The sequence below is a fragment of the Bacillus sp. RC242 genome (assembly GCF_044908245.1).
Taxonomy (GTDB): domain Bacteria; phylum Bacillota; class Bacilli; order Bacillales; family Bacillaceae_G; genus Bacillus_A; species Bacillus_A mycoides.
In genome coordinates this window covers 1-115343 of record NZ_JBIYCZ010000014.1, presented here as the reverse complement: position 1 = coordinate 115343, position 115343 = coordinate 1, and the positions used below count along the sequence as shown (strand labels likewise).

General features: G+C 35.0%; 92 protein-coding genes, 11 tRNA genes and 4 pseudogenes (1 of these 107 running past the window's edge). 27 read left to right on the top strand and 80 right to left on the bottom strand.

Annotated elements, in window-relative coordinates; genetic code table 11:
* The 3 genes in view from gerKA to gerKC are tightly spaced (each overlapping or abutting the next) and all read left to right on the top strand, a layout consistent with a single transcriptional unit that may run on beyond the window.
* Nucleotides 1–1414, top strand: partial view of a spore germination protein GerKA gene (gene gerKA / locus ABH957_RS22865; RefSeq protein WP_113937900.1) — the 3' portion only. 89 nt of this gene lie to the left of the window's left edge; the window shows 1414 of its 1503 coding nt (coding positions 90–1503); its start codon lies off the left edge, out of view; its stop codon occupies nt 1412–1414.
* On the top strand, nt 1395–2501 hold the full coding sequence (locus ABH957_RS22860; protein ID WP_000185782.1) for a GerAB/ArcD/ProY family transporter: 1107 nt from the start codon (nt 1395–1397) through the stop codon (nt 2499–2501). The genes gerKA and ABH957_RS22860 overlap by 20 nt, the downstream gene beginning before the upstream one ends.
* Entirely contained in the window at nt 2482–3606 is a 1125-nt protein-coding gene (gerKC, locus tag ABH957_RS22855) for a spore germination protein GerKC (RefSeq protein WP_088038493.1), read from the top strand. Before ABH957_RS22860 ends, gerKC begins: the two co-directional genes overlap by 20 nt.
* 31 nt (nt 3607–3637) lie before the next feature.
* On the opposite strand, the gene treC is transcribed toward gerKC, so the two are convergent.
* The 3 genes from treC to treR all read right to left on the bottom strand — a co-directional run bounded on the left by treC (nt 3638) and on the right by treR (nt 7592).
* Nucleotides 3638–5299, bottom strand: coding sequence for an alpha,alpha-phosphotrehalase (gene treC / locus ABH957_RS22850; protein ID WP_002188285.1), 1662 nt, complete (start codon nt 5297–5299; stop codon nt 3638–3640).
* A gap of 13 nt (nt 5300–5312) precedes the next feature.
* Nucleotides 5313–6740: a PTS system trehalose-specific EIIBC component gene (gene treP / locus ABH957_RS22845; protein WP_002063769.1), complete on the bottom strand. Its 1428-nt coding sequence runs from the start codon at nt 6738–6740 to the stop codon at nt 5313–5315.
* A gap of 141 nt (nt 6741–6881) precedes the next feature.
* A complete protein-coding gene (treR, locus tag ABH957_RS22840; protein WP_002063767.1) occupies nt 6882–7592 on the bottom strand; it encodes a trehalose operon repressor in 711 nt (236 codons plus the stop codon).
* Between the two features lie 448 nt (nt 7593–8040).
* Between treR and ABH957_RS22835 the strand changes: the two genes are divergently transcribed.
* Entirely contained in the window at nt 8041–9438 is a 1398-nt protein-coding gene (locus ABH957_RS22835) for an amino acid permease (RefSeq protein ID WP_404449034.1), read from the top strand.
* Between the two features lie 31 nt (nt 9439–9469).
* On the opposite strand, the pseudogene ABH957_RS22830 reads toward ABH957_RS22835, so the two are convergent.
* Together ABH957_RS22830 and ABH957_RS22825 are read right to left on the bottom strand one after the other, a co-directional pair.
* Nucleotides 9470–11172 (bottom strand): annotated as a pseudogene (locus ABH957_RS22830) (putative bifunctional diguanylate cyclase/phosphodiesterase).
* Between the two features lie 729 nt (nt 11173–11901).
* Nucleotides 11902–12225 (bottom strand): hypothetical protein, encoded by a 324-nt coding sequence (locus ABH957_RS22825; RefSeq protein ID WP_016097214.1) that lies wholly within the window; start codon nt 12223–12225, stop codon nt 11902–11904.
* Nucleotides 12226–12569: 344 nt separating this feature from the next.
* Here ABH957_RS22825 and ABH957_RS22820 point away from each other — a divergent pair, with 344 nt between their 5' ends.
* The 3 genes from ABH957_RS22820 to ABH957_RS22810 all read left to right on the top strand — a co-directional run bounded on the left by ABH957_RS22820 (nt 12570) and on the right by ABH957_RS22810 (nt 17007).
* Nucleotides 12570–14099, top strand: coding sequence for a cardiolipin synthase (locus tag ABH957_RS22820; protein ID WP_404512264.1), 1530 nt, complete (start codon nt 12570–12572; stop codon nt 14097–14099).
* A 127-nt stretch (nt 14100–14226) separates the two neighbouring features.
* The gene (locus ABH957_RS22815; RefSeq protein WP_000892986.1) at nt 14227–15120 is read left to right on the top strand and encodes an ATP-binding protein; all 894 of its coding nucleotides are present in this window, start codon (nt 14227–14229) and stop codon (nt 15118–15120) included.
* A gap of 3 nt (nt 15121–15123) precedes the next feature.
* A complete protein-coding gene (locus tag ABH957_RS22810) occupies nt 15124–17007 on the top strand; it encodes a vWA domain-containing protein (RefSeq protein WP_404512263.1) in 1884 nt (627 codons plus the stop codon).
* Nucleotides 17008–17044: 37 nt separating this feature from the next.
* Here the strand turns inward: ABH957_RS22810 and ABH957_RS22805 are convergent, their stop codons facing one another.
* Genes ABH957_RS22805 through ABH957_RS22795 form a run of 3 tightly spaced genes read right to left on the bottom strand, consistent with a single transcriptional unit; the run spans nt 17045 to nt 19728 of the window.
* Nucleotides 17045–17467 (bottom strand): NUDIX hydrolase, encoded by a 423-nt coding sequence (locus ABH957_RS22805; RefSeq protein WP_113937893.1) that lies wholly within the window; start codon nt 17465–17467, stop codon nt 17045–17047.
* A 60-nt stretch (nt 17468–17527) separates the two neighbouring features.
* Nucleotides 17528–18493, bottom strand: a complete 966-nt coding sequence (locus ABH957_RS22800; RefSeq protein WP_113937892.1) for an L-threonine 3-dehydrogenase — start codon at nt 18491–18493, stop codon at nt 17528–17530.
* Between the two features lie 44 nt (nt 18494–18537).
* Nucleotides 18538–19728, bottom strand: coding sequence for a glycine C-acetyltransferase (locus ABH957_RS22795; protein ID WP_404512261.1), 1191 nt, complete (start codon nt 19726–19728; stop codon nt 18538–18540).
* Between the two features lie 212 nt (nt 19729–19940).
* Between ABH957_RS22795 and ABH957_RS22790 the strand changes: the two genes are divergently transcribed.
* Nucleotides 19941–20672 carry a class I SAM-dependent methyltransferase gene (locus ABH957_RS22790; RefSeq protein WP_113937890.1) on the top strand — a complete coding sequence of 244 codons (732 nt, stop codon included), beginning with the start codon at nt 19941–19943 and terminating at the stop codon, nt 20670–20672.
* A gap of 184 nt (nt 20673–20856) precedes the next feature.
* Here ABH957_RS22790 and ABH957_RS22785 read toward each other — a convergent pair whose 3' ends face one another.
* From ABH957_RS22785 to ABH957_RS22775, 3 genes are read right to left on the bottom strand one after another with little or no spacing between them, the layout of a single operon-like run.
* Complete coding sequence (locus ABH957_RS22785) at nt 20857–21678, bottom strand: ABC transporter ATP-binding protein (protein WP_002134356.1); 822 nt, start codon at nt 21676–21678, stop codon at nt 20857–20859.
* A gap of 12 nt (nt 21679–21690) precedes the next feature.
* Entirely contained in the window at nt 21691–22749 is a 1059-nt protein-coding gene (locus ABH957_RS22780; protein ID WP_113937889.1) for a FecCD family ABC transporter permease, read from the bottom strand.
* Entirely contained in the window at nt 22746–23750 is a 1005-nt protein-coding gene (locus tag ABH957_RS22775) for a FecCD family ABC transporter permease (protein ID WP_404448603.1), read from the bottom strand. Before ABH957_RS22775 ends, ABH957_RS22780 begins: the two co-directional genes overlap by 4 nt.
* A gap of 162 nt (nt 23751–23912) precedes the next feature.
* On the opposite strand from ABH957_RS22775, the gene ABH957_RS22770 reads away from it, so the two are divergent.
* Both ABH957_RS22770 and ABH957_RS22765 read left to right on the top strand, forming a co-directional pair.
* The gene (locus ABH957_RS22770; RefSeq protein ID WP_404457165.1) at nt 23913–24878 is read left to right on the top strand and encodes an ABC transporter substrate-binding protein; all 966 of its coding nucleotides are present in this window, start codon (nt 23913–23915) and stop codon (nt 24876–24878) included.
* A gap of 379 nt (nt 24879–25257) precedes the next feature.
* Entirely contained in the window at nt 25258–26607 is a 1350-nt protein-coding gene (locus ABH957_RS22765) for a peptide MFS transporter (RefSeq protein WP_061674012.1), read from the top strand.
* Between the two features lie 42 nt (nt 26608–26649).
* Here the strand turns inward: ABH957_RS22765 and ABH957_RS22760 are convergent, their stop codons facing one another.
* Together ABH957_RS22760 and ABH957_RS22755 are read right to left on the bottom strand one after the other, a co-directional pair.
* Entirely contained in the window at nt 26650–26829 is a 180-nt protein-coding gene (locus ABH957_RS22760; protein ID WP_002010492.1) for an acid-soluble spore protein H, read from the bottom strand.
* Nucleotides 26830–27036: 207 nt separating this feature from the next.
* Complete coding sequence (locus tag ABH957_RS22755; RefSeq protein ID WP_001075217.1) at nt 27037–27324, bottom strand: ArsR/SmtB family transcription factor; 288 nt, start codon at nt 27322–27324, stop codon at nt 27037–27039.
* A 387-nt stretch (nt 27325–27711) separates the two neighbouring features.
* Here ABH957_RS22755 and ABH957_RS22750 point away from each other — a divergent pair, with 387 nt between their 5' ends.
* A complete protein-coding gene (locus ABH957_RS22750) occupies nt 27712–28251 on the top strand; it encodes a redoxin domain-containing protein (RefSeq protein ID WP_321146562.1) in 540 nt (179 codons plus the stop codon).
* Nucleotides 28252–28454: 203 nt separating this feature from the next.
* Nucleotides 28455–30074 carry a lactate permease LctP family transporter gene (locus tag ABH957_RS22745; RefSeq protein ID WP_113937886.1) on the top strand — a complete coding sequence of 540 codons (1620 nt, stop codon included), beginning with the start codon at nt 28455–28457 and terminating at the stop codon, nt 30072–30074.
* Between the two features lie 38 nt (nt 30075–30112).
* On the opposite strand, the gene aspA is transcribed toward ABH957_RS22745, so the two are convergent.
* The 3 genes from aspA to gloA2 all read right to left on the bottom strand — a co-directional run bounded on the left by aspA (nt 30113) and on the right by gloA2 (nt 33523).
* On the bottom strand, nt 30113–31546 hold the full coding sequence (aspA, locus tag ABH957_RS22740) for an aspartate ammonia-lyase (RefSeq protein WP_002029742.1): 1434 nt from the start codon (nt 31544–31546) through the stop codon (nt 30113–30115).
* Nucleotides 31547–31727: 181 nt separating this feature from the next.
* Nucleotides 31728–33026 carry a hemolysin family protein gene (locus tag ABH957_RS22735; protein ID WP_404448609.1) on the bottom strand — a complete coding sequence of 433 codons (1299 nt, stop codon included), beginning with the start codon at nt 33024–33026 and terminating at the stop codon, nt 31728–31730.
* Nucleotides 33027–33136: 110 nt separating this feature from the next.
* On the bottom strand, nt 33137–33523 hold the full coding sequence (gloA2, locus tag ABH957_RS22730; protein ID WP_404448611.1) for an SMU1112c/YaeR family gloxylase I-like metalloprotein: 387 nt from the start codon (nt 33521–33523) through the stop codon (nt 33137–33139).
* Nucleotides 33524–33614: 91 nt separating this feature from the next.
* Here gloA2 and ABH957_RS22725 point away from each other — a divergent pair, with 91 nt between their 5' ends.
* The 3 genes from ABH957_RS22725 (at nt 33615) to ABH957_RS22715 (ending at nt 37493) form a co-directional block, all read left to right on the top strand.
* A complete protein-coding gene (locus ABH957_RS22725) occupies nt 33615–34793 on the top strand; it encodes a NupC/NupG family nucleoside CNT transporter (RefSeq protein ID WP_404512259.1) in 1179 nt (392 codons plus the stop codon).
* Between the two features lie 186 nt (nt 34794–34979).
* A complete protein-coding gene (locus tag ABH957_RS22720; protein WP_242310844.1) occupies nt 34980–35996 on the top strand; it encodes an LCP family protein in 1017 nt (338 codons plus the stop codon).
* A gap of 234 nt (nt 35997–36230) precedes the next feature.
* Nucleotides 36231–37493: a VanW family protein gene (locus ABH957_RS22715; RefSeq protein ID WP_404512257.1), complete on the top strand. Its 1263-nt coding sequence runs from the start codon at nt 36231–36233 to the stop codon at nt 37491–37493.
* 112 nt (nt 37494–37605) lie between these two features.
* Here ABH957_RS22715 and ABH957_RS22710 read toward each other — a convergent pair whose 3' ends face one another.
* Together ABH957_RS22710 and ABH957_RS22705 are read right to left on the bottom strand one after the other, a co-directional pair.
* The gene (locus ABH957_RS22710; protein ID WP_404448615.1) at nt 37606–37878 is read right to left on the bottom strand and encodes a hypothetical protein; all 273 of its coding nucleotides are present in this window, start codon (nt 37876–37878) and stop codon (nt 37606–37608) included.
* Between the two features lie 15 nt (nt 37879–37893).
* Nucleotides 37894–38412 carry an RNase A-like domain-containing lipoprotein gene (locus ABH957_RS22705; RefSeq protein ID WP_002125157.1) on the bottom strand — a complete coding sequence of 173 codons (519 nt, stop codon included), beginning with the start codon at nt 38410–38412 and terminating at the stop codon, nt 37894–37896.
* 400 nt (nt 38413–38812) lie between these two features.
* Here ABH957_RS22705 and ABH957_RS22700 point away from each other — a divergent pair, with 400 nt between their 5' ends.
* On the top strand, nt 38813–39361 hold the full coding sequence (locus ABH957_RS22700) for a TVP38/TMEM64 family protein (protein ID WP_113937881.1): 549 nt from the start codon (nt 38813–38815) through the stop codon (nt 39359–39361).
* 63 nt (nt 39362–39424) lie between these two features.
* Here the strand turns inward: ABH957_RS22700 and ABH957_RS22695 are convergent, their stop codons facing one another.
* The 3 genes from ABH957_RS22695 to ABH957_RS22685 all read right to left on the bottom strand — a co-directional run bounded on the left by ABH957_RS22695 (nt 39425) and on the right by ABH957_RS22685 (nt 42699).
* Complete coding sequence (locus tag ABH957_RS22695) at nt 39425–41125, bottom strand: M4 family metallopeptidase (RefSeq protein ID WP_113937880.1); 1701 nt, start codon at nt 41123–41125, stop codon at nt 39425–39427.
* Nucleotides 41126–41293: 168 nt separating this feature from the next.
* Complete coding sequence (gene nprX / locus ABH957_RS22690; protein WP_002174820.1) at nt 41294–41425, bottom strand: quorum-signaling peptide NprX; 132 nt, start codon at nt 41423–41425, stop codon at nt 41294–41296.
* Between the two features lie 2 nt (nt 41426–41427).
* The gene (locus ABH957_RS22685; protein WP_016101848.1) at nt 41428–42699 is read right to left on the bottom strand and encodes a tetratricopeptide repeat protein; all 1272 of its coding nucleotides are present in this window, start codon (nt 42697–42699) and stop codon (nt 41428–41430) included.
* A gap of 199 nt (nt 42700–42898) precedes the next feature.
* Here ABH957_RS22685 and ABH957_RS22680 point away from each other — a divergent pair, with 199 nt between their 5' ends.
* Nucleotides 42899–44362 carry a nicotinate phosphoribosyltransferase gene (locus tag ABH957_RS22680; RefSeq protein WP_078178067.1) on the top strand — a complete coding sequence of 488 codons (1464 nt, stop codon included), beginning with the start codon at nt 42899–42901 and terminating at the stop codon, nt 44360–44362.
* 223 nt (nt 44363–44585) lie between these two features.
* Here the strand turns inward: ABH957_RS22680 and ABH957_RS22675 are convergent, their stop codons facing one another.
* From ABH957_RS22675 to fdhF, 9 genes are all read right to left on the bottom strand, one after another.
* Nucleotides 44586–46946, bottom strand: coding sequence for a heavy metal translocating P-type ATPase (locus ABH957_RS22675; RefSeq protein WP_404512255.1), 2361 nt, complete (start codon nt 46944–46946; stop codon nt 44586–44588).
* 20 nt (nt 46947–46966) lie between these two features.
* Nucleotides 46967–47344 carry an ArsR/SmtB family transcription factor gene (locus tag ABH957_RS22670; protein ID WP_002010461.1) on the bottom strand — a complete coding sequence of 126 codons (378 nt, stop codon included), beginning with the start codon at nt 47342–47344 and terminating at the stop codon, nt 46967–46969.
* A gap of 209 nt (nt 47345–47553) precedes the next feature.
* A complete protein-coding gene (locus ABH957_RS22665; protein ID WP_404512253.1) occupies nt 47554–48105 on the bottom strand; it encodes a class I SAM-dependent methyltransferase in 552 nt (183 codons plus the stop codon).
* A 126-nt stretch (nt 48106–48231) separates the two neighbouring features.
* Entirely contained in the window at nt 48232–49647 is a 1416-nt protein-coding gene (locus tag ABH957_RS22660; protein WP_002063741.1) for an amino acid permease, read from the bottom strand.
* A gap of 103 nt (nt 49648–49750) precedes the next feature.
* A complete protein-coding gene (gene ald, locus ABH957_RS22655; protein ID WP_113937877.1) occupies nt 49751–50884 on the bottom strand; it encodes an alanine dehydrogenase in 1134 nt (377 codons plus the stop codon).
* A gap of 368 nt (nt 50885–51252) precedes the next feature.
* Nucleotides 51253–53124: a glycerophosphoryl diester phosphodiesterase membrane domain-containing protein gene (locus ABH957_RS22650; protein WP_404448623.1), complete on the bottom strand. Its 1872-nt coding sequence runs from the start codon at nt 53122–53124 to the stop codon at nt 51253–51255.
* Nucleotides 53111–53278, bottom strand: a complete 168-nt coding sequence (locus tag ABH957_RS22645; RefSeq protein ID WP_157264618.1) for a hypothetical protein — start codon at nt 53276–53278, stop codon at nt 53111–53113. The genes ABH957_RS22650 and ABH957_RS22645 overlap by 14 nt, the downstream gene beginning before the upstream one ends.
* A 1-nt stretch (nt 53279) precedes the next feature.
* The gene (locus tag ABH957_RS22640) at nt 53280–53762 is read right to left on the bottom strand and encodes a helical membrane plugin domain-containing protein (protein WP_002010449.1); all 483 of its coding nucleotides are present in this window, start codon (nt 53760–53762) and stop codon (nt 53280–53282) included.
* Nucleotides 53763–53774: 12 nt separating this feature from the next.
* Nucleotides 53775–56717 carry a formate dehydrogenase subunit alpha gene (gene fdhF, locus ABH957_RS22635; RefSeq protein ID WP_242310850.1) on the bottom strand — a complete coding sequence of 981 codons (2943 nt, stop codon included), beginning with the start codon at nt 56715–56717 and terminating at the stop codon, nt 53775–53777.
* Between the two features lie 295 nt (nt 56718–57012).
* On the opposite strand from fdhF, the gene fdhD reads away from it, so the two are divergent.
* Nucleotides 57013–57819, top strand: coding sequence for a formate dehydrogenase accessory sulfurtransferase FdhD (gene fdhD, locus ABH957_RS22630; protein ID WP_404448627.1), 807 nt, complete (start codon nt 57013–57015; stop codon nt 57817–57819).
* Nucleotides 57820–58320: 501 nt separating this feature from the next.
* Nucleotides 58321–58827, top strand: coding sequence for a GNAT family N-acetyltransferase (locus tag ABH957_RS22625; RefSeq protein WP_002010444.1), 507 nt, complete (start codon nt 58321–58323; stop codon nt 58825–58827).
* A gap of 512 nt (nt 58828–59339) precedes the next feature.
* On the opposite strand, the gene ABH957_RS22620 is transcribed toward ABH957_RS22625, so the two are convergent.
* Nucleotides 59340–59462, bottom strand: coding sequence for a hypothetical protein (locus ABH957_RS22620; RefSeq protein ID WP_002029704.1), 123 nt, complete (start codon nt 59460–59462; stop codon nt 59340–59342).
* Nucleotides 59463–59793: 331 nt separating this feature from the next.
* Between ABH957_RS22620 and ABH957_RS22615 the strand changes: the two genes are divergently transcribed.
* The 3 genes from ABH957_RS22615 to ABH957_RS22605 all read left to right on the top strand — a co-directional run bounded on the left by ABH957_RS22615 (nt 59794) and on the right by ABH957_RS22605 (nt 62647).
* The gene (locus ABH957_RS22615; protein ID WP_404457158.1) at nt 59794–60465 is read left to right on the top strand and encodes a response regulator transcription factor; all 672 of its coding nucleotides are present in this window, start codon (nt 59794–59796) and stop codon (nt 60463–60465) included.
* Between the two features lie 77 nt (nt 60466–60542).
* On the top strand, nt 60543–61988 hold the full coding sequence (locus tag ABH957_RS22610; RefSeq protein WP_404448632.1) for a sensor histidine kinase: 1446 nt from the start codon (nt 60543–60545) through the stop codon (nt 61986–61988).
* Nucleotides 61989–62134: 146 nt separating this feature from the next.
* Nucleotides 62135–62647, top strand: coding sequence for a GNAT family N-acetyltransferase (locus ABH957_RS22605; RefSeq protein ID WP_002029700.1), 513 nt, complete (start codon nt 62135–62137; stop codon nt 62645–62647).
* 34 nt (nt 62648–62681) lie between these two features.
* Here ABH957_RS22605 and pdxR read toward each other — a convergent pair whose 3' ends face one another.
* Nucleotides 62682–64082: a MocR-like pyridoxine biosynthesis transcription factor PdxR gene (gene pdxR / locus ABH957_RS22600; protein ID WP_404448634.1), complete on the bottom strand. Its 1401-nt coding sequence runs from the start codon at nt 64080–64082 to the stop codon at nt 62682–62684.
* A gap of 120 nt (nt 64083–64202) precedes the next feature.
* On the opposite strand from pdxR, the gene ABH957_RS22595 reads away from it, so the two are divergent.
* From ABH957_RS22595 to ABH957_RS22585, 3 genes are all read left to right on the top strand, one after another.
* Entirely contained in the window at nt 64203–65129 is a 927-nt protein-coding gene (locus ABH957_RS22595; RefSeq protein WP_404448636.1) for a DMT family transporter, read from the top strand.
* Nucleotides 65130–65310: 181 nt separating this feature from the next.
* Nucleotides 65311–65835, top strand: coding sequence for a DUF4871 domain-containing protein (locus ABH957_RS22590; protein ID WP_002029695.1), 525 nt, complete (start codon nt 65311–65313; stop codon nt 65833–65835).
* A gap of 120 nt (nt 65836–65955) precedes the next feature.
* Nucleotides 65956–66078 (top strand): hypothetical protein, encoded by a 123-nt coding sequence (locus ABH957_RS22585; protein ID WP_016093371.1) that lies wholly within the window; start codon nt 65956–65958, stop codon nt 66076–66078.
* Nucleotides 66079–66280: 202 nt separating this feature from the next.
* Here the strand turns inward: ABH957_RS22585 and ABH957_RS22580 are convergent, their stop codons facing one another.
* From ABH957_RS22580 to ABH957_RS22490, 19 genes and pseudogenes are all read right to left on the bottom strand, one after another.
* Nucleotides 66281–67483 (bottom strand): NAD(P)-dependent malic enzyme, encoded by a 1203-nt coding sequence (locus ABH957_RS22580; RefSeq protein ID WP_404448639.1) that lies wholly within the window; start codon nt 67481–67483, stop codon nt 66281–66283.
* Between the two features lie 59 nt (nt 67484–67542).
* Nucleotides 67543–68889, bottom strand: coding sequence for a 2-hydroxycarboxylate transporter family protein (locus tag ABH957_RS22575; protein WP_404448641.1), 1347 nt, complete (start codon nt 68887–68889; stop codon nt 67543–67545).
* 122 nt (nt 68890–69011) lie between these two features.
* Entirely contained in the window at nt 69012–69719 is a 708-nt protein-coding gene (locus tag ABH957_RS22570) for a response regulator (protein ID WP_404448643.1), read from the bottom strand.
* Entirely contained in the window at nt 69716–71320 is a 1605-nt protein-coding gene (locus tag ABH957_RS22565) for a sensor histidine kinase (protein ID WP_404448645.1), read from the bottom strand. The genes ABH957_RS22570 and ABH957_RS22565 overlap by 4 nt, the downstream gene beginning before the upstream one ends.
* A 78-nt stretch (nt 71321–71398) precedes the next feature.
* Nucleotides 71399–72031, bottom strand: a pseudogene (locus tag ABH957_RS22560) (methyl-accepting chemotaxis protein); the annotation flags it as partial.
* A gap of 421 nt (nt 72032–72452) precedes the next feature.
* The gene (locus ABH957_RS22555) at nt 72453–73181 is read right to left on the bottom strand and encodes a C39 family peptidase (protein WP_404448647.1); all 729 of its coding nucleotides are present in this window, start codon (nt 73179–73181) and stop codon (nt 72453–72455) included.
* A gap of 42 nt (nt 73182–73223) precedes the next feature.
* Nucleotides 73224–74045, bottom strand: coding sequence for a transporter (locus tag ABH957_RS22550; RefSeq protein ID WP_404448649.1), 822 nt, complete (start codon nt 74043–74045; stop codon nt 73224–73226).
* A 234-nt stretch (nt 74046–74279) separates the two neighbouring features.
* Nucleotides 74280–75515 (bottom strand): sensor histidine kinase, encoded by a 1236-nt coding sequence (locus tag ABH957_RS22545; protein ID WP_404448651.1) that lies wholly within the window; start codon nt 75513–75515, stop codon nt 74280–74282.
* A gap of 11 nt (nt 75516–75526) precedes the next feature.
* Nucleotides 75527–76198, bottom strand: coding sequence for a response regulator transcription factor (locus ABH957_RS22540; protein WP_113937945.1), 672 nt, complete (start codon nt 76196–76198; stop codon nt 75527–75529).
* A gap of 212 nt (nt 76199–76410) precedes the next feature.
* Nucleotides 76411–77115 carry a metallophosphoesterase family protein gene (locus tag ABH957_RS22535; protein ID WP_404457144.1) on the bottom strand — a complete coding sequence of 235 codons (705 nt, stop codon included), beginning with the start codon at nt 77113–77115 and terminating at the stop codon, nt 76411–76413.
* A gap of 419 nt (nt 77116–77534) precedes the next feature.
* Complete coding sequence (locus ABH957_RS22530; RefSeq protein WP_404448655.1) at nt 77535–78911, bottom strand: ABC transporter substrate-binding protein; 1377 nt, start codon at nt 78909–78911, stop codon at nt 77535–77537.
* 27 nt (nt 78912–78938) lie between these two features.
* A complete protein-coding gene (locus ABH957_RS22525) occupies nt 78939–79760 on the bottom strand; it encodes a carbohydrate ABC transporter permease (protein WP_113937864.1) in 822 nt (273 codons plus the stop codon).
* Complete coding sequence (locus tag ABH957_RS22520; RefSeq protein WP_404512251.1) at nt 79757–80689, bottom strand: carbohydrate ABC transporter permease; 933 nt, start codon at nt 80687–80689, stop codon at nt 79757–79759. The genes ABH957_RS22525 and ABH957_RS22520 overlap by 4 nt, the downstream gene beginning before the upstream one ends.
* Entirely contained in the window at nt 80689–81786 is a 1098-nt protein-coding gene (locus tag ABH957_RS22515; RefSeq protein ID WP_404457140.1) for an ABC transporter ATP-binding protein, read from the bottom strand. The genes ABH957_RS22520 and ABH957_RS22515 overlap by 1 nt, the downstream gene beginning before the upstream one ends.
* Entirely contained in the window at nt 81783–82349 is a 567-nt protein-coding gene (locus ABH957_RS22510) for a glycerol-3-phosphate responsive antiterminator (protein WP_404512249.1), read from the bottom strand. Before ABH957_RS22510 ends, ABH957_RS22515 begins: the two co-directional genes overlap by 4 nt.
* Before the next feature lie 307 nt (nt 82350–82656).
* Entirely contained in the window at nt 82657–83337 is a 681-nt protein-coding gene (locus ABH957_RS22505; RefSeq protein WP_404448661.1) for a GNAT family N-acetyltransferase, read from the bottom strand.
* 170 nt (nt 83338–83507) lie between these two features.
* Nucleotides 83508–84380: an ankyrin repeat domain-containing protein gene (locus ABH957_RS22500; RefSeq protein ID WP_404512247.1), complete on the bottom strand. Its 873-nt coding sequence runs from the start codon at nt 84378–84380 to the stop codon at nt 83508–83510.
* A 289-nt stretch (nt 84381–84669) separates the two neighbouring features.
* Nucleotides 84670–85173: a nitrous oxide reductase accessory protein NosL gene (locus tag ABH957_RS22495; RefSeq protein ID WP_404512245.1), complete on the bottom strand. Its 504-nt coding sequence runs from the start codon at nt 85171–85173 to the stop codon at nt 84670–84672.
* A 136-nt stretch (nt 85174–85309) separates the two neighbouring features.
* Nucleotides 85310–85564, bottom strand: coding sequence for a hypothetical protein (locus ABH957_RS22490; protein ID WP_060750498.1), 255 nt, complete (start codon nt 85562–85564; stop codon nt 85310–85312).
* 254 nt (nt 85565–85818) lie between these two features.
* On the opposite strand from ABH957_RS22490, the gene ABH957_RS22485 reads away from it, so the two are divergent.
* Nucleotides 85819–87123, top strand: a complete 1305-nt coding sequence (locus ABH957_RS22485; protein ID WP_044444440.1) for a CitMHS family transporter — start codon at nt 85819–85821, stop codon at nt 87121–87123.
* 69 nt (nt 87124–87192) lie between these two features.
* Here the strand turns inward: ABH957_RS22485 and ABH957_RS22480 are convergent, their stop codons facing one another.
* The 19 genes and pseudogenes from ABH957_RS22480 to ABH957_RS22390 all read right to left on the bottom strand — a co-directional run bounded on the left by ABH957_RS22480 (nt 87193) and on the right by ABH957_RS22390 (nt 113224).
* On the bottom strand, nt 87193–87885 hold the full coding sequence (locus tag ABH957_RS22480; RefSeq protein WP_404512243.1) for a response regulator: 693 nt from the start codon (nt 87883–87885) through the stop codon (nt 87193–87195).
* Nucleotides 87885–89495 carry an ATP-binding protein gene (locus ABH957_RS22475; protein WP_404512276.1) on the bottom strand — a complete coding sequence of 537 codons (1611 nt, stop codon included), beginning with the start codon at nt 89493–89495 and terminating at the stop codon, nt 87885–87887. Before ABH957_RS22475 ends, ABH957_RS22480 begins: the two co-directional genes overlap by 1 nt.
* Before the next feature lie 308 nt (nt 89496–89803).
* The gene (locus tag ABH957_RS22470; protein WP_370671442.1) at nt 89804–90622 is read right to left on the bottom strand and encodes a methyl-accepting chemotaxis protein; all 819 of its coding nucleotides are present in this window, start codon (nt 90620–90622) and stop codon (nt 89804–89806) included.
* Nucleotides 90623–90742: 120 nt separating this feature from the next.
* Nucleotides 90743–91780, bottom strand: a pseudogene (locus ABH957_RS22465) (HAMP domain-containing protein); the annotation flags it as partial.
* 262 nt (nt 91781–92042) lie between these two features.
* The gene (locus ABH957_RS22460; RefSeq protein WP_088038384.1) at nt 92043–93617 is read right to left on the bottom strand and encodes a flotillin lipid rafts scaffold protein FloT; all 1575 of its coding nucleotides are present in this window, start codon (nt 93615–93617) and stop codon (nt 92043–92045) included.
* Between the two features lie 12 nt (nt 93618–93629).
* Complete coding sequence (locus ABH957_RS22455) at nt 93630–94178, bottom strand: NfeD family protein (RefSeq protein WP_016121430.1); 549 nt, start codon at nt 94176–94178, stop codon at nt 93630–93632.
* 246 nt (nt 94179–94424) lie between these two features.
* Entirely contained in the window at nt 94425–97322 is a 2898-nt protein-coding gene (colA, locus tag ABH957_RS22450) for a collagenase ColA (protein ID WP_404512241.1), read from the bottom strand.
* 302 nt (nt 97323–97624) lie between these two features.
* Nucleotides 97625–100348 (bottom strand): leucine-rich repeat domain-containing protein, encoded by a 2724-nt coding sequence (locus tag ABH957_RS22445; RefSeq protein ID WP_404512239.1) that lies wholly within the window; start codon nt 100346–100348, stop codon nt 97625–97627.
* Nucleotides 100349–100476: 128 nt separating this feature from the next.
* Nucleotides 100477–101652, bottom strand: coding sequence for a sporulation protein YhbH (gene yhbH / locus ABH957_RS22440; protein WP_002010376.1), 1176 nt, complete (start codon nt 101650–101652; stop codon nt 100477–100479).
* Nucleotides 101653–102100: 448 nt separating this feature from the next.
* Nucleotides 102101–103996, bottom strand: a complete 1896-nt coding sequence (locus ABH957_RS22435; RefSeq protein ID WP_002029658.1) for a PrkA family serine protein kinase — start codon at nt 103994–103996, stop codon at nt 102101–102103.
* Between the two features lie 403 nt (nt 103997–104399).
* On the bottom strand, nt 104400–106469 hold the full coding sequence (locus ABH957_RS22430) for a sensor domain-containing protein (protein ID WP_404512237.1): 2070 nt from the start codon (nt 106467–106469) through the stop codon (nt 104400–104402).
* A gap of 124 nt (nt 106470–106593) precedes the next feature.
* Nucleotides 106594–107082 (bottom strand): tRNA (uridine(34)/cytosine(34)/5-carboxymethylaminomethyluridine(34)-2'-O)-methyltransferase TrmL, encoded by a 489-nt coding sequence (gene trmL / locus ABH957_RS22425; protein ID WP_000538149.1) that lies wholly within the window; start codon nt 107080–107082, stop codon nt 106594–106596.
* 58 nt (nt 107083–107140) lie between these two features.
* Nucleotides 107141–108028, bottom strand: coding sequence for an amidase domain-containing protein (locus ABH957_RS22420; RefSeq protein WP_404512235.1), 888 nt, complete (start codon nt 108026–108028; stop codon nt 107141–107143).
* 44 nt (nt 108029–108072) lie between these two features.
* Entirely contained in the window at nt 108073–109215 is a 1143-nt protein-coding gene (queG, locus tag ABH957_RS22415) for a tRNA epoxyqueuosine(34) reductase QueG (protein WP_002115986.1), read from the bottom strand.
* A gap of 200 nt (nt 109216–109415) precedes the next feature.
* Nucleotides 109416–109489, bottom strand: a tRNA-Gly gene (locus tag ABH957_RS22410).
* A 115-nt stretch (nt 109490–109604) separates the two neighbouring features.
* Nucleotides 109605–110258: a DsbA family protein gene (locus tag ABH957_RS22405; RefSeq protein ID WP_002091101.1), complete on the bottom strand. Its 654-nt coding sequence runs from the start codon at nt 110256–110258 to the stop codon at nt 109605–109607.
* Between the two features lie 186 nt (nt 110259–110444).
* Nucleotides 110445–111221 (bottom strand): transglycosylase domain-containing protein, encoded by a 777-nt coding sequence (locus ABH957_RS22400; protein ID WP_113937850.1) that lies wholly within the window; start codon nt 111219–111221, stop codon nt 110445–110447.
* A 518-nt stretch (nt 111222–111739) separates the two neighbouring features.
* Nucleotides 111740–112201 (bottom strand): annotated as a pseudogene (locus ABH957_RS22395) (NUDIX hydrolase).
* Between the two features lie 303 nt (nt 112202–112504).
* The gene (locus tag ABH957_RS22390) at nt 112505–113224 is read right to left on the bottom strand and encodes a YebC/PmpR family DNA-binding transcriptional regulator (protein WP_002091105.1); all 720 of its coding nucleotides are present in this window, start codon (nt 113222–113224) and stop codon (nt 112505–112507) included.
* Nucleotides 113225–113884: 660 nt separating this feature from the next.
* On the opposite strand from ABH957_RS22390, the gene ABH957_RS22385 reads away from it, so the two are divergent.
* On the top strand, nt 113885–114205 hold the full coding sequence (locus tag ABH957_RS22385; protein WP_404512233.1) for a DUF3884 family protein: 321 nt from the start codon (nt 113885–113887) through the stop codon (nt 114203–114205).
* A 208-nt stretch (nt 114206–114413) separates the two neighbouring features.
* On the opposite strand, the gene ABH957_RS22380 is transcribed toward ABH957_RS22385, so the two are convergent.
* The 10 genes from ABH957_RS22380 to ABH957_RS22335 form a co-directional block, all read right to left on the bottom strand.
* A tRNA-Leu gene (locus ABH957_RS22380) sits at nt 114414–114495 on the bottom strand.
* Between the two features lie 9 nt (nt 114496–114504).
* Nucleotides 114505–114575 (bottom strand) — tRNA-Cys (locus tag ABH957_RS22375).
* Between the two features lie 14 nt (nt 114576–114589).
* Nucleotides 114590–114664 (bottom strand) — tRNA-Gly (locus tag ABH957_RS22370).
* Between the two features lie 5 nt (nt 114665–114669).
* Nucleotides 114670–114744 (bottom strand) — tRNA-Gln (locus tag ABH957_RS22365).
* A 64-nt stretch (nt 114745–114808) separates the two neighbouring features.
* Nucleotides 114809–114884: transfer RNA gene (locus ABH957_RS22360), tRNA-His, on the bottom strand.
* A gap of 19 nt (nt 114885–114903) precedes the next feature.
* A tRNA-Trp gene (locus tag ABH957_RS22355) sits at nt 114904–114977 on the bottom strand.
* Nucleotides 114978–114985: 8 nt separating this feature from the next.
* Nucleotides 114986–115069, bottom strand: a tRNA-Tyr gene (locus ABH957_RS22350).
* Between the two features lie 10 nt (nt 115070–115079).
* Nucleotides 115080–115155 (bottom strand) — tRNA-Thr (locus ABH957_RS22345).
* Between the two features lie 14 nt (nt 115156–115169).
* A tRNA-Phe gene (locus ABH957_RS22340) sits at nt 115170–115245 on the bottom strand.
* Nucleotides 115246–115254: 9 nt separating this feature from the next.
* Nucleotides 115255–115330: transfer RNA gene (locus tag ABH957_RS22335), tRNA-Asp, on the bottom strand.
* Nucleotides 115331–115343 lie beyond the last annotated feature (13 nt).

Genomic DNA, 115343 nt, shown 5'->3' with positions numbered 1-115343 from the left:
GCTCTGTCATTCAGATGATATAAAAAAATTAGATGTCCCTTTCCAAAATGGAAAAGGAACAATTATATATATCGAATCTTTAGCAGACCCAAATTTAATTCATCAATTAGCTCTTGAACCATTATTAACTCGATCGGATCTGTCTTTAGATAAAGCTTTTGCCACATTAAATATGAAAAAAGAAACAAATTTAAATTATGGTGTGCAGCTTTTATTACAAGGTAAATCTTTATATTTTCATGAACACGTCGACAGTTTTTGTATTTTCGAAACAGCTCTATCTTTAAAGAGAGATATAACAGAACCTGATAATGAAGGGATTGTCCGTGGACCGCATACTGGTTTAGTAGAAGATTTAGCAACCAATTTAGCTTCTATTCGTAAACTCATAAAAAGTCCACATGTCGTCGTTAAATATTTCACACTCGGTGAAGAAATGCATACGAAAGTGGCAATTGCTTATATGCAAAACATAGCTAATGACGATCTAGTTACAGAAGTAAAAAGAAGGTTAGAAACGATTAAGACAGATGCACTTATGCCTCCAGGATATATACAAGAATTTATAGAGGATACGTCTTTCTCACCCTTTCCGCAACAATTAAATACAGAGCGCCCAGATAGAGTCGCAGCAAATTTAATGGAAGGACGAGTTGCTATTTTATCTGATGGAGATCCAACTGCACTTATCGTTCCTGTTACGTTATTTGCTTTCTATCAATCACCAGATGATTATAATAACCGCTGGATTGTCGGTTCTTTCATCCGAATGATTCGCTTAGTCAGTTTCTTGATTGCCTTTCTCTTGCCCGCTATATATATCGCAACAGTTGCTTTTCATCCTGATGTGTTGCCGCTCGAACTTGTTTATACGATTAAAGCTTCATTAGAAAAAGTGCCACTTCCTCCTATTTTTGAAGCTCTCTTAATGGAATTAATCTTTGAATTATTACGGGAAGCTGGTATTCGCTTGCCAAGCCGAGTTGGACAAACAATCGGTATTGTAGGTGGTTTAGTAATTGGTGATGCAATTGTAAAAGCCGGTCTCGTTTCTTATACAATGATTATCGTTGTAGCTTTAACTGCAATCTCATCTTTTCTTGTTCCATCAAATGATATGAGTTCCGCAGTTCGGATTCTTCGTTTTCCGTTAATGCTCCTTGCTGCCATATTCGGCTATGTAGGAATATCATTCGGTCTCATTATAACTTTCGTTCATTTATGCCAGTTACATTCATTTCATACCCCCTATCTTTCTCCTGTTGCTCCGATGCGGATAAAAGATATGAAAGACTCTTTTGTACGACTACCAATTTGGTCATTTTGGGAACGACCACATGATTCAAAACCGAAAAAAATGCAACGACAACATGTAACGAGAGAGGATGAGAACGGTGACAAACACGCAAAGTAAAATTTCACTTGTTCAATTTACCTTTTTCGTTATTCAATGCCAAATCGGAGTTGGTATACTTTCTCTACCAAACCGTCTTCACCCAATAGCGAAAGGTGGCGGATGGATTTCTGCTCTCATCGCTGGTCTTGCAATTCAACTTATTATTTTACTTATGTGGCTTTTCTTAAAACGATTTCCTGATGCAGATATGTATGAAAGTGTTTGTATGCTATTTGGGAATAAGTTTGGAAAACTATTAGGTTTTGCTTATGTTTTTTATTTTACCCTTATCGGTATGACGGTTATGTTAAATGCTTGTAATGTCATTAAAGTTTGGATATTACAAGCAACTCCTTGGTATGCCACCCTCATGCTATTTACAATAGCTTGTTGTTACATAGCTTATAATACGTTCAAAGTCATCGTACGGTTTTACGTCATGGCTTCTATTCTCATTTTACCAATGGCTCTTTTAATTGCCCTAGGGCTTACACGAGCTGATTTTTCTTACATTTTTCCAATTACAGAAGCCGGATGGTGGAATATTATTCAAGCATCAAAAGAAACCATTACAGCTATGTATGGTTTTGAGATTATTCTTATCGCTTTCCCAAAAGTAAACGGGAGTTCTGTGGCAAAACTGAAAGCAATTTCTATCGCTAATGGATTTGTAACTCTTTTTTATACTTTTACTGTTTGGATTTGCTTTATCGTATTTAGTCCAAAACAAGTTGAACTTATTCCAGAGCCAGTTGCTTACTTATTGCGTTCTCTGCATATTGGGATTATAGACCGAACCGATTTACTATTCATCCCAATATGGATGATAACTGTTGTAGCTTCTATTGCTAGTTATTACTGTGCCGCTTCTATAGGAATTGGACATATCTTCAATCTGGCTAATCATAAAAAGGCTGTTCCAATCGTTGGTATTATTGCTTTTAGTGTAGCCCTATTTATAGATACACCTGAAGAATTAAAAGTAATTGCAACTTTTACTGATAAGTTCACGTATATTTTCATAGTTGTCCTCCCTCTTTTATTTCTACTTTATTCAGTAATAAGGAATAAGAAAGGAGAACAGTATGTTCCAAAAAAGAGTTAAATTACTTTTTATATTATGTACTAGTGCATTCCTTTCTGGCTGTTGGGATCAAGAACCATTAAGAGAAGCGAGATTAGCTTATAGCATTGGATATGATATTACGGAAGAAAATAAACTTCAGCAAACGCTTGAACTCGTAAAAAGTTCAAGCGGAGAGCAATCTTCATTCGAGAATGAAATACATTCAGCAAACGGGCATAACATAAGGGATACAAGCGATGCCCTAAAAAAAAATGTGACTGGGAATATTCGCTATTTTAAATATGGTGTTCAATTACTAGGAACCAAAATTCTAAAAAAAGGTATACTCCCCTATTTAGATGTCAGCTTTCGGGACCCAACAAACCCAACTGCTTTAGTAAAACTTATTGCAGTAGATGGTGAAACATCCGAGATACTAGAAAAAAAGAAGGTAGGAAATTTACTAATTGGAGATTTTCTAAAGAAAAAAGTGAAAAGCTTAGAAGATATGAGTGTATTTCCAAAAGAAACTTTAGAAACAGCTGCTACAAAAATGTTAGATCCCGGTAAAGACTTTACCCTCCCTTCTATAAAAATAAAAGGAAAAGAAGTAATTACAAACGGGTTAGCTTTATTTAACAACGATAAATTAACTGGGCATTTACCTTTGAAACAATCTGTTCTATTCGTGTTATTAACCGGAAAAATGGGAACAAGTGCCCGTATAACCCAAAAACTTACTAGCGATGAATCAGAGAAGACATCTGATTATTTAACAATGGAAGTGAGCAATCGGAAACTAAAAAGAGACTTGAATATAACGACTGACAAAAAAGGAAATGTTTACGCTCATCTAAAACTAAAGCTACAAGTAATCGCTCTTGAAGCACCGAGAGATAATCTTTATAAAATGGGAGAAAGAAAAAAACTAAACAAAGAATTATCTAAGCAGCTCACAAAAGAAGCAAAACAAATAACGAAAAAGCTACAAAAAGCAAATTGTGACGCTTTCGGTATAGGTAGAAATCTTATCGCTTATCATCCAGAGTTATGGAAGAAAAAGAATTGGAATAAAGATTATGCAAAGGTAAAATTTAAACCGGAAGTAGAAGTAAAGATTTTATATAGTGGCGTCTTAAAATAAAAAGGTTGGACGCCCGCCGGCATCCAACCTTTTATTTCATATAACGATATACAATTGACTCATACGGTCTTAAGTTAAGATTGGTAATATCTTTACTTGAATCTTTGTAATTTGATAATAATACTTCTTGTTTCATACCATCTAATTGAACATGAACTGGTACAGAATACGTTATTTCTTCTCCATAGAAGTTATTTATAACAAGTAATACTTCATTATTTACAGTACGTGTATACGCCCAAATGCTAGGATGATTTCCATCTAAAATAGCATATTTCCCTTCTGTAAGGACATCGTATTTTTTTCTAAGTTCAATTAGCTTTTTATAATGATAAAATACAGATTCTCTATCTTCTAATGCCTTCTCTACGTTTATTTCTTTAAAATTTTCAGCCACAGAAATCCAAGGTGTACTTGTTGTAAAACCACTGTTCACCTCTTCATTCCACTGCATCGGAGTACGGGAATTGTCACGAGATTTTTGTTTTAAAATCCCGATAATCTCTTTTTTTGATAATCCTTCTTCTAGCTTTATATCATATATATTTAACGACTCTACATCACGATATTGCTCGATGGACTCGAATTTAGGATTCGTCATACCGATTTCTTCACCTTGGTAAATGTAAGGCGTTCCTTGCAACATATGCATAGCTGTCGCTAACATTTTCGCAGATTCATTTCGGTACTTCTCATCATCACCAAACCGTGAAACGATACGAGGCTGGTCATGATTACACCAGAATAACGCATTCCATCCTCCGCCCTTTTGCATTTCAATTTGCCAATTAGACATAATTTCTTTTAATTTAATGAAATCAAAATCAGCTTTCGTCCACTTATCACCATTCGGATAATCTACTTTTAAATGATGGAAACTAAACGTCATGCTTAGTTCATTGCGCTCAGGATTCGAATATTTAATACAATTATCAATTGTCGTAGATGACATTTCTCCAACTGTAATTACATCTTTCCCTTCAAAAACATTTTGGCTCATCTCTTGTAAATATTCATGGACGCGTGGACCATCTGTGTAATATTTACGCCCATCACTTGTAGCAGTGGTGCCTTCATCACTTAAAAATCTTTGATCTTTTGAAATTAAGTTAATAACATCAAGGCGGAATCCTTTTACACCTTTCTCCAACCAAAAGCGCATCATATCGTACACTTCTTCACGAAGCTTTTCATTTTCCCAGTTTAAATCAGCTTGCGTCTCATCAAATAGATGTAAAAAATATTGCCCTGTTTTCTCATCATATTTCCAAGCAGATCCTCCAAATTTAGACTGCCAATTATTCTTTTCATCACGCCAAATATAATAATTTCGATACGGACTATTCTTATCTTCTTTTGCTTCTTTAAACCACTTATGCTCCGTTGAACTATGATTTACAACGATATCAAGCATGATTTCAATGTCACGTACTTTCGCTTCTTTTAAAAGCTCTTCAAACTCTTCCATCGTCCCGTAAGATGGATCAATGCTGTAATAATCACTTACATCGTATCCATTGTCATTTTGTGGTGATCGGTATATCGGTGTTAACCAAATATAATCCACTCCAAGTTCCTTTAAATAATCTAATTTCTCTGTAACTCCCTTTATATCACCGGTTTCTTTATTATAGTAACTATTAAAGCTCTTCGGATAAATTTGATAGACTACACTTTTATGCCAATCTTTCATGCTTAATTTCCTCCTACTTCTGTTTTACTCGTTTCGCAAATAACCATGTTAATGTAAATGGAATTACTACTGCGATTATCATCCCTACAATAAACATTGGAATCGATTTCGGAATGATAGAAATAAATGCTGGCAATCCGCCAATTCCGATTGCTGGTGCTAATACACCATTTAATGTAATAAATATCGCTGCTATAGCAGACCCAATAATCGCTGCATAGAACGGGAATTTATTTCTTAAATTCACACCGAACATCGCTGGCTCTGTAATACCGAAGTACGCTGAGATTGCTGATGTTGATGCCATACTTTTATCATTTTGATTTTTAGAAATCCAGAACATCGCTAGTGCCGCACTACCTTGTGCAATGTTAGAAAGAGCAATCATCGGCCAAATAAATGTACCGCCGTGCTGTGCAATTAGCTGCAAATCAATTGCAATAAACATATGATGCATTCCTGTAATTACGAGCGGTGCATATAATGCTCCAAATAATACTGCTCCAAGTACTGGTACCGTTTCATATACGCCAACTAATCCAGCCGTTAATAAATCACCAATATGACGTGTAACTGGACCGATAATTCCTAACGCTAATACACCTGTTACAACGATTGTTGTAATTGGTACAACTAATAATTGAATTGCGTTTGGCACATGTTTCTTTAAGAAGATTTCAACTTTACTTAATACGAATGCTGCTACTAAAATGGGTAAAATTTGACCTTGATACCCTACCTTTTCAATTTGGAATAGCCCTAAAATATCGAAGTACTCAATCTTTTGTCCCTCTAAACCAGTCGCTGCTTTTCCATAATCCCACGCGTTTAATAAGGCCGGATGCACAAGCATTAATCCCATAACAATCCCTAGTATTGGACTACCACCAAAGCGCTTCGTTGCTGACCAACCAACAAGTGCCGGTAAGAATACGAATGCTGTATTGGCCATCATATTAATTAAATCCCAAAGCCCACCTAAGTTCGGATATACTTCTAATAAATTTTTCCCATCAAAAAATAAGTCCTTTGCCCCTAACAGATTATTAATCCCCATTAGTAAACCTGCCGTAATAATTGCTGGCAAAATCGGCATAAATACATCTGAAAATACTTTTACAAACTTTTGAACTGGATTTAATTTTTTATCCCCTGAACCTTTTACGTCAGCTACTGTCGATTCTTCCATACCTGCAAGCGTTATCAATTCAGCGTATACTCGATCGACATCACCTGGACCAATTACAATTTGAAATACCCCAGCGTTATGAAACGCTCCCTTTACTAATGAAACAGACTGTAATTTATCATTATCTATTTTATTTTCATCTTTTAAAGCGATACGTAGCCTCGTTACACAGTGCGCAGCTTGTTCAATATTGTCTTTCCCACCAATATACTGCAACACTTCTTCTGCTGTTTTACGATAGTCTTTCCCCATATTCCCGTCCCTCTTTTCTTTTTTTGATACCGTTTACACTTACATATTAACTCGTATATATAAGTTAGTCAACACTCGTATATATAAGTTGATGATTTTTTTATAAATAAAGAGATGGAACGATTATTTCGCTCCATCTCTTTATTTTCTTCGCGCCACATCCGAAAAGTGAAAAATATCTAAGCGGTGACGTGATTCCGTATATTCGAACTGACTCCCATCGTATAAATGAGTAAAGTTTTTTACAACGACAACATAGTCTGTTCCATTTAAATCTAAATACTTTCGGTCATCATCTGTACATGGCTGTACTTCAATTACCCTCTGTGAATAGCTAATATGTAGTCCTAATTCTTTTTCGATGTATTTATAAATCGATGCAGTTGCAATTTCTCTCGTTAATCCTGGAATATATTCCGATACAAAATGGTTTATATCTAAAATTACTTTTTCTCCATCAATATTTCGTACGCGTTTAATATGATCTATTTCCGTTTTTTCTTTCACATTTAATAACTTTGCTACATCTTTCGTCGCTTTCATTTTCTCTATTTCCACGACTTCTGTAATACAGTAACGTCCTAAACGTTCATTTTCTTCTTGAAAACTTACAATACCACCAAAGTTAAATTCAATGTTTTTGCGCTTTAATACAAAAACACCTTTTCCGTGTATTTTTTGAACATATCCACGCTCTTGCAATAAATCTACAGCTTTTCTTACAGTACCCCGGCTTGCCTCGTACTGCTTCATTAATTCCGTTTCTGATGGAATTTTGCATCCTTCTTTTAATTGTTTATTATCAATAGACTTGCTGATTTCTGTATAAATTTGTTCATACTTACTCATCATCTACAATAGCCCCTTGTCACCTTCTAATTCTATATGTATTATACCACGCTATACTCTTCTGCCAATCTCTCACTTATTTTCCAGTACAAGAAAACTATAGGTAAATATTTAGTCCCTAAAACGTATTTTTATAAATTTTTTAATATTTTTCTTTTCATTCAAAAAAACATATAGTATACTAACTTCAAAATCAGAGGAGAAAGGGAGCAAAGAACTATGCTTACTTATACAACTGTAGTTACATTTGCACAAAAACATCATCATCATACTTAACCCTTGAAACCTAGCGGAAAAATTACGCGTAGGTACAAGGGTTATTCCCGTTGTACCTACGCTTTGGCAAAGAGCCATGTAGGTATTTTTTATCTACATGGCTCTTTTTTTATTGCCAAAAATGCTAGTAAAAAATGATGTTTAAGCAAAACTTACTACAAAGGAGTTAACAAAAATGGAAACGAAAAAATGGGGATTATGGATTTTAATAGCTTTTGTTATCGGGAATATGGTTGGTGGCGGTGTATTTATGCTTCCAGCAAACTTAGCGCAAGTATCAGGTCCAATGGGATCTACACTTGCATGGAGCATTACAGGACTGGGTGTATTTATGATCGCTCTCGTATTTGGTAATTTAGCAATTCGTAAACCAGAATTAACAGCAGGACCACAAAGTTACGCCCAAGCAATGTTTACTTCCCAAAAAGCAGGTAAAGTTGCAGGATATAGTATGGCTTGGGGGTACTGGGCTGCTAATTGGGCTGCTACAGCATCTGTAATTATTTCCTTTGCAGGATATTTATCAACCTTCTTTCCTGTTTTACAAAGTAAGCAAATTCTCTTTTCAATAAATGGATTTTCACTAGAGCTCGGAAAAGGATTAACTTTCATGGTATGTAGCCTTATGTTATGGGGGATTCAATATATTCTGTCTCAAAATATTGATAGAGCCGGAAATATGAACCTTCTTGCTACCATTGCAAAGATTATCGGATTTACAATGTTTATTGTTATTACATTATTTATTTTTAATGCCTCTAATTTCGGGGACGGTCAAACATTTATGAATGAAGCTGGACAACCTATTTCGTTGGGGGGACAAATAAATTCAGCAGCTATCGCAACACTTTGGGCATTTATCGGTATTGAGTCAGCAGTTATGCTCTCTAACCGCGCAAAATCTCAGCGCGATGTTAAGAAAGCTACGATTTTCGGATTAATTATCGCTCTTCTTATTTACATGGCAATTACTCTACTCACAATGGGCGCTCTCTCGCAAGATGCTTTAAAAGAGTCTCAAAAGCCATTAGTAGATGCTTTAAATTTAGCAATTGGTACTAAAGGTGCTTATATAATGGCACTACTTGCGCTCGTATCTTTATTTGGATCTACTGTAGGCTGGATCGTTGTTAGCTCAGAAGTACCTTACCAAGCAGCAAAAAAAGGACTTTTCCCTAAGGTTTTCGGAAAAACGAATAAAAAAGGAAGTCCTTCAAAATCATTATTTATTACAAATGTGATGACACAAATTTTCTTATTTTCGACGATTTCTGGTACTGTTTCAGAAGCATATAATTTCGCTATTGTTGTAGCGACATTAGCATTTTTAATCCCGTACCTTGTTTCTACCTTGTACCAGTTAAAATTAGTTATTACGGGGGAAACGTATGATATAATGCCTGGATCTCGAGTAAAAGATGGGATCATTACTGCATTAGCATTTTTATATTCCTTATGGGTTATTAAAACGGGAACTGCTGATTTAAAAACATTCTTCTTAGGCATTGGTTTGTTTGTATTAGGTCTTCTTCTTTATCCAGTTTTAATGAAAGATTCACAAAAAAAACAATAAAAAAGAGAAGCTTTTCGCTTCTCTTTTTTTATTAAAAATCAGTTAATAATTTTTCTTTTAGTTCCCCTATATCTAACGGTTTCGCATAATAAAAACCTTGTACAAAGTCGCAACTCATTGATTTTAATAAACTTTCTTGTTCTACCGTTTCTACCCCTTCAGCAACCACGAATAAATTTAAACTATGGGCGATTTCAATAACCGATTTTACAATCGTTCGCTCTGGTTGTGCATGATCATAATGAAACTCACGAATAAAATTACGATCAATTTTCACAATATCAAGTGGTAGTTGTTTTAAATAATATAATGAGGAATACCCTGTTCCGAAATCGTCTAAAGCGATTAAAATTCCCATACTTCTTAATTCTTGTAATGTAGCAATAATATAATCAAAATGACGTACAGCTATACTTTCTGTTATTTCTAATATTAAACGATTTGGCGGAAACCCTGTTCGCTTCAATATACTACGAACAGATAAAATAAATCGCTTTTGCATCAATTGTTGTATTGATAAATTAACAGATAACTTCAGTCCCTCTTGATAATCTGGTAAAGTTTTAAACAGTCGACATGACTTTTCTAGTACCCAGTCTCCTAGTTTTATAATAAGTCCACACTCTTCAGCTACAGGGATAAATTCACTTGGCGAAATAGGACCTTCTTCTGTCTTACAGCGTACTAAAGCCTCATTACCAGTACATTTCTTTGTTTTCAAATCAATAATGGGTTGTAATGCCACTTTTAATTCTTCGTCACGAATCGCTTTTTGCAAAGCAAATTCTATTTTCATTCTACGGTTTATTTTCGCACGTAATTCATCTGTAAAGAAGCACGCCACATTTCTTCCTTGCTCTTTCGCACTATACATGGCTAAATCCGAATTTTTTAATAACGTTTCAACGTCTTTTCCATCTTGCGGATAGGAACAAAGTCCTAGACTAGCTGAAATATATACTTCATGACCTTCAAGCATAAATGGCCTTGAAAGCATGACAACACGGATGTCGCTAACTGCCTCATCTCATCATGTGTATGAGTTTTTGTTAACAGTACAAATTCGTCGCCACCAAGCCTAGCTAGAACATCTTTCTCTCCTAGCACATAATGCAACCGTGAAGCAACTTCGCTTAAAAGTAAATCTCCTATCATATGACCTAACGTATCATTCACTAATTTAAAACGATCTAAATCAAAGTAAATCATGCCAAACTCTATTTTCTCTGCAATCATCTTATTTACAGTCGTAATTAACTGTAAACGGTTCGGTAAACTTGTTAACGCATCATGATAAGCAAGTTCCCTATAACGACTTTCGCTTAATCGTAATCTTTGTTCTGCTTCTTTCCTACTACTTATATCATTTCGAATTGCAATAAATTGATAAGGTTCTCCCTTTTCATTTAAAAATGGAACAATTGTTGTTTTAACCCAATAATACGAACCATCTTTTGCTTGATTTCGAATTTCCCCCGTCCAAACTTTTCCACTCAAAATACGCTTCCATAGGATTTGAAAAAATGCTTTCGGATGATATCCGGAATTTAAAATACGGTGATCTTTTCCTATTAACTCTTCTCTTTTATATTTTGAGATTTTACAAAATTTATCATTCACATATGTAATAAGACCATTTCGGTCTGTAATAGCAACAATTGAAGACTCATCTAATGCTAATTTTAAATCTTGCAATGAAGAGTCATATAATGCATGACCTCTTTGTTCTAGCATGCGCACCTCTCCTTGCTTCCTATCTGACTAAAACACAACTCGTTTCTCTTCATAGAAATAGAGATATTTCATTTTCTAACAATACGCCTTTACATAAAATGAAACTTTAATCAGTGGGGGGGTGTCCATCCCCCACTGATTATTAGCCTTCACCAATCGGGCTTTTATCTCCCACCTAACTTCCTCACATTCACCGAATTTTGAGGTGGGAGTCTTACTGCCCGTTAATGCGGGATAAATCACAATTTTTTTCTAAATAGGCCGATTAAAATAACATAATATTATTTATAAAAAAAAGCAATATGGTGCTGTTTTAATTATAGTAGAAGCTTCTCATCTCTCTACTTATCTAAGCTTATTATACAGTATTCTCTTACATTCTTTGAATTTGTAAAGTGACAATTTCATCACTATTAGCCTCTGCTCCCTACTAATACGACCTCACACCTAACCTCTTTTATTTCATTAAATGTTAAGATGTAAATCTAACTGCCGATACATAATGAAATAGAGATTAATATACAAAATGCAACGATTCACGAATACTAATATAAAGTGAAACTTTAATCAGTGGGGGTTTTACTACCCACAAATAGCGGGATAAAGCCAAAATTTGCATTTAACATATTGAATTATAATAACAAAATATTAACATATTTTCACCTTGTTTTTGGAAATATTTTATAAATAAAATATTAAACTAAAAAAGAGGATATCCTCTTTTTTAGTTTAATACTGATATGGTATTTGCTGATAACCCGGGTATGGCATTGGATATGGTGCTGGATATGTTACTGGGTACGGTGCTGGATAGTAGCCTCCACCTGCTGCACCCGTTAATGCGCCAGCTGTAAGCCCACCTAACATGCCTCCAGCAAAACTTCCTGGGAAAAATCCTCCGCCCCACGAGCCGCCACCCCAGCCCCATCCACCACCGTGATGATGATGATGATCATAATGATTGTGCCCACCATGGTGATTATGTCCGCCATTATGATGGTGCCCTCCATGATTATGACGATAATACAATCCGTTATTTTCTATATAATTCATTATTTCCCTCTCCTTTCCATTTCCTCACCTTAATAAGAAGAATTCGCGTAATATGGATAACCATATCCTGGGCTTCATAATGCACCTGCTACAAATCCAGGAAAGAAACCTCATTCCCTTTCCTATATAAGAGGCAAGGGTTTTGTCCCTCCTACACTGATCATTAACCAGCAAATAGCGGGATAACAACGTAACAATATACTGTATGTAGGACAAATGCGGAAAGTATAGGACAAATGTCTATATTTTGTAAAAAAAACAAAACACTTTATAATAAGGATGTCAGATTATATCTTCTATTTAAGAAGTCTATATTTAAGAAAGATTAGAGGAATTATATAGAAATGAAGAAACCTATCGTTCAATTATTATTAATATTTACAATCGTATCTATCGTTCTTTTCCTATTAAATACATCGGTTATTTCGTTATATACGTTTGTTGGTGCTCTATGGTCCATCACAATCGTAGGAATTTCATTCGTTATTTTTATCGAAAATAGATCACCCCAAAGCACCTTAGCGTGGTTTTTAGTATTAGCACTTCTTCCTGTTGTAGGTGTACTTTTATACTCTATTTTCGGGCGTAGCCGTTGGAGAAGAAAAAAACATCTTCATCGTTCAGAAGAACAAAGAAAATTATTCCGCGAAATATTAGAAGGAAGACGACTAGAATTATCACTCACAGTCCCATTACATGAACGTTCTATACATTTAACAGAAGTCGTACAAAAATTCGGAGGCGGGCCTGCCGCGGATAGAACGACAACAAAACTTTTAACAAACGGTGATCAAACCTTTTCAGAAATTTTGACCGCAATCGAGAATGCAAAACATCACATACATATTCAATACTATATTTATAAATCTGATGAGATTGGTAAAAAAGTACGCGATGCTTTAATACAAAAAGCAAAAGATGGTGTTATTGTACGCTTCCTTTATGATGGACTCGGAAGTAATACGTTAAGACGACGATTTTTACAACCTATGAAAAAAGTTGGAATTGAAATTGTCGAATTTGACCCTATTTTTTCAGCTTGGTTACTCGAGACAGTTAATTATCGTAATCACCGTAAAATCGTCATTGTAGATGGAGAAATTGGTTTTACCGGAGGGCTCAACGTCGGTGATGAATATCTTGGTCGCTCAAAAAAATTCCCTGTTTGGCGTGATAGTCATTTAAAAATAGAAGGAAAAGCATTGTATAAATTACAAGCCATCTTTCTAGAAGATTGGCTTTATGCGTCTAGTGGATTGAATACTTATTCTTGGGATCAATTTATGAATAGACAATACTTCCCAGGAAAAGAAATTCCGGATGCAGAAGGTGCGGTGCAAATTGTAGCAAGTGGACCAAGCTCAGATGATAAAAGTATTCGTAATACATTACTAGCTATTATGGGCTCAGCCAAAAAATCTATTTGGATCGCTACACCATACTTTATTCCGGATCAAGAAACTTTAACATTATTACGCCTAAGTGCAATATCTGGCATAGATGTACGTATTTTATATCCTGGTAAGAGTGATAGTATTATTAGCGATCAAGCATCTCAATCCTATTTCACTCCACTTTTAAAAGCTGGTGCTTCTATTTACAGTTATAAAGATGGATTTATGCATGCAAAAATTGTACTCGTTGATGATACAATTGCAACAATTGGAACAGCAAATATGGATGTACGTAGCTTTGAATTGAATTATGAAATTATTAGCGTACTATATGAATCAGAAACCGTTCATGATATTAAACATGATTTTGAAGAAGACTTTAAACACTCCAATGAAATTAAATGGAACTCGTTCCAAAAAAGAAGTATCAAAAAAAGAATATTAGAGTCCTTTATGCGACTCATTTCTCCTTTACTATAAGCAATCAATGTGATATTGATTGCTTTTTCTTTTATATTTCCCCCTTCTCCTTTTCTTTGCATACCATATTAAAACAAGTTATCATAAGATGTATTACTTTATGAAAATAATGTTAGGTGGGAAATACATGTTAGAACAATTTCATATACATTCTGATTTAAAACAGCAGCTTTCTACAATTCATGAAAAGAATAAACAAGAAGCTGGTGAAAATGCACATTTAATTGGCAAGAAAATATATAAAGCATCTGATAACAGCATTATTGAAGATGCCATTACAGCACTTTTACTTGGTAAAAACATTCTATTAAAAGGGCCAACTGGTAGTGGTAAAACCGTACTAGCAGAAACTCTTTCTTCTTTATTCCAAAAACCAATGCATAGCATTAACTGTTCTGTCGATTTAGATGTGGAAGGTATTTTAGGATACAACACATTACAAACGAAAGACGGAGCATCTGAAGTTACGTTCGTTAACGGTCCTCTTATGAAAGCAATGAAGAACGGTCATTTCTTATATATTGATGAAATCAATATGGCAAAACCTGAAACGTTACCACTTCTTCACGGCGCATTAGATTACCGTAAAATGATTACAAACCCATTTACACAAGAAGTTGTATACGGTGATGACGAATATCGCGTAATTGCTGCGATTAACGAAGGTTATGTTGGGACAAGTGAACTAAACGAAGCGTTAAAAAACCGTTTCGTTATTATTGAAGTTCCTTACATTCAAGGTGATACATTAAAAGAGCTATTACTATCTGAATCAAAATTAAATGATGTTGCAACAATTGAAAAGTTCGTTGCATTCGCAAGCGATCTTATGCCTTTAGCTCGTGATGGGCGCGTAAGTGAAGAAGCCGCTAGTATTCGTGGCATTATCGATGCATGTGATTTAGGTGTATATATTCCTGTTATGCGTGCAATTGAACGTAGTATTATCGCAAAATTAAACGATGAAACAGAACAAATGACTGTCCGTGAATTAGCAGAAAGTTATTTCTTTGAGGGATAATTCATGAGACAAATTTTTAGTGACAAAAAAATTGATGCGTCGCTGTTTCTACAAATGGAAAACTTAATGTATGCTCTTCTAAAAGAAGACGATGCCTATCTTGAGTATGGCTATAAAGCATACTACGACGAAATTGAAAAAAAGGTTGTCATTAGTCACTTTTGGGATGATCGAAAAGAAGAGGATACAGTAATCGGATTAAAAAGCGAAGTGTTCTTAAAGGCACTTGGTAATAAACATTACTCGGACATGACTTTAATTCGTTCTTATGCGATTGAGTTACAAGAATCGCCTCTAAAAAAGTTTTTAACACAATTATTTGTTCTATTAGAAGATTTACGTGTTGAGGAAATCGTCAAAAATTTACGTCCTGGCACAAAGCATATTTTTAAACGCCGAAAAGAAATGTATCGCAATTACTTTGGCTCACAAAATGAAATAAATCGTGTTCGTAATTATCACGGTGATCGTCTATTTTGTCTATGCTATCTTTCATTAACGAGTGATAAATATGAAATGTTTAATAATGAATATTTCGAGCAAATTGAATCAATTTTGCATGAAACATTCCAAGCTCGTAATACGGAAGATATTATGTATATTGTTGAGAAAATTCGCTATCGTTTAGAAGGACTTCTTGAAAGTGATATGCTTAATAATTATTTCGGACATGCACCGCTTTATTTATCTGTTATTACAGATGAGAAAGACAGTCGCGCTGAAAAATTAGCAAATGATGATACGCAGCTCCTAGATGACGATGATAACAAAAACAAAATGGATGAAAGCTTCTCGACATGGCACCGTGAAAATAAAAACAATGAAAACGAGAACTTTTTACGCTTTGATTTAGAAAGCGGAACAAAAACAAATATGATGGGTGATACTGCTCGTGAATCAGAAGATGGTGACCAAGCACTTGGTTCTGTACAAGGTACTTCCCAAAAAAGTACACAATCTAACTTTGATGGTGCTGATACAGAGGAAACAAGAGCGTCTCATGCTTCTAGCCAAAACGACGGTGCATACGGCAAGTATAATGTGGGAGCTTCTCATACATTTAAAGAAGCTCGCAAATCGAATACTGATGAGAAAAAAGATTACCAAGCTATCAAATCAGTCGTTAATAAAGATGTAAAAGAATTAAAGAAAATTATCGAAAAAACAATTGAAAACAAAACGAATGCAAACAGTGATAAATATTACGGAAGGCTTCGTAAGAAATTCCTTCGTATTTATACTGAAAAGCAGCCGCGTATGTTTTATAAAAAAGGACAAGAATCACAAGAGCTCGACGTTGCATTCCAACTATTAGTGGACTGCTCTGGTTCTATGTATAACAAAATGGAAGAAACGAAGAAGAGTGTGGTCCTATTCCATGAAGCTTTAAAATCTTTAAAAATTCCGCACGCTATTAGTGGATTTTGGGAAGATGCTTCTAGTGCTAAGCCTGAAGATAAACCGAACGTTATCCATGAAGTTGTTACGTATAAAAACTCAACGTTACCAAACGTCGGTCCAGAAATTATGCAACTTCGCGAAGAAGAAGATAACCGCGACGGGTATATTATTCGTATCGTTTCCGAAAAGCTTGCGAAAAGACCAGAAAAACATAAATTCTTACTTGTCTTTACAGACGGTGAGCCTTCTGCGCTAGACTATCAACAAGACGGTATTTTAGATACGCATGAAGCTGTCAAACTTGCTCGTAAAAGTGGTATGGAAGTAATCGGAATCTTCATCGAAGAAGGCGAAGCGAAAGAAGCAACTTATCAATTAATGAAGAACATTTATAACCATCACTTCTTAGTTGCAAATCATGCTGAAGATTTACGCCTGAAGATTAAACCATTGTTGAAGAAACTATTACTGAAGACGATTGAATAGAAAACAGGAGCCTTGTGGCTCCTGTTTTTTCGTTCACTCACTTTGTTTCTGGTTGAAACTTGTATGGAATGGAAACTTCTAATAATAATTCGAACCCTCCATCATAGTATGGGAATCGCTCATTCGCGATTTTTCTATCTACCCACTCGATTGCGGAAATTTCTCCTTCATCTTCTGCACGAAGTTCACCTGTTACTACATTTGCTCGGAATGTAAAAAATAATGCATGATGTCCTTTCTCTTCAAAAAACTTCTCATTTATTGCAACAAGCCCACCTGCTGTAGCAGTTAAACCTGTCTCTTCTTTCACTTCTCTTACTAGTGCTTGCTCTAACGTTTCTCCTTTTTCAACAGCCCCGCCTGGCAATGACCAAACGTTTTGTTCTATATTATGTACCATTAATATTTTATCTTTTTCGCTATCGTGTATTAGTGCATATACGACATCAACTCTTTGCATGTTGCTTTTCTCCCTTCCTAAAATAATTAAGAGCCAATTCCTAAGAATCGGCTCTTCCTATTAATTCATTACTAACTCAGATGCGAGCTTTTTTTTTAACTTAGCCAGCATATCAGTTGTCATTCTGTCTAAATCATATTCTGCCTTAAAGCCCCACTCTTTCATTGCTGCTGTTGCATCAATAGAGTTCGGCCAGCTATCAGCGATTGTTTGACGAGCTGGATCTACTGCGTAATCCATTGTAAAGTTCGGAATGTGTTTACGGATTGATGCTGCAATTTTCTCTGGTTCAAAGCTCATTGCTGTAATGTTAAACGCATTTCTATGAACTAGTTTATTTGGATCAGCTTCCATTAATGAGATGATTGCTTGTAAAGCATCTGGCATATACATCATGTCCATGTATGTTCCTTCTGCAATGTATGAGGTGTATGTACCTTTTTTAATCGCCTCATAATAAATTTCAACTGCATAGTCAGTTGTTCCGCCTCCTGGAGGAGCTACGTAAGAAATTAAGCCTGGGAAACGTACACCGCGCGTATCAACGCCAAACTTTTGATGATAATAATCACATAATAATTCTCCTGCTACTTTGTTTACCCCATACATCGTAGTAGGACGCTGAATTGTATCTTGTGGTGTATTATCTTTTGGCGTTGATGGACCAAATGCACCGATAGAACTTGGCGTGAAAAACTTACAGTTTAATTCACGTGCTGCTTCTAATGCATTTACAAGTCCGCCCATATTTAAATTCCAAGCAAATAATGGATTTTTTTCTGCAGTTGCTGAAAGTAAAGCCGCTAAATGAATAATTGTATCTACTTCATTACGCTTTGCAATATCATGTAATTTTTGTCCATCTGTTACATCTAACGTTTCAAATGGACCAGACGTTACTACTTCACTATCTGTTTCACGAATATCAGTTGCAATAACGTTCGATGCGCCGTATACATCACGAAGTTTCATTACTAGTTCAGAACCAATTTGCCCTAAAGAACCGGTTACTAGAATTTTTTTCATTTTCCCCACTCCTCATTTGCAAGCTATTCAAAAGATGTCGTTACTTAAATGATACCCATTTCTTTCCCTACTTTTTCATACTTACGAATTGCTTTATCTAACAGTTCTTTCGTATGAGCTGCTGTAGGCATATTACGAACGCGTCCCATTCCTTTTGCTACAGTTGGGAATACGATAGATTTTGCGTATACGCCTTCTTCATTTAGACGTTTACTAAATTCTTGTGTTAATACTTCATCACCAATAATACAAGGCGTAATTGGTGTCTCACTTTCTCCAATGTTAAAGCCAAGTTCTTTTAACCCTTGTTTTAAATAGCGACCATTTTCCCATAAACGATCGTGTAACTCTGTGCTTTCCATTAGAATTTCAATTGATCTCATACAAGCAGCTGCATCAGCTGGTGTTAAAGCTGTTGAGAATAAGAATGGACGTGAACGCACTTTTAACCAATCGATTAAGTTTTGTTTCCCAGCTACATATCCACCAATTACCCCAATTGCTTTTGATAATGTACCGATTTGGAAATCAACTTTATCAGAAAGACCGAAATGTTTTACAGTGCCTGCACCTTTGCCAAGTACACCTGAACCGTGTGCATCATCTACATATGTCATTAAATCCAGCTCTTCTGCAATTTCAACAATCTCTGGTAATTTTGCAATATCTCCATCCATTGAGAAAACACCGTCTGTAATAACCATTAATTTATTATAAAGACCTGATTCTTTTGCCTCGATTGCTTTTTTGCGTAAATCTTCCATATCAGAATGCTTATAAACGATGATTTTCGCTCTTGATAGACGACTACCATCAATAATAGATGCATGGTTTAATTCATCTGAAAGAATCGCATCATTTTTATCCATAACAGCTGAAATCGCTGCCATATTACAGTTAAATCCTGATTGATAAGCAATTGCTGCTTCTGTATGTTTAAACTTTGCAATTGTTTCTTCTAATTTAATATGCAAATCTAAAGTACCGTTAATTGTACGAACAGCTCCTGCTCCAACGCCGTACTTATGAATTGCACCAATTGCTGCTTCTTGTAAGCGATTATCAGTCGCTAATCCAAGATAGTTGTTTGAAGATAAGTTAATATATTCTTTTCCGCCAATTGTAATAATCGGTCCATTTGGACTTTCAAGCGGATCAATTACGTTATAAAGCCCCTTTGATTTTAAATCCTCTAAATTTTCTTCTAAAAAGTTTGCAAGTGTTTTACTAGACATCGTGAAGCCTCCCATCGTTCATGTAAGCGGATTATTATCTTAATAGTTCTAATAATCCCTCTACTAGCTTAACACGTTTTCAGAATTTATTATAGAAAAATAGCTTAGAGAAACCGCTTACAATTTTAGATTATATATGATTCATTACGAGAAATCTATCATTTACTTTTCATATTTGATAGAATTAAAAAAATATTTAGGAGGCTTTTAAAATGGCATTTACTGAATCTGATGTATATAATAACGAATCGTTTTTAGAGCAATATATGCAGCGAAGATATCGAGAAAATAGTCCAAACGAATCCCTTGAAAAACCAGCATTCTTTCAGCTCATTGGCAATGTAACAGGAAAACAAATCCTCGATTTAGGTTGTGGTGATGCTAAATTCGGCGAAGAATTATTAGAACATGGATGCCACTCTTACACTGGTATTGAAGGCTCCGAGCTTATGTATGAAAAAGCTAAAAAACAACTAGAAAATAAAAATGGCACCGTTCATTTTTTAAACCTCAAAGACTACACATACCCTCCTTCTACTTTTGATTTAGTAACATCTAGACTTGCCTTACATTATATTGAACACCTTGATATCATTTTTCAAAATGTGTTTCAAACTTTAAAAACAAACGGAACCTTCACCTTTAGCGTTCAACATCCCGTTATTACCTCTTCATTTGAAAGCTTGCAAACGAGTGGTAAAAGAACTAGTTGGCTCGTCGATGATTATTTCAAAACAGGAAAACGAGTTGAGCCATGGATTGATCAAGAAGTTATTAAATATCACCGGACTACGGAAGAATATTTTACATTATTACAACAAGCCGGATTTACGATTACAAACTTAAACGAAGCTACACCAAATCGAAACTGTTTTCAAGATGAAGAAGAATATGAACGACGTTTACGTATTCCCCTTTTTCTATTATTTTCTTGCCGAAAATAAAGTGAAACTTTAATCAGTGGGGGATGTTCATCCCCCACTGATTATTAGCCCTCACCAATCGGGCTTTTACAGGCAGTTGATCCCCCAACCAGCTTCTTTGCTTTCGCTGAATTTTGAGATGGGGATCTTACTGTCCTCAAATAGCGGGGTAAAAAAGACGATGAATCCTCATCGTCTTTTTTCGTTATCTCATCGCTTGAACAGCCTCTTTAAGTACACGTCTTCCTCTTCCATGTGGGATACAGAGCGGTGTCCCGAATAACGGATCAGCGCTTATTTGACACTCCATACGGAATACATCCCGAACTAACTTCTGGTCAATAACTTCTTCTGGTTTACCTTGCGCATATATTTGTTTATCTTGAATAGCTACAATATTGTCTGCATAACGACATGCCAAATTTAAATCGTGCAATACCATAACAATCGTTCTTTGCTCTGTTTCATTTAATTCGAATAATAAATCTAACACTTCAATTTGGTGCGTCATATCTAAATATGTAGTCGGCTCATCAAGCAAAATAATATCTGTATCTTGTGCAAGGGTCATTGCAATCCAAGCACGTTGACGTTGTCCACCTGAAAGGGCATGAACATCACGCTCAGCAAATTCTGTCATACCCGTTGCAGCAAGCGCTTTTTGTACCATTTCCTCATCTTTTTCGGACCATTGCTTCAGCCATGTTTGATATGGATAACGTCCTTGCTTTACAAGTTGCAATACTGTAAGTCCTTCTGGAGCTTGTGGCCCTTGCGGTAAAATTGCCATTTGGCGAGCAATTTGCTTCGTTTGCATACTTTGAATTGCTTGATTATCTAACAAAATGTCACCGGTTGTTGGCTTTAATAATCTAGCTAGTGAACGTAATAAAGTTGATTTCCCACAACCGTTAGAACCGATGAAGATTGTAATTTTCCCTTTTGGAATTTCTAAATTCAGCTCATCAATAATAATCGTTTCACCATACGACAGCGTCAAGCGTTTCGTCTCCAATGCTTTTTGCATATTAATCTCCCTTTATGAATTCCGACTTTTATAAAGTAAATAAATAAAATAAGGTGCACCAATTGCTGATGTAAATACCCCTGCTGGAATTTCAAGTGGTGTGAAAACTGTACGCCCAATTAAATCTGCAGCGAGTACTAGAATTGCACCGATAATCGCCGCAACTGGGAGCAATGCACCGTAGAAAGAGCCAACTAATCTTCGCGAAATATGAGGTGCCATTAAACCAACAAATCCAATTCCTCCTGCAAAGGCAACTGCCCCGCCAATTAAAGCTGTACTAAGTAACAACATAAATACACGCGACTTCGTTAAAGGAACACCAAGTCCCACTGCTATATCATCCCCTAGCTCTTGTGCATTTAAATGTCTCGCAGCGATAAATGATATTGTCGTTAAAATGAGAACCCACGGCGCAAGTACCATAACATTTTGCCATGAAGAACCGTAAACAGTACCTGTGATCCATACATTCGCTTGACTTGCTTGATAAATTGGTGCTAACAACATAAATAAAGTTGTTGCTGCTTTCGTTAATGCCCAAAATCCAACACCAATTAAAACAAGACTAATCGGTGATAACCCGTCATTTCTCCATGCAAATAAATATACAAACAACGCTACAATCGTTGCACCAGCAAAAGCTGCTAATGGCATATAATGAATGCTTACTGTTAGCGCATTATTTTTATCACTAAATATAGCTAAAAATAGTACAACTGCAACACTTGCCCCGCCCGTAATCCCAATGATATCAGGAGAAGCCAGTGGATTTCGAACGAGCCCTTGTAAAATACAGCCCGCTACAGCAAGTGCGATTCCTACAAGGATGGCAATTAAAATACGCGGCATACGAAATTTATTTACAACCATATTTGACATCGCATCGCCATTTCCCGTAATCGCTTGCCATACATCATAAGGAGCAATTTTCATATCTCCCATACCTGCACTCGCAAAAAATAATCCTATTAAAACAACTAGTAAACTAAACAAGACTAGAACAGCTCGTTTATACATTAAAAACGAGAGCCCACCTTTTCCTATACGAAACGGAATATACTTCTTCATTTGCTAAGCCCTCTCTTACGTGCAATATAAATAAAGAATGGGGCCCCGATAAATGCTGTCATAACCCCTACTGGTACTTCTTGTGGCATAATGACATATCTAGCTGCTATATCAGCTAAGAGTAATAGTATTGCACCTAACAAGCCGCTATACGGTACTCTCCACCTGTGATCTACTCCAACAAGGAATCTGGCAAAATACGGAGTAACAATACCAATAAATCCAATTGGACCAGCGACCGCAACTGAACCACCAGACAGCAATACAATAATAAGTAGTACGAATGATTTCATTAAAATTGTTCGTTGTCCAAGTCCTTTTGCAACGTCTTCCCCCATCATTAATGTGTTTACTTTCCCTGCCATCATAAGAGATGCGATCCAGCCTATTAATAAATATGGGAATACAGATTGTAAAATTTCTAACTTTCTTCCTTGCACAGATCCGGCAAGCCAAAATAACACTTCTTCAAATGCTTTTTCATTTAAAACAAGTAACCCTTGTGTTAATGATGAAAATAACGCACTGATTGCAACACCTGCTAACGTTAACTTAAGAGGTGTTGTCCCTTCTTTTCCTAAAGAACTAGAGGCGAATACAAGTACTGCTGCAACTGCCGCTCCTAAAAAGGCAATCCAAGTGAAAGCCGATAAAGACGTAACGGAAAAAAGTACAATTGCTACAACTATAAAGAACGCAGCGCCTGAATTTAATCCAATAAAATCTGGAGAAGCAAGCGGATTCTTTGTTAAAGTTTGCATTAAACAACCCGCAATGGCTAAACTAGCACCAACACTAGCTGCAATTAATGCCCTTGGTAGACGCACATTTTGAATAATAATATGTTCATTGGAACCATTAAAATGAAAAAAAGCATCTATCGCTAATTTCCAACTCGTATTTGTATACCCGAAAATAATACTTCCCCAAATACAAATAACGACTGCAATGATTCCAACAAATAATCCAATCCATTTTGCTTGATTTGTTTTTAATAACATGCAGCGTTTCCCCTTCAATGTATAATGATACGTTGTAAGTGTATTTCAACTTAATTCTCATTGTCAATGATAATGAGAATTATTTTCATTGACAAATGGACCATGAAGTATTACTATCATGCTTGCTATTGAAAAAACTTCTCAGTATGTAGGGGGTACATAATGAAATTTATGCGAAAGAACTCGTTTACAGTATTTGTATTTTTACTAGCCTTTTCATTACTTTTAAGTGCTTGTGGAAAATCAAATACTAAAGAGGAAACAAAAGAAGATACGAAAAAAGAAATGATTAAGGTTGAACATGCAATGGGTAAAACAGAAGTTCCTGCTAATCCAAAACGTGTAGTTATTTTAACAAATGAAGGAACTGAAGCTTTACTTGAGTTAGGGGTAAAACCAGTTGGTGCTGTAAAATCTTGGACTGGTGATCCGTGGTATCCACATATTAAAGACAAAATGAAAGATGTAAAAGTTGTTGGTGATGAAGGACAAGTTAACGTTGAAACAATTGCTTCTTTAAAACCTGACTTAATTATCGGTAACAAAATGCGCCACGAAAAAGTGTACGAGCAACTAAAAGCAATCGCACCTACTGTGTTCTCTGAAACATTACGCGGTGAATGGAAAGATAACTTCACATTTTATGCAAAGGCTTTAAATAAAGAAAAAGAAGGTCAAAAGGTTTTAGCTGATTACGAAAAACGTATGAAAGATTTGAAAGGCCAACTTGGCGATAAAGTAAATCAAGAAATTTCTATGGTACGTTTTATGCCTGGTGATGTTCGTATTTATCATGGCGATACATTCTCTGGTGTTATTTTAAAAGAACTTGGATTTAAACGTCCTGGAGATCAAAACAAAGATGATTTCGCCGAACGTAACGTATCTAAAGAGCGTATTTCGGCAATGGATGGCGATGTATTATTCTACTTCACATTCGATAAAGGCAATGAGAAAAAAGGTTCTGAACTAGAAAAAGAATATATAAACGATCCTCTCTTTAAAAACTTAAATGTAGTAAAGAGCGGAAAAGCATACAAAGTTGACGACGTTATTTGGAATACAGCTGGTGGTGTAATGGCCGCTAACTTACTACTAGATGATATTGAAAAACGCTTTGTTAAATAATTTTATTCTAACCAGCTCCCTCTTTTATGGAGCTGGTTTTTTCATTTCACTGAAGTGTCACATTATTTCATTTTGTATTTTTATTACCGATATGTTATATTATAAAAGTAAATATAGTTTATTTTCTCTATATCAGAATAAATATTCTAATCTAAATTTTCTGATTTATCACTATTTTACTTTCTTTTAGAATTCAATTACTACATTTGAAAACGCTTATTATCTTGTTTTCAGGGAAAAATACAATAACGGTTGAAGAAAAATAGATTTTTTCAGAAATTTTCTTGCTATTTCCATATAATTCTATTGACTTCTAAATATTTTGTGAATTAAAATAATTACATAAATATCCGTTATACAGGATTAGGGGGAAACAAACATGGATGCAGCTTTAAAATTAGACAAAGCTGGAGAGCAACAATCACCAAAAAAACATCCACCAGGATTATATTTGTTGTTCTTTACAGAAGCATGGGAAAGATTTAGTTATTACGGAATGCGTGGCTTATTAGTTCTTTATTTAACAACGAGCTTAGTAAGTGGCGGTTTAGGATTTGATAAAGCAGTTGCAGTTCAAATTTACGGTATTTTCACAATGCTTGTATATTTCACACCGATTATTGGTGGCTGGTTAACTGACCATTTCATTACGAAACGACATGCCATTACCATCGGCGGTATCATTATGGCGATTGGTAACTTCGTACTATTTTCAATGAACACGAAAACTGGACTATTTTTAGGATTAGGATTATTAGTTATCGGTAACGGATTCTTCAAACCAAATATCTCGACTTTACTAGGTCAATTATATAGCGACAACGATTCTCGTCGTGATAGTGCCTTCACTATCTTCTACATGGGAATTAACTTAGGAGCTCTTATCGCTCCATTCATTTGTGGTTACTTCACAGATTATAGATACGGTTTCTTAACAGCTTGTATCGGTATGATTATTGGACAGATTGCCTTTAATTTCTTAGCACCTCGTTACTTAGGGTCTATCGGAACAACTGTTGTCGGTAAAAAATCTAAAGAACAAAATGCAAAACCTATTGAGAAAAAACCTTTAACAACACAAGAGAAAAAGCGTACAACTGCAATTTTAATTTTAACTTGTTTCGTTGTATTCTTCTGGGCAGGATTTGAACAAGCTGGTAGTTCTTTAACACTTTACACAGATAAGTTCGTGGATCGTACAATTGGTGGATTTACAATTCCAACACCTTGGTTCCAATCTGTAAACCCACTATTCATTATCTTACTAGCATTACCAGTTTCTGCATTATGGATTAAACTTTCAAAAACAAAAAATGGTGATTTAAAAATCCCTACAAAAATGGCTTTTGGTATGATTTTACTAGGAATCGGGTACTTAGTTTTAACTTTAGCTGTTCTAAAAACTGGTAGCGATGAAGGTAACATTACAATGAAAGCAAACTTACTATTCATTGTATTCACTTACATGTTCCACACAATCGGTGAATTATTCTTATCACCAATCGGATTATCTATGGTAAGTGCAATCGCACCTCTTAAATTAGCATCTTTATTAATGGGTGTATGGTTAGCTGGTACTGGCTTTGCAAACTTATTAGCAGGACAATTAGCTGCTTTCACTCAATCTTTAGGATATTTAGAAGTATTCGCAAGCATCGGTGTTATCGTAATCGTGCTAGGATTAGTACTTCTTATGTTCTCTAAGAAAATTGCACATATGATGGAATAGTGAATAAAAAAGACGCTTCTACAATTAGAAGCGTCTTTTCTATTACATCTCTTCTAAAGCCGTCACATCCACGTGAACGCTCTCTCCTGGGTTGGATACGTCATACACTTGAGCACTACCCTTCTGCTCATCACAGCTCTCAATCCATACGGGGACTCCCTCGTATGTAACATCAATTCTACTTGAAGAAGATAATATCTGTTTCACACGTTTTACATCCATTATATTATTCCTCCTTTGGCTTACAACACTCCTTTCTATCTTTTCATATCCCTTCAGAATATATTCCGTCAATTTAGTACTTCAACCGATAGTTTGTTTCTTTCTAACGCGCTAATATATACGCTCTCAAATCTTCCTATTATTAGATCCTTTCCAAATAAAAAAAGACGTATATTTCACACGTCTTCTTTCCGTAATATTCAAAAATTAAGAAAATAATGTTTTTACTACTTCACTTACTTTATCGTTATGAATTTGATAGTACACTTCTAACCCGCGTCTCTCAAAGCGTACTACTTTATTTTGTTTTAATTTCGTTAAATGCTGCGAAACAGTTGATTGCGGAATTTCTAATACCTCTTGTAATTGTGTTACATTACATGTTCCACGCTGCATCAGTTCCATTACTAAACGTAGACGAAGTGGATGAGCTAATGCTCTTAACATCTGTACGTCTTCTTCTGAAATACGACAGTCAAATTGGTTTTGGTTCATAAAATTCCCCTCATTTTCATTTTTTATTTTCTTTTTATTTATTTATATATCTGTTCTTATATTTCCTGTTACGACATAACTTTATCAACCTATAATGCTGAGAAAATTTTCCGACTTTTATCAGCACACAGTTCAAGAAAAAATCCCACCTGATTTTGAATATTATACTATATGATACAATAAAAAAGCAAAACAAAGGGCTAGCAATACTTTGCTTACAAACGTTGTTTTATCAGGCTTTTTGTTATATTTTCACCTTACTGAAATGTACAGTAATGATATTGTAAAATATCGTCCATAATTGATAACCTATCGTAAAGTAATTTGACCATATTTAACCACTTTGTTACGATAAAAAGGAAATTTAAGTAAGGAGGATGATGTAATATTAAAAAATGGTTTATTATTGCGTTAATTAGCATTGCGGTTGGCTGGACTATTATCGATCACTTCCTATTAGACAACAAAGAAGATATAGCTTCAAAATCAAACACCCCCATTGGAACTGAAGTTGGCAATGTTGCCCGCAATTTCCTTCTAGAAACAACCACTGGTCAAGAAGTTCGTCTTACAGACTATAAAGGAAAAAAAGTAATATTGAATTTTTGGGCAAGCTGGTGTGGTCCATGCAAAATAGAAATGCCTGATATGGAGAAGTTTTATCACGATACTAAAGATATGGGGATTGAAATTGTCGCTGTAAATGCGACAGCTACTGAAAAAGACCCGAACAATGTAAAACAATTTCTTGAAGAAAACAAATATACCTTTCCCGTCCTATTAGATCAGAAAGGACAGGCAAGTGCCGCATATCAAATTATCAGTATTCCAACATCTTTTGTCATCGATTCAAACGGTGTCATTCAATATAAGCATGTAGGACCAATGACATATGAAAAAATGAAAGAATATGTAAATAATTTATAAAAGCGTAATCAAATCAATTTGATTACGCTTTTTGTCTACTTTATGAACAAAATGTTACTTTTAATACTATTATGGAATAATTATACTTTTTCACGTTGACAATAGTGTTGAAGGAGAATATACTAAGCATGTAAGTTGATTGTGAATAGTTTCACAAATAATGTGAATTTCTTCACATATAATAGATAGGAGTTGTCATTATTATGAGTACTTGGACACAAATTTATGACCCATTAAACAATATTTGGTTATCTGCACTAATCGCAGCACTCCCAATTTTTTGCTTCATTATTTGTTTAGTGGGATTCAAAATGAAAGGTTACATGGCTGGGCTTTATAGTGTGATCGTCGCTATTATTCTTGCTATATTTGTTTATAAAATGCCCGCAACTGTAGCTGTAGCATCTGCCGGATTCGGTGTTTTATCTGGATTTTATCCAATTTGTACTATCGTTATCGCAGCTATCTTCCTTTACAAATTAACTGTTAAAACAGAACAATTCAATGTCATTCGTGATAGCATTTCAAGTATTACAAATGATCAGCGTTTACAAGTATTATTAATCGCTTATTCTTTCGGTGCTTTCTTAGAAGGCGCAGCTGGTTTCGGTGTTCCAGTTGCTATTACAGCTGCATTACTTGTAGGTATGGGCTTTAATCCATTAAAAGCAGCAGGTATTTGCTTAGTAGCTAATATCGCTGGTGGCGCTATGGGTGCTATGGGTATTCCAGTTACAGTACCTGCACAATTAACTGGGCTAGATGCATTAACTGTCGGTCGTCAAGCTGTTTACATTTTGCCATTCATTAGCATTGTTTTACCGTTCTTACTTGTTTCAATGGTAGATGGATTTAAAGGCATTAAAGAAACTTGGCAAGGTATTCTTGTAAGTGGTGTTTCTTTCGCAATTACTCAGTTCCTTGTGACTTATTTCTTAGGCGCTGAACTTACTAATATTTTCGCAGCAGTCGTAAGTATGGTCGCTCTTACATTATTCTTACGTGTTTGGCAACCAAAATCTTCTGCTAAAGAAGAAAAACAAGAAGAAAAAGAATCTCATACATTCAATCAAATTTTATATGCTTGGTCCCCATTCGTATTCTTAACTGCATTTGTAACAATCTTTAATTTAAAACCAATTAAAGCTTTATTTGCTCCGGATGGTCCATTGGCAAACTTAGTATTTAACATTCAATTCCCTGGTCTTCATAATGCGGTTATGAAAACTGCACCAATTACAAAGGCTGATACACCTTTCGCAGCGATTTTCAAACTAGATGTATTCTCTTCTACAACTACTGCGATTGTATTAGCAATCATCGTTTCACTTATCGTCTACCGTGTAAACGGCAAAATGATTAAAGAATTAATGATCGAAACAATAAAAGAACTAAAAGTTCCAGTATATACAATTTGTAGCGTTATCGCTTTAGCTTACGTAGAAAACTACTCTGGTATGTCATCTACACTTGGACTTGCATTCTCTTCTACAGGAAATGCATTCCCAGTTCTTTCTCCAATCTTAGGATGGATTGGCGTATTCATTACAGGTTCAGTCGTATCAAGTGGTTCATTATTCGCACCACTTCAAGCAGTAACTGCCGATCAGTTAAACATCGTACCATCTACTCTCGTTTCATTAAACGTAGTTGGTGGTACAATCGCAAAAATGGTTTCACCACAATCTGTAGCAGTTGCTTGTGCAGCAGTTGGACTAGTTGGTCAAGAATCTGCTCTATTTAAAATAGTAATGAAATATAGTTTAATCTTCTTAGCTATTATTAGCTTACTTCAATTAAACGCTGTATTTAATATCTTCTAAAAAAAAGCACCGATCCAAATGGATCGGTGCTTTTTACATTACATTTTTTTAGTCTTTAATAAAGAAGCACCAGCAATTTCAGGATGCGTCATTTCGTATGGATCCAAAATAATATCAAGCTCTTCTGCTGTAAGTACACCATGTTCTAAACATAGCTCCCTAACAGATTTTCCTGTCGCAATTGCTTCACGTGCAATGCGAGAAGCTGCTTCATAACCAATATGAGGATTCACTGCTGTAATAACTCCAACACTTTTTTCAACATATTGCTTAAGCAACTCTTCATTCGCTGTAATTCCCTTTATACAGTATTCACGGAATACACGGAAACCGTTATTCATAATACTGATGGATTGAATTAAATTAAATACTAATACCGGCTCCATTACATTTAACTCTAATTGTCCAGCTTCTGACGCTAAGCAAATTGTATGGTCATTTCCAATTACTTGGAAAGCAACTTGGTTAATTACTTCTGCCATAACTGGATTTACTTTCCCCGGCATAATAGATGAACCTGGTTGACGAGCCGGTAATTGAATTTCCGCCAACCCAACACGTGGACCAGACGCCATAATACGAAGGTCATTTGCAATTTTAGACATATTCATCATACATACTTTTAGTGCTGCAGATACTTCTGTATATGCATCTGTGTTTTGCGTCGCATCAACTAAATGCTCTGCACCAACAAGAGGGAAACCACTAAAAGTTCGTAAATGCTTCACAACTTGTTCTATATAAGTAGGGTTTGCATTTAATCCCGTGCCGACAGCTGTCGCACCCATATTAACTTCGTATAAATGTTGACGAGACTGTTTAATTCTTTTTATATCACGCTCTAGCACTCTGCTATATGCTTCAAATTCTTGTCCAAGGCGAATTGGAACTGCATCTTGCAAATGCGTACGCCCCATTTTAATAACGTGATCAAATTCTTTTGCTTTATCATGAAAAGCAGAGTGAAGTTCTTCCATTGTAACAAGAAGTTCTTCCAGCATCATAAGAGTTGCTATATGAATCCCAGTTGGGAACGCATCATTTGTTGATTGGGCCATGTTCACATGAGTGTTTGGACTAATTTTCGCATATTCACCTTTTTCGTATCCCATACGTTCTAGCGCTCTATTAGCAATTACTTCATTAGTATTCATATTAATTGAAGTCCCTGCTCCGCCTTGAATCGGGTCTACGATAAATTGATCATGGAACTTTCCATCAACAATCTCTTGTGCCGCTTCTGCAATTTCTTGTCCGATATCTTTAGCTAAGTAACCTGTATCTATATTCGCAAGCGCTGCCGCTTTTTTTACAATTGCCATTGCCGTAATGAGTGACGGATGAATGCGGTATCCTGTAATAGGAAAGTTTTCTACGGCACGTAATGTTTGTACACCATAATAAGCTACACTCGGTACTTCCTTTTCACCTAAAAAATCTTTTTCTATACGTATATCCTTCGTTGCTATCATTTTTCATCACCTATACTTTTCATTCTAAATCCTTATCTAAAGAATTCGCCCTATAAAATACGAGTATCATTAAATGAATTCTTCAGTATCCACTTTCACTATATAGCACCTTTTTTGAAAGCGCAAACATTTATTTTTCTATATATACTTTTTATTAAAGTTTATATAATAGAAAATCCATTCATTCTTCTACTTTCTTTATTTCAACTCGCTTAATTTGATGCATATCCTTTTCAAGAACTTTAAAAGAAAAGCCGTGTTTTTCAATAATATCTCCTTCAGCAACGATTTGCTTTTGTACCATAATCCAACCACCAATTGTATCAACATCATCAGCGACCAAATGTATGCCAAATAAATCATTTACTTCGCTAATAAGCACTTTCCCCTCTACAATTTTACACACTTCACTTATATGTTCTATAGGTGGATGCTCATCTTCATCGTATTCATCTCGGATTTCTCCAACAATTTCTTCTAAAATATCTTCCAATGTAACAATCCCTGCTGTGCCACCATATTCATCATATAATACAGCTAATGGAATGTGCCTTCTCTGCATTTGCAATAGTAAATCATGGATTGGGATATTTTCTAACACTTCAATAACTGGACGTGTATATGGTGTAATCGAACACTCTTCATCTCGATTACCATCCATATAACGAATAAATAAGTCCTTTACATTAACCATCCCAATAATTTCATCTTTATCTTCACCAAATACTGGATATCTCGTATATTTTTCTTGTGCGATTACTTTAATATGTGTCTCAAACGGCTCATCTTCATATAAGCCAACAACTTCAGTACGAGGTACCATAATTTCCTTTGCTACCCTGTTATCAAATTCAAAGATGTTATTCACATATTTAAATTCAGTTTGATTAATCTCGCCACTCTCATAACTCTCAGACAAGATTAATCTTAGTTCCTCCTCAGAATGCGCAACTTCATGTTCAGAAGCAGGATGTAAACCAAATAAGCCTGTCACAAATCGTGCAGAGCCATTTAAAGCCCAAATAAATGGATACATAACTCGGTAAAAATAAATAAGGGGCTTTGATAATAATAAGCTAACTTGCTCTGCTTTTTGGATTGCAAAAGTCTTTGGAGCGAGTTCACCAATTACAACATGTAAAAACGTAATAACTGCAAATGCAATAATAAATGAAACTGTACTTGTAATTGCAGGAGATAAATCCAATTTTAAAAACAGCGGTTCGAGTAAATGTTTAATCGTCGGTTCTCCTAACCACCCGAGCCCTAAAGCAGTAATCGTAATTCCTAACTGACATGCCGATAAATACTCATCTAAATTTGAAGTTACTTTTTTAGCTGCCAATGCGCCTCGTCTTTTTTCACTAACGAGTTGATCGATACGACTGCTACGCACCTTTATGATTGCAAACTCTACAGCTACAAAGAAACCTGTTAGCGCAATAAGAACAGCTACCATCAATAATTTTAAAATATCCACATATGTCCTTTAGCTTTTCTTAGCTAAAGTTACACCTCCTTTAAATAAAGAAGTTTCACTTTAGTTTCTTCATTTGCTTGAAAGCAACCCTATATAAAATTCACCAATTTTTAGCCCTCATACAATTCTAATGGCAAACCGTCAGGATCTTGGAAAAAGACGAATTTTTTTCCCGTTATCTCATCAACACGTATCAATTCCGTCTCAACATCGCATTGGTTTAAATGTTTAACAGCATCTTCTATATCAGTAACCGCAAAAGCTAAATGTCTAAGTCCAGCAGCCTCAGGAAAGCTTGCGCGGTCAGGCGGACTTGGAAATGAAAATAATTCAATTTGATACTCTCCTCCTACACATAAATCTAACTTATACGAATTTCGTTCCTTTCTATATACTTCATTCTTCACTTTGAAACCTAATATTCGTGTATAAAAATCCTTTGACACTTCATAATTTGAACAAATAATTGCAACGTGATGTACTCTACATATATTCATGATTCCTCTATTCCTCTCTTTACCAAACATGCATATTCTCACTTTAAATGAAAAACATATATATCAGAATATCTCTTTTAGGGGGCTTATTATGAAATTTATCACTTTTTTCGCTGGACTTATCGTTGTTTTTCTCCTTGCCTACATCGCTAGTAACAATAAAAAACATATTAAATTCAAGCCAATTTTCATCATGCTTATTATACAGTTAATTTTAACCTATTTATTATTAAATACAGAAATTGGCCTCATCCTTATTACGATAATTTCCAACTTGTTTACAAAGTTACTCGACTATGCTGCATCTGGTATAAATTTTGTATTTGGAGGTCTTGCAAACAAAGGTGAAATGCCATTTTTCCTTAATGTATTATTACCGATTGTGTTTATTTCCGTCTTAATTGGTATATTACAACATTTCAAAATACTACCATTATTTATTCATTGGATTGGTTTCTTTCTTAGCAAAATAAATGGTCTTGGGAAATTAGAATCTTACAATGCCATCGCTTCCGCTATTGTCGGCCAATCAGAAGTTTTTATTACGGTAAAAAAACAATTAGCTCAAATCCCAAAACATCGACTTTATACACTTTGCGCCTCTGCTATGTCTACCGTATCTATGTCCATTGTTGGTGCCTATATGACGATGATCGAACCAAAATATGTAGTAACCGCACTCGTTCTGAACTTATTTAGCGGTTTTATTATCGTACTCATTATTAATCCTTACGACGTTAACGACGACGAAGATATTTTAGAAATAAAAGGTGAAAAGCAAAGTTTTTTTGAAATGCTCGGAGAATACATCCTTGATGGTTTTCGCGTAGCAATTGTCGTCGGCGCTATGCTCATTGGATTCGTCGCATTAATGAGTTGTATTAATGACCTATTCCTCATTATATTCGGCATTACTTTCCAACAACTAATAGGCTATGTATTCGCCCCTATTGCATTTCTTATCGGCGTACCAAGTTCTGAGATTGTCACAGCTGGTAGCATTATGGCAACAAAACTTGTAACAAATGAATTTGTAGCAATGATGGATCTTAGTAAAATTTCCAGCACTCTCTCTATCCGTACAGTTGGTATTATTTCTGTCTTCCTCGTTTCTTTTGCCAACTTTTCTTCCATTGGAATTATTTCCGGTGCTGTAAAAGGGTTAAACGAAGAACAAGGAAATGTTGTTGCCCGGTTCGGCTTAAAATTACTATACGGAGCTACTCTCGTTAGTATTCTATCTGCAATTATTGTAAGTATTATGTTGTAATTAGGTAAAATTTTATCATTTTCTTATCCTTATCTTTTGTATACAATAACGAATAGATGTCTCATAAATAATCGAGACATCTATTTTTTATACATGTACAATCCATTTTATTTAGCGTAAAATATTTTTTATGTGTTTTAATACGCTTCTAGATATATACACTTTGATAGTTTTAAAGGAGAACAAATGATGAAATCCGACGTTAACAAAAATAATCGAACCACAAAAAAACAATTAAAGAAAAAACGCCTACTTTGGTTCATTCTCATTCCATTACTTATTGTAGCAATGGGAGCAGGAGGCTATTCCTTCCATATATACAGTAAAGCAAAATCTGTCTTAAGCAATGCCTATTCTGAACTCGGCCGGGGAGATAAATCCAGCAAACGTGAAAAAGCTGTTAAACCTATGACTGACAACATTTCTGTCCTTATTATGGGTGTTGATGAAAGTGATATCAGGGAAAAAGGTTACGGAAAAGCAACTCGTACGGATGCATTATTACTTGCAACAATTAATAAAAATGATAAATCAGTTAAACTTGTCAGCATTCCACGTGACTCACGCGTCTACATTAAATCACGTGATAAATATGATAAAATCACACACGCACACGTATTTGGTGGTGTAGACAGCACAATTGATACAGTAGAAAACTTTTTAGATGTCCCAGTTGATTACTATGTAAAATTTAATTTCAAATCCTTTATCAAGATCGTTGATTCTCTAGGTGGTATAACTGTCGACGTTCCCGTTGAGTTCACAGAACAAAATAGTAGCGACGAAGCAGATGCAATTCACCTCAAAAAAGGACGTCAACATTTAAATGGAGAAGAAGCACTTGCACTAGCTAGAACTCGCCATATTGACAGTGATTATATGCGCGGTCAACGACAACAACTTGTTTTAGAAGCTATTGCTGAGAAAGCACTATCTCTCAATTCCATTAATAAAATCGGAAGCCTATTAGATGCTGTCGATACAGACTTAAAAACAAATTTAACTTTTGATGATATGATGACTATTGCAAAAAATTCAATGGATTCAAATTTAAAAATGGATAAATTGCAAGTGGAAGGTACTGATAAATATATAGGTGGTATTTATTATTACGTTCCAAACGAAAAGAGTGTTAATGATATATCGACAACACTTCAAGAACATCTCGGTGTTACGAATAAAAATGAGCATAAAAAATTATAATAAAAAGGCTGCTAGATTTTTCTAAGCAGCCTTTTTATTATAATTTTCAACATATTTCTCATTCATATTGTGACAAAAAGAGACAATTATTACAGCAGTGTAACATTTTTTGTGAAAACATTACACACGTAGTGAAAATAATAGTATACTAGGACGTACATAATGTTATTTTCATCATTTTTATACAAAAAATGTAATACATATATTTATACAAATTTTTCTGGGGGGAAATAAATGAAGCTAAGCAAAATCCTGATCGGTTCCGCTATCGCTGGTGGCATATTACTTTGCGTTGGTGGTGTTGGTGGATATCAATATGTATCCAAATTAAATAATCAACTAAATACAACTGCACTACCAAACACTACATTTGAAGGTATTTCTCTTGATGGAAAAAATAAAGCAGCTATTCAAGCCCTTGTTAATCAAAAGGTGAATGAATTAAATCAAAAACCTCTTAACTACGTATTCCAAAATGATAAGCAAAATTACACGTGGAAAGATTTAGGAGTAGATTATAAAGAGAAGGATATTGTCGACAATATCTTTAAAGAACAAGAAGGGAACGTAATGAATCGTTACAACATGCGTAAGCAAGCTGAAAACGGTGAAGTAAAACGTGACTATAAATTAACACCACAATTAAATACAACAACTTATGAAACCTTTATAAAGGATAAATATAATGAAACATTAAAAAATCCTGTCAACGCCGAATTAAGTGTTGAAGGCTCTACAGTAAATATTAGCCAAAGTCACACTGGGGAAAAAATTGATAAAGGAAAATTAACCGATTTAACAAGCGCAGCTATTACTTCTGGCACATCCGATGTTGTATTACCAGTTACACTAATAAAACCTGAACGTTCTACAGAAGATATACAACAAATGGGGATTAAAGAAGTGATTGCTGAATACTCTACCCCAATGGCTGGCCGTAATGGAAGTCAGTCCTATAATGTAAATAAGTCAGCTAATACTTTAAGTGGAGTTATTGTAGCACCTGATGAAACGTTTAGTTTTAATGGCCGTGTTGGCGTAACTGATGCTGCACATGGTTATAAATCCGCAGCAGTATATTCACAAGGTAAAGTTATACAAAGTGCAGGCGGAGGTGTTTGCCAAGTAAGTAGTACTTTATACAGCGCAGCTTTAAGGGCAGATTTAGGAATTGTTTCTCGAAGCAATCATTCTATGCCCGTAAATTATTTACCACTTGGGCAAGATGCAGCAGTAGCAGATTATGGTCCGGATTTAAAATTTAAAAACAATACAGGTAAGCATATTTACATTCAAGCATTTTCAAATGGCGGTAGTATTACTACACGTATTTTCGGTACAAATACTGGTAAAAATGTTGAAGTTTCTTCTCAAGTAGTTAGTAATACTGGTGATAAAATAACAGCGGTTACGTATAAAAAAGTAACACAAAACGGTGAAGTACTCTCAAATGGACAAATTTCAAAAAGCGTATATAAAAGTGCCCCAAAACAATGAGATAATATCAAACGGACAAATTTCAAAAAGCGTATATAAAAGTGCCCCAAAACAATGAGATAATATCAAACGGACAAATTTCAAAAAGCGTATACAAAAAGGCGTGATCTACTCACGCCTTTTTCTTTTGCAATAATAGTAAAAAATTTTCCAGATGATCTTTCGTTTCTTCTAAAGACCACACACGATTGCCTTGCTTCGCAGCTAATACGCACGCTTCTTCCCACGCGTTCTTTTTCTTCATATTTACTAATTCATCGCGTAATTTCAAAACAATCTCTTCGTCCTCTTGCTCCATAAACTCTTCCATCACGCTTACTATTTCATCCTCATGAATACTTAACGTACAGTACGATTTAAGAAAGTATTGTAATGTTGGATACATATATACTCCCCCCCTTTATTTATCTGATGGATAAGAAGTAATAATCTTAAATCCTAGATTTCCTGATTTATCTCTCGCTAAAACAGTAACAGTCTTTACTAGCTTGTCTTTTACATTCATATTTTTCTTTATTACTGTTTTTCCAACTGGGAATGAATGAGTTGTATTCAATACAAGACGAGCCTCTTTAGAGTTTTTCAACCAATCCTGAATTTCTTTATCATGTTGTTTTAAACTATCTTTCACAGCCTTTGTCGCTGTTTCCTTATCATAGTATGTACTTGCCGCTGAAACTTTATCTGTCTTCAAACGATTCTTCAAATCCTCTTCCGATTTGCCTACATGCCTTTCAATCGTATGACCATTTTTAGGTGGCCCTTCCATTTCATCTAAAATATTATCACTAATTTTTTCTACTGATGTAGAATGATCCTCTTTTGGTTTTTCTGTTTTTTGTTCTTTTCCTGCACATCCACTTAAAATCAGCATTAGTGCCAATAAACTACTCAAGAAAAGACTACTTAATCGTTTCATCGTATCACCTCTTCCATGATTATTATCGTAACTCCACTAAAAGTCAATTTCACAAAGAAAAAATGTATACGGTTTTAAAATCCTCATTCATTTTGCTATATTTTCCCCCCCCCCTTTCATCAAATCACTGTTTTTCGCCCTTCTTAAAATATACCCCCATGTTTTTATAATTATTTCCCGGATGAAAACACCAATCAAAACACTCCACGAGCCCTTTAAATATAGGATTTTCGGAGTGTTTTTCAAATAAGTTAAATATACCCCTGTTTTTATATACCCAATACCTACATAAGGTATATAAACAGCTTTCTATCAACTGTTTTCTACATTATGTAAATTTGCACTTGCCTATACAATAGAAATATGGTGTAATGCAAAAAAAGATAAAGGATTTTATAAAATGGTTGAAACAATTCAAAACTTCTTAACAGATTATTATTCAATCGCAATTCCACTTAGTATCTTAATCAACATCATCATCAGTCTTTTAGGTTTTATCCCTAGTATTTTTTTGACCGCTATTAATATACAACTCTTCGGTGTAACAAATGGTACAATCATTTCGATCACAGGCGAGGCATTAGGGGCTATTATCTCGTTTTATATTTATCGTATAGGCCTTCAAAGGTTCACTCACGATAAAGTAAATAAGTATCCAAAGGTAGAGCGCCTTCTTTACGTAGAAGGCAGGGAGGCATTTCTACTCGTCCTATCTTTTCGTTTTATTCCTTTCATTCCATCCAGTATCGTTACTTTATTTGCAGCTCTAGGCAAGATGTCATTACTCTCTTTCAGTATTGCCAGCACAATAGGGAAAATACCGGCCTTATTGATTGAAGTATATTCTGCATATCATGTCATAAACGGAACAAATGAAGCGAAGTGGATTATAACAATCGCGGGTTGTGTTGGATTATTTTATTTGTGGAAAAAATGGAGAAAAAAATAAAGAAGGAGCCTATGCTCCTTCTTTATTTTTGAGGTATTTTATTAATAACTATCCCTTAAAGCCTTAGTTTACACCAACAGCACTAAATGATTGCTTAACTGCTGCTACTTCTGCAGAGCTAGCACCATATAAATCAGCTGCAGCTTGTACTGCACCAGCACGAGCTTGACTAAATGTAGTAGATTGCGTGAAATACTGTGTATTTGCACGGTAGTAAATCGCACCTAATTTATCTTTACCGATACCAGTTACAGTTACACCAGAATGCGTACCACCATTTGCTAATAAATAAGCTTGTTTGTTAATAATACCACTGTTTGTATGAACGCCACCGTTATCACTTGAACCAGTGTAACGCTTAGAATAATGGTCTGGATCACCATATTTCGTTGGATCACTCATAGAACGCAGTGCATCTCCTGCTTTACCAGGCGTGTAAATATCTTCACCAATCTCCCAATCCGGGTTACGGTTATCATAGAATTCTACTAACGTACCAAAGATATCAGAAATTGCTTCATTTAATGCTCCTGATTCATTTTGATAAATTAAATTCGAGCTATTTTCCGTAACTGCATGCGTTAATTCGTGACCAATTACGTCAATACCACCAGATAATGAAGTGAATGTTACACCATCACCATCTCCGTATACCATTTGTGAACCGTTCCAGAATGCATTATTATACTTACTTCCGTAATGAACAGTTGATTTTAATGGTGCTCCTGCATCATTAATAGAATTTCGGTTAAATGTATCTTTATAGTAATCATATGTTTTACCTGCATAGTAATGAGCATCTACTGCTGCTGCATCATACGCTGCATTGAAAACATTATCTGCATCTGCCCATAATGTTCCTGGTAACGTCGAACGATTTTTCGCATCATATGTGAAAATTGTTGCTCCGCGCGTATTATCTTGCAAGTAGTAAGATGATCCAGATAACGTTGTATTAAGCGATTTCGTATCTCCTAATACACCTTTACCAGTTCCTACTTTATTCGTTCCTGTTACAGGCTTTATAACCGCTTTCGCATCCTGTTTAGGAGCATCTTGTTTAACAGGAGACTTATCATCATTTGTTACATGATCAATTGTATTAAACTTATTTAATACTTTACCGCTTTCCGCCTCAATGAAATAGTAGTAATTTCCTGGGCTTGGATCTAAGAAGTTTAGATTTACAACGTATGCATATGTCGTTTCTTCACCGTTTTGATATACATATAAGTCCGCTTTTGGTTCTACCTCATATTTAGGTGTTACTCCTAAATCTTGCTGTGCGATTTCAATTGCTTTTGCGCCTTCAATCTTATTTTTGTTTTTTAACTTTTCCTTTTTGTCTAAATCAGGCGCAACTGTTCCAGACAATACCTTTAAAGAACCATCTTTACTTACGTGAGCTACTTGAGTAGATCCCCATACAGGTACTCCCTCGTAAACTTGTTGCATACGTACTACTGTTGAATCAGTTACAGCGTCTTTTTTCACTTGTTTCACTTTGAAAGAATCTTGCGCACTCTTTTCCCCTAACTTATAATCACCTTTTGCCGCGTTTAAGTAATCAAACACAACAGATTCCGCTTTCTTACCAGTCGCTCCAGTTAGATCACCAGAAATAAACTCAGGTGACTGTACCGTCTCATTGTACTTCTTAGTAGAGAGTACATTTTTAGAATCCGCAAATGCAGAGCCTGTCCCTCCGAACGTAGTAACTGCCATTCCTGCCGCTAACACTAACGCTAAACTCTTCTTTTTCATCTAACATTCCCCCTAATAAAAAATTTTTGAAAAAGAGTAGTTTCATATTATCATTATGTTTCCACTATTAATATACTAAAAATTCAAATAATTGTTTTCTCAAGTTTTGTAGAATTTTCGGGAGCAAATATTGAGAAACCCCTTTCCGTTTGGAAAGGGGTTTTTTGGTTATGAATTAATTTGTTGAACCGTTTTAGCTTGTTGACCAACGATATCAGGTTTACTACTATACTGATGTATTCCTCCAGCAACTGTAAGAGTTACTATAAACGCCAATACTCCAAATACCATCTTTTTCATTTTCACTCCTCCTTATTATCATTCATCAAATCAATAACTAACCTATAATATCGATTACTTTCCTCAAATCTCGATAAACTAGCGAAATGTTCTGCGAGTTCAACGTATACTTTCTTTAATTCTATTTTATTTCCCGCAGATTTATACAAAGGAATAGCCTCATTTTCCAAAAATACTTTATAATCTTTTGCTTCTTCAAAATGTTTATATCTAAGAATTAAAAGCAAATATAACTTTGCATTAAATCTCTCTTCTTGTTTTGCTGCAACAATTCCCTTATCAATCCATTCTTTTGCCTCTTCTAATTCTTCTAATTTAATGCATACTAATGCCAGTTCATATATTGTATCTAGATAGTTTAAATCTACTTGTTTTTGAAGTTGCAGACTATCCAAATAATATTTCTTCGCCTGCTGATATTTGCTTTTTTTATAATATATACTTCCCATATTGCTTAAAGTAATAGCTAAAAGTACATCCTTATCCGCAAAAGATGTGGCCTCCCTCAATATACTCTCATACATTCTTAAGGCCTCTTCATACTGACCTTTTTCTGTGTAACTTACTGCAATAAGTATCTGGCAATTAATTATATTTCTAAACTTATATTCACTACGAAATCCTTCTAATGCTATATTCACAAAATGAATTGCAAGGTGATGAATATCTAAATGAGTATATGCAAGCGCTATATTATAGTACATACCCGTTTCATGATACCCTTGTTCCTTGGCCATTACTTCTGTTTTTAATAAGTGGTCTAGTCCATCCTTCCATCTATACTGCAAACAGCACAATAACCCTCTACTGTACGTATATAATAACTTCTGAAATGGAGAATACTTTTTGTAGACTTTCTTTAATCTCTCTAATTCTTCTTCAATTGCAGATATATCCCTTTTCATAATTAAATAACGTGTATACAGCAGTTTATAATAATTTATAATTTCAAAATCCAACACATGCTTCATTTCACCTTGCAACTCTTCGTATATGCGCTCTACTTGTTGCTTGTCCAAATGAACTAATGCATTCAACCACTCGTCCAACTTCACCTTCACATCTTCTTCTACATCTCTCAAATCCGTCACAGCAATTTCTAGTCTTGTGCAGAGCAATTGTAGAATTTCTTCTGATGCTTCAATCTTTCCATTTTCGATCTTACTTAAGTATGAGACAGAACAAATGCCCTGACATAATTCTTCTTGTGTCATTTTTTGCTGTAGCCGTTTATAAAAAACTTGCTTGCCTATTTTTTCTAATGTTTGTTGCATTGTCCTCCTCCATTCTCATTACCCCCATTACTCTAATAATACATAAAATCTTGAGAAATATAAATTGATAAATGTAAATTTTCTAAAAAATATGCATTATTTCATTTTTTTCTCCCTTGACTTCAATCCCCTATTACTTCTTTGCTACGGAAGGGGGAAAATTGGTATACTATAACCAAATTGCGGAGGTGTTTTCACAATGAATCATTATAAAGACGATAGTTACGCCTTACATACAGATTTATATCAAATCAACATGGCTTATACATATTGGAAAGATGGTATTCATACTCGCCGTTCTGTTTTTGATCTATACTTTCGAAAGCTTCCATTCGAAAACGGCTATGCTGTTTTTGCTGGTCTTGAAAAAATTGTAGAGTACATAGAAAATTTCAGCTTTACCGAAAGTGACATCGCTTATTTAGCAGAGCTGCAATTTGAAGAAGACTTCCTTCATTATTTACAAAACATGAAATTTACTGGCACGATTCGTAGTATGCAAGAAGGCGAAGTTGTTTTTAATAACGAACCATTATTACGTGTTGATGCACCGCTTGGCGAGGCACAAATAATTGAAACCGCCCTCTTAAATATTGTAAATTACCAAACATTAATTGCTACAAAAGCTGCACGTATGAAGCACGCTGCAAATAATGATGAGCTTTTAGAGTTCGGTACAAGACGCGCTCATGAGTTTGATGCTGCCCTTTGGGGAACACGAGCTGCCTTTATTGGTGGGTTTTCATCTACAAGTAACGTTCGCGCAGGGAAACGCTTTGGCATCCCTGTAGCTGGCACACATGCCCATTCTTTCGTTCAAGCATATCGCGATGAATATGTTGCATTTAAAAAATATGCTGAAACACATAAAAAATGTGTATTTCTTGTCGATACATACGACACATTAAAATCTGGTGTTCCAAATGCGATTCGTGTTGCAAAAGAGTTCGGGGATCGTATCGATTTTTATGGCATTCGCCTTGATAGTGGTGATATGGCATATTTATCAAAGGAGGCCAGAAAACAACTTGATGCAGCTGGATTTACAAACACAAAAATTATCGCTTCTAGCGATTTAGATGAATATACGATTATGCACTTGAAATCTCAAGGGGCAAAAATTGATGTATGGGGTGTTGGTACAAAGCTGATTACATCCTTTGAGCAGCCAGCATTAGGGGCCGTTTATAAACTAGTCGCTATTGAAGATACTGACGGAAAATTAAATGATACGATTAAGATTTCATCTAATCCTGAAAAAATTACAACCCCAGGACTTAAACGAATTTATCGTATTATTAACCGTGTTAACGATCATGCAGAGGGCGATTATATTGCTTTAGAGTCAGAAGAACCCGGAAAAGAAGAGCGTTTAAAAATGTTTCATCCAGTTCATACATATATAAGTAAATTCGTAACAAGCTTTGAAGCACGCGAACTGCATCAAGATATTTTCATTAACGGTAACAGAGCGTATGAATTACCTAATATATTAGAGATTCAAAAGTATAATGAACGCAGCCTCTCACTATTTTGGGAAGAGTATATGCGAACTTTAAACCCAGAAGAGTACCCTGTCGATTTAAGCCAAGAATGTTGGGATCATAAAATGAATTATATTCAAACTGTTCGAGAACAAGTTGAAAAAAACATACAAAAATAAAGTGAAGCTTTAATTAGTGGGGTTTTGTCCCTCCCCCACTTCTCCATTTTTCAATACTATATAGATATTTGTAAAAAATATATTAAAATAATAAGAAGAATATTGTTTTTTATAATTTAATATATTACATTATTTAAAAACAAAATAATATTTGATGTTATTTTCTTGAGTCAATTTCAACAAAATAACCAATAAAAAAGAGGACGCAATTGCGTCCTCTTTTTTATAAATCTTTTACTCGTAGTACACGCATTGCATTTAATACTGCAAGTAACGTCACACCAACATCTGAGAAGACTGCTTCCCACATTGTTGCAATACCAAAGGCGCCGAGTAATAACACTAACCCTTTTACCCCTAATGCAAATATAATATTTTGCCAGACAATACTACGTGTACGTTTTGCAATTTTTACAGCTGTCGCAATTTTTGAAGGCTCATCAGTCATAATAACGATGTCAGCAGCTTCAATTGCTGCATCTGATCCTAAACCGCCCATCGCAATACCAACGTCTGCCCTTGCTAGTACTGGCGTATCATTAATACCATCACCGACAAATGCAATCTTTTCTTTACCGCGTTTTGCTGCATCAATTTTTTCGATTTCTTCTACTTTTTGGTGTGGTAATAATTCGGCATGGACTTCATCTAAACCTAATTCTTTACCAACAGCTTCACCAACTGATTTTGCATCACCAGTTAACATGACTGTCTTCTTAATACCTAGTTCTTTTAACTTTTGAATTGCTTGTTTTGAATCCTCTTTTACCTCATCAGAGATAACAATATAACCTGCATATTTACCATCTACAGCAACATGAACTAGTGTACCTACTGTATTTGGTTGCTTAAATGTAATGTTTTCTTTTTTCATTAATTTAGCATTACCTGCGAAAATTTCTTTTCCTTGTACCTTTACAACCGTACCAAGACCTGAAATTTCACTATAGTCTTCAATACTATTTTCATCGATTGATTTTCCATATGCGTTTCGAATAGATTGTGCAATCGGATGATTTGAATATACTTCTGCAAATGCTGCATATTCTAATAGCTCTTCAGCTGTGATACCTTCACTAGGCTCCATCTTCGTAACTTTAAAGACACCTTTTGTTAATGTTCCTGTTTTATCAAAAACGATATATTTCACATCATTCAATGCTTCTAAATAGTTACTTCCTTTTACTAAAATACCACTTTTAGATGCCCCACCAATACCTCCAAAGAACCCAAGAGGAATCGATACAACGAGTGCACATGGACAAGAGATTACTAAGAACACTAAAGCTCTATAAATCCAATCGGAGAATGTAGCACCCTCTAAAATAAGTGGTGGAATAAATGCCATTATTGCTGCTGTTATAACTACAACAGGAGTATAATAACGTGCAAACTTCGTAATAAAGTTTTCTGTTGGCGCTTTTTTGCTACTTGCATTTTGTACTAAGTCTAAAATTTTCGATACAGTGGATTCACCGAACTCTTTTGTAACTTCGACAATTAATACACCATTTTGGTTTACAAAACCACTTAATACGTCATTACCAACTTCTACTTCCCTCGGTACAGACTCACCTGTTAACGCTGAAGTATCCATCATTGATGTTCCCTCAACTACTTTCCCGTCTAACGGTACTTTTTCACCTGGTTTTACGATAATATACTCACCAACTTGCACATCTTCTGGTGATACTTGTTTCGTTTCGTTTCCAACTTTCACATTCGCATAGTCAGGACGAATATCCATTAATGACGTAATTGATTTTCGAGAACGATTTACTGCAATACTTTGGAACAGTTCCCCTATTTGGTAAAATAGCATAACTGCTACCGCTTCTGGATATTGTTGAATCGCGAAAGCTCCTAAAGTTGCAATTGCCATTAAAAAGTTTTCATCGAACACTTGGCCGCGAGTTATGTTTCTCGCCGCTCTCCAAACGATATCTCCACCTATTAATAAATAAGCAAGGACGAATAATGGAATTGTTATCATTTGCGGTAATCCGGCTAATGCAGCAATTCCTGTCAAAATTCCACCGACTACTAATCGTCCTATCATCTTTTTCACATTTCCATCACCATGATCATGGCCATGGTCGTGTCCTTTTTCCTCTTCACGAACAACTTTTACATCAGGCTCTAACTTTTGAACAACATTTTTTATATTTTGTACAGTCGATTCAAGTTCTCGTTTATTTGCAACTTCTACTCGTAATTTCTTTGATACGAAATCAACAGTCGCTTCTGAAACCGTTGGCATTTCCTTTACCTTATTTTCAATCTTCATTGCACAATTTGCACAATCTAAGCCTTCTAATACAAATACTTCTTTTACTGATTTTGTTTTTTGCTCTTCTTGCACTTTAATATGCGGCTCTAATTTTGTAACAAGTCGCTTCGCTTCCGTAACAACTTGATTTTCTTTATTTTGCGGTGTTTCTAAAAGCATCGTTTTTGTTGCAAAGTTTACGGAACAAGATGTTACCCCTTCTATATTCCCAACACCTTTTTCAATTTTCATTGCACAATTTGCACAATCTAAACCTTCTAGCATAAGTTTCTTTTTCACTAATGCTTCTGCCATCGTTCTCCCTCCTCGCTTTTTTATTCTTCCTCGTTTACGTGTTCAAACGCTTGCTCGAAGATATGAATTACGTGTTGATCAGCTAATGAGTAATAAACTACCTTTCCTTCTTTACGGTTCTTTACAAGCTTTGCTTGCTTTAATACACGAAGCTGATGTGAGATTGAAGATTGCGTCATTCCTAATAAATAAGCTAAATCACAAACACACATTTCAGCTTCAAATAATGCATGTAATATTCTCGTACGTGTGCGGTCACCTAATACTTTAAATAATTCTGCTACTTTACTTAAACTTTCATCAGTCGGAATTGTTTGTTTTACTTGATCCACGATTTCCTCGTGAATTACCGTTTGAGAACATGCTTCCTGTTGCGTTTCTACTTTATTTTCAGCCATCACAGCTCACCTCTTCATTTGAACATATGAACAACTATTCATATGTCTTATACCTTTATTATATGAGCGTCCATTCATATGTGTCAATGAATTCTCATACATTTTTTAAAACATTTCGTTCACATTTCAAAATAAACATATAAATATTCTCCGCATCTATCATGCTCTTCATACAAAAAGGATGCACGAAAACTACCGTGCATCCCTTCTTATTTATTAACTTTTACTGCATCCACAATTAACGAAGCAAATCCTAATTTACCATCTTGATTTCTATGATCAAAACGTTTCGATCGATAAATAAATCCACCGTTCTCTTCCCAATCACTATAATGAAACTGGCCATTCTCATCACAGTATTCTAAAAGCTTTACTTGAAAACCTGCTGCTTCAAACATAGATATAATCGTTTTGTAGTTATGTACAATTTTATGACTTGCAGCTGGATGATCTAACGGGCCAGGTCCTCCCACTTGCACACCATGCTGATACTCTTCATTTGGGAAAAATGCATCCGGCACTGCACAGCGAATATATCCATTATATTCCAAAAGCTCATAGCAAACTTTAGCTGCTTCTATACCTTCTTCATACGATAAATGCTCCCATACGTGCTCAGCCAAAATTACTGATAAAGAATTAGACGGAAATTTATTAATCCACGTTTCTCTTTTTAATAAATGTAATTCTTTTTCATTCGTATGTAACCACCCTGGGTTATTATTATATCCCTCTGCTCCAACGACAACTTCCGTCTCCATCTTTCCACCCCTTCTTATATTCCGACATAAAAATTCGACAACATAACATTGGTCTCCTTTATTTCCCCAAAAGAAAAAGCCTTGCGCGCTCCCTAGACGCACAAGGCTTACTAACTTTATATCCCTTTAATTAGCTTTTTCTAAACTATCTTGCGAACTTCCATCGTCTTTTAAATGACTATGTTTTTTCGAATAAACAAAGTATACAACCACTCCGATTGCTAACCAAACACCGAAGTATATCCATGTTTTTAACGGTAGATTTACCATTAAGAATAGACAGCTTGCAACTGAAATAATCGGTAAGATTGGTACAAGTGGTACCATAAATCCACGTTGTAATTTCGGGTGCGTTTTACGAAGAATGATGACAGTTACACCAACCATCGCAAATGTTAATAACGCTCCAATATTCGCTAAATTCGACAATTCTTTTAAATCGATAAATCCGGCAATTAAAGCACTACCAATTCCTGTTAACCAAACTGAAAATGTTGGTGCTTCTGTCTTCTTGTTAATTTTCGCAAAAGATTTTGGCAATAAACCGTCACGGCTCATAGCGAAGAATACACGTGTCGTAGCGTAGATGTATGCGAAAATTACAGCCATAATACCAATTACAGCTCCAATAGCGATTACACCAGCCACTTTATCTTGTCCTACAACTTCTAATACATAGGCCATCGCTTCAGGTACATCTAATTCCTTATAAGAAACCATACCTGTCATAACGAGACAAACTACAACATAAATGATTGTACAAATGACTAATGAAGCAATAATACCAATCGGCAAATCACGTTGTGGATTTTTCACTTCTTCAGCAGAAGTTGCTAATGCATCAAATCCTAAGAATGCGAAGAATACTGCTGCTCCTCCGGCAAAGACTCCACTTAAGCCGTACGGTGCAAATGGTATCCAGTTTTCTGGTTTCACGTAGAATACACCAACTGCAATGAATAAAACAACAATACCAATTTTAATTAATACCATTATGTTATTCACACGCTTACTTTCTTTTGTACCTCGTGATAATAACCAAGTTATCACCAACGTAACGATAACTGCGGGTAAGTTCACCATACCACCTTGCGATGGAATCGTTAACAACGCTTTTGGAATTTCAAGTCCCAATCCACTCACTAAATTATTGAAATAACCTGTCCATCCGCCAGCTACTGCGGCAGTCGTTACGACATATACGGATAGCAATGTCCATCCCATTAAATGGGCAACAAACTCACCAATTGTTGCATATGAATATGTGTACACACTACCTGAAACAGGAAGTGCAGATGCAACCTCTGCATAACATAAAGCTGCAAATCCACAAACAATTGCTGCAATCATAAATGAAAAAATAACTGCTGGACCAGCATCTCTTGCTGCTACTAATCCAGTTAATACTAGAACTCCTGTACCAATTATCGCACCAATCCCTAGCATTGTTAGGTCAAATGCCCCTAGCGTTTTCGTCAAAGTTTTACTTTTACTTTCCCCTAACAATTGCGTAACGGATTTCTTTTTAAATAGGTTGGCCACGATGAATGCCCCCTTTTACCAAGAAGAGCTAAGAGGTATTATCTCTTAGCTCTTATCATGTTGTTTTATATATTGTTCGATTTTGTTTTGTATAATGCTTCTATTAGCAAGATACTGTTTCTGCTTCTAATAATTCTTTAGCACCCTTGTACTCTACACCGTGAGCTTCTGCCACTGCTTCGAATGTTACATAGCCATCTAATGTGTTAATACCTTTTAATAATGCAGTGTTGCCTAGGCAAGCTTCTTTGTAGCCTTTGTTAGCAATTTGTACTGCATATGGTACTGTTACGTTTGTTAATGCAAGAGTTGATGTACGTGGAACCGCACCCGGCATATTTGCAACTGCATAATGAACAACACCATGTTTCTCATAAGTTGGGTTGTCGTGAGTTGTAATACGGTCAGTTGTTTCGAAAATACCACCTTGGTCAATCGCGATATCTACAACAACAGAACCTTGTTCCATTGATTTAATCATTTCTTCAGTTACAAGTTTTGGAGCCTTTGCACCTGGGATTAATACTGCACCGATTACAAGATCAGATTCTTTTACAGCTTCTGCAATATTGTAAGGATTAGACATTAAAGTTTTTACTTGGTTTCCGAAAATGTCATCTAATTGACGAAGACGTTCTGCACTTAAGTCGATGATTGTTACATCCGCACCTAGTCCAACTGCAATTTTAGCAGCATTTGTACCAGCTTGTCCACCACCGATAATTGTTACTTTACCACGTTTAACTCCTGGAACACCTGCAAGTAAGATACCTTTACCGCCTTTGTTTTTCTCAAGGAATTGCGCACCGATTTGTGCAGCCATACGACCAGCTACTTCACTCATAGGTGCAAGTAATGGTAATGAACGGTTTTCTAATTGTACTGTTTCATATGCGATAGCAACAACTTTCTTTTCAATTAACGCTTTTGTTAATTCTGGTTCTGGAGCTAAGTGTAAGTATGTGAATAAGATTAAACCTTCGCTGAAGTGTTTGTATTCGCTTTCAACTGGTTCCTTAACTTTCATAACCATTTCCATGTTCCAAGCTTCTTCAGCCGTCTCAACAATTTTCGCTCCCGCTTCAACATACTGAGCATCTGTGAAACCAGATCCTACACCTGCGTCCTTTTGAATGAATACTTCGTGATTGTTACGAACTAAATGTACAACACCTGCTGGTGTCATTGCCACACGGTTTTCGTTGTTTTTAATTTCTGCTGGTACCCCAATACGCATAATGAAATGCCCCCTTATAATTAACAGAAAAAAGGAATTCTTTTTTCTTTTTTAAATAATTAATAACTTATGTCCTTATTCTAGCATAACTTAAAAGTTATGAAAACGCTAACATACTATTTTTTTAAAGTTTATATATTTAGAATAGTGTAAATATATAAAACATTGATTTTATTGGGTTCTCCGTACCACTCCATCATCTATTACTCTATTTCTATTATATCCATTCAAAATGAATAGTAATTATTTATTATTTGACAATAATAAATAATGTAAAAAAACTAAGCAATGACGTATACATATACACTTATTACTTTGTTCAATACTTTAGAAATATATTCTTTTCACAAAAAAACAGCTACTGGCATTTAGCCAGCAGCTGGATAACTTATAAATAACTTTGAAAATAGATCTTCTGTCGTCTCACTAATTTTATCAAACATATCACTTTCACGATCTTCTTGCTCTTTTAACATCTTAATTGTTTCACGTGCATCTTCAGGATAATCGGTAATGATACCATCTACGTTTAACTTATAATATCCCTTTAACCTTTCCATATCATTTACCGTCCATACGTAAATTGGCTTGTTTAACTTCCTTGCTTCTTTTACTAATTTCTTATTTAACATGTATTCTTCTGCTACATAAAAATCAGCCTTCACATTCTTTAAGTTAGCTCTACTCGCATACAGTATATATCCTACTTTTATATTTGGATTTGCACGTTTAAACTCTTTAATAAGCGGATAGTGTAACGTTTGAATGACACATTGCTTCTCAAATTCATTATCTTTAATCGCTTTTAATACTTTGTTTACGAAATCTTTTTCGCCACCATGAAGCTTCACTTCAATATTAAGTTTGATTTTTCCTTTTGCCAGCTTAATGATCTCATCAAGTGTACTTATTTGTCCTGAAAAACCATCTTGACTAAGGGTAAGCTGTCTTAACTCCTCCATCGTTAAATCTGACACATGAACATTAGCATTAGCAAGACGTTTTAGCTTCAAATCATGTATAACTGCTAGTTCACCGTCTTTTGTTTGCAGTACATCAATTTCAGCGTAGTCTGCTTTGGCATCAATAGCCCCCTGCACAGCTTCTTTCGTATTCTCTACACCTTTTGAAATATAACCACGATGAGCCATAATAATTGGTTCTTTATATGAATTTGAAATAAACGTTACAATGAAGGCAACGACCATTCCGGCGGTAATAATTCCTACAATATATACACCAATAAATTTCCAACGATGTTTTTGGAAGAAACATTTATCTGCTTTTGTTTTCGAATAATCTAATCCTTCTTCTAATAAAACATCTTCAACCGGAACCTTTTGTAAATACAATCGTGTTATTCCCATAATATAAAATGGCGTCACGATAAAACTAAATAAATACAATGTACTCGTTAAAAATACAGACATTGTTGATTCCGCTAATAATGCAAATGTTCCCTGTGGATTTGTAAATTCATACATGCCCCATAGACACAATAAATACACTCCCAAAAATACACCGTAAACAATCCCTATTGAAATAAAAAATCCTACTAAAAAGAATAGTACTTTAAAAAAACTTTCTTTTACTAACGTTGCACTTTTACGTGCTGCTGTGCGAAACGGCTTTTGCTCTAAAACAACAATAGGTAGAACAAAAATCCAGCGAAGGTTCAAATACGCAACTACAGCAAAGAACGTGTAATAACCAACTTGTCCCATCGTTGTCTTAAACAGTTCTCCTGTAATAAAGTTAGGAATTTGAATTTGTGGAATTAATGCCGTTTCATATCCAATATTTAAAAGAGGTAACAATACAACCGCATATAAAATAAATCCTGGTAAGCAATATGTGAAAAGAGTAGGTAAATACGTTACGGTTTTATATAAAATCGGACGTAATTTCACCTTTTGTCTTTTATGAGCGAAGTACGAAATGATAATAAGCACCGCAAATTCCGTAAAGATAAGAAACAGTGCTAACAATGATAAAATGACGATTGCCAAAATGCCGTATGATGTCTTTAAAAACGCTAATAATTCATCATTCGTCGCATTTGCATAACCACCAAAATACAATAACTTATTAAAAATGATCCCAAATAGCGGGACAAATACAATCGCTGCTAATAATTTATAAGCAAGTTGAAAGGTTAATACATTCCAAAAAGCAAATCTAACTGTTTGAAAGGAATGTCCCATTACTCCTGGTATAGATAGTCTTTTACGGTGTTGCATATATTCCTCCACATTCTAAAACGATATTTGAGATGGATTCCACATTTCCAATTTCAATCCATCTTTTTAATAATAATATATTCCGCTTAACATGAACACTCTTATACATATAATGAAAAAAGTGATGGCTAATCCCATCACTTTTTTCACTCACTCTATTTTTTCTCTAATCCTTGTCCAAATGCTTTTAAGAAACTAAAACCGAATGTAATCGCCCTGTTGATATCTGGATCTTTTAATACTTTAAAGAAATCCATCACTTTTGTTTTCTTTCCGTTTTTCAGCTCATCCGTTGCAAATTGTAATCCAGTGACTAAACTAGATGTTATTTGTTTCGTTATTTCTGGGTCCACTGAAGATAATGCCTCTCCTGCCCCCATCATATTGTTTAATGCGTTTTTTACTGGTTCACGATTCAATTGTTCAACAGCTATTTTGGAAACATCTTCTTTTGCAGCAAGTAAACTAATTGCTGCATCTAAAATTCCAGCTTTTTGCAACTGCGCTAATAGCTGCATCGTCTCTTCTACTGCTTCTCTATTTTCAGCTAGATCATTTAACAACTCATCTGTTACTTGCTGTTTTTTTTCTTCTTCTGTTACAATCTTCTTTTTAATTAAAGTAATCTCTTTTGCCATTATCTCCGCCCCCTAATTCTGGTCCACAAGTGATACGTATTGTTTTCTTTGCCACTTTCGCTCGATTTCAACACCATTTTGCGGATGACGTTTTTTATCTCTCGGGTTTGAAGATGGTAACGGACGATTTCCTTTTTCACGTAATACGCGCAGTTTCACCATTGTTTGTTTATAAGCTGGTGTACACGTATAAATGTCTGTTGCTGTTCCTGTTAAAATATTGATTGCCTCTTCATTTACTGTCGCATGCATCGGCAAATATAACTCATTTCCAGTTACACGATCTGTAACAAGCGCTTGTACTTTGATTTTTCCAAATGGTGATGCTAACTCTACAAGACCACCATCTTTCACATTGCGTTCTTTAGCAAGTTCAGGTGAAATTTCAACAAATACTTCAGACACTTTAGATAAAATACCAGCCGACTTATTCGTCATATTCCCTTCATGGAAATGCTCTAGCATACGGCCATTATTTAATAGTAAATCATACTCATCTGGTGCTATAACTGGCGGAACCCATTCATCTAGTGATAAACGTGCTAGTTTGTCTGGGAAGTTAAATCCATCTACATATAATAATGGTGTATCACTACCATCATGGCTACCCCAACATAAACTATTCCAGCCTTCTAGACGGTCGTACGTCGCTTGAGAGTATAACGGTGCAAGCGATGCAATTTCGTCCATAATTTCACTTGGACTTCCATAATTCCAGTCTCCGCCCAGTGCACGAGCTACTTTTTGTAAAATCCACCAATCTGGTTTTGAATCACCAAGCGGTTTCAATACTTCGTATAATCTTTGAATACGGCGCTCTGTATTCGTAAACGTTCCTTCTTTTTCTAAGCTTGGTGCTGCTGGTAAAATAACATCGGCGAAACGAGCTGTTTTCGATAAGAACATATCTTGAACAACAAGGAAGTCTAAATTCGCTAAAATATGTTGTACATGGTTGGCATTTGAATCTACTAAAGCCATTTCTTCTCCCATAACATACATACCACGCAGTTTTCCTTCTTCGGCCGCAAGTAACATTGCGATATTATTTAATCCCGGTTCTTTCGGAATGGTAGTACCGTATGCTTTTTCAAATTTCGCACGATGCACATCATCTGAAACTGCTTGGTAACCCGGAAGCCAGTTCGGTAATGTCGCCATATCACAAGCACCTTGTACGTTATTATGCCCGCGTAACGGATACGCACCGGCACCAGGACGACGGTAGTTACCTGTAACGAGAAGTAAATTTGAAATTGCTGCTGACGTTGTACTCCCTCCTGTATTTTGAGTTACACCCATTCCCCAAAGTACACAAGTACCATCTGCTTCATATACCATACGAGCCATTTCTTTTAACTGATCTTTAGAAATCCCTGTAATTCCCTCAGTATAATCAAGCGTATATTTTTCTAGCATTTTGCTATATTCATCAAAATTCTTTACATTTTCAGCTATGAACTTTTTATCGTGCCAATCTTGATCGATAATGTATTTCGTTATCCCAGCAAGCCATACATAATCCGTCCCTTGACTCGGGTGAACAAATATATCAGCACGCTCCGCCATTTCATGTTTACGAAGGTCTGCGACAATTAGTTTTTGTTCATGTAATTTATGAGCACGCTTCACTCTAGTTGCAAGTACAGGATGTCCTTCTGTTGGATTTGCCCCAACAATAATAACAAGACCTGCCTCAGCAATATCTTTCACTGTTCCAGCATCTCCGCCCATACCGACAGTTTTAAATAAACCGTCTGTTGCTGGAGATTGGCAATAACGGGAACAGTTATCTACATTATTTGTTCCATATATTTGACGAGCTAGTTTTTGCATAAGATAGTTTTCTTCATTTGTTACTTTCGAAGAAGAAATAAACCCAAACGCATCGCTACCATACTCTGATTTAATATGTTGCATATTAGATGCAACAACTTCAAGAGCCTCTTCCCATGAAGCCTCAACAAACATATCCCCTTGGCGAATTAACGGCTTTGTAATACGCTCTTCACTGTTCACAAAGTCCCATCCGAATTTTCCTTTTACACATGTGGAAATACCATTAACCGGTGCATCTGAAACAGGTTGCACTTTTAAAATTTGACGATCTTTCGTCCATACCTCAAATGAACAACCTACACCACAAAATGTACAAACTGTTTTTGTCTTATTAATTTTCGTCTTACGCATCGCGGACTCTACTTCTGAAACTGCTAAAATACTGCTATATCCAGGCTCTACATCTTTTACAAAATCAATCATTGGATTTAGCACATCTGGTTTTAAACCAGTCATAAATCCAGCTTCTCCTAGCATCGTTTTTTCCATTAATGCATTACAAGGACACACTGTTACACATTGCCCACAACTAACACAAGACGAGTCATTTATACTCACACCATTGTCCCAAATAACACGTGGACGGTCTAAACTCCAATCAATCGATAAAGTTTCATTTACTTGTAAATTTTGGCATACTTCTACACACTGCCCACAAGCAATACATTGATTTGGATCGTATCGATAGAATGGATGCGACGTATCCACTTCGCATGCACTTACTTTCGGTTCATATGGATATTTCTGTTCTTCAATCTCCATCATATGTACTGTATTATGGACTTTACAGTTACCATTATTATTATCACATACTGTACAATACAATAAATGATTCTCTAATATTCGATCCATCGCTTCAGTTTGTGCTTCCTTTGCACGTTCCGATTGCCTCTCAATATGCATGCCATCTTCCAACTTCGTCGAACAGGCACGTAGTAAACTTCCATTCACTTCTACAATACATGTATCACAAGTTTGAATAGGATCTACCTCTGGTACATGACAAATTTGAGGATGTTCTAAATTACTTTCGTTAAACAATTGGAGTATCGTCTTTTCACCTGATACGAAAAATTCTTTACCATCAACGGTTACACGGACTGTCTGTTCTGTCATAGTTTCCCCTCTCCTTACAACTAACTGTACAACACAATTATGAATCCGTTTTCATAATTGTGTTGTACATATTTTTGAAGCGCCCTGTTGAAATACTTTCCTTTGGAAGTCGATTCTAGATGTTATAAGGTATAACTACGAAAGCTTGAAAATGTCGCTATTCTACAAATCTATTATATCGTACATATACAATAATAACCAAAATAATCTGCCATCTTCTTGTTAGTAGATGCTTTTGTTTTTTCGATGTTTTATGATAAATATGGAGAAAAATACATATAAAGGGGAATTTAATATGGGGTCTATTCAAGAAACATATACAATTGTACGTTATCAATCTGGTACATTTTCAAAACAAACCGATGAGGTTGTTACGGAATCTCCTATTACAATTAAATTAAATAGCGAAGAATACGTAACAGTTGTATGCACTCCTAATTACATTGAAGATATGGTAACCGGTTTTTTAATTTCTGAAGGAATTATTTCTTCTTATAAAGATATTGAAGAATTATGGATCCAAAAAGAAAACGGAATTGTCCATGTAAAATCATCAAAAATTAATCCGCTCTATCAAACTTTATATAATAAACGGTACGTAACTTCTTGTTGCGGGAAAAGTAGACAAGGTTTTGTTTTCGTCAACGATGCAGCAAAAGCAAAAAAGTTACATGATATACATATAACTATTACTCCGGAAGAATGTTTTCACCTAATGACTTCCTTACAACAATCTTCAACTACATTTCGCCAAACGGGTGGTGTGCATAATACCGCTTTATGTGATCGAAATAACATTCTTTTATCAAGAATGGATATCGGAAGACATAATGCGCTAGATAAAATATACGGTCATTGTTTACGAAACAATATCTCTGTTCAAGGGAAAATCATTGCGTTTAGCGGACGCATCTCATCTGAAATTTTGTTAAAGGTTTCAAAAATAGGTTGCGAAATTGTTCTATCTAAATCAGCTCCAACTAAACTAGCATTGCAACTCGCCCACGATTTAGGTATTACCGTAGTAGGATTTATTCGAAATGGATCTTGCAATATTTATACACATCCGGAACGAATCGATGGCTACAAAATAAACGATTGAATACGTAAAAGAAAGTGAAAATTTAATCAGTGGAGGGGTTTCCCTCCCCACTGATTATTAGCCCAACCAATCGGGCTTTTACGGGCAATCCGAATCCCACGAATAATTGGATAAAAATTACTCCTTTACAAAGTGGGAATTTTAGTTATAAAAATGTAACATATTAAAACCTTGAATAGTTAATAAAGTTAATATATAATTTCATTACATAAAGTGAAACTATAATCAGTGGGGGGTTGTTCATCCCCCACTGATTATTAGCCTTCAGCAATCGGGCTTTTACGGGCAGCAGGGCTCCCACCTAACTTCTTTGCTCCAGCCGAATTTTGAGGTGAGAGTTTTACTGCCCGCAAATAGCGGGATAAATAAAATGAAAACATAGTAGCATAATCTTTTCATTCTTTTACAAATTAAGAAAGAATAGTCACAGAATACATTTAACTAAACTTAATCTTACAAAGTTAATGAATTAAATTTGAATCAATCTAGGAGGTTACAACTATGGAAATTCGCTTATTAACAACAGAGGATGCAGAAATTTATTTGAAAGTGTGTATGGAAGGTTTAATGAAAAACCCTGAGGCTTTTAGCTCTTCTTATGAAGATGTTCTTAAACAGGAAAACCCTGTCGCTGCTATGGCAAAGCGATTAAGCAATCCGGATAAGTATACTCTAGGTGTCTTCAAAGATAATGATTTAATCGGTATTGCTACTCTAGAAACAAAGCCATTTATTAAGCAAGAGCATAAGGCAAAAATCGGCTCAGTTTTTGTTTCTCCAAAAGCGCGTGGCCTCGGTGCAGGACGAGCTTTAATTAAAGCGATTATTGAAAATGCCGATAAATTACATGTAGAACAGCTTATGCTTGATGTTGTCGCTGATAACACTGCTGCAAAAAAATTATATGAGTCCCTCGGCTTCCAAACTTACGGTGTGCAAGAACGGTCCTTAAAACATAATGGCCAATATTGGGACGAAGAGCATATGGTTTTATTCTTAAATAATTAACATTTTAATATAATTTTTCAAAAGCATCTTCTTATTAATTAAGATGCTTTTTTCATTACAACAATGTAATCTTCATGTCACCTTTATCGATCGTTCCAATCCTTTCCATTCGTTATACTAAAAATATAAAGTGAAACTTTACTCAGTCGAAGTCTTTACCTCCACTGAGTATTAGCCCTCACCAATCGGGCGTTTATGGGCAGCCCGACTCCCATCTAACTTCTTCACATCCACTGAATTTTGAGATGGGAGTCTTACTGCCCCCAAATAGCTTGATAAAGTGAAACTTCACTCAGCGAGGAGGATCCGTCTCCCGCTAATTATTAAATGAACGTATAGCATGCAATTGATATGTAGAGGAGAATGTAACGTGAAACAAAACAAACAAGCTATCTTTTTAATATTTGCTACAGCAATTGTAACTTCTGGACTGGCAATTCTACCCTGGTTTATTATATAGAACACATTAAAAAAGCTTATTGCTTCTTAAGAAGCAATAAGCTTTTTTTCTATTATAAAATCCCGAAAAATTTATTTACACAACTTATCATAATAAGCATAGATACCGCAACACACATTACAATCGCATTACGATCTTGCTTTTCTTTTTGTAAACGTTCTACTTTTTTACTCATGTGTACAATCCCCTTTATATAAAAAAGTGTGAGATAGGAAATTTTTCTTATCCGATGCGAGGTGAATACGAAAACCCTCTCTATCTCACATACACAATAGAATGGAATTGTCATTTTATAAATAAAATGACATGACGTTATGTCGCAACATAGGGTATTTGTGTCGCTACGTTTTCTATTATAAAAAATAGTTGTGCAAAACTAGTGCATTTTTTATGTCAATTGCCCTGATTGAAAAAATCAGCCATCCATTCAATCACATAAAAAGAGTTTTTTATTATTTTCATGTAAACTATACAAGTAGAATGAATAGTTTGGGGTGCACAAGATTATGGTGAAAATTTTATTAGTAGACGATGAAGAACGTATGTTACGATTGTTAGATCTGTTCTTAAGCCCTCGTGGCTATTTTTGTATGAAAGCTACTTCTGGCCTTGAAGCGCTAGAATTAATCGAACAAAAGGACTTCGATATTATTTTATTAGATGTTATGATGCCGAATATGGATGGGTGGGATACTTGCTATCAAATCCGTCAAATTTCCAACGTTCCAATTATTATGCTAACAGCTCGCAACCAAAATTATGATATGGTCAAAGGTCTGACTATGGGAGCAGATGACTACATTACAAAACCATTCGATGAGCATGTATTAGTCGCGCGAATCGAGGCTATATTACGTCGCACAAAGAAAGATGGCTTTGTTAGCTTCAATGGTATTGAGTGGGATAAAACAAAACATACTGTTACAGTTTATGGTGAAAGAATCTCACTAACTCCTATTGAATTCTCGTTACTTGGACTATTTTTACAAAATATAAACCGCGTTTACAGCCGTGATGATTTAATTGAAAAAATTTGGGGATATCAAACAGACATCGAATACAGAACTATCGATTCACATATTCGTAATATCCGTGATAAATTACGCAAAAAAGAATTTCCAGTTGAAGATTACTTAGAAACCGTCTATAAAGTCGGATATAAATGGAAAAGTGAATAATTACTTTAATCAGTGGGGATGGATAAAACCCCACTGGTTAAAGTTTCACTCTATATGAAATAAGGTATGGTGAGAAAATGAGCAAACTTTCCCTTAAAGTTGGGACATACTTTTTAATATTAGCTTTATGTATTGAGACAATTGCTTTCGTATCTTTTTATAAAAGTCTTTCAAAAATGCGTGTTGAAGAGGAAACCGTTGCTCTATTAGAGAAAGGAAATCGCTATCGTGATACGATTGAACGGCGTGCCAAATGGAATGAATACGCTCAGCAAAAAAAACATGCTGAACGTTTCAAACGCCCTGAATCCCCCGATTTCTCTATTGAACATGCGGCTGAAGATTTAATGGAAACAGAAGCACTTACTAATTCTGATATAGCTATCGTTATAACTGATAGTAATGGCAAAATTACATCTGCCTCAGAAACAGTTACAAAAGATATGCAAAAACACCTTCATTGCAAAACACCACCTGTTACAAGAGATGGCTTAATAGTAGAAAAGAACTGGAAAAACTCAAAATCCATTTCAACAGTAAGCCCAATTAAAATAAAAGACTTTAACGGTAACTTACATATGTTCTTAAAAACATCCTTCTTAGAAAATATGTTAATGAGACTCATGAATCAGTTCATTATCGTTAGTGTTTTAACATTAATTTTAACAACTATTTCTGTCTTTGTTTTTTCTCGAGTTATTACGGATCCTCTTATAAAAATGAAAAGAGCAACAGAAAAAATTTCAAAATTAAATAAACCAATTAAATTAGGCATTAAGCGTAATGATGAACTTGGCAGTTTAGCTAAAACCATTGAAGAATTATCTAACGAGCTGACTTATATGAAAAAAGAACGAAACGAATTTCTCGCTAGTGTAGCGCATGAATTACTAACTCCATTAACCTATATGAAAGGTTATGCAAAGGTAGCAAAAAGAGATTCTCTAACGAAAGAAGAACGTGAAGAATACTTACAAATCATTGAAGATGAAACGGATAGTGTAACCGATCTCGTACAAGATTTATTTATGCTTGTACAATTAGAGCAACACCAGTTTGTTATAAAAAAACAAAAAGTAATTCTTAAACCATTTTTAGAACGAATGGTTGAAAAAACAAAAACAACATTAACAAACAAACAAATGCAACTACATGTACATTGCAAAGATGATTTAGAAGTTTGCATAGACGAAAGACGTATGGAACAAGTTATGTTAAATTTATTACACAATGCTTATCAACATTCACCAGAAAACACTTCTATAATAATACGTGTACTAACCAGTGCGAATACTTTTACAATAAGTGTACAAGATGAAGGTGAAGGTATTCCAAAAGAAGATATCCCACATGTTTTTGATCGCTTTTACCGTGTCGATAAATCCAGAACACGAGCTACAGGTGGAAAAGGTATCGGACTGGCTGTTGCAAAAGAAATTGTAGAACTTCATAATGGTTCTATTGAAGTTAAAAGCGAATTAGAAGTCGGAACAGAATTTATAATTGAATTACCATTTGTATAATATATGCGTGAAATCACCAGTAGCAGTCAACACTACTGGTGCTATTTTATTTATAAAACCAACTATTATAAGCTAAGCTTTTGAAATTATTCTTATTTCAATATAAAATATAGGTATAACTGTCAAAGATTTGGAGGGTGATACAATTGGATATCCATGTATTAACAAAAGACGAAGCAGAAATTTACTTAGAACTTCGAGTAGAAGGATTAAAACAAAATCCGGAAGCTTTCAGCTCTTCTTATGAAGATATTATTAATAAAGAGTGTGCTATTGAATATAAAGCCCAAAAATTAGCACAAGATGAGAACTATACACTAGGTGCATTTAAAGATGGCACTTTAATCGGAGTTGCAACACTGGAAACGAAACCATATGTAAAACAAGAACATAAAGCAAAAATCGGTTCAGTATACGTGTCTCCAAAAGCACGCGGACTTGGAGCGGGAAAAGCACTTATTAAAGAATGTCTTGAGCTTGCTAAATCTTTAGAAGTAGAGCAAGTTATGCTTGATGTTGTTGTCGGAAACGATGGTGCAAAAAAACTTTATGAGTCATTAGGCTTTAAAACATTTGGCGTGCAAGAACGTTCATTAAAATATAACGGACAATATTGGGATGAAGAGCATATGGTTCTTTTCCTAGATGAAGAAAAGTAATAAAAAAACATCCTCCATTTATGAGGATGTTTTTTTACTTTCTTGTAAACCATGCTGTATATAATAATTGAATGGCCTCTTCAATTTCTTCCTCTAATAAAGTCGCAAATCCAAGCAATACTGTACTTTTGGGAGAAGTCCCTTCCTTATAGTATATCGAAGCAGGATACACTTTAATACTCCTTTCAGCTGCAGCTTCCATTAATTCTTTCTCTTCCATCCCATTATGCACTTTTAATAAAATATGTAGGCCGGAATCTTCCCCTATTACTTCAATGCGATTAGAAAAATATTTTTCTAATCCCGAAACAAAACGGTCTCTCTTCTTTCGGTACACAACACGCATTTTATGAATATGTTTTTCCCAATGCCCGTCATTTAAAAATTTCCTAATGATCTCTTGATCTATTCTTGAAACGCTTTGTGTGTAAAATAAATATTGCTCTTGATACTGCTTAATGAGGGATTTTGGCAACACCATATAACTCATCCGTAATGATGGCAATAGCGCTTTAGAGAGCGTCCCCATATAAATTACTTTCCCATCTCTATCTAACCCTTGCAGCGCTGGAATCGGCTTTCCTGAATAACGGAATTCACTATCATAATCATCTTCAATAATATATCTTCCTTCATCTTTTTTTGACCATTGTAAGAGCTGCATCCTTCTCGTAATCGGCATAATCATCCCGCAAGGAAACTGATGCGAAGGTGTAACAAATACAACATTTGCATGGCTATCAGTTAACTGTGACATACAAATTCCATCTCCATCTAAAGATAACATTTGGACATTTTGTTCCCCTTGCTCAAAAACAACCATTTTCCGGTGGTACCCAGGATTCTCAACTGCATAACGACTTCCCTTTAACAGCTGAAATAACATTTTTACTAATATTTGCGTGCCCGCCCCTATTACAATTTGACTAGCTACGCATCGTACACCTCTAGATTCATACAAATAGCTCGCGATTGCTTCTCGTAAACTTACCTCCCCTTGCGGATGTCCAATAAAAAGTAAATCTTTATTTTCAAATTGCCATACCTCGTTCGTAATTTTTCGATATACATGAAGCGGAAAAGTACTAGTATCCACACCCGTTTGAGTGAAGTCAAATTTATACACCTGCTCTTGAAAAGGTACTTCCCCTATTACCTCTTCGCTACCTTCCACATAAATCATTTGCTCGATTTCACATACAAAATAACCTTTTCTAGAAATCGACTCAATATATCCTTCGGCAAGAAGTTGCTCATAAGCTGCCTCTACTGTATTTTTACTTACTTGTAAATATGTTGCTAGCTTCCTCTTAGCCGGTAATTTCGTAAAAGCCGGAATCGTTCCATCTTTAATCTCCTTTTTTATATACTCATACAATTGTACATACAATGCCGTCTTACTATTTGCATTCAAATTAGGCGTTAATTCTAACACAATAACTGACCCCTTTCAAAAACACATAACTGATACTTTTTACAGTACCAGAAGTTCTATATAATTCCTTTTATCATGTAACGCATTAATAATCAAATACTAGAGAGGAGATGCATGATAATGAACAAAATTAGACGTATTGGACTCATTATGATTATTACAGGAGCCACATTATGGGGATTATCTGGACCGATGATTCAATGGCTATTTCAACATACTAACGTATCATCACTTGATTTTTTAACAATTCGCTTGTTGCTTGCAGGAATATTTATTTTGTCTTTCTTACTAATAAAGAAACAAAACATATTTCAAATTTGGAAACACCCTAGACATTCTATACAGCTTATTATTTTCTCTATTCTTGGCATGCTCGGTGCGCAATACGCCTTTATCGAAACAGTTCATATTAGTAATGCGGTCACAGCAACACTCTTTCAATTTCTAGGCCCTGTTCTTATTACTATTTACGTTGCGTTTGAGCAAAAGAAATTCCCTGCTTCTATGCAAATACTAGCAATTATAACTGCTCTAACAGGGACGTACTTTATTATTACAAACGGTTCAATTGAAAATATTGTTTTATCTAAAGCAGCTATTACTTTCGGCCTACTAACAGCGATTGGTTTTGCGTTTTATACCCTTCATCCGGCTTCCCTTATTAAAGAATGCGGAACAACTATAGTAATTGGCTGGGGGATGTTAATTGGAGGGATTGCACTGCTTATTTGTAATCGTTCTTTTGGATGGAATCAGATTTCGCAAACTTTCACACTTCAAACTTTTTCTATGCTTATTCTTATCATTATAAGTGGCACTCTTTCTTTCCTTCTTTATATCGGGAGTCTTAAATATTTAGCAGCAACAGAAACAAGTATTTTATCTAGCATTGAACCACTTGTAGCTGCCATCGTTTCAATCGCTTGGCTTAATGAATCTTTTAGAGCATATCAATTATTAGGCGGAGTATGTATCGTCCTTTCTGTTATTTTCTTAACAATGCCTCAAAAAGAGAGAGAACCAACCTTTTCAACTGAACAAATATAAAGTGAAACTTTAATCAGTGGGGGGTTCCATCCCCCACTGATTATTAGCCCTCACCAATTGGGATAGAAAATGTCAAAAGAGGTCGTACAAAACTTACGACCTCTTTTTATGATTTAAAGGAATTGTCTCGTCTTCTAGCAAATACAATTACACTAACAATAAAAATTAGGAGTGTGGCACTATGAAAAAAATCGGAACTATGCTACTTTTCTCCTTCCTCATTACTGGCTGCGCGCAATCGCAACCCGATTCAACAGCACCTAAAAAAGAAGTAATAGAAACGTCATCCTCTCAAATTAACGCACCTTCCTTTTTTCACCTTAGTGTCTTAAAAGATGTAAATTGGGAAGAAGCACCATCATTCGTAGAAGGAAAAATACCGTTAAAAGGCATTGAAAGAAAAATTGCAATGGCTGATAGCTCTATTATCGCAAATGAGCAAAATGAAATAATGTGGTTCTTCCTGGATCCTGAAATGCCAACTGGAAAACTATCTATTATCGCGTTAAAACAAGGAACTACAACTCCAACACCAGTACTCTTTCAAAAAGAAACCTCCAAACAAACTTGGACTACTTCAAATACAGTCGATACAACCGTAAAGGAACTCCCTCTCGTAATGTCACTACCTTCATCTGGATTATGGGTATTAAACATATATGTGAATGAAAGATATTATGATCAATTTGTAATCAATGCCGAATAAAGTGACAAAACTGAAACACTTCCTTACAACAATGTAATTTCTACGTCACGTACTTCGATAGGTGGATTATCTCTCTTCTCTTATACTTAAAGTAAGAAATGACGCAAGGAGAGATGAGAGATGAAAAAAATGATAGAAGTGATCGTAGCAGTAACTGAGGTTTTAATAAATGGTAAACAAGTTGCAATGGAATTAAATAAAGTGAAACTTTATTCAGTGGGGGTTTTCCCCATCCCCCGCTGAATATTAGTTGAACCAATCGGGCTTTTACGGGCAGTGGATCTCCCAACTAACTTCCTTGCATCCACTGAATTTTGAGTTGGGAGTCTTACTGCCCGTTAATGCGGGATAAATAATGAAAGGGGCTTGAATAAATTTACACTTCTTCATTATTTTGATTTCTTATCTCAAAAAAAGCAGTGCCTTTTTAAGGCGCTGCTTTTGACTATTTATAACTTGGCATTTTCGTAATCTGTGCCACTCCTGAATCGATGGCTGCTTTCGCTACTACTTCTGCAACACTTGGAACAACTCTTTTATCTAATGGATTTGGAATTACATAATTCGCATTACGCTCTTCGTCCGTAATTATGTTAGCGATCCCATATGCTGCTGCTAATTTCATCTCTTCTGTAATATCAGTCGCGCGTACGTCTAATGCACCACGGAATATACCAGGGAACGCTAATACATTATTTACTTGATTTGAATAATCAGAACGACCAGTTCCAACTACAGCAGCTCCAGCCTCTAATGCATCTTCTGGGAATATTTCTGGAATTGGATTCGCCATTGCAAACACAATTTGTTTCTCGTTCATCGTCTGTATAAGTTCTTTCGTTAATACGTTTGGAGCAGATACACCGATGAAAATATCAGCTTGATGAATCGCTTCCTTTAATGTTCCACGTACATATTCTCGATTTGTCTTCTTTGAAACTTCGATTTGCGCTTCGTTCATCCATGTTTCACCTTCACAAACAATACCTTCTAAACTAACTAACGTAATGTGTTTTGCGCCAGCTTTTAATAATAATTTTCCAATTGCAATTCCTGCCGAACCCGCACCGTTAATAACAATTTTCACATCGTCCATTTGTTTACTTACAACTTTTAGTGCATTAATAACAGCTGCTAAAACGACAATAGCCGTCCCATGTTGATCATCATGGAATACAGGAATATTCGTTTCTTCTTTTAATCGTCTTTCAATTTCAAAGCAACGTGGTGCTGCAATATCTTCTAAATTAATTCCTGCAAATGTAGGCTCTAAATTTTTAACAAGGGTAACGATTTCATCCACATCAGTCGTCCCTAAACATAACGGGAAAGCATCTACATTCGCAAACTTTTTAAATAAAATACTTTTCCCTTCCATAACAGGCATAGCCGCTTTCGGTCCAATATTCCCTAAACCAAGTACTGCAGTTCCATCTGAAACAACTGCAACCATATTACCACGTGCTGTATAGTCATACGCTGTTTCTTCATCTGCCGCAATTGCTTTGCAAGACTCCGCTACACCTGGTGTATAAGTCAGGCTTAAATCATCCGCTGTATTTACTTCTACCTTACTTGTAATCTCAATTTTCCCTACTAACTCTTTATGCAATAACAATGATCTTTCATTAATTTGATTTTCTAACATACTTATAATCTCCCCTTAATTTGACAAGCTAGCTATATGAATATAGCTAGCTTGTTTGATCATGAAAACATTGTTAATAAGATTGTCGCTGTTACAACCATTGCTGCCCCGCCTAAACGCGTCGAAATTTGCGCAAATGGCATTAATTCCATACGATTTGAAGCTGATAAAATAGCAACATCTCCAGTTCCACCTAAACCGCTATGACATCCAGTTACAATCGCTGATTCAACTGGATACATTTTCATCACTTTTCCTATAAGAAAACCTGACGCTACCATTGTAAGAACAACCGATGCACAAACAACAACATATCCTACAGAAAGAACTGCTGCTACGTCTTTTAACGGAATATATAGCAATCCTAATCCGACCATTAATGGCCAAGTTAAATTCTTTGAAATAAATTTATATAAATGGAATGCTCCTTGTTCCATTTTTGCTGGCATTAATTTAAAGTATTTCACAAGTGCCGCTGAGAAAATCATAATGATTGCTCCTGGAATACCGATGAACTTAGAAGCAAATCCTCCAAAGATGAAGAACGTACACGCAATTAATAAACCTGCTCCCATTAATGAGAAGTCAATTGGCTTCTCTGTATTTTGTTCTTTTAATAACTCTGCTTGATTATCTGTTTTCACTAATACACCGTTACCACTAAGCTCAGGTCTCTTCTCACCTAAACGCTTCATATACCCTGCACTCACGATTGCAAACATATTCCCAATAATAGCTGCCGGAATAAGCTGTGATACAAACGTTGCTGATGATTCGTTTAAAATATCGCTGTAAGCTAGTGACAATGGTAAAATCCCTTCTCCAATACCACCACTCACAATAGGTACAATGATAAAGAAGAATGTCTGCTTCATTTCAAATCCAAATAGTGAGCCGACTAATAAGCCTACTGCTACAGAAGCTAACGTTCCTACTACTAAAGGAATAAACATGCGAACGAAACCTTGTACTAACACTTTCCGGTTCATTCCTAAAATACTTCCAACTACTAAACAAGAAATATATAAATATAAAAAGTTCGATTTTTTCATTAACATAGTGGCAGCTTCCATTGAAGCTGGATTCATCCAGTTAAAAAATACAAGTAACGATGGAATAAATAATGAGAGAATTGCTGGACCACCGATATTTTTTAATATTGGAATTCTCATTCCAATATCACCTAAGAAAATACCCATGATCATAATAACTGCAAAACCACCAATCATATCTGCTGGTAATTTATTATATACAGATGCTCCATAAATAATAGCAGCCAATACTACATATAACGGTAAAGGTATAACACCGATTTTAACGTTCATAATTTTAGAAGCGAAAGATTCATTTTTCAATTCATTGCCTTCAGAAAATGATACCGCTTCCACATTCTTTTGAATTCCCATATGGCACCCCCTTGTTTTCTTAATAACAATATTAAAACGCTTTCAATATTAAGAATAGTTTTTGTAAGTTTTGTAATTGGTTTTGTAATTAAAAAAAGTATAAGCGACTTATAATAAGCCGCTTATACGTAAAAGTCTATTTTATTCCGGTCAATACACCTTAATTTACTCACCGGTCTTCCCACATTTTGATACACCATTTCATTCTCTAATACTCCGATTTCAGTCAAAAACATTACATACTTTCGAATAGAAACTCTCGAAACCCCTACTAATTGCGCCATTTCATCAGTTGTAAATGCTTGTCCATTAAGCGATTCGATTTTCTGCCAAATTAGTTGCAACGTTTGCTTTGTTAACCCTTTTGGAAGCTCTTTAGTAACAAGAGCCTCTCTTTTGTCTTTTTGTAAAATTAGTGAATCTAGTTCCGATTGACTAATTTTTTGTTGTTCTTTCATGAAAGTAAATTTTTCTCGATACACCGTTAATGCTTCCTTAAAGCGTTCAAATGTAAATGGTTTAATTAAATAGTCTACAACTCCATATTGTAATGCTTTTTTAATACTTCCCATATCATGTACAGCTGAAATCATCATAATATCAATTTCTTTTTCTTGATTTCGAATATACATTAAAAGCTCAAATCCAGTCTCCTCAGGCATAAAAATATCAAGTAATATGAAGTCTACTCGTGACTTCTCTAACACTTCTATCGCTTCTTTAACTGAGTTAACTGCATGGACAAGTTCAAACCCTCCCACTTGCTCTAAATAGAGTGTATTTAACATCGCAACCATCGGATCATCTTCTACAATTAAAACTTTAATCATATTTGCTTCTCATCCCTACCTTTAGGTATTTCAATTGTTATCGTTGTTCCCTCTCCTAATAAGGAGGAAATGTCAATCTCCCCATTTATTCGCTGTATACTTTCTTTTACAAGATACAAACCATAACCGCGATTATCCCCTTTTGTGGAATAACCTTTTGTAAATAATGCATCCACTGCGTCTTCTTCTATACCTTTCCCCGTATCTTGCACTGTAATAGTTAATGCATTCTGATATTGTATCCCAACTTCAACTTGTTTCTTTTTGCAATGTATCACTGCCTCTAATGCATTATCTATTAAGTTCCCTACAATCGTAATAAGTTCATGAGTAATACTTTCATCATATATTTCCGGCAAGTAAGAATCTTCACTTATAATTAACTTTATATTTTTCTCCCTAGCATAGCTAAGTTTACCTAGTAAAAAACCAGCAAATACTGGACTTTTTATTCTTTTCATAACCCCACCAATTTCATATTGATGCTCTGATACCATGCCGCTTATATACTTTTGTAATTCTTCATATTGTTTCATATGTGTAAGCCCTAATACGACATGCATCTTATTCATAAACTCATGAGATTGTGCCCGTAATGCTTCCGCATATAGCCTAATACCAGTTAGTTCCTCGGCTAGTTTTCTAATCTCTGTTTTATCACGAAATGTTGCAATTGCGCCAACTATTTCTCCTTTTACATATAAAGGAACACGATTCGTCACAATCGTAATTCCATAAATATTTTGTTCTTCGTTTAATTGTACCTCTCCCGTTTGCAACACTTCTTTTATACGCGAATTTGGCATATACAACTCAACATCTTTACCAATAAAATCTTCTTCCAGTCCACTTTTTTTAAATAGCCGTTTCGCTTCATTATTAATTAATGTTACTCTCGCCTCTTTATCTACAGCAATAATGCCTTCTTTTACAGATTGTAACATCGTATTTCTTTCTTCAAGAATTTTCGCTATCCTGTGCGGCTCAAGACCGAATAAACTTTTCTTTATATGCCTAGCTAGCAATATTGCTCCTATAAGTCCGACTAATACTCCAACTCCGACACCGATATAAATAATATGTCTACTTTCCTTAACTCTCTCTTTTACATTATCTGCCGAGATACCAACGGCCACCGCGCCAAGTTGTTCACCTGTTTCAGAAAATATAGGTACAAACACTCGCATTGAAATACCTAAAGTTCCTTCTGCTAGCGATACATGTTCCTTTCCTTTCAATGCAGGCCCTTCATCTCCCCCAATAAAATGATGACCTATTTTTTGAGGATCTGGATGTGATTTTCTTATTCCATTCATGTCCATAACTACAATAAATTGAACACCTGTGTTTTTTAATATTCTATTTGTATACGTTTGAATTGCAGAAGTATCTGCTTTCCCAATCAAACCATCGATTACAATCGAATCATTCGCCACAATATGTGCAATTGTTTTCGCTTTCTCTGCCTGGCTATCCTCCGTTGTCCGCTCTACATTATGACTAATTAATATATCTGTAACAAGTAAAGAAAAAATTACAACTGTACAAACTAACAATGTAATCGTTTTCCATAAATTCCATAGTCTTTTTCTTTTTTTCATCCCGTTAATGACTCCCCTAATTACTGAATATAAAAATAAATAAGGTGATATTATTTTCACCTTACTTATTTGCTGTTATTATACTTTAAATTTACTAGTCATTGCTTGTAGTTCTTCGGCCATCTCAGCTAAGTTTTGCGAAGCCGAACTAATTTCTTTCATCGAATTTACTTGTTCTTCTGTTGAAGCTGCAACACTTTGCATACTAGCTGTATTTTCTTCTGCAGCCGCTGCAATTTCATCAATAGCGTTTGTCACTTCATTTGCATCTCCAGCGATTCTCTTCGTTGTTTCTACCATTTGATTAACTTGAGAAACAATATGAGTAGTAGAACTTAAAATTTCTGTAAAACTTACTTTCGTTTTTGTTACAACATCTAAGCCTTGTTGGACTTCCCCACTCACATTATCCATTGCCTTAACAGTATGTTCAATATCAGCCTTAATTTCTGCAATTAAATTTGCAATCTCTCCAGATGATTCTCCTGATTGCTCTGCTAATTTTCTAACTTCATCAGCTACAATAGCAAATCCTCTTCCCTGCTCACCTGCTCTTGCCGCCTCAATAGCCGCATTTAAAGCTAATAAGTTCGTCTGAGTAGCAATATTTTGAATTGCTTCAGAAATAGCTCCTACCTGCTTTGATTTCTCATCAAGAAGTTTAATAATAGCATCTGACTGGGATACCGACCTAGAAATAGACTGCATTTGTTTTGGCGGTTTGATATGAAACACCACCGATAATAAGTCCTGGTATAGTTAAAATAATAAAAAATGAAATGATTAATTTTTTCTTGATACTCATACATTTAACCCAGTTAAATATATTTTGCATAATAAACCTCCTTTGTGTAATGTGAATACTTGTGTAATTTTATACAAGTAACATACATAAAACAATATATAACGATAAAATGTAATCCTTTCGTCAATTATGCATTTTTACATATTCACTGCTTCTAGGTATTTTAATGATAAAAATAAAAGAACTTTAGCATTATATATGGCTAAAGTTCTCTTGTTTCTTAACAACTTTTATTCAAAAAAACACATCCTACAAAATTCCTCTTATAATTCCTTAAATCTCTATCCTTCACCTTATAACTATATTGTTAAAACTCTCCGTCCTAATTTATTTAGAGCTCTTTATATAACTAATTGCCTGACTCCCCATCTGTACCCACGCCTTTTCAAAATCTTCTCTCGATACACTGATATTCGGGCTTTCATTAAGTGGATCTTGAATATATACAGACTCCTTATCATATCCAACAAGAACAACACAATGTTCATTATAAGTAATGGAAACATCTCCACCATTTGTTTCCCATATAGTGAATTCATCCTCATCTAGTGGGGCATATGTTGCATTTGTAATCATGACTACCGGTTGTCCTGATTTTACACTCTTATAAATTTCTTCTATACTTTTTCCTGTTAAATCTATAGCTTCATTCGGTAAATATTTTTTTGCTAATTGAAAAAGCGGTCCATGATATACACCGTATCCCGATTCAGAAAACGTATAAATGTTCCCCACAAATCCTTCATTCGGATTTCCTCTTACACCATCGTCTAAAAAATCTACCTTTTTGATGTCACTCGCTAATTTCATCTTATCTATAGAAACACCCGCATATTGTAACATCATCGCTAAACTTGTTACTTCGCAGCCTCTATCTAACTCTGGTAACTGCTGAATTAAAGGCACATTTGATAACATGACTTTTTCATTGTTATTACTAAACTCTATTCGTTTTTGACTTTGTATACTTGAAAATAGTAACCCCTTTACTTTCTCCACATACTTTGTAATTCCATTTGTATATGCACCCCATATCCCTATACAAAATACGGCCATACATATATACCACTTCCATTTTCGTATCACCCTCACGCCCTTTTAATTCGTTAAATACGAATAAAACGCATCAGCATCTGTTTGAACCATAGGAACAAACTTAAGCTCTTTTCCCTTTTCAGGTTGTTCAAGATTTATCTTCTCCGCTAAATCTTGAATATTCAAATTCGCTCTATCCATACCCAGCTCATCTGCTATTTCTATTACCTTTTGCTCATTTATTTCTCTTAATACTTGATATATATCTTTGCCATATAAATCAATATGATATTTTTTTGCTTCTTCCTGTACTTTTTGTTCGTACACTTCTTGTGCTAACTCTTCCATCTCTTTTCCTTGTTGAGCAATACCTAGCTTTTCTGCCTCTTCTTTAACTTTCGTGCCGTAGATTTCTTCCGCAATGTCTTCTATTTCTTTTCCTTCAGTTGAAACACCAAGCTTTTCTGCTTCATTATTAATTTTAATCTTATTAATTTGATCAATTAAACTTACAATCGACGTATTCTCTATAGATATTCCTAATTTTAACGCTTCTTGCCTCACTTTTGTTTCATAAATTTCTTCTGAAAGAATTCCAACATCTTTTCCTTCTACCGAGATACCTAATTTTTCTGCTTCTCTTCCTACTTCCGTTTCATGAATTTCCTTTTCTAACGTAATTTGTTCTTTCCCATCCGTTTCAATGCCTAACTTTTCTGCTTTTTCTTCTGTATGCATTGCATGTATTTTCCCATCATTTAATTGTTCTTTACTACGCTGCGTGTAATCTGTCTTTCCTTTTTTCATTCCAGAAGGAGAGGCACCCCCTAATATACTTAAACTCATTACTCCAATAGTGAATACCGTCATCATTTTCTTTTTCAAGACTTCTTCCTCCCTCTCACGCTTTCTTTTCCCAGCTTTCCCATAATTTTTTTTATACTATACATAAACTTCATCTCTGTTAGAAATAACCTTATGATTTATCCAGTTCATTCAAAAAAACTTACAACTTTTCTTTCCATCACAAGTTTCCATTATGTAATACATGATACAAGTTGTTTCTTAACTTTCCCTTAAAAAAAAGACGACCTTGTAAAAACAAGATCGTCTTCTCACTTATATTCTTTGGTTTTTAGGGAAAATCACTTCAAAACAAGTTCCTTCTCCCCATTTGCTCTCTACCGATATTTTTCCATAATGCTTTTCTACAATCCAATTAGCGATTGAAAGACCTAACCCCGCTCCTTCTGATGGACTTCTTGCTTTATCTCCTTGATAAAAACGATCAAATAACTTTGGAATATCCACTTCTTTAACTCCTATCCCGTTATCCTTCACTTGTATGCGAATCGAACTACTCGTTTGCATACAAGTAATTTGAATATGTCCACCTTCATTCGTATACTTCATTGCATTATCTAGCAATATGACCATCAATTGATGAATTCTCTCTCTATCGCCAATAAACGATATGTCACGTTCTACTTTTAATATCATCTCTTTTTCTTGATAAGAAGCAATCTCTTTATATGGATCTACTATTTCTTCTAACAATTTATCCACTTCAAATGTTTTCTTATCCATCTCGATTTGATTAGAATCCGAACGTGCTAACAATAATAAATTGTTAACTAGTTTTGATAGCCGTCTACATTCCTTTGAAATTGTAGAAATATCCATCGCCTTTTCTTCTATCGTCGCAGATGGTGACTGGAATAATACATCTGTTTTTGATTGAATAACCGCAAGTGGTGTTCTTAATTCATGCGATGCGTCCGAAACGAACTGCTGCTGTTTCTCCCATGAATTTTGAATCGGTATGAGTGCTCTACCCGCTAGGAAAAAGCCGATTCCTATTGCACATAGACTTCCTATGCTGCAACCTATAACGAGAATTAAAAATAAAGTATTTATCATTTCTTTTTCGGCTGTTGTATCGCGTACGATTTGCACAATTTGTCCGTCATCCTGAAACGCTAATGTTCTGAAATAATGCCCCTTTACTTCTATATCCTGAAGAACTCCTAATTTCTTTGGCGCAAAAGCTGGAATATTCTCTGTAAAAATAGAGAAAAATCTAGGGTTTTTCTCATCCATTGAGATTGTATTTCCCTTCCAGAACAACTTCATGACTCTTGGATCCCCAATTTGAATATTTTTCATGCCTCCCTTTGGAGGATTCTTAGATTTAACCCCATCTTTATATTCAATTATTTTTTCAAATGATTTATCTACTGCACCATAAATTCGATTATATGTGTATAAATAAATTATACTGCCTAATACCCCAATTAATACGATAAAAACTAATGAATTTACTATAGTCAAACGAATGCGTGTTTTTTGAAACATACTTCCCTTTTTCATTGTTCTTTTAATATATATCCAATACCACGAACAGTTTGAATATCTTTCTGATAACCGAATGGTTCTAATTTTTTACGTAAATGATGAACATACACTTCTACTATGGCTACTGTTGTATCCGAATCAAATCCCCAAACACGATCGAAAATTTGTTCACGCATTAAAATCTTCCCGCTATTTTGAATGAGGTACTCTAGTAGCTCGTATTGTTTTAATGTCAGCTTAATACCTTGTCCATCTACTTGAATGTCTTTATCTTTTCCGAACAATTCAATTCCTTTATAGCGAATGGTCTGCTGTGTTGTTAAACTACCACTTCTGCGTAGTAATGCACGAATTCTCGCTTTTAATTCAGGGGCCTGAAACGGTTTAACAATATAATCATCTCCACCAAAGTCCAACCCTTTCACTCGATCTTCTAAAGAATCCCTCGCTGTCAAAAACAGGACTGGTGTTTCAATCTTTTCATCACGTATTTTTTGAATCACTTCAAAACCGTCCATTTCTGGCATCATCACATCAAGCAAAATGGCATCATATATATTCTGTAAAGCTAGAAATAATCCATCTTCTCCATTCAATGCTGTATCTACTTCAAATTCATCGCGTAAAATTTGTACGATAGACTCTAATAACGAGGCATTATCTTCTACTACAAGTAAGCGCATATTCTCACCTTCCACAATCTATTTCAACTCTCTTTATTATTGCATCTCTTCTCTTCATAACGAAATAATGTAATCATATTATGTAATTTCATTTTCAACTATTTCCTTCTAAAGTTTTGCTCGATATAAAATTTTGAACCTTTATTATAAAGGCTCTTTCTTAAATTTTGCTTAATAAAAAATTGAAAGAAATAAGATTCCTCTTATCTCTTTCAATTTTTTACTACATATACCTTTTTACTTGGCAACTCCAAACAATTTAACTGACCACCATACACAGCCCCGCCATCAATTCCAATAATACGATTACTACCAAAATACACTCCGCAATTCTCACTACCATGAAGCGTTTTTGTTTCCGTATGGCCAAATACAACAACCTTTTCGCCGCTATATCCATTATGAAATTCATTACGGATCCACATTAATGTATATGGTTCAGATTCAGAAACTCGGTTCATCGGCTCAACACCAGCATGTACAAAGATATACTCTTCTGTTTCAATGTAATGATCTAATTCTTGAATAAACGTTACATGTTCCTCTAATATATGAGATTGTAAAATCGGTTTTTGGAAGTTTTCCTCATTAACCGCAATGTCTTCTTCTACAAATCCATAGCTATATAACGTTTTATCTCCACCATTCCTTTTTACCCAATGGTTCCATGAACGTTCCTCATCAGTCGTTAACGCCTTGATCATCATATCTTCATGATTGCCCTTTAGAACGAGGGCTCCCTCTTCTGTTAACTCTTTTACCTTTTCAATTACTGCACGCGCATTTGGACCACGATCTACATAATCCCCTAATAAAATCAATTGATCCTGTCTTGCATCGTATTGAGCTTCTTCCAATAACTGTTCGAACTTTTCTATTTCTCCATGAATATCACTAATAACAAGTATTCTCTTCATTTCTTCTCCTTCTTTCTAAACCATTCTCTTTCTAATTATAGATTAAAATGAAGGAAATTTCTGAATACTAATCCGAAATAGTATTTATTACAAATAAAACTATTATCCTTACGACACTGTAAGTCTCTTGTCATCCAATTCGATAGTTGCAATCACTATATTTCTTTATACTAAAAGTAAGAAATGAAACAAAAAACAAGGAGAGATGAGATATGAAAAAAGTGATGGAAGTTGTAGTAGCAGTGGCAGAGGTTTTCGTAAATGGTAAACAAGTTGCAATGGAGTTAAACAAATAATGAAAAGGACAATATTCTTTCTAGACCCTTTACTCATATAAAATAGATAAGAATTCATCATTTCTTTGATCCCTTATCTCCTTATAAAGAAAGCCGTATCCCTCATAAGGATACGGCTTTCTCTTATTTTTGATTCGTACGAGCTGAAATACTAATTGCTCTATCTGTTGTTTTTGCAGCTTCATCTAACGCTTCTTTACTATTTTTCCCGTCATACATTGCTTCTAATGCTTTTACGACTGCATCTCTTGATTCTGGGAATACACTAATTAATGCACCTTGAGTTGCTGGAGATTGCTTCGTTGCTTGTAATTGCTCTACCGTTACTTTTAACTGCGGATACTTTTCATACTGCTCTTTTACTAACGGCTCATTATATGCATCTGGATTAATTGAGAAATATCCTGTTGCAGTATGCCATTTTGCTTGTACATCTGGCTTCGTTAAATATTTCATAAAGTCCCAAGCACCTTGCTGCGTTTCTTCTGAAACCATATTCGTCATCCATAATGATGCACCGCCAATAACAACACCATTTTGTTTCGAATCTTCTGGATACGGAATATACGAAACGCCTACATTAAACTTAGATGCATCAATTAAATCACGAACACCAGCTGAAGAATCTAAATACATAGCAACTTGTCCAGACTGAAACGCAGCACGAATATCATCCCAACTTGCTCCATACTTTCCAAGTGCACCAGCTTTATTTAGTTCATCTAACATTCCAAATACTTTCTGTCCTTCTTTACCGTTAAATACCGCTTTCTTTGCAGCATCTTTACGGCCGTTTTCGTTGTCTACATATAAAGCACCTTGTGTCGCTAACAATTCTTCAAAGAACCAACCATAATTCAGCATTGAAAATCCATACTGTTTTACATTTCCACCTTCTTTAATCGTTAACTTTTTCGCCGCTTCTTTTAATTCTGCATATGTTTTCGGAGCTTTCTCTGGATCTAATCCAGCCTTTGCGAAAGCATCTTTATTATAAATTAATACTGGTGTAGATGAATTAAACGGCATAGAATACATTTTTTCATCAACTGAATAATAGTTCGTAATTGCTTTTTCTAATTTTGATGTATCGTACTTATCTTTTTTAATCCAGCTATCGATAGGCGTAATCTTTTTGCTATCAATCATATACTTCGTTGTAATTTCACTCGATTGAACAAGAGCTGGCGCTTCTTTCGTTGCAGACATCGTTTTAAATTTCGTTAAAGACTCTTCGTATGTTCCTTGGAACTCTGCCTTTATCTCGTATTTATTCTGCGACTTATTATAGTCTGCAACAAGCCCATCTAGTACACCTTGTGTTTTTCCACCCATTGCATGCCAGAAACGGATTACAGTTTTATCACCATTCTTTTCAACAGGAGCTACTTTTGCCTGTGCTTCAGGTTTCCCCTCTGTTTTACTATTTGAACAAGCTGCGCCGGTTAATGCCATTGTGGCTGCCATTAAAAGAGCAGCACTTTTTTTCAATAAACTCATCTCAATCCCACCTTTTCCTATGTATGCTTATTTAATTGCACCTTTTGTTAATCCTTTTTGTAATTGCTTTTGCCCTAAAAATAATAAAATCAATGTTGGAATGACGATAACCGTAACACCGGCCATTACACTGCCCCAATCAGTTGCAACTTCTTGAGATTGAAGCTGCTTTACACCAATTTGAACCGTTCTTACTTTTTCATCAGTGGTTACTAAAAGCGGCCACAAATACATATTCCACGTTGTTAAAAAGCTATATACTCCAAGAGTAATAAAACTCGTTTTACAATACGGCATTACTACGCTGAATAAAAACCTTACATTTCCAATACCTTCAATAAAAGCAGCTTCTTTCAGTTCATTCGGAAGCGTCATAAAATGTTGACGTAGTAAGAAAATACCGAAAGCTGTTGCAAAAAACGGCACCGTCATCCCAGCAAAACTATTAATCCATCCGAAGTTTTGAATCGTTAAAAAGTTCGGTACCATCGTTGCTTCCCACGGAATAAGCATTGTTGAAATAAACAAGAAGAAAATTAAGTTTCTACCTTTAAACTGAAGAAAAACAAAAGCATAAGCTGCTAAACTGGATACGATAAGTTGTCCAAGCATAACAACTGTCGATACAATTAAACTGTTATATAAGTATGTAAAAAGAGGTACTTTTTGAAAAATATTAATGAAATTATCAAAAGTAAATTGAGTTGGAAATAACCTTCTCATTTGAATATCGTCTGGTGTCATAAAGCTTATTAAAAACGCATACAGTACAGGAAAAAACACCATTACTGCACTAATAATGAGCAGCATGTATAATAGGAAATTTTGTTTCCACTGTTTAACGATCATTTATAATGCACCTTTCTCTCAGCAAACTTAAATTGAAGTAATGTAGCAATGAAAATGAAAATAAATAATACCATAGCTTGTGCACTTGCTGTTCCAAATTGATGATTCACAAATGCCTCTTTATAAATTGAATACACAATTAAATTCGTTGCATCATTCGGTCCACCGTGCGTTAAAATATCAATTTGTCCAAAGCTTTGGAACGCACTAATTAACGTTACTGTCACGATAAAGAATAAAGTTGGTGATAGCATCGGTAATGTGACGCGGCGAAGCTTATATAAATAACTAGCACCATCTATAGATGCACTCTCATATAAAGACGTATCAATATTTTGTAAACCACCTAATATAACTAAAAATGCAAATCCTGTATTCACCCAAACCGTTGTAACCGATACAGAAAACAGTGCCCATTCTGGACTCGTTAACCATGCGATTGCAGGAAGATTCATAGAGGCTAATATATTATTAAATAACCCTACACTTGGATGAAATAAAAATAGCCAAATCACTGCACTAGCAGCTACTGATATTCCCATCGTTGAAGAAAACAGTACTCGGAATAACCCGATCCCTCCTACTTTTTCATTTGCAATTAATGCAAGAAATAAGGCGAATACAATGCTAGTAGGCACTGTATATAAAACAAATAATAAAGTTGACTTTATACTTTTGTAGAAAGCAGGATCCGAAAATAAATATTGATAATTTTCTAAGCCAACGAAAAGATTAGCTTCTCCGTGTATATCTGTTAAATAAAAGCTATAGTAGATCGTCCTAAACAATGGATAGAAAAGAAAAATTGAAAATAACAAAATAGATGGCGCCAAAAACAATAATCCAATTCTTAAATCTTTCGTTCTGCCCCATAAACTCTTCTTTTTTGACACTGTTGTTTGAACTGGTAACTTACCTACTTCAATCATTATTTCGCCACCACTTTCAACTCTTCTTCAGCTACCACTTTTAATCTTTCATTCGTATTTTGGTGAAAGAAGCATAGTTTTTCTTGCGAGAATAATAATTTTACTTTGTCACCTTTGTTCAGGAGTAACTGTCCGATGACTTTCGCACTCCAAGTTGTTCCGTTTATCGCAAAGTTTAATATAGATTCATTCCCTAATACTTCTACAGATTGCAGCGTAACTTCTTGTCCTTCCTCAGACAATGCAATATGCTCAGGACGCATGCCGATTCGAATTATTCCTTCTGGTAATTGCTTTAACTGTCCAATAGATAATGGAATTTGCAATTGCCCTATATGTAATATGCCTTTTTCTTTATCCACTTCCCCATCATTTATATTCATAGAAGGAGAACCTATAAAACTTGCAACAAATTCGTTTGCTGGTTCGTTATATATATCAAGCGGTGTTCCAACTTGTTGTATAGTTCCTTTATTTAAAACCATAATACGATCTCCCATAGTCATTGCTTCTATTTGATCGTGAGTAACGTAAATCATCGTAATTCCTAATCGTTGCTGAATTTCTCTAATTTCAATCCTCATCTGTGCACGTAATTTCGCATCTAAATTCGAAAGTGGTTCATCCATTAAACAAATCGGTGCTTGACTGACGATGGCCCTAGCAAGTGCAACACGCTGTCTTTGCCCACCTGATAGTTGCCCAGGCTTCATTTTGACATATTCCTTCAACCCTACCATCTCAACAGCTTCCATCAATCGTTTTTGTCGTTCTTCTTTCTGTACTTTTCTTACCTTAAGTCCAAATAAAATATTTTCTTCTACAGATAAATGTGGGTATAACGCATAATTTTGAAATACCATTGATAGATTACGGTCTTTCGGCTCTAAATCATTTGCAACATGTTCATTAATAATTAAATCTCCCGAAGAAATTTCTTCTAAACCAGCCAGCATTCGTAATAATGTACTTTTTCCACATCCCGAAGGTCCAACTAAAACAAAAAATTCTCCTCTTTTAATATGAACTGATACGTCTTTAACTGCTGTCTCTTCCGCATTTTTATATACCTTTGAAACATTTTTCAATTCAATCACAAGGTTGCACTCCTTTTTTCTTCTTGTATCCACACTTCATAATGACTCGTTGAAATTGCACTTGCTCCTGCACGAATTGCGATTTCTGCATCCTCTCGCGTTTGAATCAGCCCACCTGCAATAATAGGGAATTTTATTTCCTCCGCTAGCTGTTTAATAATAGAAGGCATAATGCCAGGCATAATCTCTACTGCATTCGGTTTAGTCGTTTTACAATTTTCAATTGATTTTGTAAGAGATAAAGTATCAACAATAAAAATGCGTTGAATCGTTTTCAATCCAATTTTATTGGCATTTCGAATTGTCGATCCCTTTGTCGAAATAATACCTTGTGCTCCGATAACATCTTGAATATATAAAAGTGCTTCCTCTGTGTTCGTATTTAAGCCTTGTATAAAATCACAATGAAGAAATACATCGTGTCCATGTTTCTGTAGTTCATATACACGCTCTGGTAACTCCAGCATTGAACCAGTCATAAGAAAAACTGTTTTCGGTAATTTTTTGTATGTTTTGTCCCCTTTCCAATCCTTTATCATCGCAATATAAGGTTCTTTAAACATTTATTCCACCTAGCTTTTCTATTTTTATCCAAACTAAAAACACCTACTTACATAGAACACCTTTCTCCTTATTTGAACTCTAGGGAATAGAGCACACTTAAGAAAGCGGCACGTTATATGTAAGCGGGTGTTCTCAAATGTTCTCTACCCTAGTTATTTTGTTACCTTTACTATATTACGCATTTATTAAGTCAGTTTTGATAAATTGTTAATTAGATGTTAATCGAATGTTAATATTCACCATATTACTTTTACAATAATCTAGATATACGAATAAACTCCAACAGCAAACAACTGTGTTTAAAATTTAAGTGATATGCAAATTCATTCCATAATTAATCAATTCTAGTTTTCTTGCCACTGCTTGCGAAGCAAAGTTATCCCAAGAAGTACTATAAAGCGGAATGCGCTTTTCCTCTTGTATTGATAGTGCCCAGGCTGTAACGACATCAGCACCATATCCATTCCCTTGAAACTCCACTAAAGTTTCCACACTTGCCTCAGCAGCTACGGGCGTACTTCTGGCACTGCAACATATAGAAACTACCTTTTCATTTTTTACAATTGCAAAATAAGGTTGCCTCCATTCCATCTGTTCTATTAGATTAGAAAAATTTTCTCGCAAAAGCTCTTTATTCTTCTCTGTTATTTGTATTGTTCTAGTTGGCTTATGTAAATTATTAGGGAACATGAAAGCAGGACCCACCCAAATATTCTCCACCGTTCTCTCTTCATTTAATACTTTAATGATCTTTGCTATCTCAATGTGATTTGAGCATTCTCGAATTAATTTCTCAATCTTACTTATCATTTCACCATGCAGTTTATAATGATACCTCGTTATATTCCCTTCACGAGTTCTGCTAAGAAAAAAACGTGGTGCTTTCAGATTTCCATTTTCATTTACACACTTTATTCTTCCTACTTGATTATGAACAAATAAAACTTCTGCCTGAATTGCTATTAACTCAAGTTCTGAAAATCGCATTTATACCCTCCTTAATTACTATTTGTAGCCTTCTCGATATAGCATCCATCCATTTTTTCAAAACAAAAATCCCATTTAAATACACATTACTGAATCCATCATACTAAAATGACTTCTTCATTCTGTCTATCTAAATGGGATTATTTCGTGCTTTTTATTTCTTCAGCTTGTTATTCCGCCAGTTGTGGTTGCGGCTGTACTACTTCATTCGCTCCAGCTATCCTCAACATATTCGCAATATCTTTAAAACCTCTTTTTTCAGCATATTGCAGCGGCGTAATATTTTCCTTATTGGCCATATTTACATCTGCCCCGTGGTCAATAAGCATTTGTATTACTTTCTTATGACTTTCACTACCATTTCCTAATACAATTGCTTCTAATAAAGCTGTTCCACCACGTTCATTCTTATAATTCACATCAATATCTGTATGCTCTAATAATTCTTTAACAACCTCTACATGGCCACGCTCAGATGCAGAAATAAGTGCTGTTCCACCTGACTTAGTCGTTTCCTTCGTATTAACTCCTGCATTAATTAATACTTTTACAATATCCGTATATCCTTCTCTACTTGCATAAAGAAATGGATTGCTTTGTTTTTCGTCTTGAATTTCAATATCAGCACCCGCATCAATTAATGCTTTAACTGTCTCTACATGATTTTGATACGTCGCTGCAAGGACAGGCGTTTCTCCGTTGTCACCTTCTACATTGATATTCGCTCCATCTTGGATCAGCTTCATAGCCGTTTCTGTGTCTCCAAGCGTCGCAGAAAGTAGCAACTGTTTGTCCATTAAATTTATACTTTTTTCTTCTTTAGATTCTTCCTGTTCTTTATGCTTCTCTTTTTTCTTTTCGTTTTTCACATGAACCGGTTTTGATTCTGGCTCTTCTTGCTTATCGCAAGCCACTACCGTCATTAAAAGTCCTAATAACATACATAATAAAATTTTTTGTTTTCTCACAACTACAGCTCCTATGAAAGATAATGTTTTCTTAACCATTCCTCCATCACATACAATAACTTTTCTTGAGTACATTTATCCATAAGCCCTTTAGATTCCTTCTTTAATCGGATTATCTTAAACTTATACTATGTTTCTCAACCTATTGGAATGATACGCCTGATGGCCTCATCATTAACATTATGAAGCAATTAGTTTAGCACGTTTTTACCGCATTTGTATACATTTCTAAAAAGTACATAAATGATTGCTTTAGGTTACTATATTCCATTGTAACCGTTCTTCTAAAATTTTTACACCTTTTCTATATTTGCACCTGAGTAATAATAGAAAAAGACAACTATATAGTTGTCTTTTTCTATTATTAATGATGCCCACCGTGATTCCCTTTTTTCGATTTTCCCATCATCTCTTTATTCATTTCCCATTTATGCTCTGATAACTCTCTATACGAAAGAACTTTCCCCTTATAGTTAGATACAAAACTCTCTGCATCTTTTTTATTTTTAAATGAAATGACATTATAAGCCATCGGTGTCGTTATTGTTTTATCATATACGTAAGTAGCATCTTCCAACGAAACCCAATCTTTCGAATCATAATCTCGAACAAATTTTTCTTTCGTCTTTTCACCTGAATTGATCTCCATCCATTTATACATGCAACCAATATCATCAAACTTTAATGCTTTTCCATTTTCTAAAATAATTTCGGTTGCGAATTGATTATCGATTACCCCAATTTGGCAAATGTCACACTTATCATTTTTCTCATTAATCGCAACAGCTGTTAGTTCTTTTTTCCCACATCCTACTATCGTAAATATGAAACATAAACATATAGCAAGTACGACATATTTTACTTTCATCAATATTCCTCCCTAGAAACCGTATACTCCACGAAAAGAATACCAAAAGGTTGTGTGAGATTTGTGAAAAAACAATGTTCTTTTTGTAATATATGGAACAAAAAAGAGATGTGCAGTTACTTCTACACATCTCTCATCATTCACAACCAGTAATTAACAAATCATCTTCTAACTTAACTAATAATGTATCCGTATCAATTTCCTGTCCAACTTCTACATTTACTAATCTTATATTTCCACTGATCCCTACCCCGATTTTCTCAAGCTCACCATCGTACTTTCGAATCATCATTAATTTTTCCCATTCATATACGTAAGAGGATTCATTAATAAAAATCTCCTCTACTTTGCCTTTACATGAACTATAAATTTCTTCTATTCTTGTTTCCATTCAAAATCTACTCCCTACTTCACGCTTCGCTATTTCCATCTTATTCTATCATTCTTGCATACAGGCATTTATCTTTTTAAAAATTCAAAATTACCCTGTGAACAAAATGATCAAAATAAAGATTATGCTTCTAATGATGTTATTTTTCAAATTATTTACCATTCCAATTGAACCTTTTATTATAAACAAAAAACCTTTTATCTGAATTTTTATTTTATTTTGAAAGCGTAATCATTTTTTGAGGGGGAGATTACATGGTAGCATTACTCGGATTTACAATGGTATTTGTCTTTATGTTTTTGATTATGACGAAACGTATGTCTGCACTAGTAGCATTAATATTAGTTCCAATTATTTTCGCATTAATTGGTGGCTTTTATGCCAATATGGGCCCGATGATGTTAGAAGGAATTCAAAAGCTAGCACCTACTGGTATTATGCTTATGTTCGCCATTTTATATTTCGGAATTATGATTGATAGCGGTTTATTTGATCCTGTTATTAGTAAAATTTTAAAATTTGTAAAAGGTGATCCTTTAAAAATTGTTGTTGGTACAGCTATTCTTACTATTATCGTTTCATTAGATGGGGACGGAACAACAACATATATGATTACAGTTTCCGCAATGTATCCACTATATAAACGTCTTGGAATGAATCCACTTATATTAGCTGGGGTTGTTATGTTAGGAGCAGGTGTTACAAATCTTACACCTTGGGGTGGACCAACTGCTCGGGTTATGAGTGCTCTTGGACTTGATGCATCAGAGCTCTTCACACCACTTATACCAGGAATGATTGCTGGTGCAATTTGGGTAGTTTTCGTTGCCTATTATCTTGGAAAAAAAGAAAGAAAGCGTTTAGGAATTATGGATGTACAATATTTAAAACAAATGCAAACAATGGATGAGCAAGCTGCGACAGTTGAAGCTGCCGTGCATAAACGCCCTAAACTTCTATGGATTAACTTTTTATTGACCGCTACATTACTTGTCTGTCTCATACTAGAAGTTATGCCGCTACCTGTTCTATTTACAGTCGCTTTTGCTATTGCTGTTATGATTAACTATCCTAACTTAGAACAGCAAAAAGAGCGTATTGCGTCTCACGCTGGAAACGTATTAGCGGTTGTTTCTCTCGTCTTTGCTGCTGGAATTTTCACAGGTATTCTATCTGGAACAAAAATGGTAGATGCAATGGCTCAAAGTGTCGTTACTCTTATACCAGATGCACTTGGCCCCCAACTTCCAATTATTACAGCTTTACTAAGTATGCCGTTCACATTTTTCATGTCTAATGATGCCTTTTACTTCGGTGTATTACCTATTTTAACGAAAGCTGCTGCCGCTTACGGAATTAGTGCAGCAGAAATGGGACGTGCTTCGTTACTCGGTCAACCTGTTCACTTACTGAGTCCCCTCGTTGCTTCCACTTATTTATTAGTCGGAATGGCCAAGGTTGATTTTGGTGAACACCAACGATTCACTTTACTTTGGGCTGTTGGAACGACAATGGTTATGTTGATTACTGGAATTGTAATTGGAATTATTCCAATATAAGATGAAACTAGAAAAAACAGTAGAGGAAATGTAATAATCCTCTACTGTTTTTATTGTTGTAAAAATCCCCTATGAAGAAACGCGGAAATACCTTCTTTCTGGCCTTCCCACACTTCCATATATAAGCTCCGCATGCACTTTCTTTCCAGAGATCAAATACTCTAAATAGCGCCTAGCAGTTGATCGGCTTACACCTACCATTGAACTTAGTATCTCTGCAGTAATTCCCTCTTCATTAATAGTTAGCATATGCTTTTTTATTTTTGCTAACGTTAAAGGATCGATTCCTTTTGGCGCATATTCTATTGGATTGGCCTGCACCCCTCTTTGGGACCATAGATGTTCAATCTGTTCTGAAGATAATTGAGCATTTTTCTTTAACTTCGTAATCTTCTTTTGATAACCTTCTAAACTTGTTTTAAACCGATCAAATGTAAGTGGCTTTACGATATAATCTGTTACCCCGCCTCGTAAAGCATGCCACACTACATCCGTCTCTGATGCGGCTGTAATCATAATAATATCTGTATCATGCAAATTATGCCTAATATATGTGACGAGTTCGGCCCCTTGCATGTCAGGTAAATATACATCTAGTAAAACGAGTTGTGGCTTTACAAACTCTAGCCATTCTTTCGCCTGTTCCCCAGTCGTTGCTGTTCCAATTACTTTAAACCCCTCAATTTTTTCAGTAAAACGACGATGAATTTCCGCAATCCGAATATCATCTTCTACAATCAATACTTCAATCCCCTCATTCATTACAATTCGCCTCTCTCTTTCGGTAATGCAATGATAAATAAAGCACCACCTAAATCCCCTTTTTCAATCGCAATACTTCCATTTAAATCTTCCACTAACTCTTTCACTTTCGCTAATCCATATCCACGTTTTTCGCCCGCCTTCGTCGAAAAACCTTTATAGAATATGCTTGTAATTATTTCATCATGAACACCTTGTCCTGAATCTTCCACTTCAATTAATATTTCTTCGCCAATGTCTGTTACAAACATTCTTACTTTCTTATTATGCTCGTGATTTCTTTCAATTGTTTCAAATGCATTCGTAATCAAATTCCCTAAAATAGAAACAACGTAATTACTCTCAATATGCGGACTTAACTCTTCTAAACCACTTTCCCGATCTAACATAAAATCAATCTTCAACTCTCGCGCCCTATTATAAAATCCAATTAAAATCCCACCTAACCATGGATTTTGAATTCGTTTCATAATAAATTGAACGAACTCTTGATATACTGCCGTTTCCTTATGAATAAGCTCTAAAGCATCTTCATAAGACTCTAATTGAATAAGACCTGAAAGCGTATACAATAAATTGTTATATTCGTGTGTTTGCGCCCGTAATGCCTCTGTATATTGCCGTGTTTGAGATAATTCCGCTGTTAATTGATCTATCTCAGATTTCAAGCGCAAGCTGGATACTACACCAGTTACTTTATGATTAACTTTAATAGGTAGACGATTAGCAATAACATCCTGCCCCTTTATATTTAATTGGCGATCAAATTGTTCTTCTCCGGTTTGAAGTACATCCAGTATCGATGAATTAGGAATAACATCTAAAATAAATTTCCCTATTATATTTTGTTGTTTATCTAAAGAAAGGATATCGTATGCCGCTTGATTTACTAAACTAACCATACCATTTTTATCGATTACTACAATTCCTTCACGTACAGATTGAATAACTGTACTATGCTCCTCGTATAAAGATGAAATTTCTTCTGGCTCCATTCCAAACATCATCCGCTTAATACTTTTAGCTAAATATACAGAGCCAATTATCCCAATTAACAGACCTGTTATTGTAATCCAAAACACACGCTTTCCATACACTTCTATCGCTCCATGAATATCATCCATGGAAAAACCAACAGATACTACACCAATAATTTCATTATCCTGATTACGAATTGGGACTTTTCCACGTAATGAAGGCCCTAATGATCCCGTTGCTTTCGAAACGTAAGATTTCCCTTCTAATAGAACCCCTTTGTTATCTCCGCCCACCATAGCTTCTCCTATTTTATCTCGCTTAGGATGTGCATAACGAATACCATCTTTATTTCCAACTACAATAAAGTCAGCATCTGTTTCGATTCGAATTTTTTCTGCAATTGGCTGAATAATAGAAGCTGGATTTTCTTTTTGAAAAGCTTCCTGGATTTCCGGTATAGCAGCAACTGTTTTCGCAACATGCAACGCTCTTTTTCCGATTTGGTCTTCTACCGTTTCAGATAATATGTAGTAAAATAAATAACTCGTTAACAGAAGCACAGCAAGAATAAGTGTACTAATAGTTAATGTAATTCTCGGTTGTAGTTTCAATTTCTTCAATTTCAAAATCATTCCCCTAACATGGCTAAAGATAGAATTTAAAGAAAATACAGTCTTTTTAATTATCACCTTTTATCATAACACGGTTACTATATATTTCTTTATCTTTATCTTCATAAAGTGAAACTTTAATCAGTGGGGGTTTTGTTCATCCCCCACTGATTATTAGCCTTCACCAATCGGGCATCTACGGGCCGCCCGACTCCCACCTAACTTCTTTGCTCCAGCCGAATTATGAGGTGGGAGTTTTACTGCCCACAAATAGCGGGATAAAAAAAGAAACGAAGTAAAATTACTACCTCGTTTCTTAATGCTTGTTATTACACTTTAAATTTACCAATCATCTCTTGTAATTCTTCAGCCATTCGCGATAAGTGAACTGCTGCTGAATTTATTTCTTCTACTGAAGCTACTTGTTCTTCAGAGGAGCCAGCAATATTTTGAACGCTTGCTGCATTTTCTTCAATCGTTGCTGCAATTTCATTAATAGATGCACTTACTTGTTTTGTATCTATCGTCATTCGCTTCGCTACATCTACCATACTATCAATTTGTACAACTGTATCATTTGTAGATTTCAATATTTCTACAAAGCTTTGCTTCGCCTCATTTGCAACTACAAGCCCTGATTGTACCTCTGTCCCAACTTGATTCATAGAACTTACAGTTTCTTTTATATCAAATTGTATCTCTTTCACTAACTTTCCAATTTCCGTAGAAGACTGTCCCGATTGTTCCGCTAGTTTACGTACTTCATCTGCTACAATTGCAAAACCTCTTCCTTGCTCTCCAGCTCTTGCAGCCTCAATTGCAGCATTTAATGCTAATAAGTTTGTCTGCTGTGCAATATGTTGAATCACTTCTAGAATAGCTCCAATTTGCTTCGACTTATCATCTAATAAAGAAATGACTTCGTCTGACTGTGACACAGACTCATGAATTAATTGCATTTGATTCACAGTTTGTTCAACTAACTTTCCACCATCTTCAGCTTTTTGCTTCGTATACATAGATGCTGTGGACACTAATGAAGAGCTATCCGCAACACGCTGAATTCCTTCTGTAACTTCTTCTAACAAAGTCGCTCCTTCTTCAACTTCCCGCGTTTGTATTTCTGCCCCACTCGATACTTGTTCCATCGCCCTTGTAATTTGTTCCGTCGCTTCACTTGCTTGCTTCATACTAGCTGTTAATTCTTCCGAAGAAGCTGCTACATGACCAGCTGAAGTATTAATATTTGAAATTACATCATGTAATGATGCCGCCATCTCATTAAAGCTTTCACCTAACTGACCAATTTCATCTCTTGAACGAACAGTAATTGACTCCGTTAAGTCACCTTCGCTAATTTTCCTCGCTGATATAACAAGTTGTTTTAACGGTTTAATAATAGATGCGATTATGAAGTAAATTACAATCCCACCAATTATTAATGAGATACCAATAACAGTTAATGTTTTATAGAAAATAGGTTCAGCCGCTTCAATTATTTCTTTTGAAGGCATAATTCCTGCTATTTTCCATCCGGTTTGCTTATTTGTTTTAAAAGTGATATTGCGATCCTCGCCATCTAATGAAAATTGAAAATCACCTGTTTCTTGTTTATACAGTTCCTTTTCAAGTTTCTCTTCTACCTTTTCCCCTGGCTTCAGCATTGGATGTGCTACTACATTTTTATCCTGATCAAAAATTGCAACATACCCTTCTTTACCGATATTAACCATTTTCGAAGTATTTACAATATCATTTATAATTAAATCAATACCGAGAACACCACTTTTATCCTCATTTTGTTTTGCTATTGTAACAACAATATTTCCTGTCGTTTTTGATTTATATGGAGCCGTAATAATTACTTCTCCACTTTTTTTCACTGCCTCTTTATACCAATCTCTTTCTGCCGGATTATACCCTTCTGGCATTTGAATTGCCGGTGATTGAATAAATTGCCCATTACTAGATCCAGTATATATTGCTTCCATTTCTGGATGTAATTTATTATATTCTTCTAATTTATTTTGCACGTTTTGAAGCTGATCTGCTTGATAACTCGCTCCAGTGAATAATTTTGTAAAATATGCTGCGTCTACTTTCTTACTATCTAACTCTTTATTAATTACATTATTTAAAACCTTCACGTTATCTTTTGCTGATTGCAAAATTGTCTCATTAAAATTTTTCTTCGCCTGCTGATAAGACGTCCAACCAATTACAATATTCGGAAGAATTAAAATAATAATAAATGATACAAGTAATTTTATTTTTAAGCTTCTACTCCTTAATTTTCCTTGGAACATATTCCTACCCCTCCATACCGTTTTAAATGCAATCGTTTTACATTTAATCTCTTTATACAAATCATACGATTTAAATACATTGATGAGACCCTCTTTCTTTTTTCCCTCATCTTTCTCTACATTTAAAGCATTGTTACATACCTTTTTCATTCTATAGAATTTAAATAATTAAAACAATATATAAAAATGTATATTATTCTAAATATTACATTTCACGAAAGAACCTCTAGTATCCCATTTACTAGAGGTTCTTTCCACCTTACTATTTTTTATCTTTTTCTATTTCTTTTTTCCCATCTTCTACTACAGATACAACAGGTTTATCGTTTGATATTTGCTGCACGGCACCTTTTCCAGCGAATCCTTCTAGTAATTCTTTTAAATCAATACCAGAAGAAGCTTTTAGTGTTTCCTGCATTGTTGCCATTAAATCAGTCGCATACCCTGCAACTTTTCCGGCACCGCTATTCTTTCCACCACCGCCTGTATCAACGACTGTAATTTTATCAATGTTGCTAAGCGGACTCGCAATTTCTTTCGCATAACTTGGAAGCATTTTAAGAACCATATCCATAATCGCGGCTTGCCCATATAATTCAAATGCTTCTGCAATTTTTTGTTTCGCTTCTGCTTCTGCTAAACCTTTTAACCTAATAACATCTGCTTCCGCTGTACCTTGCGCCTTTTGTACTTCTGCCTTTGCCTGACCTTGTGCTTTTTCAATTTCTGCTTTTGCTAAACCTTCTACACGAACTTCTTCTGCACGTGCTCTTGCTTCTGCTTCAATTTTATATTGATCCGCATCTGCTTTTTTCATTTGTTTTACTTTTTCCGCTTCAGCTGATTGTTCAACAGCATAGCGATCTGCATCTGCCTTTTTCTTTACTTCTGCATCGTATTGCTTTTCACGACGCGCAATCTCTTTTTCTTCTAACTCAATTTGCTTTTCACGCTCAATGATTTTAACTCGCATTTGCTCTTCTGTAACACCTTGTTGCGCTTTCGCTTGTTGTAATTCGTAAGAAAGATCTGCATCTGCACGAGCTTGTTCTTGGTCCCTCTTATAAGATTGTACTTTTAATTCCTTATGTTTTTCAGCTTCAGCGATTTGTGCATCACGTTGATATTCTGCTTCTTTTGCTTCTTTCTCAGCACGAGCTTTTTCAATTCGTGCCTCTTTTTCACGCTCTGCATTCGCAACTGTTGCATCACGCTTAACCATTGCAATTTGCGGCTGACCAAGTGCATCTAAGTAACCGTTTTTATCCATTATTTCTTTAATTGTAAAGGAAACGATGCGAAGTCCCATCTTCTTCAAATCAGTAGAAGCCACTTCATGCACCTTTTGTGCGAATTGCTCTCTATTACTATAAGCATCTTCTACTGTCATAGAAGATAAAATAGCACGTAGATGCCCTTCTAAAACTTCTTTTGCTTCTACTTTTAACTCTTCCGTTTCTTTTCCTAAATATTGTTCAGCTGCTGTAGAAACTTCTTCAATTGTCGATCCTACTTTAATAATAGAAACACCGTTTACTGTAATCGGTACACCTTGTTTCGTATAGGTATCACGTGTTCCAACTTCTAATTTGTAGTTTAATAAGCTAAGAAGTTCTGCCCGTTGCATAATTGGAACAACGAAAGTACCACCACCGCGGATAATCTTAATCTTCTTTCCATCATCAGTGGTAACGACATTCTTTCCACCACCAAGCCAGTTCCCTGTTACAATTAATGCTTCGTCCGGGCCAACTGTACGATACTTCGTAATAAATACTAAAATGAGTAAAAGTAAAATTGCGAGTAAAACTCCACCGATAATTAATGGAATCGTCATATAAATTCCCCCTTATAATTTTGGTTTCTTTAAAGAATAAGCGATGTTTTGTACAAGCAAAACACCATCTTGAACTCCTTCAATAATGACCTCGGTTCCTTGTGAAATATCTTTTTTTCCAATTGTTTTCGCTGGTATTGCATTACTTCCAAATTGGGATGAGATTAATACTTCTCCAAATCCTTCTGTAGGAATTGTCGTAATGACTTCCCCCTTGCAACCAATGAATTCATCCATACGTTGCACAGTATTTTGTTCCGCTTCTGCAATTGGTTTTAAAATTAGTATTTTCATTATGAAAACACCGATAAAAGATATAGCAAATGAGGACCCGAAAATAACGAGACTATTATAAGAATATAAATATTCTCCTATATAACTAAGTCCACATAACATGGCGAAAAAACTAAGTAGCAACGTTACAACGGATACAGATCCTCCACCAAAGCTAAATATTGATTCAAATATATCTCCAAAGAAGATATAAATGACAGTAAGTATAGTTGCAATTATAAATCCGTATAAATAAATTGTTTCAAGTGGATAACCAAACAAGACCATTTCTTATCCCCCTTTCTTAAACAATCCCTTTTTTGTTATGTGTATGCCCCACCTCTTTCAAAAATTATTAATCTTAATTTTCAGTTATTTAATTTTTAAAGAAAAACCTGTAAGACAGGTCTCTAAAAAAGAACAGGAGAAACCTATTGTGACAGGCTCCTCCTAGTAAATAACCGATATATTGTATATCTATATAATATACTGTTTTCCACAAAAAGTAAAGTTAAACATACATTGGAAAAGCACTTATTTTACTGATAATGCGTACGTTCCATCGCCATTATCATATTTATATACATACAAGTAATACTTACCTGGTTTTGCATTAAATTTTGCTTCTATATGATTTCCATTAGCTTGACCATAAGCTGCGTAATTTTGCATATCTGATTCATGGTGAAGTACCCATGTCATCCCGATTCCATACTCATTTAAAACAGAAATATCGATATCTTTCGCTGATGCGACATTAAATGTATAAACATCGGTATGATCCCCACCGATAAGGCTACCTTTTATAGTAGTGTTTAACCCAATACGATTTGCTTCCTCTGGACGATTATTTGGTTCAGATTCTGTTAAACTCCCATCTTTAATCGTAACAGTTGTTTCATTTCTGCTCTCTTTACCTTTATCATCTTTTACTCTTAACGCTACTTTATAAGTTCCTTCTCTTTCATATGCATGTACTGGATTAACTTCTGTACTTGTACTTCCATCCCCGAAGTCCCATAAATAAGAAACGATTTTTCCATCTTCATCGTTTGACCCATCACTTTTGAATTGAATTCCTTCTTTTACAAGCCCGTTATAAGGTCCGTTTACATTAACCGTCGGAGCTTTATTTTCTCCGTCATCTTTTGCGATACCGTGGAAGACTACATCATATTCAAATTGATTAGAGCTATTCACACGGTAATTGACGAAATATGCTGTAACCGTTTTGTAGCCACTCCATTCTTTTTGCGTCAATTGTTCTAAAGCCTCATTTACTCTTTTACTCATTGCTTTCCAGTCTTCTGACTCACCTTTTGTTACACTACCTGTAAATGTGCCTTCTAATGTAAATGTATTAAAGAATTGAGATGTATGCTTTGTCATTTTTGTATCTTTCATAGACAACGTTTCACTAATTTCTTTCTTCACTTCTGTTAGTGCTTTTGGTGCATGTTCAGCTAAATAATCATCTGCTACTTCCGGCACATTGTACTTATCTTGATTATCAATTAACTGCTGCATATACTCTTGATACTCTTTATTTAACTTAGAATCTTTACTTAAAGTCTCACGATACGTATCATAATTTCCCACATCATTCGCACGAATTAAATCTTGAATTTTATCAAACGTTTCAAATTGATGAGTATATAAGTAAGACTGCAATGCGAACGAGTAGTTATAGAAATCCCAAGAACCATATTTAGCAAATAGTGTACGCTCTGCTGTATAACGACTTGCAGGATCAGATGATAATCCACTAATGATGCTCTTTCTTGGTACAACGTTATTTGTACGAGTAGATCCTGCGAAAAATTCTGCATTCCCTTCTTGGAACCAAGTTAATCTTTCATTTTGATACATATCTCCTCTTCCAAATAAACCGGGAACTTCATATCTCCCTTGAAGATAATGAGTAAACTCATGACGGAATAACTCTTCTAAACTATAAATACTTTGCTCTGGCGTACGCTCATATGTAAAGAATGTCCCTGTCTCTTCAATATAAATTCCACCGTTGTTTGTTTCATATCCATACAATTGTCTATTTAACTGGTATTCGTCTGGAGTATTATAGATTACTATCGTTAATACGTCGTCTGCATTACCTTGTTCTAAAGCTTTGTCATTTCCGATCACACGGTGATATTGCGCTTTTACTTCCTTCGCAGCCCAATATAATCTCTTGATTTTTTCTTCTGACACTTTATCCCCAGTTTTAAATACAATAGATCCATCATCGAATGTATACGTTTTTGGTAAGTATTGCTCTTTTCCTTCTTTACGTATCTTCTCTAAATCTACCGTATTCCCGCTATAATCTTTCCCATTATAGTTTGTTGTAATTTGTTCTACTGCAACAAAATACGGCTCACTTAAACGCGGGTACATATGCATTGCCTGTGTAACAACCTCTAATCCTTTATTTGGATTACTATGAAACTTACCTAAACGACTAGCAAAATAAATTCCATTATTAACGAGCCATTTATTTTCTGGCGTTACTTCATTTAGAAGAGCAATACGATTTATTTCATTAATAAACCCATCTACTTTTCCATACCACATCGTTTCATTCGCTTCTTTACGAGCCTCATTTAAGTAAGACTGTATATCATAATCAATGCCTTGCATCATATCGTATACAGCTTGTCCTTTCATACGATCGTCTACATATGCATTAAAATTATCATTATATTGTTTTAAAATATTCGATGCGTATTGCACCGTTTCAACATCACTTGATGCATTACTAATTAATTTTCCGTATGCAGATACGACTGTATCTTGCTCATTTGTTCCAAGCTTAAAGTTGGGATTTTTCGCAATAGCTTTTAACGCTGGTAAACATTTGTCCTGGAAGCTTCTTTCATTTAAGTCGCTTAATTCATTATTATAAAATGCAAGATAAAAAGCTGAACGTAACACTTCAGTAAACGTTTGAATTCCTTTTGAATCATCTTTCGTAAATGTACTACCTCTATGAGCTAATTCGTCTATAATTACTTGCATTTTTCCGTTATCTTTATAAAAGGCTTTTGCATCTTCATTAAACTGGAATAAGTCTGTAATTTGGTGCCACTTAATACTGCCTAACGTTTCAATTAATTCTTGATCATTCATTTTGTTTAAATCAGCCATTGAATAGCTTTCTTTAGCTTGCTTTACTGCCGATTTCTTCGTAATAGATGCTGGTCGCTGTGAAAAATCTCCTACTTTTAAACGTTCTTGAAATGATAATGTTTCCTCGGCTTTAGAAGCGTGTCCGATCTCATCTACTGGTTTTTCAATTCCAACTGGTTTCGAATGCAATACATTATACGGTACCTTTTCTTCTGCTGATACATTCGTTTGAATTGCTCCGAGCGATAGCGCCATTGTACTAATACTAAGCAACACTTTATTGATCTTTGATTGCTTGTTCATATTATTGCCCCCTATTTATATATTCCATTCAAGAAATTAACATATTATCTAGATGAAATGATATAAAATGCAATATTTCATATTATTTCTTCATACATTTTGAACATATAGTGAACGAAAGGGACTTACAGTTTCCGCTACAGTTGCTCCATTATTTAAGCAATCGAAACATCCTCGTATTAATATCCTTCCCCTATTCAAAAAGCCCTTATCATAAGCATATTTCAACATGAAATTGCTATAATAAGGGCTTCTCAAAAACTTATATAATCATTTTATATAATAATAAGATAAAACGTTATTTATTTCTTAAATAATCTCTTTCTAAATACAAACATACTTAATGCTGAAAGAACAAGTGCTAATCCAGAAAGTAAGGTCGGTGTGTTAGCTTGACCACCAGTTTCTGCTAAAGACTTCTGATTTTCCTCTTGCTTATTAGCATGTTGTTTATTTGAATCTTTTTCTTTCGCACTCTCTTGTCCTACCACTTTTACTGGACCAACTTGATTATTCCCTTTTGGCTCTTGATCCAATCCAGTTGCTGATTCTTTTACCTCTTCTTTTGTACCTGCAACTTCTTTCGCCGGTTCTTTCACTTCTTCTTTTGTACCTGCAACTTCTTTCGCCGGCTCTTTTACTTCTTCTTTTGTTTCTTCAATTTCTTTTACCGGCTCTTTTACTTCTTCTTTTATTTCTTCAACTTCTTTTGTTGGTTCTGTCACTTCTTCTTTTTCAACTATATTCTGGATAACTGTTCCATTAAAGCTTATACTAGTTTCATCCGAATCTAAATCAAATTTATATACCTTTTCACCTGGAGTACTCCATTTCATTACTCCGTTATTAAACGTTCCACCCTCACTTGTTAGTTTAATATTCTCAATAGTTTCTCCTTCTAAGTCATATACCGGAACTTGAATTTCTTCATTTACTTTCTCTTCATTTAAAATGATTTTTTGTCTTCCGGCATCAATTGAAAACCATTGACCTAATTGTATTAACGGCCTTACATCACGAATCTCATTTCCAGCTAATTTTAAACTGAGTAGGTCTAACATTGAACCAAGAACTGATACATCTTTAATATGATTATCCGCAAGGTTTAACCACTGTAAATTTTCCAGTGAAGATAACGGCGTTATATCTTCAATTTTATTATGAGATACATTCACGTCTTTCAATTGTTTCAAGTTTGAAATGAACTCAATATTTTTCAACCCTACTCCTTCTAAAGTGAGGTTTTCTAAGTTCGTCATGTATTCTAAACCAGTTAGATCTTTTATCTCTTTTCCTTTTTCTTTAGGTATCTCTAATGTTTTAATCTGTAATAAATCTTCTTTTGTTATAGGGGCATTTAGATTCTCTCTACCAAAATTCTTTTTATTAATATGTTGTTGTAAATTTTTATCAAGAATTACATTTTTACTTTCTGTTTGTTTTTCAACTATACTTTGTATAACCGTCCCATTAAATCTTATTTTACTTTCAGCAGGATTCGTATCTAGTTTAAATTCATATATTTTTTCTCCAGGACTATTCCATTTTATAAATCCGTTACTCAGCGTAGCCCCCTCACTTTTCAATTTAATATTTTGAAGTGGCTCTCCTTTAAAATTGTATACTGGAATTTTTATTTCTTCATCTACGCTTGCTTCATCTAAAAAGATTTTTTGTCTTTGAATATCTATTGAAGTTCGCTTACCCAATTCCTCAACAGACTTTATGTCAGAAATTTCATTCGCTCCAAGATTTATCTCATGTAAATTTGTTAAATTACTCAGTGGCGATATATCAGAGATATAATTCTCTTCTAAATTCAATACTTGTATTTTTACTAATTTAGATAATGATGATATATCTTTTATTTCACTATCAGCAATTTCTAGTTCAATAAGATTACTCATTTTACTAATAGGCTCAACATCACTAATTTTATTATTTCCTATCCATAATAGATTCACATTCTTTAACTTCTCAATACCCGAAAGATTACTAACTTGATTATTTGCTAAGTATACTTCTTCTAACGATAACACTGTAAATAATGGTGTAAGATCCTTTATATTATTACCAATTAAATCTAATATTTTAATCTTTTTCATTTGACTTAACGGTGTAAGATCTGCAATTTTGTTATCTCTTAAAAAGAGCATGTCAAGATTCTCTAGCTTAGAAACGGGTTGAATGCTTTCAATTGGATTAGAGGATAAATCTAAATATTTCAAATGTCTCAATCCCGAGATAACAGATATGTCTGTTACATTAGACTCTCTTAATGTCAACTTCTCTAAGTTTGTCATATATTCTAAACCAGCTATTTCATTTATCCCCTCACCTGAGTATATGGATAATGTTTTAATTTGTAATAAATCTTCCTTCGTTATAGGTTCATTTATATTTTTTCTCTCTAAATTATATTTATTAATATGCTGTTGTAATTTCTTATCAACTATTACATTTGCACTTTCATCTTGTTGATCCACTTTATCCTCTTTATTTTCCTTTTGTTCTTCTGGAACATTGTTTTCTAAATTTAATGCATTTACTTCAAACTGTACTTGATACTTATTGTCATAAGCCATCGTCGGAATATAAATATGCATTTGCATATTATATCTTTTTCCTAATTCTCCAACTTCAAATTGAATAACCTTCGTCCCATTTTTCTTTTTATCCTCTGATATGACTTTTACATCATGGAATACACCAGGAGTATCAATATCCTCTGTTTTCAAGTATTGGAAGAAATCACTATCACTTAACGTTGCCGTTACAATTTTCTTTCCATTCTCAATTGTTAATTTCGGATTTTTTATATAAACAGCTGCCATAGATTCTTCATTCGTTTTATCTTTATACGCTTTAATAACAGCATCATATGTACCATCTTCTAAAGCATATCCCGTTTTATTAGCCTCAATTGCTACAGCTGCTAAAGCAGGCGTTGAATACGTAGCAAATGGAAGCGATAACGCCGCAGCGATAATCATCGCATTTATATGTTTTCTTTTATTTCTTTCCAACTTTACATCTCCTCCAAAATATATAAATCAAAATGTAATCATTTCTCGAATAAACGATAATGATTTTCATTATCGTTGTCAACTAAAAAAATAAAAAGTTTACAAAAAAATAACCCCTTTACAAGGGGTTATGCCATTTTTTCTCCTGATTCTTCTTTAAAAAAGCTCTTCATCGCATGAAATACATCTGCTTTTTGCTTTAAAATATAATATCTGAAATTCTCGTCTTTAATATTTTTATATGCTGACATAAGCGTACTGTGGCGGTTGTACTGATTCACTTCCCCATACCCAAACATATTACACTTCTTCATCAACTCTTCCACAAGCTTTACGCATCTAGCATTATCCGAAGTTAAATTATCACCGTCTGAAAAATGGAATGGATAAATATTATAGCGGTCTGGTGAATATTTATTATCGATTAGCTCAAGTGCTTTTTTGTATACAGAAGAACAGATTGTTCCACCACTTTCCCCTTTTGAGAAAAACTCTTCTTCTGTGACGACCTTCGCTTCCGTATGGTGAGCAATAAACTCAATGTCTACGGTTTCATACTTTGTGCGTAAAAATCTTGTCATCCAGAAAAAGAAGCTACGTGCCATATACTTCTCCCATATTCCCATCGATCCACTCGTATCCATCATCGCTAATACAACCGCTTTCGAATCTGGCTTTAACACCTCATTCCAAGTACGGAACTTTAAATCTTCTTGGTGAATCGGGTGGAAGGATGCTTTACCACGCATCGCATTTCGTTTATATGCTGATATCATCGTCCGTTTTTTATCAATGTTTCCCCATAATCCTGTTTTTCTGATATCATTAAATTCAATGTGCTCAATCCTGTTTTCATCCATTTCTTTCCTCTTTAAATTCGGCAGCTCTAATTCTTTGAAAAACGCTTGCTCTAATTCTAAAATTGAGACTTCTGCTTCATAATAATCTTCTCCAGCTGCATCTCCTGCCCCTTGCCCTTTTCCTGGTCCCTTCTGCTTTTGACCACCTGATCCATCTCTTGCAACAACATCACCAACTTTGCTGTCACCGTTTCCTTGCCCAACGTGTTTGTTTTTATCATAATTGTATCTAATCTTATATTCATCTAAAGAACGAATCGGTATTTTCACAACATCCTTGCCATTAGACATAACTATACTTTCTTCTGTTACAAGGTCTGGTAAATTATTTTTGATTGCCTCCTGCACTTTTTCTTGATGGCGTTGTTGGTCGTCATATCCTTTGCGATGGAGGGACCAGTTTTCCTGTGAAATCGTGTAATTTGGTTGGTTTTCTTCGCTCATTCCTTTCCCTCCTTACTGTAATTGTCTTCCTCTATGAACAGCAATCTATAATTTTGTTTTCTAGTGTGCGTAACTAGAATATTTGAAAAATAACTGTTCATCGAAAATCATCCCATAAACATATATAGCGTTTTTCATACAATACTCCGAGCATCCTAAACAAAATTTTGCCACTCACATAATAGAAAGAAACATTCAGCCGTTGATAAGAAAGAAACACAATGCATTGTTGCACACATTTTCGTTTTGCAACATATTGTATTGTGTTGGCTTTTTTGTATGAATGGTTGGTTACTCTATCATATGCATATTGTAAAAATAATTGACAAGAAATTCATAAAATCGCATCTTAATTTATTATATTCGGACAAGCTATGACACTTTTTACAAATATCAATAGATAACAAAACGCCGTCCCAAGAATAAGAGACAGCGTTTTGTTATCAAACTATCGATTTAACAAACTACCTACATATCGTAACAATTCATTCGCAGATGAAGAATTATAGCCATGCTCATCAATTAAGCGTGCAACAACATCATTGATTTTCTTAAGCTGATTTTCGTCTGGTGTTTTCGTTGATGTTGTAATTTTCACTATATCTTTTAAATCGGCAAATAATTTTTTCTGAATCGCTTCACGAAGACGTTCATGTGAATTATAATCAAAGCGTTTCCCTTTACGTGCATAAGCAGAAATGCGAATTAAAATTTCTTCACGGAATGCCTTTTTAGCATTTTCTGAAATTCCAATTTGCTCTTCAATCGAACGCATAAGTTTTTCATCTGGGCTCATTTCTTCGCCCGTTAACGGATCACGTAATTTTGATTTATTGCAGTATGCTTCGACGTTATCTAAGTAATTATCCATAAGTGTCTTAGCTGATTCTTCGTATGAATAAACAAATGCTTTTTGTACTTCTTTCTTAGCAATTTCATCGTATTCTTTTCTCGCTAATGAGATGAAATTCATATAGCGCTCTCGGTCCTCACTACTAATTGACGGGTGCTGATCCAATCCGTCTTTTAACGATCTCAGTACATCTAGTGCATTAATAGATGGTACCTCTTTTCGAATAATTGTAGAAGAAATTCGGTTAATGACATAACGAGGGTCAATCCCCTTCATACCTTCATCTTGATATTCGCGTTGCAGTTCCTCTACATCAATCGTATTATATCCTTCTACCGTTTCTCCATCATATAAACGCATCTTTTTAATTAAATCAATATCTGGACGCTTTGGGTCTTTTAAACGAGTTAAAATAGTGAACATTGCTGCAACGCGAAGTGTATGCGGTGCAATATGAACATTGGACACATCACTTTCACGAATCATTTTTTCATAAATATGTTCTTCTTCACTAACCCGTAAATTATATGGAACCGGCATTACAATAATTCGTGAATGCAATGCTTCATTTTTCTTATTTGCTATGAAGGAACGATACTCTGTTTCATTTGTATGCGCTACAATTAATTCATCTGCTGAAATAAGCGCAAATCTTCCTGCTTTAAAATTCCCTTCTTGTGTAAGCGATAGTAAATGCCATAAAAATTTCTCATCACATTTTAACATCTCTTGGAATTCCATCATGCCGCGGTTCGCCTTATTTAATTCTCCATCAAATCGATATGCACGAGGATCTGATTCCGAACCGTATTCTGCAATTGTAGAAAAGTCTAGACTACCTGTTAAATCGGCAATATCTTGTGATTTTGGATCAGAAGGACTAAATGTACCAATTCCTGTACGGCGATCTTCAGAGAAGAAAATACGCTCTACAACTACATCCTCAATTCTTGATCCATATTCTTGCTCTAAACGCATAACATTTAATGGTGATAAATTCCCTTCAATCCTTACTCCATATTCATCAAAGAAATCATTCCGTAAATGCTGTGGAATTAAATGAAGTGGATCTTCATGCATTGGGCATCCTTTTATTGCAAAAATCGCTCCACGATCTGTTCGTGAATATGTTTCTAATCCTCGTTTCAACATCGTAACTAATGTTGATTTCCCCCCACTAACAGGCCCCATTAATAACAAAATACGTTTCCTAACATCTAATCGTTTTGCAGATGGATGAAAATATTCTTCCACAAGGCGTTCTAAAGCATCCTCTAATCCAAATAGCTGATTACTAAAGAAGTTATATTTTCTTCTACCATCAACTTCTTCAATTCCAGCATCTTTTATCATATTGTAAATGCGAGAGTGTGCTGTTTGAGCCACCCATGGTCTTTCTTTCACAAGCTCCAAATACTCCGCAAACGTACCTTCCCATTGTAAACGTTCTTCTGCTTCCCGATATTGTTCAATTTTCTTTAAAATATCCATTATAGCTCCTCCCCCATCTCCTTGTTCAATCGGATTATTATAAAAGGTATGCTAGGATGTCCTTAAACATTCTTTAAATCAAAACGAAATATATAATAGCGCTATAAAATTCTCTCCAAAATTCAAAGAAAATTCTGTATAATAAAGGTATTAAAGTTTTCACGCTGCTATTCATTGTAAATAAATTCTTTTCTTCTAGGAACCTTACATACATTTCGATTCACAAATAGGATTCGTAAACCGAAAAAGTAAGGAGGAAATTAGTATGAAGTTATTATTAATTTTAGGTGTATCGCTCACATTTCTTACAGCTATTTTCACATCTGGTTATAACGATAAACCAGGTACACATAAAAAGTGATGTGCTGAAAAGCACATCACTTTTTTTCTTATTTTTTATACACTATTTAAAATAAATATTTTCCACATCGTATATCGATAAAGGACGATTATAAAAATAACCTTGTACGAGTTTCACATTCTTTTCCTTTAAAAATTGTATTTGTTCCGCTTTTTCTACTCCTTCTGCAATTACATTTAACCCTAGAGTATGTGCTAAATGAATAATTGCAGCCGTAATATTCGTGTCTCTTTCATCTTTATATATACCTTCCATAAAAGAACGATCAATTTTCAACGTATCAATCGGATATGTTTTTAAATAACTTAAAGATGAATATCCCGTTCCAAAGTCATCTAAATGAATCTTTAAATTTTGTTCTTTTAACTGCATTAACACTCTTTTCGATAAATCTTTATGTATAAGAGCCCCTTCTGTAACTTCTATTGCTAATAAATGAGGGGGGACGTTGTACTTATTTAAAGCACGTGTAATCATCTCTATTAATGTAATAGAACGAAAATGTCTAGCTGAAATATTAAATGCAATTGGTACAACTTCATACCCTTTATTTAACCATTCACGTATCTGTTCACAAACTTGATGTACTACCCATTCATCAAGTTTAATAATAAATCCAGTTCTTTCAGCAAGTGGGATAAATTGATTTGGCGAGACAAATCCTAGCTCCTTATTCTCCCACCTTATTAATGCTTCCATACTGGCTATCTTTCCCGTTTCAATATTAATTTGAGGTTGATAATATAAGAAAAATTCATTTTTCTCTATAGCACGATGTAACTGATTCTCTATTATAAACCTTTGTTCACGTTCACAATTTAATCCACTACAATAAAAATGATAATATCCTTTTCCTTTTTCCTTTGCTTTTTCCAAAGCTGCGTCGACTCTTTGGAAAAGCATTTTTTCATCCACTCCATCAATTGGGGCCATTACAATACCAATTGATGCACTTAAATAAACATCCTCTTCCTCTATTACAAAATGCTCACTAATTTTTTTTAATATTGTTTGTGCAACTTCCTCTACGCATTCTCTCGTTATATTTTCTATTAACATAACAAATTGATCATCATGTTCTCTAAATAAATGCATATCTTCTATTTTTAGGTCTCGTAAGCATTCAGTAACTTTTTTTAAGACTTGATCCCCTTCTTTATGACCAAATGTATCATTAATAAGGTGAAATTCATCCAAATCTATAAAAACCAATGCGAATTCTTTATTCTCAGCTAAAAATTCATTTAGCTTATTTGTACATGATATTCTATTCATTAACCCTGTTAACTGATCGAAGTAAGCCAAATATTCTGTTTTCATCTCATTTAATACTTGCCTCGTAACATCCCTCGTAACAATGTACACCCCGACGATTTCACTATTCACAATAATGGGGATTGTCCTCACGGAAATATAAAGTTCATATCCTTCTTTATGAATGTATTTCTTTGCAACAATTTGTTTTGCTCTTCCCTGTAAAGCATTTTTAAATATAATTTGAAAAGTTTTTTCATATTCTTTATTTATAAACTGAAAAATAAATTGGTCCTTTAACTCTTCATATCGATACCCAAAAATTTCATAAGTTGCTGGATTTGCATATGTAATTCTTCCAATAGAATCTACAGATATAATGGAATCATTATTATATTCTAGTAATGACTTAAATAACATTTGTTTTTCTTCTATTTCCACTTTTTTCTTAACCTGTGCTGTAATATCTCTAGTAATACAAATAATAAACTGACATGTTCCATTTACATCGCATACTGGATTAAGTGAAGATTCATAATGTATATCACCAGTTGGCAAACTAATTACATCACAAAATGTATTTGCTCTCGCTTCTCTCATTACTTTTTCATATTGTCCTTGCAATAACCTTGCCGTATCTTCTGGTAATACTTCTGCAAAAGTTTTTCCATAACATTCTTTCCCTAGCCTGGCGTGATCCATTCCTATTTTATTCACATAAATATATTTAAAAGTTTCATCATCAATAACTTTCACAATAAACACTAAATCTTGAATAGCATGTAACAATCCCTGTCTTACTAAATCCATATCTATCATACTTAAAAAGGTATTTTGATTATTATATTGTTCCTTCATATTTATCTCAACCCGTCTTATCTATTTTTATTCATATATCTCATTCTATATGAATATGTACCTTTTTTAAAATGTATGATTACATATTTTTTTAAAAAATAAAAAAGCCGCCAAATGGCGACTTTTAATAAACGATTTCTAAATCTAATCCTGGATAATTTTGTTGACGGAACGCTTCATAAATTAAAATTGCTGCTGTATTAGATAAATTTAACGAACGTACTTTATCCGTCATTGGAATACGTAAACAATGATCGAAGTTTTCTTCAATTACATTAGCTGGTAATCCATTTGTTTCTCTTCCAAATACGAAATAGTAATCCTTCTCACGTTTGCTATAATCAAATGCTGTATGAGCTTTCTCGCCATACTTTGTTAAATAAAAGAATTCACCATCTTTATTTTTCTCATAAAATTCTTCGATTGAATCATAATACGTAACTTTTACGTGCTGCCAATAATCTAATCCTGCACGCTTTAACATTTTGTCATCCGTTGAAAATCCAAGCGGTCTAATCAAATGCAATTCTGTTCCAGTTGCTGCACAAGTACGTGCAATATTTCCTGTATTTGCTGGAATTTCTGGTTGATATAAAACAACATGTACTCCCACGCGATATTCACCTCTATTTTTTATCTACTACGTATTATACCACTTGAACGAAAAATCTCTACCCATTAATAATATGAAAGAATTTATATTTCATTTGTGGTGTATATTTACTAGAATCTTCATAGTTCCAATAACGCCTGCGGCTATTCGCTGAATGTGCATTTACAAGCGGCATACCATCTGCGTCTTTTGCTACTACAATTGTCGTATGATTCCACCTACCATCATCCTCAAAATCATACGCAATTACATCGCCAAGAATAAGGTCTTCTGGCCTTTCTACTGCTTCTGCTCGAAGCCCTGTTGTAGCACCTGACAAATACCAATAAAAAGAGTGTGCTACAGCCCAGCTCCAACTCCACTGGTTTCCCCTTTGCCACCACCCTTTACGAATGTTAGGATGTCCATTCATTGGTACTTCTCCAGTGTGCAGACATTGTGAAATGAAATTTGTACAATTATCCGGAAAATTACGGTATGCAGAATTACGATCATCCCACCAACGCTCTGCATATTTCACTGCCTCTAAACGATTATATTGATATGAACCGTATTTTTCTTTCGTGACTTCCCGTTCTAACGTTTTACCTATTCCTATTTCTTCTGACACTTCAAGAGCATAATCATCTATTATACAACTATTTTTTAAATAAACTCGTCGTTTTAATTGTTCCTCTTCGATATAAAATAATTCTTTATGCTTAATTAAATATTTCAAGTGTATTTGATAATCAATTTCTTGATGCTCATTACTATTTAATTGTCTAATGAAAGAAATATCTGCAGTTGCTTTCACTATATGTGCACTACGCTTTTGAAACAATTGTTTCTTTCTCTGTACCATTTGTAACAAATCTACTGCAATACCATCTACATCTGTTCGTTTCTCTGTTATATATGCTAAAAACTGTTGCACTTGCTTTTCAATATTCGCTTTTACAACCATTTCGTCTCCCTCCCATATTACAATATGAAAAAGGGAGATATTATCTACTCTTTTTTCTGTGCTAACAATTCAAGTCCACGATTCATTTCATGAAGAACCTCTTCATCTTTCTCACGTTCCATCGCTTTTTCAATCGCTTCTCCTACTCCATCTCCACCAATTTTCCCAAGTGCCCATGCTGCTGTTCCTCGAAGTACTGGTCTTGGATCATCTTTCATAACACCGATTAAATCAGGAATTGCTGCTGTTTCTTTAAAATGTGCAAGTGCTAAAATAGCATTTCGTTGCAATGGTTTTTTACCTCTCCATGAACCAGACATAATTCCATACTTCTCTTTAAAATCACGATTACTAATTGTTAAAAGTGGTGTTAATAACGGTTTAACTAACTCAGGGTCAGGCTCCATTTCAGGATGGTTATGAAAATCCATTCCTTTATTTTTCGGACAAACAGTCTGACACGTATCACATCCATATATACGGTTTCCTATTTTATCGCGATATTCTTCAGGCAGAAACCCTTTTGTCTGTGTTAAAAATGCAATACATTTCTTCGAGTCCAACTGCCCCCCTTGTACTAAAGCACCTGTAGGACAAATATCAATACATTTCGTACAACTTCCACATTGATCTTCTATTGGCCGATCAGGAGGGAATGGAACATTCGTAATCATTTCTCCTAAGTATACATACGAACCAAATTCCGGCGTAATAATAGCGCAGTTCTTACCACTCCATCCAATACCGGCACGCTCTGAAACAGCTCGATCACTTAGCTCCCCTGTATCAACCATTGATTTCACTTCTATATCCGGCAGCTTTTCGATTAAATACGCCTCTAACTTTTGCAAACGATCTCGTAGAACAAGGTGATAATCTTGGCCCCAAGAAGCACGGCAAAAAATCCCACGTCGTTCCCCTCGTTTACTTAATGGTGCATTTTTTAATTTTGAAGGGTATGCTAAAGCAATCGCAATAATTGATTTCGCACCAGGTAACAATAGCTGTGGATTCGTTCTCTTCTCTATATCAGGCTCTTCGAATCCAGACTGATAATTCAATTGTTGTTGCTGGATTAGACGCTGCTTTAATTCCTCAAATGGTGAAGCACTGGCAAAACCTATTTTATCTATACCAATCGTTTTACTATACGCAATTACATCTTGCTTTAATTGTTCAAAGTCCATTTTCAATCGCCTCCACCGATGAATTCATCCCTTATGTAACGACTATATTGGTTATCAATTCACTTTTGGAATAATATTCTTCACTTCTATTTTCGCATACAATTATGATTTTCAAACATTAAAAAACGCAATGCTTCGTTTATCTTAGAAACGAAACACTGCGTTGATCACAATTTATTAGAAAAACATTAAATAAAATTTGGAGCGGGTGAAGAGAATCGAACTCTCGACCAGAGCTTGGAAGGCTCTTGTTTTACCACTAAACTACACCCGCAAATATGAAAAAAATATAAGATATTGAAATAACTTATGTAAATTAGTATAGCATGTAAAAAAAATCGAAGCAAGAAATTTATCGAAAAAAGTCGAAAAAGTGATGAGATACCTCATCACTTTTTCAATTCTTTATCAATCGCCTTCTTCATACTATCGAAATCAGGGTTTGCAAGATTCCCATTTATATATACTGAAGGAGCACCTTGAACTTTTAATTTTTGAGCACGATCTGAATCTTTACGTACTTTGTCTTTCATTTCTTTACTGTGTAAATCTTTTTTAAACTGTTCTACATTAATTTTCGGAAGCTTTTCTTTCACAATATTAAGAAGTAATTCTTCTGTAATCCATTCTTCCGTATCTTTCTTTTGATTTTGATAAATCTCATCATAGAAAATCCAGAATGAATCTTGATCTTGTTTATAAATTGCTTCACCGGCAGCTGCACCTAAATCAGAGTCTTTTCCGATAAACGGGAAGTTAATAAAATATAACTGCACTTTACCTTTATCAATATACTCTTCTTTTAATCGTGGTAATACTGTTACATCCCAAGTACGACAAGCTGGACATTTAAAGTCTCCAAATTCAACTACCTTAACTGGAGCATCATCTTTCCCTAAAGATTGTTGCGTAGAATAAGCAAACATCTCATTCCCTTTATCTTTCTTGTCATTTATGATGCTATACACAATCGTCCCGATTACAATCAATACTGCGATAGAAAAAACTATACCAAGAGCCATGAGTTTGTTTGATGATTTCATATACATTCCTCTTTAATTTCATATTCTGTATACATCATTGTACACAATACACATAATATCAATACTTACATAGGTCACGCAATGAACACGCTCACATAAATTACAAAAATACAACGTTTGTGACAATATTGTGTCGCCTTTTGTCACAAATTATTAAAAAAAGAAGCTCCTATGTAGGAACTTCTTTTAACTTACTGCTTTTTCACGGGCATTTTTTAACATGGATTGCTCTGTTTTTATATCATGGCGAATTACTAATTTCTCACTAACTGCTTGCACATATTCATCATGATTTATATACCCTTCTTTCTCCATTAGCCTTAAAACTACATTCCGTCTCTCAACTGCTTTATCATAATTTTGTGCAGGTGAGTAATAAGCCGGTGCTTTTACTATAGCAGCCATCATTGCACTTTCAGCCAGTGTTAATTGATCCACTTTTTTACCGAAGTAAAGGTTTGCTGCTTTTTCAATCCCCCATGCGCCTTCTCCGTAGTAAATATTACTTACATACAATTTTAATATCTCATCCTTTGTGAATGTACGTTCAATCTTTTTCGTATAAAAAATTTCTTTCCACTTACGGGAAAATGTACGTTCATTAGATAAGAAAGCATTTTTAGATAACTGCTGTGTAATCGTGCTTCCTCCTTGCACAACACCACCAGCTTTTATATTTTCAATAGACGCCCTGATAATCGCTATATAGTCTAAACCGTTATGATGATAAAACCTTTTATCTTCCGTCGCAATAAATGCGTTTGTTAATGATTCTGGCACCTCTAACTTAGCGGGTACATGTAATTTACTAATATCACTTCGCTCAATCATTACATTTCCAGCGAATAATAATGCAAAACTTAACAATAATAATAATATAATGGCTTTATAAAGAAATTTAGTTAATGGATTTAATGCAACTTTTTGATGATAATTCACTCTAGATAATACTCGTTCTTTCATCTCGAACACCTCTTTTCCACACAGCATATAACTCTTAATTTAAGAATACCTTGTTATAAAAGAATATCCCATCGATTTCTCTTACACCTACCTTACAACATTGTAAGGTGTAAAAATGTATTGTATCACAGTCCCTTTTTATCTACTATTCATATGAAATGTTGAATATACATTTGTTTATCACACTATTTATAGGCAGTAGGACTCTCCTTAATTTCACTTTATTCTTTTATTATATCAGTTTATACATTTATACTTTTAAACATCTAGCAATCTAATTATATACGATATATCACCATTATACAGAACAAACGTTCCGTAAATCAATACTAATCTCGCTATTTGTGAGCAGTAAGTCTTCTCCCTCAAAACTTGGCTAAAGCTAGGAAATTAGGTGGTAGTCCTGCTTCCTCCACCAATTATTAGCCTACACTTTATTATTGTGACCTTTTTCTGAAACAGTATACATAAAGAAAAGGTTAGCAATTTGAGCTGTCCTCAAATAACTAACCTTTTCTTTACAACCTTCCTATAAGATTATATGGCTGAACTTCCCATGTTTCGTATGGAATAAAATGCATTGCTTTCATCGCATCAAGTGTCCTTGATTTCATATGAGGACGCGTTATATACTCATCAATGTTCTCTTCGTTTAAAGCAACAAATTTAGCCTCTTGTATTTCTTCAGGTTGAATTTTTATTTCACCACTAACATATGCTACTTTAAAAACAACAGCTACAATATGCATAGAAGAATTATAATAAATCCCTGTAACTCCGATAGGCTTCACAGTTAATCCTGTTTCCTCCATTATTTCTCTGCAAACAGCTTGATCGAGCGCTTCCCCTTCTTCTACCTGTCCTCCAGGCATTTCCCACGTATCAGCTCGCTAGTGCACTTTCGTTAAAAGCACCTCATTCTTTTCATTTGTTAAATAACCTGCTACGGCAACAATATGCTTTGGTGTTTTATGCTCCACAGAAATACCTCCTAGAAATACGATTATTTAAAATACAAACCTATAACCATATTCCCTAGCAGCTACAAAATACCTTTAATACTTTACCACCTGAATTAAATCCAAAAAAAAAGACCCTGTCCGTTAAAGGAAAGGGCCTTCTGTCTTATATCCCGCTATTTATGGGCAGTAAAAATCCCACCTCAAAATTCAGCTAGAGCAAAGAAGTTAGGTGGGAGTCGGGCTGCCTGTAAACGCCCGATTGGTGAGGGCTAATAATCAGTGGGGATGAACAAAACCCCCACTGATTAAAGTTTCACTTTATTATTCCCCTAAGTCTACGTTGTGGTAAACTTGCTGTACATCTTCTAAATCTTCTAATGCATCAACCATTTTTTCAAATTGTACTTGAGCATCTTCAGGAAGTTCTACATCACTTTGTGCAAGCATTGTTAATTCTGCAACTGTAAATTCTTCAACACCAGCACCTTTAAGTGCAGATTGTACTGAATGGAACTGATCAGGTTCAGCATAAACGATAACAGAATCTTCTTCTTCTAGAATGTCACGTGCATCTACATCTGCTTCCATTAAGATTTCAAGAACTTCATCTAATGTTTTACCTTCAAGACCGATAACAGCTGTCGCATCAAACATGTAAGCGACAGAACCGTTTACACCCATGTTACCACTGTTTTTGCTAAATGCAGCTCGTACATCTGCTGCAGTACGGTTTACGTTATTTGTCAGTGTATCTACAATTACCATAGATCCGTTTGGTCCAAAGCCTTCATAACGAAGCTCGTCATAGTTTTCTTCTGAACCGCCTTTTGCCTTTTCAATCGCACGGTCAATAATTGTTCTTGGCACGTTGTATGTTTTCGCACGTTCTAATACAACTCTTAACGTTTGGTTTGATTCTGGATCTGGCTCGCCTTGTTTTGCTGCCACATAAATTTCACGTCCAAATTTCGCGTATATACGGCTTGTATTTGCATCTTTTGATGCTTTTTTTTCTTTAATATTGTTCCATTTACGTCCCATACTTTCCACTCTCTTTCCCATTTTAAATCTACATAAAAATATTAATATGAAATATAATGTGTATTCAACACATTTTTAAAAGAAATATAAAAAGTTCATTTTTGATTCATATTACAGACATAATATAAATCATTATCATTTTGTTCTTTCAACAAGTTATATTATACATGAATTCCTAAGTTTATTACGAATTTTAGAATCACATAGCATAATTTAACAAAAAAAAACCTAACATTTCTGTTAGGGTCTTTTTAGGTGACATTTATATAGAGTGCTACCCTTAAAATCCTTTATTTTAAAGCATTTTAAAAATTTTGAGCTTCTTTAAACATGATAAATTAAAATGAAACGGAGCCAAAATGGAATCATATTAAATAACTGACACCTTTTACTTTCATTTCTCTCCCTTGATTAAATTTATCATATTTCATTTATTACTGTGATGATTTATTTTATTATTTCTCGCTAAACAATAAGAAACAGGGCAAAGCTGCCATGTCCTTTTAAAGATTTGTTATGTAGTATGTTATGAACTATTCATTATTAAACTAAAGCTATTCCTTTTCATTCCTCTATTAATTCCATAATATTACCATAATTACTTTCTATTGCTGTATAATTAAAATAGGAAAAAATTTAAAGAAAAGATGGGGGAGAATTATGACACATTCAAATGAGAAAAAAGCACATGGTCTTAAAGGGATAGGAGAAAAGCTAAACCCAACTATCTATCAAGTGAGATTCATAAAATTGGATGGTCCAATTCAATTTGAGTCGTTCCCTAAATTAAAGGAATTAGGGGACTGGTTGAGTACTTCAACGCAAATATGGTCGTGTCACTCAACTATGTACAAGTACAGCAGAGAAGAGTTTGAAAAGAAGTTTTTCGAAATTATGAAATTACCAGCTGATAATGTGGTAATTTCAACTGGTGGTATCGGATTTAACTTCATGTCACCAGGGTGGAGAGATTCTCTCTAGAGTGCTCGAAAAAATTCTTGTATATGTAATATTCTACTGAAATTTTATCCTTTTAATACTCATAGTTTCTTCCAACTGTATCTAAAGTTCGTCACTTACTCACCGCACACTACCCCAACGCACTATTAGTGCTTATTTTGTAGTGTGAAGAAAACACAAAAAAACTCTACACAATTAGTGTAGAGCCTTGATGTTACGCCGTTCGTGATACCGATGGTCGGGGTCGAACCGACACTCCCGAAGGAACACGATTTTGAGTCGTGCGCGTCTGCCAATTCCGCCACATCGGCATAAAAGAAAGGCGGCAACCGGATTTGAACCGGTGGTAAAGGTTTTGCAGACCTCTGCCTTACCACTTGGCTATGCCGCCATATGAAGTTAAAATGGAGCGGAAGACGGGATTCGAACCCGCGACCCCAACCTTGGCAAGGTTGTATTCTACCACTGAACTACTTCCGCAAAAATGGCTGGGCTAGCTGGATTCGAACCAGCGCATGACGGAGTCAAAGTCCGTTGCCTTACCGCTTGGCTATAGCCCACCGAAGTTTTACTTAATTATATGTAAGTATCCATTAATTTATTTGTAATTTTAAAAAATAAAAATGGGGCGACTGATGGGAATTGAACCCACGAATGCCGGAGCCACAATCCGGTGCGTTAACCACTTCGCCACAACCGCCATGTTGTGTTTATATATTTGGCAGGGGCAGTAGGAATTGAACCCACACTGGAGGTTTTGGAGACCTCAGTTCTACCTTTAAACTATGCCCCTATGTAAAATGGTGGAGGGGGGCAGATTCGAACTGCCGAACCCGAAGGAGCGGATTTACAGTCCGCCGCGTTTAGCCACTTCGCTACCCCTCCGAAACTTACATGGTGCCGGCTAGAGGACTTGAACCCCCAACCTACTGATTACAAGTCAGTTGCTCTACCAATTGAGCTAAGCCGGCATATTTTATTAAAATGGTGGCTCGGGACGGAATCGAACCGCCGACACGAGGATTTTCAGTCCTCTGCTCTACCGACTGAGCTACCGAGCCTTATTAAAATGGCGGTCCCGACCGGGGTCGAACCGGCGATCTCCTGCGTGACAGGCAGGCATGTTAACCACTACACCACGGGACCATTTGGTTGCGGG

Excerpts from the sequence above, each read along its gene's own strand:
- ABH957_RS22695 (WP_113937880.1), bottom strand. The coding sequence starts at position 41,125 with ATGAAAAAGAAGAGTTTAGCGTTAGTGTTAGCGGCAGGAATGGCAGTT.
- ABH957_RS22760 (WP_002010492.1), bottom strand. The coding sequence starts at position 26,829 with ATGGATGTAAAACGTGTGAAACAGATATTATCTTCTTCAAGTAGAATT.
- ABH957_RS22475 (WP_404512276.1), bottom strand. The coding sequence starts at position 89,495 with ATGATTTTGAAATTGAAGAAATTGAAACTACAACCGAGAATTACATTA.
- fdhF (WP_242310850.1), bottom strand. The coding sequence starts at position 56,717 with ATGACAGAACAGACAGTCCGTGTAACCGTTGATGGTAAAGAATTTTTC.
- ABH957_RS22470 (WP_370671442.1), bottom strand. The coding sequence starts at position 90,622 with ATGGAACAAGTATCGAGTGGGGCAGAAATACAAACGCGGGAAGTTGAA.
- ABH957_RS22540 (WP_113937945.1), bottom strand. The coding sequence starts at position 76,198 with ATGCGCTTACTTGTAGTAGAAGATAATGCCTCGTTATTAGAGTCTATC.
- ABH957_RS22435 (WP_002029658.1), bottom strand. The coding sequence starts at position 103,996 with ATGGATATTTTAAAGAAAATTGAACAATATCGGGAAGCAGAAGAACGT.
- aspA (WP_002029742.1), bottom strand. The coding sequence starts at position 31,546 with ATGATAGCAACGAAGGATATACGTATAGAAAAAGATTTTTTAGGTGAA.
- ABH957_RS22620 (WP_002029704.1), bottom strand. The coding sequence starts at position 59,462 with ATGAGTAAAAAAGTAGAACGTTTACAAAAAGAAAAGCAAGATCGTAAT.
- ABH957_RS22585 (WP_016093371.1), top strand. The coding sequence starts at position 65,956 with ATGAAAAAAATGATAGAAGTGATCGTAGCAGTAACTGAGGTTTTAATA.
- ABH957_RS22710 (WP_404448615.1), bottom strand. The coding sequence starts at position 37,878 with ATGTATCCAACATTACAATACTTTCTTAAATCGTACTGTACGTTAAGT.
- ABH957_RS22535 (WP_404457144.1), bottom strand. The coding sequence starts at position 77,115 with ATGAAGAGAATACTTGTTATTAGTGATATTCATGGAGAAATAGAAAAG.
- ABH957_RS22790 (WP_113937890.1), top strand. The coding sequence starts at position 19,941 with ATGGCATTTACTGAATCTGATGTATATAATAACGAATCGTTTTTAGAG.
- ABH957_RS22805 (WP_113937893.1), bottom strand. The coding sequence starts at position 17,467 with ATGCAAAGAGTTGATGTCGTATATGCACTAATACACGATAGCGAAAAA.
- gerKC (WP_088038493.1), top strand. The coding sequence starts at position 2,482 with ATGTTCCAAAAAAGAGTTAAATTACTTTTTATATTATGTACTAGTGCA.
- ABH957_RS22390 (WP_002091105.1), bottom strand. The coding sequence starts at position 113,224 with ATGGGACGTAAATGGAACAATATTAAAGAAAAAAAAGCATCAAAAGAT.
- ABH957_RS22665 (WP_404512253.1), bottom strand. The coding sequence starts at position 48,105 with ATGGAGACGGAAGTTGTCGTTGGAGCAGAGGGATATAATAATAACCCA.
- ABH957_RS22430 (WP_404512237.1), bottom strand. The coding sequence starts at position 106,469 with ATGAAGGAACAATATAATAATCAAAATACCTTTTTAAGTATGATAGAT.
- ABH957_RS22615 (WP_404457158.1), top strand. The coding sequence starts at position 59,794 with ATGGTGAAAATTTTATTAGTAGACGATGAAGAACGTATGTTACGATTG.
- nprX (WP_002174820.1), bottom strand. The coding sequence starts at position 41,425 with ATGAAAAAGATGGTATTTGGAGTATTGGCGTTTATAGTAACTCTTACA.
- treR (WP_002063767.1), bottom strand. The coding sequence starts at position 7,592 with ATGATGAGTAAGTATGAACAAATTTATACAGAAATCAGCAAGTCTATT.
- ABH957_RS22705 (WP_002125157.1), bottom strand. The coding sequence starts at position 38,412 with ATGAAACGATTAAGTAGTCTTTTCTTGAGTAGTTTATTGGCACTAATG.
- ABH957_RS22820 (WP_404512264.1), top strand. The coding sequence starts at position 12,570 with ATGAAGAAACCTATCGTTCAATTATTATTAATATTTACAATCGTATCT.
- ABH957_RS22780 (WP_113937889.1), bottom strand. The coding sequence starts at position 22,749 with ATGAAGAAGTATATTCCGTTTCGTATAGGAAAAGGTGGGCTCTCGTTT.
- treC (WP_002188285.1), bottom strand. The coding sequence starts at position 5,299 with ATGAAAGATTGGCATAAAAGTGTAGTCTATCAAATTTATCCGAAGAGC.
- ABH957_RS22680 (WP_078178067.1), top strand. The coding sequence starts at position 42,899 with ATGAATCATTATAAAGACGATAGTTACGCCTTACATACAGATTTATAT.
- ABH957_RS22610 (WP_404448632.1), top strand. The coding sequence starts at position 60,543 with ATGAGCAAACTTTCCCTTAAAGTTGGGACATACTTTTTAATATTAGCT.
- ABH957_RS22800 (WP_113937892.1), bottom strand. The coding sequence starts at position 18,493 with ATGAAAAAAATTCTAGTAACCGGTTCTTTAGGGCAAATTGGTTCTGAA.
- yhbH (WP_002010376.1), bottom strand. The coding sequence starts at position 101,652 with ATGAGCGAAGAAAACCAACCAAATTACACGATTTCACAGGAAAACTGG.
- ABH957_RS22700 (WP_113937881.1), top strand. The coding sequence starts at position 38,813 with ATGGTTGAAACAATTCAAAACTTCTTAACAGATTATTATTCAATCGCA.
- ald (WP_113937877.1), bottom strand. The coding sequence starts at position 50,884 with ATGCGTATTGGGGTACCAGCAGAAATTAAAAACAACGAAAACCGTGTG.
- ABH957_RS22455 (WP_016121430.1), bottom strand. The coding sequence starts at position 94,178 with ATGGTCTTGTTTGGTTATCCACTTGAAACAATTTATTTATACGGATTT.
- ABH957_RS22835 (WP_404449034.1), top strand. The coding sequence starts at position 8,041 with ATGGAAACGAAAAAATGGGGATTATGGATTTTAATAGCTTTTGTTATC.
- ABH957_RS22755 (WP_001075217.1), bottom strand. The coding sequence starts at position 27,324 with ATGAACCAAAACCAATTTGACTGTCGTATTTCAGAAGAAGACGTACAG.
- ABH957_RS22400 (WP_113937850.1), bottom strand. The coding sequence starts at position 111,221 with ATGAAAGAACGAGTATTATCTAGAGTGAATTATCATCAAAAAGTTGCA.
- gloA2 (WP_404448611.1), bottom strand. The coding sequence starts at position 33,523 with ATGAATATATGTAGAGTACATCACGTTGCAATTATTTGTTCAAATTAT.
- ABH957_RS22580 (WP_404448639.1), bottom strand. The coding sequence starts at position 67,483 with ATGTTAGAAAATCAAATTAATGAAAGATCATTGTTATTGCATAAAGAG.
- ABH957_RS22670 (WP_002010461.1), bottom strand. The coding sequence starts at position 47,344 with ATGGCTGAAAATAAAGTAGAAACGCAACAGGAAGCATGTTCTCAAACG.
- ABH957_RS22495 (WP_404512245.1), bottom strand. The coding sequence starts at position 85,173 with ATGAAAGTAAAATATGTCGTACTTGCTATATGTTTATGTTTCATATTT.
- ABH957_RS22675 (WP_404512255.1), bottom strand. The coding sequence starts at position 46,946 with ATGGCAGAAGCATTAGTGAAAAAGAAACTTATGCTAGAAGGTTTAGAT.
- ABH957_RS22525 (WP_113937864.1), bottom strand. The coding sequence starts at position 79,760 with ATGATCGTTAAACAGTGGAAACAAAATTTCCTATTATACATGCTGCTC.
- ABH957_RS22575 (WP_404448641.1), bottom strand. The coding sequence starts at position 68,889 with ATGGGAATTCAAAAGAATGTGGAAGCGGTATCATTTTCTGAAGGCAAT.
- ABH957_RS22505 (WP_404448661.1), bottom strand. The coding sequence starts at position 83,337 with ATGCGATTTTCAGAACTTGAGTTAATAGCAATTCAGGCAGAAGTTTTA.
- ABH957_RS22485 (WP_044444440.1), top strand. The coding sequence starts at position 85,819 with ATGGTAGCATTACTCGGATTTACAATGGTATTTGTCTTTATGTTTTTG.
- ABH957_RS22725 (WP_404512259.1), top strand. The coding sequence starts at position 33,615 with ATGAAATTTATCACTTTTTTCGCTGGACTTATCGTTGTTTTTCTCCTT.
- ABH957_RS22460 (WP_088038384.1), bottom strand. The coding sequence starts at position 93,617 with ATGACGATTCCATTAATTATCGGTGGAGTTTTACTCGCAATTTTACTT.
- ABH957_RS22650 (WP_404448623.1), bottom strand. The coding sequence starts at position 53,124 with ATGCAACACCGTAAAAGACTATCTATACCAGGAGTAATGGGACATTCC.
- ABH957_RS22715 (WP_404512257.1), top strand. The coding sequence starts at position 36,231 with ATGAAGCTAAGCAAAATCCTGATCGGTTCCGCTATCGCTGGTGGCATA.
- ABH957_RS22590 (WP_002029695.1), top strand. The coding sequence starts at position 65,311 with ATGAAAAAAATCGGAACTATGCTACTTTTCTCCTTCCTCATTACTGGC.
- ABH957_RS22765 (WP_061674012.1), top strand. The coding sequence starts at position 25,258 with ATGGATGCAGCTTTAAAATTAGACAAAGCTGGAGAGCAACAATCACCA.
- ABH957_RS22420 (WP_404512235.1), bottom strand. The coding sequence starts at position 108,028 with ATGGTTGTAAAAGCGAATATTGAAAAGCAAGTGCAACAGTTTTTAGCA.
- ABH957_RS22405 (WP_002091101.1), bottom strand. The coding sequence starts at position 110,258 with ATGAAATCATCAAACAAACTCATGGCTCTTGGTATAGTTTTTTCTATC.
- ABH957_RS22385 (WP_404512233.1), top strand. The coding sequence starts at position 113,885 with ATGACACATTCAAATGAGAAAAAAGCACATGGTCTTAAAGGGATAGGA.
- ABH957_RS22640 (WP_002010449.1), bottom strand. The coding sequence starts at position 53,762 with ATGGCAAAAGAGATTACTTTAATTAAAAAGAAGATTGTAACAGAAGAA.
- ABH957_RS22825 (WP_016097214.1), bottom strand. The coding sequence starts at position 12,225 with ATGAATTATATAGAAAATAACGGATTGTATTATCGTCATAATCATGGA.
- ABH957_RS22530 (WP_404448655.1), bottom strand. The coding sequence starts at position 78,911 with ATGAGTTTATTGAAAAAAAGTGCTGCTCTTTTAATGGCAGCCACAATG.
- ABH957_RS22795 (WP_404512261.1), bottom strand. The coding sequence starts at position 19,728 with ATGTCTAGTAAAACACTTGCAAACTTTTTAGAAGAAAATTTAGAGGAT.
- ABH957_RS22770 (WP_404457165.1), top strand. The coding sequence starts at position 23,913 with ATGAAATTTATGCGAAAGAACTCGTTTACAGTATTTGTATTTTTACTA.
- ABH957_RS22685 (WP_016101848.1), bottom strand. The coding sequence starts at position 42,699 with ATGCAACAAACATTAGAAAAAATAGGCAAGCAAGTTTTTTATAAACGG.
- colA (WP_404512241.1), bottom strand. The coding sequence starts at position 97,322 with ATGAACAAGCAATCAAAGATCAATAAAGTGTTGCTTAGTATTAGTACA.
- ABH957_RS22555 (WP_404448647.1), bottom strand. The coding sequence starts at position 73,181 with ATGGCCGTATTTTGTATAGGGATATGGGGTGCATATACAAATGGAATT.
- ABH957_RS22785 (WP_002134356.1), bottom strand. The coding sequence starts at position 21,678 with ATGCAAAAAGCATTGGAGACGAAACGCTTGACGCTGTCGTATGGTGAA.
- ABH957_RS22510 (WP_404512249.1), bottom strand. The coding sequence starts at position 82,349 with ATGTTTAAAGAACCTTATATTGCGATGATAAAGGATTGGAAAGGGGAC.
- ABH957_RS22720 (WP_242310844.1), top strand. The coding sequence starts at position 34,980 with ATGATGAAATCCGACGTTAACAAAAATAATCGAACCACAAAAAAACAA.
- ABH957_RS22625 (WP_002010444.1), top strand. The coding sequence starts at position 58,321 with ATGGAAATTCGCTTATTAACAACAGAGGATGCAGAAATTTATTTGAAA.
- ABH957_RS22745 (WP_113937886.1), top strand. The coding sequence starts at position 28,455 with ATGAGTACTTGGACACAAATTTATGACCCATTAAACAATATTTGGTTA.
- ABH957_RS22570 (WP_404448643.1), bottom strand. The coding sequence starts at position 69,719 with ATGATTAAAGTTTTAATTGTAGAAGATGATCCGATGGTTGCGATGTTA.
- ABH957_RS22490 (WP_060750498.1), bottom strand. The coding sequence starts at position 85,564 with ATGGAAACAAGAATAGAAGAAATTTATAGTTCATGTAAAGGCAAAGTA.
- ABH957_RS22480 (WP_404512243.1), bottom strand. The coding sequence starts at position 87,885 with ATGAATGAGGGGATTGAAGTATTGATTGTAGAAGATGATATTCGGATT.
- ABH957_RS22595 (WP_404448636.1), top strand. The coding sequence starts at position 64,203 with ATGAACAAAATTAGACGTATTGGACTCATTATGATTATTACAGGAGCC.
- ABH957_RS22500 (WP_404512247.1), bottom strand. The coding sequence starts at position 84,380 with ATGTACTCAAGAAAAGTTATTGTATGTGATGGAGGAATGGTTAAGAAA.
- ABH957_RS22775 (WP_404448603.1), bottom strand. The coding sequence starts at position 23,750 with ATGTTATTAAAAACAAATCAAGCAAAATGGATTGGATTATTTGTTGGA.
- fdhD (WP_404448627.1), top strand. The coding sequence starts at position 57,013 with ATGGGGTCTATTCAAGAAACATATACAATTGTACGTTATCAATCTGGT.
- ABH957_RS22810 (WP_404512263.1), top strand. The coding sequence starts at position 15,124 with ATGAGACAAATTTTTAGTGACAAAAAAATTGATGCGTCGCTGTTTCTA.
- queG (WP_002115986.1), bottom strand. The coding sequence starts at position 109,215 with ATGGACTTTGAACAATTAAAGCAAGATGTAATTGCGTATAGTAAAACG.
- ABH957_RS22815 (WP_000892986.1), top strand. The coding sequence starts at position 14,227 with ATGTTAGAACAATTTCATATACATTCTGATTTAAAACAGCAGCTTTCT.
- treP (WP_002063769.1), bottom strand. The coding sequence starts at position 6,740 with ATGGGGAAAGACTATCGTAAAACAGCAGAAGAAGTGTTGCAGTATATT.
- ABH957_RS22565 (WP_404448645.1), bottom strand. The coding sequence starts at position 71,320 with ATGAAAAAAAGAAAAAGACTATGGAATTTATGGAAAACGATTACATTG.
- ABH957_RS22545 (WP_404448651.1), bottom strand. The coding sequence starts at position 75,515 with ATGTTTCAAAAAACACGCATTCGTTTGACTATAGTAAATTCATTAGTT.
- ABH957_RS22520 (WP_404512251.1), bottom strand. The coding sequence starts at position 80,689 with ATGATTGAAGTAGGTAAGTTACCAGTTCAAACAACAGTGTCAAAAAAG.